This is a genomic window from Actinobacillus equuli (assembly GCF_900636745.1).
In the GTDB taxonomy this organism is placed as follows: domain Bacteria; phylum Pseudomonadota; class Gammaproteobacteria; order Enterobacterales; family Pasteurellaceae; genus Actinobacillus; species Actinobacillus equuli.
Genome location: NZ_LR134310.1, coordinates 1 through 115,343, shown reverse-complemented (window position 1 = coordinate 115,343; position 115,343 = coordinate 1). Strand labels below are relative to the sequence as shown.

Annotated in this window: 98 protein-coding genes, 1 tRNA gene and 1 pseudogene (1 of these 100 running past the window's edge); 69 read left to right on the top strand and 31 right to left on the bottom strand. The window is 39.8% G+C overall.

What is annotated here, in order from left to right; translation table 11 throughout:
* Window positions 1-405, top strand: the 3' portion of a protein-coding gene (gene tsf, locus EL121_RS00510) for a translation elongation factor Ts (protein ID WP_039196959.1). It extends 441 nt beyond the left edge of the window; the window shows 405 of its 846 coding nt (coding positions 442-846); its start codon lies off the left edge, out of view; the stop codon is at window positions 403-405.
* Window positions 406-537: 132 nt separating this feature from the next.
* On the opposite strand, the gene EL121_RS00505 is transcribed toward tsf, so the two are convergent.
* Window positions 538-2,091: a phosphoethanolamine transferase gene (locus tag EL121_RS00505; RefSeq protein ID WP_039196958.1), complete on the bottom strand. Its 1,554-nt coding sequence runs from the start codon at window positions 2,089-2,091 to the stop codon at window positions 538-540.
* Between the two features lie 109 nt (window positions 2,092-2,200).
* Here EL121_RS00505 and pyrH point away from each other — a divergent pair, with 109 nt between their 5' ends.
* Together pyrH and frr are read left to right on the top strand one after the other, a co-directional pair.
* Window positions 2,201-2,914 (top strand): UMP kinase, encoded by a 714-nt coding sequence (gene pyrH, locus EL121_RS00500; protein ID WP_014991578.1) that lies wholly within the window; start codon window positions 2,201-2,203, stop codon window positions 2,912-2,914.
* A gap of 216 nt (window positions 2,915-3,130) precedes the next feature.
* Window positions 3,131-3,688 (top strand): ribosome recycling factor, encoded by a 558-nt coding sequence (frr, locus tag EL121_RS00495; RefSeq protein WP_014991577.1) that lies wholly within the window; start codon window positions 3,131-3,133, stop codon window positions 3,686-3,688.
* 77 nt (window positions 3,689-3,765) lie between these two features.
* Here the strand turns inward: frr and pdxR are convergent, their stop codons facing one another.
* Window positions 3,766-5,154: a MocR-like pyridoxine biosynthesis transcription factor PdxR gene (gene pdxR, locus EL121_RS00490; RefSeq protein ID WP_231554690.1), complete on the bottom strand. Its 1,389-nt coding sequence runs from the start codon at window positions 5,152-5,154 to the stop codon at window positions 3,766-3,768.
* 99 nt (window positions 5,155-5,253) lie between these two features.
* On the opposite strand from pdxR, the gene pdxS reads away from it, so the two are divergent.
* Entirely contained in the window at window positions 5,254-6,141 is an 888-nt protein-coding gene (gene pdxS, locus EL121_RS00485; protein ID WP_039196954.1) for a pyridoxal 5'-phosphate synthase lyase subunit PdxS, read from the top strand.
* The gene (gene pdxT / locus EL121_RS00480; RefSeq protein ID WP_039196953.1) at window positions 6,141-6,716 is read left to right on the top strand and encodes a pyridoxal 5'-phosphate synthase glutaminase subunit PdxT; all 576 of its coding nucleotides are present in this window, start codon (window positions 6,141-6,143) and stop codon (window positions 6,714-6,716) included. The genes pdxS and pdxT overlap by 1 nt, the downstream gene beginning before the upstream one ends.
* A gap of 72 nt (window positions 6,717-6,788) precedes the next feature.
* On the opposite strand, the gene tadA is transcribed toward pdxT, so the two are convergent.
* The 4 genes from tadA to pnp form a co-directional block, all read right to left on the bottom strand.
* Window positions 6,789-7,313 (bottom strand): tRNA adenosine(34) deaminase TadA, encoded by a 525-nt coding sequence (tadA, locus tag EL121_RS00475; RefSeq protein WP_052190386.1) that lies wholly within the window; start codon window positions 7,311-7,313, stop codon window positions 6,789-6,791.
* 63 nt (window positions 7,314-7,376) lie between these two features.
* Window positions 7,377-9,236 carry a DEAD/DEAH box helicase gene (locus EL121_RS00470; RefSeq protein WP_039196952.1) on the bottom strand — a complete coding sequence of 620 codons (1,860 nt, stop codon included), beginning with the start codon at window positions 9,234-9,236 and terminating at the stop codon, window positions 7,377-7,379.
* Between the two features lie 229 nt (window positions 9,237-9,465).
* Complete coding sequence (nlpI, locus tag EL121_RS00465; protein ID WP_039196951.1) at window positions 9,466-10,404, bottom strand: lipoprotein NlpI; 939 nt, start codon at window positions 10,402-10,404, stop codon at window positions 9,466-9,468.
* Window positions 10,405-10,468: 64 nt separating this feature from the next.
* On the bottom strand, window positions 10,469-12,610 hold the full coding sequence (gene pnp, locus EL121_RS00460; protein WP_039196949.1) for a polyribonucleotide nucleotidyltransferase: 2,142 nt from the start codon (window positions 12,608-12,610) through the stop codon (window positions 10,469-10,471).
* Window positions 12,611-12,891: 281 nt separating this feature from the next.
* Here pnp and parC point away from each other — a divergent pair, with 281 nt between their 5' ends.
* The 5 genes from parC to EL121_RS00430 all read left to right on the top strand — a co-directional run bounded on the left by parC (window position 12,892) and on the right by EL121_RS00430 (window position 23,164).
* Window positions 12,892-15,138 carry a DNA topoisomerase IV subunit A gene (gene parC / locus EL121_RS00455; protein ID WP_039196948.1) on the top strand — a complete coding sequence of 749 codons (2,247 nt, stop codon included), beginning with the start codon at window positions 12,892-12,894 and terminating at the stop codon, window positions 15,136-15,138.
* A gap of 139 nt (window positions 15,139-15,277) precedes the next feature.
* Window positions 15,278-16,609: a chromosome partition protein MukF gene (gene mukF, locus EL121_RS00445; RefSeq protein WP_039196947.1), complete on the top strand. Its 1,332-nt coding sequence runs from the start codon at window positions 15,278-15,280 to the stop codon at window positions 16,607-16,609.
* Between the two features lie 78 nt (window positions 16,610-16,687).
* Window positions 16,688-17,401, top strand: a complete 714-nt coding sequence (gene mukE / locus EL121_RS00440; protein ID WP_039196946.1) for a chromosome partition protein MukE — start codon at window positions 16,688-16,690, stop codon at window positions 17,399-17,401.
* Window positions 17,402-17,421: 20 nt separating this feature from the next.
* Window positions 17,422-21,912 carry a chromosome partition protein MukB gene (mukB, locus tag EL121_RS00435; RefSeq protein ID WP_039196945.1) on the top strand — a complete coding sequence of 1,497 codons (4,491 nt, stop codon included), beginning with the start codon at window positions 17,422-17,424 and terminating at the stop codon, window positions 21,910-21,912.
* A gap of 76 nt (window positions 21,913-21,988) precedes the next feature.
* Window positions 21,989-23,164, top strand: coding sequence for a sugar transporter (locus EL121_RS00430; RefSeq protein ID WP_039196944.1), 1,176 nt, complete (start codon window positions 21,989-21,991; stop codon window positions 23,162-23,164).
* 54 nt (window positions 23,165-23,218) lie between these two features.
* On the opposite strand, the gene acnB is transcribed toward EL121_RS00430, so the two are convergent.
* On the bottom strand, window positions 23,219-25,825 hold the full coding sequence (gene acnB, locus EL121_RS00425) for a bifunctional aconitate hydratase 2/2-methylisocitrate dehydratase (RefSeq protein ID WP_039196942.1): 2,607 nt from the start codon (window positions 25,823-25,825) through the stop codon (window positions 23,219-23,221).
* 119 nt (window positions 25,826-25,944) lie between these two features.
* Here acnB and EL121_RS00420 point away from each other — a divergent pair, with 119 nt between their 5' ends.
* From EL121_RS00420 to EL121_RS00410, 3 genes are all read left to right on the top strand, one after another.
* Window positions 25,945-26,685, top strand: a complete 741-nt coding sequence (locus EL121_RS00420; RefSeq protein ID WP_039196941.1) for a GntR family transcriptional regulator — start codon at window positions 25,945-25,947, stop codon at window positions 26,683-26,685.
* A gap of 190 nt (window positions 26,686-26,875) precedes the next feature.
* Window positions 26,876-28,339 carry an anion permease gene (locus EL121_RS00415; RefSeq protein WP_039196940.1) on the top strand — a complete coding sequence of 488 codons (1,464 nt, stop codon included), beginning with the start codon at window positions 26,876-26,878 and terminating at the stop codon, window positions 28,337-28,339.
* 81 nt (window positions 28,340-28,420) lie between these two features.
* A complete protein-coding gene (locus tag EL121_RS00410; RefSeq protein WP_081978358.1) occupies window positions 28,421-29,488 on the top strand; it encodes a 4-oxalomesaconate tautomerase in 1,068 nt (355 codons plus the stop codon).
* 116 nt (window positions 29,489-29,604) lie between these two features.
* Here the strand turns inward: EL121_RS00410 and EL121_RS00405 are convergent, their stop codons facing one another.
* Both EL121_RS00405 and EL121_RS00400 read right to left on the bottom strand, forming a co-directional pair.
* Window positions 29,605-31,335 (bottom strand): DUF3413 domain-containing protein, encoded by a 1,731-nt coding sequence (locus tag EL121_RS00405; protein WP_039196939.1) that lies wholly within the window; start codon window positions 31,333-31,335, stop codon window positions 29,605-29,607.
* A gap of 2 nt (window positions 31,336-31,337) precedes the next feature.
* Window positions 31,338-31,559, bottom strand: coding sequence for a YejL family protein (locus EL121_RS00400; RefSeq protein ID WP_039196938.1), 222 nt, complete (start codon window positions 31,557-31,559; stop codon window positions 31,338-31,340).
* 249 nt (window positions 31,560-31,808) lie between these two features.
* On the opposite strand from EL121_RS00400, the gene EL121_RS00395 reads away from it, so the two are divergent.
* The 4 genes from EL121_RS00395 (at window position 31,809) to glmU (ending at window position 38,338) form a co-directional block, all read left to right on the top strand.
* Window positions 31,809-32,387, top strand: a complete 579-nt coding sequence (locus EL121_RS00395) for a TetR/AcrR family transcriptional regulator (RefSeq protein ID WP_441293532.1) — start codon at window positions 31,809-31,811, stop codon at window positions 32,385-32,387.
* Window positions 32,388-32,415: 28 nt separating this feature from the next.
* Entirely contained in the window at window positions 32,416-33,621 is a 1,206-nt protein-coding gene (locus EL121_RS00390; protein ID WP_039196935.1) for an efflux RND transporter periplasmic adaptor subunit, read from the top strand.
* A 12-nt stretch (window positions 33,622-33,633) separates the two neighbouring features.
* Entirely contained in the window at window positions 33,634-36,753 is a 3,120-nt protein-coding gene (locus EL121_RS00385) for an efflux RND transporter permease subunit (protein ID WP_039196934.1), read from the top strand.
* A gap of 220 nt (window positions 36,754-36,973) precedes the next feature.
* The gene (gene glmU / locus EL121_RS00380) at window positions 36,974-38,338 is read left to right on the top strand and encodes a bifunctional UDP-N-acetylglucosamine diphosphorylase/glucosamine-1-phosphate N-acetyltransferase GlmU (RefSeq protein WP_039196933.1); all 1,365 of its coding nucleotides are present in this window, start codon (window positions 36,974-36,976) and stop codon (window positions 38,336-38,338) included.
* 119 nt (window positions 38,339-38,457) lie between these two features.
* On the opposite strand, the gene EL121_RS00375 is transcribed toward glmU, so the two are convergent.
* Together EL121_RS00375 and EL121_RS00370 are read right to left on the bottom strand one after the other, a co-directional pair.
* On the bottom strand, window positions 38,458-38,772 hold the full coding sequence (locus tag EL121_RS00375) for a CHY zinc finger protein (RefSeq protein WP_039196931.1): 315 nt from the start codon (window positions 38,770-38,772) through the stop codon (window positions 38,458-38,460).
* A 3-nt stretch (window positions 38,773-38,775) separates the two neighbouring features.
* On the bottom strand, window positions 38,776-39,396 hold the full coding sequence (locus EL121_RS00370) for a DUF1919 domain-containing protein (protein ID WP_039198988.1): 621 nt from the start codon (window positions 39,394-39,396) through the stop codon (window positions 38,776-38,778).
* Window positions 39,397-39,832: 436 nt separating this feature from the next.
* Here EL121_RS00370 and EL121_RS00365 point away from each other — a divergent pair, with 436 nt between their 5' ends.
* Both EL121_RS00365 and EL121_RS00360 read left to right on the top strand, forming a co-directional pair.
* Window positions 39,833-41,491: a phospho-sugar mutase gene (locus EL121_RS00365; RefSeq protein ID WP_039196929.1), complete on the top strand. Its 1,659-nt coding sequence runs from the start codon at window positions 39,833-39,835 to the stop codon at window positions 41,489-41,491.
* 136 nt (window positions 41,492-41,627) lie between these two features.
* Window positions 41,628-42,224: a lysozyme family protein gene (locus EL121_RS00360; protein WP_039196928.1), complete on the top strand. Its 597-nt coding sequence runs from the start codon at window positions 41,628-41,630 to the stop codon at window positions 42,222-42,224.
* Between the two features lie 193 nt (window positions 42,225-42,417).
* Here the strand turns inward: EL121_RS00360 and guaA are convergent, their stop codons facing one another.
* Together guaA and guaB are read right to left on the bottom strand one after the other, a co-directional pair.
* A complete protein-coding gene (gene guaA / locus EL121_RS00355; RefSeq protein ID WP_039196922.1) occupies window positions 42,418-43,989 on the bottom strand; it encodes a glutamine-hydrolyzing GMP synthase in 1,572 nt (523 codons plus the stop codon).
* A gap of 137 nt (window positions 43,990-44,126) precedes the next feature.
* Entirely contained in the window at window positions 44,127-45,593 is a 1,467-nt protein-coding gene (gene guaB / locus EL121_RS00350; RefSeq protein ID WP_039196920.1) for an IMP dehydrogenase, read from the bottom strand.
* Window positions 45,594-45,852: 259 nt separating this feature from the next.
* On the opposite strand from guaB, the gene rlmE reads away from it, so the two are divergent.
* From rlmE to glnD, 5 genes are all read left to right on the top strand, one after another.
* Window positions 45,853-46,479: a 23S rRNA (uridine(2552)-2'-O)-methyltransferase RlmE gene (gene rlmE / locus EL121_RS00345; protein ID WP_014991546.1), complete on the top strand. Its 627-nt coding sequence runs from the start codon at window positions 45,853-45,855 to the stop codon at window positions 46,477-46,479.
* Between the two features lie 103 nt (window positions 46,480-46,582).
* Window positions 46,583-48,508: an ATP-dependent zinc metalloprotease FtsH gene (ftsH, locus tag EL121_RS00340; protein ID WP_039196918.1), complete on the top strand. Its 1,926-nt coding sequence runs from the start codon at window positions 46,583-46,585 to the stop codon at window positions 48,506-48,508.
* Window positions 48,509-48,740: 232 nt separating this feature from the next.
* A complete protein-coding gene (locus EL121_RS00335) occupies window positions 48,741-49,955 on the top strand; it encodes an aromatic amino acid transport family protein (RefSeq protein WP_039196916.1) in 1,215 nt (404 codons plus the stop codon).
* Window positions 49,956-50,052: 97 nt separating this feature from the next.
* Window positions 50,053-51,270, top strand: a complete 1,218-nt coding sequence (locus tag EL121_RS00330; RefSeq protein WP_039196914.1) for an aromatic amino acid transporter — start codon at window positions 50,053-50,055, stop codon at window positions 51,268-51,270.
* A gap of 138 nt (window positions 51,271-51,408) precedes the next feature.
* Window positions 51,409-53,964 (top strand): bifunctional uridylyltransferase/uridylyl-removing protein GlnD, encoded by a 2,556-nt coding sequence (gene glnD / locus EL121_RS00325; protein WP_039196912.1) that lies wholly within the window; start codon window positions 51,409-51,411, stop codon window positions 53,962-53,964.
* Window positions 53,965-54,023: 59 nt separating this feature from the next.
* Here the strand turns inward: glnD and EL121_RS00320 are convergent, their stop codons facing one another.
* Entirely contained in the window at window positions 54,024-54,413 is a 390-nt protein-coding gene (locus tag EL121_RS00320; RefSeq protein WP_039198986.1) for a YhcB family protein, read from the bottom strand.
* A gap of 308 nt (window positions 54,414-54,721) precedes the next feature.
* On the opposite strand from EL121_RS00320, the gene rplM reads away from it, so the two are divergent.
* The 7 genes from rplM (at window position 54,722) to EL121_RS00285 (ending at window position 60,136) form a co-directional block, all read left to right on the top strand.
* Window positions 54,722-55,150: a 50S ribosomal protein L13 gene (gene rplM / locus EL121_RS00315; RefSeq protein ID WP_005596850.1), complete on the top strand. Its 429-nt coding sequence runs from the start codon at window positions 54,722-54,724 to the stop codon at window positions 55,148-55,150.
* A 16-nt stretch (window positions 55,151-55,166) separates the two neighbouring features.
* Window positions 55,167-55,562, top strand: coding sequence for a 30S ribosomal protein S9 (gene rpsI / locus EL121_RS00310; RefSeq protein WP_005622826.1), 396 nt, complete (start codon window positions 55,167-55,169; stop codon window positions 55,560-55,562).
* A gap of 121 nt (window positions 55,563-55,683) precedes the next feature.
* A complete protein-coding gene (gene yaaA / locus EL121_RS00305; protein ID WP_039196911.1) occupies window positions 55,684-56,466 on the top strand; it encodes a peroxide stress protein YaaA in 783 nt (260 codons plus the stop codon).
* Window positions 56,466-57,011, top strand: a complete 546-nt coding sequence (locus EL121_RS00300; protein WP_039196909.1) for a hypothetical protein — start codon at window positions 56,466-56,468, stop codon at window positions 57,009-57,011. The genes yaaA and EL121_RS00300 overlap by 1 nt, the downstream gene beginning before the upstream one ends.
* A 28-nt stretch (window positions 57,012-57,039) precedes the next feature.
* On the top strand, window positions 57,040-57,963 hold the full coding sequence (locus tag EL121_RS00295; protein WP_039196905.1) for a cation diffusion facilitator family transporter: 924 nt from the start codon (window positions 57,040-57,042) through the stop codon (window positions 57,961-57,963).
* Window positions 57,944-58,714 carry a Zn-ribbon-containing protein gene (locus EL121_RS00290; RefSeq protein ID WP_039196903.1) on the top strand — a complete coding sequence of 257 codons (771 nt, stop codon included), beginning with the start codon at window positions 57,944-57,946 and terminating at the stop codon, window positions 58,712-58,714. Before EL121_RS00295 ends, EL121_RS00290 begins: the two co-directional genes overlap by 20 nt.
* Window positions 58,715-58,810: 96 nt before the next feature.
* Window positions 58,811-60,136, top strand: a complete 1,326-nt coding sequence (locus EL121_RS00285; RefSeq protein WP_039196901.1) for an L-cystine transporter — start codon at window positions 58,811-58,813, stop codon at window positions 60,134-60,136.
* 103 nt (window positions 60,137-60,239) lie between these two features.
* Here EL121_RS00285 and EL121_RS00280 read toward each other — a convergent pair whose 3' ends face one another.
* On the bottom strand, window positions 60,240-60,902 hold the full coding sequence (locus EL121_RS00280) for an NAD(P)H-dependent oxidoreductase (protein WP_039196900.1): 663 nt from the start codon (window positions 60,900-60,902) through the stop codon (window positions 60,240-60,242).
* Between the two features lie 279 nt (window positions 60,903-61,181).
* On the opposite strand from EL121_RS00280, the gene pheS reads away from it, so the two are divergent.
* The 4 genes from pheS (at window position 61,182) to EL121_RS00260 (ending at window position 65,558) form a co-directional block, all read left to right on the top strand.
* On the top strand, window positions 61,182-62,168 hold the full coding sequence (gene pheS / locus EL121_RS00275; RefSeq protein ID WP_039196899.1) for a phenylalanine--tRNA ligase subunit alpha: 987 nt from the start codon (window positions 61,182-61,184) through the stop codon (window positions 62,166-62,168).
* Between the two features lie 98 nt (window positions 62,169-62,266).
* Window positions 62,267-64,654, top strand: coding sequence for a phenylalanine--tRNA ligase subunit beta (gene pheT, locus EL121_RS00270; RefSeq protein ID WP_039196897.1), 2,388 nt, complete (start codon window positions 62,267-62,269; stop codon window positions 64,652-64,654).
* Window positions 64,655-64,671: 17 nt separating this feature from the next.
* Window positions 64,672-64,968: an integration host factor subunit alpha gene (locus EL121_RS00265; RefSeq protein WP_005596864.1), complete on the top strand. Its 297-nt coding sequence runs from the start codon at window positions 64,672-64,674 to the stop codon at window positions 64,966-64,968.
* A 65-nt stretch (window positions 64,969-65,033) separates the two neighbouring features.
* Entirely contained in the window at window positions 65,034-65,558 is a 525-nt protein-coding gene (locus EL121_RS00260; protein WP_039196896.1) for an NlpC/P60 family protein, read from the top strand.
* 265 nt (window positions 65,559-65,823) lie between these two features.
* On the opposite strand, the gene bioD is transcribed toward EL121_RS00260, so the two are convergent.
* Window positions 65,824-66,543: a dethiobiotin synthase gene (gene bioD / locus EL121_RS00255; protein WP_039196894.1), complete on the bottom strand. Its 720-nt coding sequence runs from the start codon at window positions 66,541-66,543 to the stop codon at window positions 65,824-65,826.
* Between the two features lie 66 nt (window positions 66,544-66,609).
* Window positions 66,610-67,803 (bottom strand): ROK family protein, encoded by a 1,194-nt coding sequence (locus EL121_RS00250; RefSeq protein ID WP_039196892.1) that lies wholly within the window; start codon window positions 67,801-67,803, stop codon window positions 66,610-66,612.
* A gap of 198 nt (window positions 67,804-68,001) precedes the next feature.
* On the opposite strand from EL121_RS00250, the gene rnd reads away from it, so the two are divergent.
* The 6 genes from rnd (at window position 68,002) to tsaB (ending at window position 75,719) form a co-directional block, all read left to right on the top strand.
* Window positions 68,002-69,117, top strand: coding sequence for a ribonuclease D (gene rnd, locus EL121_RS00245; protein ID WP_039196890.1), 1,116 nt, complete (start codon window positions 68,002-68,004; stop codon window positions 69,115-69,117).
* A gap of 141 nt (window positions 69,118-69,258) precedes the next feature.
* Entirely contained in the window at window positions 69,259-69,741 is a 483-nt protein-coding gene (lrp, locus tag EL121_RS00240; RefSeq protein ID WP_005596879.1) for a leucine-responsive transcriptional regulator Lrp, read from the top strand.
* Between the two features lie 9 nt (window positions 69,742-69,750).
* The gene (locus EL121_RS00235; RefSeq protein ID WP_039196888.1) at window positions 69,751-72,672 is read left to right on the top strand and encodes a DNA translocase FtsK; all 2,922 of its coding nucleotides are present in this window, start codon (window positions 69,751-69,753) and stop codon (window positions 72,670-72,672) included.
* A 185-nt stretch (window positions 72,673-72,857) separates the two neighbouring features.
* On the top strand, window positions 72,858-73,721 hold the full coding sequence (gene ypfJ, locus EL121_RS00230; protein WP_039196886.1) for a KPN_02809 family neutral zinc metallopeptidase: 864 nt from the start codon (window positions 72,858-72,860) through the stop codon (window positions 73,719-73,721).
* 122 nt (window positions 73,722-73,843) lie between these two features.
* Window positions 73,844-74,920, top strand: coding sequence for a 3-deoxy-7-phosphoheptulonate synthase AroG (gene aroG / locus EL121_RS00225; protein ID WP_039196885.1), 1,077 nt, complete (start codon window positions 73,844-73,846; stop codon window positions 74,918-74,920).
* Window positions 74,921-75,026: 106 nt separating this feature from the next.
* Window positions 75,027-75,719 carry a tRNA (adenosine(37)-N6)-threonylcarbamoyltransferase complex dimerization subunit type 1 TsaB gene (gene tsaB, locus EL121_RS00220; RefSeq protein ID WP_039196882.1) on the top strand — a complete coding sequence of 231 codons (693 nt, stop codon included), beginning with the start codon at window positions 75,027-75,029 and terminating at the stop codon, window positions 75,717-75,719.
* Window positions 75,720-76,165: 446 nt separating this feature from the next.
* On the opposite strand, the gene EL121_RS00215 is transcribed toward tsaB, so the two are convergent.
* Both EL121_RS00215 and zapB read right to left on the bottom strand, forming a co-directional pair.
* On the bottom strand, window positions 76,166-76,747 hold the full coding sequence (locus EL121_RS00215; protein WP_039196881.1) for a thymidine kinase: 582 nt from the start codon (window positions 76,745-76,747) through the stop codon (window positions 76,166-76,168).
* Window positions 76,748-76,805: 58 nt separating this feature from the next.
* On the bottom strand, window positions 76,806-77,024 hold the full coding sequence (zapB, locus tag EL121_RS00210; protein ID WP_018650966.1) for a cell division protein ZapB: 219 nt from the start codon (window positions 77,022-77,024) through the stop codon (window positions 76,806-76,808).
* 185 nt (window positions 77,025-77,209) lie between these two features.
* On the opposite strand from zapB, the gene glpX reads away from it, so the two are divergent.
* A complete protein-coding gene (glpX, locus tag EL121_RS00205; protein WP_039196880.1) occupies window positions 77,210-78,208 on the top strand; it encodes a class II fructose-bisphosphatase in 999 nt (332 codons plus the stop codon).
* 95 nt (window positions 78,209-78,303) lie between these two features.
* On the opposite strand, the gene EL121_RS00200 is transcribed toward glpX, so the two are convergent.
* The 5 genes from EL121_RS00200 to mazG all read right to left on the bottom strand — a co-directional run bounded on the left by EL121_RS00200 (window position 78,304) and on the right by mazG (window position 84,306).
* Window positions 78,304-79,077 (bottom strand): Nif3-like dinuclear metal center hexameric protein, encoded by a 774-nt coding sequence (locus EL121_RS00200; protein WP_014991521.1) that lies wholly within the window; start codon window positions 79,075-79,077, stop codon window positions 78,304-78,306.
* 91 nt (window positions 79,078-79,168) lie between these two features.
* Window positions 79,169-81,091, bottom strand: a complete 1,923-nt coding sequence (locus EL121_RS00195; RefSeq protein WP_039196878.1) for a MacB family efflux pump subunit — start codon at window positions 81,089-81,091, stop codon at window positions 79,169-79,171.
* A 141-nt stretch (window positions 81,092-81,232) separates the two neighbouring features.
* Window positions 81,233-82,633, bottom strand: coding sequence for an envelope stress sensor histidine kinase CpxA (gene cpxA / locus EL121_RS00190; RefSeq protein WP_039196876.1), 1,401 nt, complete (start codon window positions 82,631-82,633; stop codon window positions 81,233-81,235).
* A 72-nt stretch (window positions 82,634-82,705) separates the two neighbouring features.
* On the bottom strand, window positions 82,706-83,434 hold the full coding sequence (locus tag EL121_RS00185; protein WP_014991518.1) for a response regulator: 729 nt from the start codon (window positions 83,432-83,434) through the stop codon (window positions 82,706-82,708).
* A gap of 89 nt (window positions 83,435-83,523) precedes the next feature.
* Entirely contained in the window at window positions 83,524-84,306 is a 783-nt protein-coding gene (gene mazG, locus EL121_RS00180; protein ID WP_039196872.1) for a nucleoside triphosphate pyrophosphohydrolase, read from the bottom strand.
* Window positions 84,307-84,646: 340 nt separating this feature from the next.
* On the opposite strand from mazG, the gene accD reads away from it, so the two are divergent.
* The 9 genes from accD (at window position 84,647) to EL121_RS00130 (ending at window position 94,400) form a co-directional block, all read left to right on the top strand.
* Window positions 84,647-85,540, top strand: a complete 894-nt coding sequence (gene accD / locus EL121_RS00170; protein ID WP_039196871.1) for an acetyl-CoA carboxylase, carboxyltransferase subunit beta — start codon at window positions 84,647-84,649, stop codon at window positions 85,538-85,540.
* A 54-nt stretch (window positions 85,541-85,594) separates the two neighbouring features.
* Window positions 85,595-86,899 (top strand): bifunctional tetrahydrofolate synthase/dihydrofolate synthase, encoded by a 1,305-nt coding sequence (gene folC, locus EL121_RS00165; protein WP_081978357.1) that lies wholly within the window; start codon window positions 85,595-85,597, stop codon window positions 86,897-86,899.
* A gap of 86 nt (window positions 86,900-86,985) precedes the next feature.
* A tRNA-Met gene (locus EL121_RS00160) sits at window positions 86,986-87,062 on the top strand.
* Window positions 87,063-87,281: 219 nt separating this feature from the next.
* A complete protein-coding gene (gene rimP, locus EL121_RS00155) occupies window positions 87,282-87,743 on the top strand; it encodes a ribosome maturation factor RimP (protein ID WP_039196865.1) in 462 nt (153 codons plus the stop codon).
* Window positions 87,744-87,759: 16 nt separating this feature from the next.
* The gene (nusA, locus tag EL121_RS00150) at window positions 87,760-89,241 is read left to right on the top strand and encodes a transcription termination factor NusA (protein ID WP_039196864.1); all 1,482 of its coding nucleotides are present in this window, start codon (window positions 87,760-87,762) and stop codon (window positions 89,239-89,241) included.
* A 21-nt stretch (window positions 89,242-89,262) separates the two neighbouring features.
* Window positions 89,263-91,782: a translation initiation factor IF-2 gene (gene infB, locus EL121_RS00145; RefSeq protein WP_039196862.1), complete on the top strand. Its 2,520-nt coding sequence runs from the start codon at window positions 89,263-89,265 to the stop codon at window positions 91,780-91,782.
* A 170-nt stretch (window positions 91,783-91,952) separates the two neighbouring features.
* Window positions 91,953-92,336 (top strand): 30S ribosome-binding factor RbfA, encoded by a 384-nt coding sequence (gene rbfA / locus EL121_RS00140; RefSeq protein ID WP_014991505.1) that lies wholly within the window; start codon window positions 91,953-91,955, stop codon window positions 92,334-92,336.
* Window positions 92,337-93,254, top strand: coding sequence for a tRNA pseudouridine(55) synthase TruB (gene truB, locus EL121_RS00135; protein ID WP_039196860.1), 918 nt, complete (start codon window positions 92,337-92,339; stop codon window positions 93,252-93,254).
* 57 nt (window positions 93,255-93,311) lie between these two features.
* Window positions 93,312-94,400, top strand: coding sequence for a lytic murein transglycosylase (locus tag EL121_RS00130; protein ID WP_039196858.1), 1,089 nt, complete (start codon window positions 93,312-93,314; stop codon window positions 94,398-94,400).
* 74 nt (window positions 94,401-94,474) lie between these two features.
* Here EL121_RS00130 and dld read toward each other — a convergent pair whose 3' ends face one another.
* Entirely contained in the window at window positions 94,475-96,169 is a 1,695-nt protein-coding gene (gene dld / locus EL121_RS00125) for a D-lactate dehydrogenase (RefSeq protein WP_039196856.1), read from the bottom strand.
* A gap of 175 nt (window positions 96,170-96,344) precedes the next feature.
* Between dld and EL121_RS00120 the strand changes: the two genes are divergently transcribed.
* On the top strand, window positions 96,345-96,527 hold the full coding sequence (locus EL121_RS00120) for a YegP family protein (protein ID WP_005622847.1): 183 nt from the start codon (window positions 96,345-96,347) through the stop codon (window positions 96,525-96,527).
* A 103-nt stretch (window positions 96,528-96,630) separates the two neighbouring features.
* Here EL121_RS00120 and pta read toward each other — a convergent pair whose 3' ends face one another.
* Window positions 96,631-98,769 (bottom strand): phosphate acetyltransferase, encoded by a 2,139-nt coding sequence (gene pta / locus EL121_RS00115; protein WP_039196853.1) that lies wholly within the window; start codon window positions 98,767-98,769, stop codon window positions 96,631-96,633.
* 54 nt (window positions 98,770-98,823) lie between these two features.
* The gene (locus EL121_RS00110) at window positions 98,824-100,032 is read right to left on the bottom strand and encodes an acetate kinase (RefSeq protein ID WP_014991500.1); all 1,209 of its coding nucleotides are present in this window, start codon (window positions 100,030-100,032) and stop codon (window positions 98,824-98,826) included.
* A gap of 307 nt (window positions 100,033-100,339) precedes the next feature.
* Here EL121_RS00110 and cpdB point away from each other — a divergent pair, with 307 nt between their 5' ends.
* Window positions 100,340-102,322: a 2',3'-cyclic-nucleotide 2'-phosphodiesterase gene (gene cpdB, locus EL121_RS00105; RefSeq protein ID WP_039196852.1), complete on the top strand. Its 1,983-nt coding sequence runs from the start codon at window positions 100,340-100,342 to the stop codon at window positions 102,320-102,322.
* A 58-nt stretch (window positions 102,323-102,380) separates the two neighbouring features.
* On the opposite strand, the gene EL121_RS00100 is transcribed toward cpdB, so the two are convergent.
* Complete coding sequence (locus EL121_RS00100; RefSeq protein ID WP_039196848.1) at window positions 102,381-103,859, bottom strand: nicotinate phosphoribosyltransferase; 1,479 nt, start codon at window positions 103,857-103,859, stop codon at window positions 102,381-102,383.
* A gap of 166 nt (window positions 103,860-104,025) precedes the next feature.
* On the opposite strand from EL121_RS00100, the gene EL121_RS11695 reads away from it, so the two are divergent.
* Both EL121_RS11695 and EL121_RS00095 read left to right on the top strand, forming a co-directional pair.
* A complete protein-coding gene (locus tag EL121_RS11695) occupies window positions 104,026-104,160 on the top strand; it encodes a hypothetical protein (RefSeq protein WP_269419897.1) in 135 nt (44 codons plus the stop codon).
* A 151-nt stretch (window positions 104,161-104,311) separates the two neighbouring features.
* Window positions 104,312-104,593, top strand: coding sequence for a hypothetical protein (locus EL121_RS00095; protein ID WP_039196843.1), 282 nt, complete (start codon window positions 104,312-104,314; stop codon window positions 104,591-104,593).
* Window positions 104,594-104,705: 112 nt separating this feature from the next.
* Here EL121_RS00095 and EL121_RS00090 read toward each other — a convergent pair whose 3' ends face one another.
* Entirely contained in the window at window positions 104,706-104,900 is a 195-nt protein-coding gene (locus tag EL121_RS00090; RefSeq protein WP_039196847.1) for a hypothetical protein, read from the bottom strand.
* Between the two features lie 137 nt (window positions 104,901-105,037).
* Between EL121_RS00090 and EL121_RS00085 the strand changes: the two genes are divergently transcribed.
* From EL121_RS00085 to EL121_RS00040, 10 genes are all read left to right on the top strand, one after another.
* On the top strand, window positions 105,038-106,189 hold the full coding sequence (locus tag EL121_RS00085) for a phage/plasmid replication domain-containing protein (protein ID WP_039196846.1): 1,152 nt from the start codon (window positions 105,038-105,040) through the stop codon (window positions 106,187-106,189).
* Between the two features lie 46 nt (window positions 106,190-106,235).
* Window positions 106,236-106,577 carry a DNA-binding protein gene (locus tag EL121_RS00080; protein ID WP_039196841.1) on the top strand — a complete coding sequence of 114 codons (342 nt, stop codon included), beginning with the start codon at window positions 106,236-106,238 and terminating at the stop codon, window positions 106,575-106,577.
* Window positions 106,578-106,651: 74 nt separating this feature from the next.
* Entirely contained in the window at window positions 106,652-106,864 is a 213-nt protein-coding gene (locus EL121_RS00075; RefSeq protein ID WP_081978355.1) for a hypothetical protein, read from the top strand.
* Window positions 106,865-106,903: 39 nt separating this feature from the next.
* Window positions 106,904-107,116 carry a hypothetical protein gene (locus tag EL121_RS00070; protein WP_039196844.1) on the top strand — a complete coding sequence of 71 codons (213 nt, stop codon included), beginning with the start codon at window positions 106,904-106,906 and terminating at the stop codon, window positions 107,114-107,116.
* 85 nt (window positions 107,117-107,201) lie between these two features.
* Window positions 107,202-108,380 (top strand): hypothetical protein, encoded by a 1,179-nt coding sequence (locus EL121_RS00065; RefSeq protein WP_129545047.1) that lies wholly within the window; start codon window positions 107,202-107,204, stop codon window positions 108,378-108,380.
* 8 nt (window positions 108,381-108,388) lie between these two features.
* Window positions 108,389-108,685 carry a DUF2523 family protein gene (locus tag EL121_RS00060; RefSeq protein WP_039196833.1) on the top strand — a complete coding sequence of 99 codons (297 nt, stop codon included), beginning with the start codon at window positions 108,389-108,391 and terminating at the stop codon, window positions 108,683-108,685.
* A gap of 4 nt (window positions 108,686-108,689) precedes the next feature.
* On the top strand, window positions 108,690-109,427 hold the full coding sequence (locus EL121_RS00055) for a zonular occludens toxin domain-containing protein (protein WP_129545046.1): 738 nt from the start codon (window positions 108,690-108,692) through the stop codon (window positions 109,425-109,427).
* Window positions 109,421-109,744: a hypothetical protein gene (locus EL121_RS00050; protein ID WP_129545045.1), complete on the top strand. Its 324-nt coding sequence runs from the start codon at window positions 109,421-109,423 to the stop codon at window positions 109,742-109,744. Before EL121_RS00055 ends, EL121_RS00050 begins: the two co-directional genes overlap by 7 nt.
* Window positions 109,745-109,781: 37 nt before the next feature.
* Window positions 109,782-110,096, top strand: a complete 315-nt coding sequence (locus EL121_RS00045; protein WP_129545044.1) for a hypothetical protein — start codon at window positions 109,782-109,784, stop codon at window positions 110,094-110,096.
* Between the two features lie 35 nt (window positions 110,097-110,131).
* A complete protein-coding gene (locus EL121_RS00040; protein WP_129545043.1) occupies window positions 110,132-110,494 on the top strand; it encodes a hypothetical protein in 363 nt (120 codons plus the stop codon).
* A 720-nt stretch (window positions 110,495-111,214) separates the two neighbouring features.
* Here the strand turns inward: EL121_RS00040 and EL121_RS00030 are convergent.
* Window positions 111,215-111,409: a hypothetical protein gene (locus tag EL121_RS00030; RefSeq protein ID WP_039196847.1), complete on the bottom strand. Its 195-nt coding sequence runs from the start codon at window positions 111,407-111,409 to the stop codon at window positions 111,215-111,217.
* 136 nt (window positions 111,410-111,545) lie between these two features.
* Here EL121_RS00030 and EL121_RS11735 point away from each other — a divergent pair, with 136 nt between their 5' ends.
* Genes EL121_RS11735 through EL121_RS00015 form a run of 3 tightly spaced genes read left to right on the top strand, consistent with a single transcriptional unit; the run spans window position 111,546 to window position 113,084 of the window.
* Window positions 111,546-112,085: a phage/plasmid replication domain-containing protein gene (locus EL121_RS11735; protein ID WP_232013013.1), complete on the top strand. Its 540-nt coding sequence runs from the start codon at window positions 111,546-111,548 to the stop codon at window positions 112,083-112,085.
* Window positions 112,079-112,696, top strand: coding sequence for a phage/plasmid replication domain-containing protein (locus EL121_RS11730; protein WP_232013012.1), 618 nt, complete (start codon window positions 112,079-112,081; stop codon window positions 112,694-112,696). Before EL121_RS11735 ends, EL121_RS11730 begins: the two co-directional genes overlap by 7 nt.
* A 46-nt stretch (window positions 112,697-112,742) precedes the next feature.
* Complete coding sequence (locus EL121_RS00015; protein ID WP_039196841.1) at window positions 112,743-113,084, top strand: DNA-binding protein; 342 nt, start codon at window positions 112,743-112,745, stop codon at window positions 113,082-113,084.
* Window positions 113,085-113,281: 197 nt separating this feature from the next.
* Here EL121_RS00015 and EL121_RS00010 read toward each other — a convergent pair.
* Window positions 113,282-114,357, bottom strand: a pseudogene (locus EL121_RS00010) (porin).
* A gap of 476 nt (window positions 114,358-114,833) precedes the next feature.
* Between EL121_RS00010 and EL121_RS11650 the strand changes: the two are divergent.
* Entirely contained in the window at window positions 114,834-115,019 is a 186-nt protein-coding gene (locus EL121_RS11650) for a hypothetical protein (RefSeq protein WP_232013011.1), read from the top strand.
* Window positions 115,020-115,343 lie beyond the last annotated feature (324 nt).

Below are 115,343 nucleotides of genomic sequence, written 5' to 3'. Positions count from 1 at the left end.
CACGGTGCGAAAATCGGTGTATTAGTTGCTGGTGAAGGTTCAGAAGAAGAATTGAAGAAAGTTGCAATGCACGTTGCAGCATCTAAACCAGAATTCGTAAACCCAGAAGACGTTTCTGCAGACGTAGTTGCTAAAGAACGTGAAATCCAAATCGAAATCGCGATGAACTCTGGTAAACCAAAAGAAATCGCTGAGAAAATGGTTGAAGGCCGTATGGCTAAATTCACTGGTGAAGTTTCATTAACTGGTCAAGCATTCGTAATGGATCCTTCACAAACAGTTGGTGCATACTTAAAATCAGTAAACACTTCTGTATCTAACTTCATCCGTTTAGAAGTTGGTGAAGGTATCGAGAAAGTTGAAACTGACTTCGCTGCAGAAGTTGCTGCAATGCAAAAAGTTTAATTTTCGGTATGAAAATAGAAAAAGCAGGCTTTGGCCTGCTTTTTTGTTTCTATCTACCAATTGGTTAAGCGGTCATATTTGCTGAAATTTTTGCAAATTTTTTGCTAAAAATGACCGCTTGTTATCAGCTAACTATTTGGTTGGAATTACAATCGCCGGATCGGCTTTTGCCGGAATCTTTTCAATTACTTGCTTCAGTCCGTAATCGTCTTTATCACTTTGATTGCTAAACAAATCCGCTTGCGGATTTAATTTCTCATTAGCAATACCAATCCATTTACCGATACCGTCAGTAAAGTTTAAACCGGATTTAAATACTTTATAAACGTGGCGTTCGGTATCATCACTTGAAATTTTAAATAACGGCACGTCAAAGTGTAGCTTGCCTTGTGCGGTATTTAAAATATGGATGCCTTTATCGTCTTCACTATGAATTAAACCGTGGTCAGAAAAGTAAACCATGGAGAAACTTCTGCCGGTTTTCGCTTTATTTTGGTTTAACTCGTTATACAGTTTTTCCAGTAATTCATCGGTTTTCTTCATCGAAGAAAGATAACAGTTTACGTTGTGATATTTTTGCGCAATTTTGGCATCATCAAAGATTTTTGGGTAATCGGTTAGGCGATCACAGGTAATCGGATGTGAACCATATAAATGTACTGCAATAAAGCGCTTGCCTTGTGCCGCTTGCGAAATCACTTGGCTGAATTTCGGCAGTAATGCGAAATCACTGATATTTTGGCTAAATGAATCGCCCGATTTGAGGAAGATTTTCTCATCACTTTTGTTTGCCAGTGAAGAAATCGGCGTATCAAAACGTCCTAAATAGCCTTGGTTGGAAATCCAGTAAGTTTTAATGCCGGCGGATTTCACCAGTTCAACCAAATTTAAGCGATAATTGCCTTCCCAAGTTTGAGTATTCGGCTTGGTGAGTAATAATTTGAGTGACGAAATGGTATTGGTTCCGCCGGCGGTGAATCCGTCAATTAGCGTGCCTTTCGCTTTACTCATAAACGGCGTATTTTCAACCGGATAGCCGTAAGCATGATGATAATCTTTACGGGCGCTTTCACCGATAACTAACACGTAATCATCATATTTTGAATCGCTAGAAAGTGTGGAGTTGCCCCATTCGGAAGGAATCGCGGTACTGTTATTTAGCGTTTCTAATTCCTGTTTTACCTTCATACTTTCACTAAAAAATTCGTGAAAGAATTTGAATGGCGCAAGGCTAAACAGCGAAATCACTAATGAACTAATAATAAATGTACGATTGTTCAAGAAATTAATCTGATGCTGTTTGGTAATTTTTCTGAAAAAAACGACTGCTAGCAAAATAGCGATAGCAATCAAATAGTTGCTGATCGGTAACTGAGTGAGAAATTCTCGTCCTTCTAATAAATCAGTTGCAAATAATGAAGCAATATACTGATAAGACGGCGCACCGAAAGATAAGCCGATTGGCGTATATAGCATATAACCGATAGTAATCGGCAATAATAATGCGTAGTACGAGATCTTCGAACTCCCGAGCGCAATAATTAAAATGACGGCGCATAGTATTTCAATAAGATTAGGAGTAGGGAAGAAACCGGATCCTTTTAGCATAAAGTAGCCGGAAAAGATCGCCAATAAGAGAGCAATAAAGGTGTATATGACTTGTTGTTTTGTTAATTTCTGTGTCATTTGCTATTCCAAGAAGTAAATATAATCGGTTGCTATTTCCTGATTAAACAGGATGGTCTATAATAGCGTAATTTTGTTTTTAGTCCATATAGCATAAGAGGCAATTAAAATGAGTAAACCAATCTACAACCGTATTTTATTAAAGTTAAGTGGTGAAGCGCTACAAGGTGATGAAGGTTTCGGCATCGATCCGTCAATTTTGGATCGTATGGCGTTAGAAATAAAAGAATTAGTAGAAATGGGCGTAGAAGTTGGCGTTGTGCTTGGTGGCGGTAACTTATTCCGTGGCGCAAAATTAGCGAAAGCGGGTATGAACCGTGTTGTGGGCGACCATATGGGCATGCTTGCAACCGTAATGAACGGTTTAGCAATGCGTGATGCGTTACACCGTGCGGATGTAAACGCAAAATTAATGTCTGCATTCCAATTAAACGGTATTTGCGATACTTATAACTGGTCTGAAGCGATCAAAATGTTACGTGAAAAACGTGTGGTGATTTTCTCTGCCGGTACAGGTAGCCCATTCTTTACCACAGACTCAGCGGCGTGTTTACGTGGTATCGAAATTGAAGCGGATGTGGTATTAAAAGCAACTAAAGTTGACGGTGTATATGATAAAGATCCGGCTAAATTTGCCGATGCGAAACTTTACAACCAATTAAGCTATGCGGAAGTTATCGACCAAGAGTTACAAGTAATGGACTTAGCGGCATTTACGTTAGCGCGTGACCACAGTATGCCGATTCGTGTATTCAATATGGTTAAACCGGGCGCATTAAAACAAGTGGTAACCGGTACAACTGAAGGTACGATCATTTCTTAATTATCTGAATGATCTACAAACGGTCTGTTTTCTTTAATGATTTACAAATTAAAGAAAGCAGACCGTTTTTTATTGTCGTTAATTTGTGAATGAATGTCTGAAATAGCTGAACAGTTATTTAACCGCACGAGAAATTTGGTGTTAGGGCTATGAAAATGAAAGGGATTTAGGTAGAATTGACAAGTTTATTGACTCAAATATTGAAAGGAACAACAAATGATCAACGAAATTAAAAAAGATGCGCAAGATCGTATGGAAAAGAGCTTAGAAGCGTTAAAAAGCCATATTTCTAAAATTCGTACCGGTCGTGCACAACCAAGCCTTTTAGACGGTATCCAAGTAGAATATTACGGTTCTGCAACACCACTTCGTCAAGTAGCAAACGTGGTTGCGGAAGATGCGCGTACATTAGCGGTAAACGTATTTGACCGTTCTTTAATTAGCGCAGTAGAAAAAGCGATTTTAACGTCTGATTTAGGTTTAAACCCTTCATCAGCCGGTGCAACAATCCGTGTTCCACTTCCACCATTAACAGAAGAACGTCGTCGTGATTTAATCAAAATCGTAAAAGGCGAAGGCGAGCAAGGTAAAATTGCAATCCGTAACGTACGTCGTGATGCAAATGACCAAATCAAAGCGTTATTAAAAGACAAAGAAATCAGTGAAGACGAAGAGCGTAAAGCACAAGATGAAATCCAAAAAATCACTGACGGCTATGTGAAAAAAGTTGATGAAGTATTAGCGGCAAAAGAAAAAGAATTATTAGATTTCTAATCTTTGCGCAATGAAGCAAAAGGCACGTGGTTACGTGCCTTTATTTTTGCAAAAGAATCGCTAAATTTGACCGCTTGTTAGCAAGCAATATCCCAACAATGCAACAACTTATCTAATCCCTTCCGAAGCTGTTCTTCTGACAAATGCCCGAAGCCTAAACTAAATAATCTGCGTTGCTGATGATGAATCGGATAGACCTTAATTTTCTGTGCTTTTGCCAGTTCAACTAATTGATCTAATGTTCTGGTTTCGTTTAATAATTCGATCAGCAAATAGAAGCCGGAATGTTCACCATAATATTTAATTTGTTTAGTATGGGGCGAGAGTAGCTCACACAATAACTCCATTTTACGGCGGTACACTTTACGCATTCGGTTAATGTGCTTTTCAAATTCACCGGACTGAATAAATTTGGCTAAACGTTGCTGTTCTAAGCGAGAGACCGAGGCATTAAAAAATTCACAATATTGCTGATATTTGCTCAATAAATTGCGAGGTAACACTAAAAACGTAATCCGTAGTGAGGGCATTAATAGTTTAGAAAATGATCCTAAATAGATCACTTTATCTTGTCGGTCTAAACTTTGTAACGAGGGAATCGGTTTGCCGGTGTAACGGAACTCACTATCGTAGTCATCCTCAATAATATAACGTCCGTCTTGTGCTGCCGCCCATTCGAGTAATTGTTGGCGTTGGCCAATCGTTAAAATATGACCGAATGGATATAAATGCGAAGGAGTCAGATATGCCACGTTAATTTGGTTCTGTTCCAAAAAAGGTATATCCAGTTGATAATTTTCCGAACTAAACGGCATTTTAAAAATTGGCTTTTGATAGAGATTCAATAATTTTTCTACAGTAGGATAACCGTAAGATTCCATCGCCCAATTCATAGTCGGATTGAGCTGCTGAAATAATAAGATTAATTGCTGTAAGCAGCTTTCTACTCCCGCACCGATCACGATTTGTTCCGGTTCGCAATTTACCCCGCGTGAGGCCAATAAATATTGAGAGATCTGTTGACGTAAATTGAGATCGCCTTGCTTGTCACCCATATTTAAAAAATCTTTATTTGTCCAATTGGCACACTTTTTCCAACGGTTTAATGGAAAAGATTGGCTATCGATTTTATTTGAGTTGAAATCGATCTCATACTCTGTAGAAGCGGTTGAATTGACAAAATTTTTTACGATATTAGCACTCGGATAAGCTAACTCCGCCTGAAAGCAGACAAAAAAACCGCTGCGAGGTTTGGATTCAATATAACCTTCCGCTAACAATTGTGCATAGGCACTTTCCACCGTGTTTTGGCTGATTTGTAAGTGTTCGCAGAGGTGACGTTTAGATGGCAATTTATCGCCAAGTTGCAATTCTTGGCTATAAATAGACCGCTTGATTTGCTGATAAAGTTGTAAATAAAGCGGAGTAGCTTGTTGTTTATTGAGTAGATAGCTTAATTTTTTCACTTCTGACCTCATTAATATTTATTAAATTGATTCTTTTAATCATATCTGTTTGAAATAAAAATAGCCACCGTTTTTCACATCAATCAAAAGGAAATTAATATGGCTAAAATTTTAGGTTCGGATCTGGTTAAACGCGGAATGGCACAAATGCAAAAAGGCGGGGTCATTATGGATGTAGTGAATGCGGAACAAGCTCGTATCGCAGAAGCTGCCGGTGCGGTTGCCGTTATGGCGTTGGAACGTGTACCTTCTGATATTCGTGCAGCGGGTGGGGTAGCGAGAATGGCGAATCCGACGATTGTACGTGAAGTGATGGACGCGGTATCCATTCCGGTAATGGCAAAGGCTCGTATCGGGCATATTGTTGAGGCGAGAGTGCTGGAAGCAATGGGCGTAGATTATATCGACGAAAGTGAGGTATTAACGCCGGCAGATGAAGAGTTTCACTTATTAAAAAGCGAATATACCGTACCTTTTGTGTGCGGTTGCCGAGATTTAGGCGAAGCACTGCGCCGTATTGGAGAAGGCGCTTCGATGTTGCGTACTAAGGGTGAACCGGGAACGGGAAATGTGGTGGAAGCGGTACGTCACTTACGCAAGGTTAATGCGCAATTACGCAAAGTGATTAATATGAGTCATGATGAACTGATGACTGAAGCTAAACAATTAGGTGCACCGTTTGAATTATTGCTACAAATCAAAACGCTAGGCAAATTACCGGTGGTGAATTTTGCGGCAGGCGGAATTGCCACACCGGCAGATGCCGCCTTGATGATGGAACTCGGTGCAGACGGCGTATTTGTCGGATCAGGTATTTTTAAATCCGAAAATCCGGAAAAGTTTGCAAAAGCGATTGTAGAAGCTACCACTCATTATCAAGATTATGACTTAATTGCCCGCCTTTCAGCAGATTTAGGTGAACCGATGAGAGGCTTGGAGATCAGCAAATTAGCGGCACAAGATCGTATGCAAGAGCGTGGTTGGTAATGAAAGATTATACAAAATATACTGTAGGCGTATTAGCACTACAGGGAGCGGTTTCGGAACATATTGCTCAAATAGAGACACTGGGCGCAAAAGCCATTATGGTAAAAACGTTAGCCGAATTGCAGCAAGTTGATGCACTTATATTACCCGGTGGCGAAAGCACCGCAATTGGACGATTACTTCATTCAAGCGGTTTATTTCAGGCTCTACAATCATTTGATAAACCTATCTTAGGCACTTGCGCCGGATTGATTCTATTAGCGAATAAACTTGAAGGCGATAAGCAACCTCATTTGGCGAAAATGGATATTCAAGTTCAACGTAATGCTTTTGGGCGACAGGTTGATAGCTTCCAAGCGGAATTAATGATTAAAGGATTTACCGAACCTTTTCCGGCGGTGTTTATTCGTGCGCCTTATATTAGTGCTGCTGGAAATGAGGTAGAGGTATTGGCGGAATGGCAAGGAAATGTTGTATTTGCCAAGCAAGGTAATTTACTGGCTTGTGCATTTCATCCGGAATTAACTTCAGATAACCGTATTATGGCATTGCTGTTACAACAGATTAAAAGATAGGGTGGTTTGTTGACACACTAGGGACACCGTATAGGTGTCCTTATTCAAGGAATTTGCAAAAAATGCAGAAAATTAGACCGCTTGTTTTTGTTGCTTATGTTCTTTTCGTCGGCGTTGGAAGAATCGGCTGATTTTTTGACTACAGTCTTCAGCTAATACACCGCCTCGAATTTCAAGGAAATGATTCATTTTGTAATCTTCAAAAAGATGATACCTGGAACCTACAGCACCGGTTTTATAATCGCTCGCACCGAACACTAAACGATGTATTCGTCCATGTAAAATCGCACCGGCACACATGGTACAAGGTTCTAAAGTCACGTAAAGCGTACAATTTAGTAATCGGTAATTATTTTGCTCTTTGCCCGCTTGTCGAATAGCGAGCATTTCCGCATGTGCACTAGGATCAGAAAGTTGGATAACTTGGTTCCAACCCTCACCGATAATATTTCCTTCGCTATCCACTAGCACAGCACCAACCGGAATTTCACCTATGGTTTCTGCACGATCTGCTAATTCCAATGCGTATCGCATGAAATAAATATCTTGCTCTGAAATGGCTAGCGAGCATAGGGTTGTTTGAGGTTTAATAAACATAAAGGTAAAAGATTTTAATAAGCAAAATGCCCCAAAACTTGGGGCATTAATTAACCGAGTAAATTAGTCGCGACGACCACGACCTTTGTCATTGAAACGTTTTTCTTTAAAACCGCTTTTTTTACGGTCATTAAAGCCACCTTCACGACGGTCTGAACGTCCGCCGCGATCAGAACGACGGTCATTGCGGTCATTTCTATCGCTACGGCGACCACCGCCACGGCGTTCTTCAAACGGTTGACTATTCACACCGCCTGCAGGGCCTAATAAAGACATTTGCATTTGTTTATTTAGCACGCGTGCTTTTTGTGCAAAGTGTTGCACGATGTGATTCGGCATGCCTTGTGGTAACTCAATCGTAGAGTAAGTATCGTGCAGTTTAATGTGACCGATATAACGGCTGCTAATATCACCTTCATTAGCGATAGCGCCTACGATATGACGTACTTCCACACCGTCTTCACGACCTAATTCGATACGATATAAATCCATCGCTACACCGTTATTTTCACGGTGTTCACGGCCGCCGCGACGTTCATCACGTCCACCACGACGATCGTCACGGTCTCTGCGACCACGTTCGCTACGTGCTGCACGAATTTCCGGATCTGGCGGAAGAATTAATTTTTGTTTCTCTTGAAGCATCATCATCATTGCTGCTGCCAATTCTTCATGGTCTTGATCAGCAGTGAATAAATCTTCAAGTAATTCACGGTATTTCTCTAAATCGTGGTGTTCTAACTGTGCTGAAACACGTGCTTTGAATTTCTCGCGACGTTTTTCCATTAGAATCTCATGATTTGGAATCGCAACTTCATCGATCGGTTTTTTCATTAAATGTTCGATATTACGAAGTAAACGGCGCTCACGAGGTTCTACGAATAATAATGCACGACCAGAACGACCTGCACGACCGGTACGACCGATACGGTGAACATAAGATTCCGCGTCTAACGGAATATCGAAGTTCACTACAAGGCTGATACGTTCGATATCGATACCACGAGCTGCCACGTCGGTTGCCACTAAGATATCTAAACGACCTGATTTTAATTTTTCTAACGTTTGCTCACGCGCTTGTTGAGTCATATCACCGTTTAATGCCGCCGCACGGTAGCCGTTGCGTTCACATAATTCAGTAATATCAATTGTGCCGGTTTTGGTACGAGTAAAGATAATTGCTGCATCAAATTCTTCTACTTCTAAGAAACGTAGTAACGCATCATTTTTACGGAAGCCGTTTACTAACCAGTAGCTTTGTGTGATATCCGGTGCAGAACGTTGGGTCGCTTGAATTTTAACTTCTTGCGGATCTTTCATAAAGCGACGAGTGATACGACGAATCGGCTCTGGCATCGTAGCAGAGAATAACGCAGTTTGGTGATTTTCCGGTAATTCCGCCATCACGGTTTCAACGTCGTCAATAAAGCCCATACGAAGCATTTCATCCGCTTCATCTAATACGATAGATTGAAGTGCAGATAGGTCTAATGTGCCACGACGAATATGGTCAAGAATACGACCCGGAGTACCAACAACAACTTGCGAACCTTGTTTTAGTGCACGTAATTGAATGTCATAACGTTGACCACCGTAAACGGTTACAACACGCACGCCTTTCATATTTTTAGTAAATTGTTCGCACGCATCTGCTACTTGGATTGCTAATTCACGAGTTGGTGCCATCACTAACATTTGTGGGTGGCGTTGTGTCGGATCAATTTGTGCAAGTAACGGTAAAGAGAATGCCGCTGTTTTACCACTACCGGTTTGTGCCATACCAAGTACGTCACGACCAGCTAATAAATGTGGGATTGTTTCTTGTTGAATTGGCGATGGGTTTACAAAGCCGATTTCATTTACTGCGTCAAGGATTGATTGTGGAAGACCTAAGTCTGCGAAAGTTAAAGAATTAGTTGTCATAAAAAACCATAAGTAATGGATAATGGACTTAACATAGATAATTTAATTATGGATTACAATGCATAACAAATTATCTCAAGATCCATTATCAATTGATAATAAATTGTTGAGTTTAGGAAAGAAAAAATAAAGTAATGAAGCAAATCAGATGCTTTTAACAATTTGTCCCAAAGAGTACAAGCGGTCTGTTTTTACAAAAAATTTGCAAAATTAGACCGCTTAAATCGTCCTAATTATTCCCAACAACGGGAGTAATTTGAGCTGCTGCGCTATTACTACGTAGCTGAGAAAGCTCAAATAAGGCAAAACGATACTCAACAAAGTTAAACACTTGATTTGCAAGAGAGAGACGGAAAAGCGTGGTTGCTTCGTCCGTTTTATTTAGTTTGAGTTGTTGTTTTGCTAGATAAAAATACGTTTCGGTTAGAATTTCCGCATAAGAAGCAGTATTTGGTTGCGCTTCTTTTTCTATTCTATCACGAAGTTGTCCAAGAGTTAACTCCCCTAAGAAATAATGTACCACATTTGTTCCCCAAAAATCTGGAGATAATGATTTGGCACGAGCAATTAGATTTGCTTTGGCTTCATTAGGTTTGAGTTCTAACTCATTGAAATATAACCATAATGCACGATATGGATCTTGCTTTTCTTCTTCATAAAAACGCAATAAATCACGTTCTGCTTCCGAATAACGGCCACTATAATAAAAAGCTAAACCACGGTTTAAGTAGGTATAATTATAGTTTGGATCAAGTTCTAATACGGCATTGAAGGCATCAATAGCGCTGTCGTAATCATCTTCAAGTAACAGATATAAACCCATATAGTTATAAGCTGCAGCCATTTTTTGGCTGAGGCCGATAGCCTGGGCAAAATCATAACGAGCAAGGGACCATAAACCTAAGCTGTCATAGAGTACACCTCGTTCAAAATGAAGATCTGCACGTTCGGCAGGGCTTAATTTTGCTTCTTGTAATACCTGTGTTAAACGAACAACCATCACTTCTTGTTCAAAGCGTAATTGTGGGTTTAATTCGGCTAATGCTAAATGATTTGACGAAACCATTTCTGAAATATTGCGATTGACGCAACCGGTCAGAAATAAGAATGTGAAAAGATTGAACATTAAGAAGCGAATATGAAACACTTTAAATATCAGTGAAAACATTAGATAAGCAGCCTTTGAGAAAATATCTACCCTCTGCTAAAGAGGGTAGATTGTGTGAGTGCTATTAGATCTCAGCTTGTTGTTCTTGAGGTTGAGCTTCAGTTTCTTCTGCTGGTGTTGCAGCATCATTGTTGATGTCTTTCATCGTTAAACGAATACGGTTTTGACGATCGATTTCAACCACTTTTACAGTTACTTCTTGACCTACGCTTAAGTAGTCGGCAACACGTTCAACACGTTCATTCGTAATTTGTGAAATATGCACTAAGCCTTCTTTGCCACCTAAGATAGAAACAAATGCACCGAAGTCTACAACACGAGTAACTTTACCTTTGTAGATTGCATTTACTTCAACTTCTGCAACGATATCTTCAATACGAGCCATTACAATTTTCGCCGCATTATTATCGGTTGCTGCAATTTTCACTGTACCGTCGTCATCAATATCAATTGAAGTGCCGGTTTCTTCCGTTAATGCGCGAATTACCGCACCACCTTTACCGATAACATCTTTTATTTTCTTCGGATCAATTTTCATTGTGTGGATACGAGGCGCAAAATCAGAAATGTCTGCACGAGGTGCCGGAATTGCTTGTTCCATTACGCCAAGGATGTGCATACGAGCACCTTTCGCTTGGTTTAATGCAATACGCATAATTTCCGGTGTAATACCTTCGATTTTAATGTCCATTTGAAGCGCAGTTACACCTTCACGAGTACCGGCTACTTTAAAGTCCATATCACCTAAGTGGTCTTCATCACCTAAGATATCTGAAAGTACGACGAATTTTTCTTCTTCTTTTACTAAGCCCATTGCGATACCCGCAACAGCCGCTTTAATTGGCACGCCGGCATCCATTAATGCTAAAGATGCACCACATACAGAAGCCATTGAAGAAGAACCGTTTGATTCGGTAATTTCAGAAACCACACGTACTACATATGGGAATTCTTCAGCTGTCGGCATTACTGCTAACACACCACGTTTCGCTAAACGACCGTGACCGATTTCACGACGTTTTGGTGAACCGATCATACCTGTTTCACCTACAGAATACGGAGGGAAGTTATAGTGGAATAAGAAACGATCTGATTTCTCACCGGTTAATTCGTCAATAATTTGTGCGTCACGCTCAGTACCTAAAGTTGCAACCGCTAATGCTTGCGTTTCACCACGGGTGAAGATTGCAGAACCGTGAGTACGAGGTAAAACCCCAGTGCAAATATCTAATGCACGAACAGTATCTACGGTACGACCGTCAATACGCGGTTCACCTGCAAGGATACGACCACGAACTACAGAACTTTCTAAAGCGGTAATGATATCAACGATTGCACCTTCAGAAATCGTTTCGTCTTGTGCGGTTAATTGTGCGATAACGTCCGCTTTAATTGTATCGATTTGTTCGTAACGCGCTTGTTTTTCAGTGATACGGTATGCGTCACCGATACGAGCTTCCGCTAATGCTTTAACTTGATTGATTAATGCCGTATTTGGCTCCGGAGCAACCCAATCCCAACGTGGTTTACCCGCTTCTTTTACGAATTCTTTGATATTTTCAATCACAACTTGTTGTTGCTGATGACCGAATACTACCGCAGATAACATTTGTTCTTCAGAAAGAATGTCCGCTTCAGATTCAACCATTAATACCGCTTTATCCGTACCGGCAACCACTAAATCTAAACGGCTTTGTTTTTGTTCTGAAATAGTTGGGTTAAGTACGAATTGGTCATTAATGAAACCAACACGTGCTGCACCGATAGGGCCGTTGAAAGGTACGCCTGATAATGAGAGGGCAGCTGATGCACCGATCATTGCCACTAAATCCGGGCTAATTTGAGGGTTTACAGAAACAACTGTTGCAACAACTTGGATTTCGTTGAAAAAGCCTTCTGGGAAAAGTGGGCGAATAGGACGGTCAATTAAACGAGCGATTAATGTTTCGCCTTCAGACGGACGGCCTTCACGTTTGAAGAAACCACCCGGAATACGACCAGCCGCATAAGTACGTTCTTGATAGTTAACGGTTAATGGGAAGAAATCTTGGCCTTCTTTTACATCTTTTTTAGCCACTACAGTAACGAATACGGTCGTATCGTCCATACTTGCCATAACTGCCGCCGTTGCTTGGCGAGCGATAGCACCTGTTTCTAATGTTACGGTATGTTGACCGTATTTAAATTGCTTAACAATTGGATTCATTTTTGAAATTCCTTAATTTATTTTTTAATCGTTTCGTTTTATTTCTTTAAATTGCGACTAGCAAAAACTCTCTGGGTGCTAACAAACAGTTTTTGATAGCCGCCTCTCTAAAACCAAGAAATAAAACGAATCCATTATACAGAAAAATTTATAGAAAATCGTTAATTATTTTAGCGGTGGTTAGATTTTTACAAAATCCTAGCGCTTATAATTTTTAAGGTGGACAGATATCCATAAATCATAGAAAATAAGCGGTCTTTTTTACTAAATTATTTGCAAAAATGAGTACAGAAATTAATTACGAAGGCGTTGAACAAATGCCGATTAAGCGTTTCACCGAAGACGCTTACCTCAACTATTCGATGTACGTCATTATGGACCGTGCTTTGCCATTTATTGGCGATGGTTTAAAACCCGTACAACGCCGTATTATTTATGCGATGTCCGAATTAGGCTTAAATGCTTCGGCAAAATATAAAAAATCTGCGCGTACGGTCGGGGACGTGTTAGGTAAATTCCACCCGCATGGTGACAGCGCTTGTTATGAAGCGATGGTACTAATGGCACAGCCGTTTTCTTACCGCTATCCATTGATTGACGGACAAGGAAACTGGGGTGCACCTGACGATCCGAAATCTTTCGCTGCAATGCGTTATACCGAATCAAAACTGTCGAAAATGGCAGAGGTATTACTGGGCGAATTAGGACAAGGTACGGTTGATTATCAGCCGAATTTTGACGGCTCGCTTGAAGAGCCGAAATATTTACCGGCACGCTTACCGCATATTTTGCTGAACGGTACGATGGGGATTGCGGTCGGTATGGCAACCGATATTCCGCCGCACAATATCAATGAGTTAGCCGAAGCAAGTGTGATGTTATTGGAAAATCCGAAAGCAAGTCTTGCCGAGTTAATGACGGTGGTACAAGGCCCGGATTATCCGACCGAAGCGGAAATTATTACCCCTAAGGTCGATATTGCCAAAATGTATGAGCAAGGTAAAGGCTCAATCAAAATGCGTGCGGTATGGAAAAAAGAAGACGGAGAAATTGTGATTTCGGCATTGCCGCATCAAGCTTCGCCGTCAAAAATTATTGAACAAATCGCCACCCAAATGCGTAATAAAAAATTGCCGATGGTGGATGATATTCGTGATGAATCGGATCACGAAAACCCAATTCGTATAGTGATTGTACCTCGTTCAAATCGTATTGATTTTGAAGCGTTAATGGATCATCTATTTGCCACGACCGATCTTGAGAAAAGCTATCGAGTCAATATGAATATGATCGGGCTGGATGGTAAACCAGCGGTAAAAAATCTGCAAACAATTTTAACCGAATGGTTAGCATTTCGCCGTACTACGGTAACTCGCCGTTTAAGTTACCGTTTAGATAAAATTTTAAACCGTTTGCATATTTTAGACGGTTTGATGATCGCTTTCCTCAATATTGATGAAGTGATTGAAATTATCCGCAATGAAGATGAACCGAAAACAGCATTAATGGCTCGTTTTAATTTGAGCGAAGTACAAGCTGAAGCAATTTTAAATTTACGTTTACGTCATTTGGCAAAACTGGAAGAACATGAATTGCAGGCGGAAAAATCACAGCTTGAAAAAGAGCGTGATGAATTACAATTAACGCTTGGTTCGGAACGCCGTTTAAATACGTTGATCAAAAAAGAAATTCAGGCGGATGCAAAAGCGTTCGCCAGCCCACGCCGCTCACCGCTCGTTGAACGTGCTGAAGCAAAAGCAATTTCTGAAAGTGATTTAACGCCAACTGAAGATGTTACGGTGATTCTATCGGAAAAAGGCTGGGTACGCTGTGCGAAAGGGCATGATATTGACGTACAAGGATTAAGTTATCGTGCCGGTGACGGTTATCTTGCGCATGCGCACGGTAGAAGTAACCAGCCAGTCGTATTCCTTGATAGCACGGGGCGAGCTTATGCGCTTGATCCGACTTCGCTACCATCGGCACGTTCTCAAGGCGAACCGCTCACCGGTAAGATTACTTTGCCGGAAGGGGCAACCGTTCAGCAAGTATTAATGGCGAACTCGGAAACTAAAGTCCTGATGGCATCAGATTCCGGCTATGGCTTTATTTGTAGCTTTGAAGATTTAGTTTCTCGCAATAAAGCGGGTAAAGCAGTGATTTCTTTAACCGAAAATGCCAAAGTGCTGCCACCGCAATTAATTGATAATGAAGCTGAACTTTCGCTTGTTGCAATGAGTAGCGTCGGACGAATGTTAGTATTCCCGATCACCGAATTGCCACAGCTTTCGAAAGGTAAAGGGAATAAGATTATCAATATTTCCGCACAGGCGGCAAAAGAAGGTAATGAATTGCTTGCCCGTTTATTACTGGTTAAACCGATACAATCGTTAGTGTTTGTTTCCGGCAAACGCAAAATCACCCTTAAACCGAGTGATATTGATAATTATCGTGGTGAACGTGCAAGAAAAGGTTCTCAACTTGTAAGAGGCCTAAGCGCGACTTCGACAGTGGAAATTGTAGACTAATTATTTCCTCATCAGACAAGCGGTCAAATTTCGTAAAAACTTTGCGGAATTTGATCGCTTCTTTTTTTGATTTCATTCCTATTTGATTCACATTCCTGTACAATAAACGCCATTTTTCATCAACAAACGACAAATCTGTATGCAAAACGAATTGGCACAGACAATCCCAGAACTGATCAACTGGACGAAAGAGCGAGAATTCTCTCTTTCACTCTCTTCTGATCGCCTTGCCTTTCTCTTGGCGATTTCCATTTACAATAACGAACAAACGGACGGAGAACTTTTAGAAAGCGATCTTGTTGATCTTTTCCGTTATGTTTCGGAAGCATTCGACCAATCGGAAGCCACCCTTACACAACGTGCCAATAATGCGATTAACGATTTAGTTAAACAACGTTTTCTTAACCGTTTCTCCAGCGAATTTACCGAAGGTTTAGCCATTTATCGTATCACTCCGTTAGGTGTCGGCGTGGCGGATTATTACGTGCGCCAGCGAGAGTTTTCCACCTTACGTTTATCCATTCAGCTTTCGATTGTAGCGGACGAGATTCAGCGTGCTTCATCGGCGGCGGAAGAGGGCGGTGATGAGCGTTTTTGGCGTAATAACGTGTTTGCACCGCTTAAATATTCGGTCGCGGAAATTTTCGACAGTATCGATCTTTCTCAGCGTATGATGGATGAAAACCAACATCAAATTCGTGAGCGAATTGCCGAGCTATTAAGTCAAAATTGGCATGAAGCGATTCTTAGTTGTGAACAGTTACTGGATGAAACCTCGGGTAATTTGCGTGAGTTACAAGACACGCTTAATGCGGCAGGTGACAAGTTACAGGCGCAATTACTGCGTATTCAAAGCTGCTTGATTGGGCGTGATGATTTGGATTTTGTCGATCAACTGATAGTCAATCTGCAAAACAAATTAGACCGCATTATTAGCTGGGGACAACAAGCGATTGACCTTTGGATCGGTTATGATCGCCATGTTCACAAATTTATTCGTACGGCGATTGATATGGATAAAAACCGTGTATTCGGTCAGCGTTTACGCCAATCTATTCAAGATTATTTCAATGCACCTTGGTTACTTTATACTGCGAAAGCGGAATCGTTATTAGATCTACGTGATGATGATATGATGCTAAATGAAGCGGAAGCGGTCGGTGAATTACCAAGTGAGTTAGAGTATGAATCGCTTTCGGATGTTCAAGAACAAATTATCAGCGTAATGCAAGCGCATTTAGCGCCATTTAGAGCGGAAGGTAAACCAATCGATCTCGGTGCGGTATTACGTGAGCAACTGGCACTTTATCCGCAATCTCGCCATTTTGATGTGGCACGAATTATTGTGGATCAAGCGGTAAAACTCGGTATGGCAAGCCTCGATAGCCAAGCGGTTTATCCTGAGTGGCAAGCAATTAATGATAAGGGTGCGGAAGTTCAGGCGAACGTAATCGACCAATATAACAAATAGTAGGGTGGGCATTTTGCCCACCATTGGAAAAACAGAAAGTTTAATGGTAGGCAAATGCCTGCCCTACGAGAGTAAAATATGACAGAGCAAATTCAAGACGTTATTTCTCAAAAATTGGCAGTGGCAATTGCCAACCCGATTTTCCCGGAGCTAGACAGCCAACTTCGTGCCGGTCGCCATATTAATACGGAACAGCTGGATGAACACGCTTTTTTAATGGACTTCCAAGCCGAGTTAGAAAGTTTTTACCGTCGTTATCACGTGGAATTAATTCGTGCGCCGGAAGGCTTTTTCTACTTACGCCCGAAAGCATCAACTTTAATTGCTCGTTCGGCAATGTCGGAAATGGAAATGTTAGTGGGTAAAGTACTTTGCTATCTTTACCTCAGTCCGGAGCGTTTAGCGCAACAAGGCATTTTTAGCCAAGATGATGTATATGAAGAGCTGATGAATCTCGCTGATGAAAGCAAATTACTCAAGGCGGTGAATCCGCGTTCGACCGGTTCTGACTTAGATAAAGCAAAATTAGCCGAGAAAGTTGGTGGTGCGTTACGCCGTTTGGCACGTATCGGTATCATTACTCGTATTGGTGAGCAAAACAGCAAGAAATTTGTGATCTCGGAATCGGTGTTCCGTTTCGGTGCGGATGTCCGAGTGGGGGATGATCCGCGAGAAGCGCAATTACGCTTAATTCGTGACGGTGAAGCGACAACACCGGCAATTTTAGCGGAACAAGCGGTCGAATTTGCAGAAAATTCTGCAACTGACGAATTAGAAGATGAAACAGAATAACGGCTAACGAGATAAAGCAAATGACAGATACAAACGAATTATTTGAAGATCAAACCACTGCGTTGCAAAATTCTGCACCAATCGCACCGCTTGCAAATCCTCAACATACAGTGAGCCGTGGTAAATTCCGTTCGCTTACGTTAATTAACTGGAACGGTTTTTTTGCGCGCACCTTCGATTTAGACGAGTTAGTGACCACGCTTTCGGGCGGTAATGGTGCGGGTAAATCCACCACAATGGCGGGTTTTGTAACTGCTTTGATCCCCGATCTTACTCTATTAAACTTCCGTAATACGACAGAAGCCGGTTCAACCTCAAGCTCTCGTGATAAAGGTTTATACGGGAAATTAAAAGCCGGTGTGTGTTATGCAGTATTAGAGTCGTTGAACTCTCGTGGACAACGTGTAATTACCGGTGTGCGGTTACAACAAGTAGCAGGGCGTGACAAAAAAGTGGATATTCGCTCGTTCTCGTTACAAAACGTGCCGATGAGTGATTCAATCATTAGTGTACTGACGGAACAAGTCGGTGAAAAAGCGCGTGTATTGCCGTTAGCGGATTTAAAAGACAAATTTGATGGTTCGGAAGTGGTATTTAAACAATATCACTCGATTACTGATTACCATAGTTTTATGTTCGATTTAGGTGTGATTCCTAAACGTTTACGTTCTTCGGCAGATCGCAGCAAATTCTATAAATTAATCGAAGCGTCGCTTTACGGTGGTATTTCAAGTGTGATTACCAAATCGTTACGTGACTATTTATTACCGGAAAACACCGGCGTTCGCCAAGCGTTCCAAGATATGGAATCGGCATTACGTGAAAACCGTATGACGTTAGAAGCGATTAAGGTTACGCAATCTGATCGTGATATGTTTAAACACTTGATCACCGAATCGACTAACTACGTTTCTGCCGACTATATGCGTAATGCAAATGAGCGCCGTGGTAACGTACAAATTGCGTTAGAACAACGCCGTGCGTGGTATGAATCGAAATCGAAACTTGAGTTAGAACAGCAACGTTTAATCGAATTTAGCCGTGAAGTAGCGGATATTTCAGAAAACGAAAGTGGCTTAGAAGCGGAATATAATTCAGCGAACGATCATTTAAATTTAGTGATGAATGCGCTTCGTCACCAAGAAAAAATCGAACGTTATCAAGATGAAGTTGCGGAACTCAATGAAAAGTTAGAAGAGCAACAAATTGCGTTGGAAGAAGTTTCCGAACAAGTGGAAACTGCACAAGCAAGAGCGGATGATGCTGATGAGCAAGTGGAAGAATTACGCTCACAAATGGCGGATTATCAGCAAGCGTTAGATGCTCAGCAAACACGTGCGTTGCAATATCAACAGGCGATTGCCGCATTAGAAAAAGCGAAACAACTTTGTGGCTTACCGCATTTAGATCTCCATAATGTAGAAGATTATCATGCCGAGTTTGCCGCACAGGCGGACGATTTAACCGATCAAGTCTTCGAACTGGAGCAGCGTTTATCCGTTTCAGATATGGCGAAAACGCAGTTCGAAAAAGCTTATGAATTAGTTTGCAAAATTTCCGGTGAAATTGACCGCTCTGAAGCATGGAATGAAGCGAGAAGTTTGCTAACAGCGTTTACCGATCAAAAAATGCAGGCTACACAAGCGGTCGCTTTGCGTCAAAAACTTGCAGATTTGGAACAGCGCTTACACCAGCAACAAAATGCGGAACGTCTATTAGCTGAATTTAATCAAAAAGCACAAACGCAATTTGAGACAGCGGAAGAATTAGAAGGCTACTTCGAACAGCAACAAGCTCGCCTTGAAGATGTGGAAGCGGAATTAGCGGAATTTGTTGAAGTGCGTTCGACTCAGCGTCAGCAACGTGAACAGCTTAATCAGCAATATAACCAACTAGCGAAAACCGCACCGGCATGGCATACGGCGCAATCCGCATTAGCACGTTTAGAAGAGCAATGTGGTGAAAAATTTGAAACCAGCCAGTCAGTAATGCAGTTTATGCAAAATATGCTGACTAAAGAGCGTGAAGCAACCTTAGCTCGTGATGAATTGGCTCGCAGAGAAGCAGCGTTAGATGCACAGATTACTCGTTTAAGTCAGCCGGACGGTTCGGACGATGTTCGTTTAAATCAATTGGCGGAACGTTTTGGCGGCGTGTTGCTTTCTGAATTATATGATGATGTTTCAATTGATGATGCACCGTATTTCTCAGCACTTTACGGTGAAGCTCGTCACGCTATCGTGGTACGTGATTTAGAAAGCGTTAAAGCACAATTAGAAAAATTAGACGATTGCCCGACCGATCTTTATTTGATCGAAGGTGACCCGTCAGCATTTGATGATGCGGTATTTACTGCAGAAGAATTGGCCGAAGGTGTGGTGGTCAAAGTATCTGATCGCCAATGGCGTTATTCTAAGTTCCCGGAAGTGCCGTTATTCGGCCGTGCGGCACGTGAGAAACATTTAGAAACGTTAAAAGCCGAGCGTGATGAAGTTAGCGAACAACATGCGGAACGTGCCTTTGACGTACAAAAATGTCAGCGTTTACATCAGCATTTAAGTCAGTTTGTCGGTACGCATTTAAATTTAGCCTTCCAGCCGAATCCGGAAGAGCAAATGCAAGAAATTGCGGCGGAACGTACTGAAATCGAACGTGAACTTAACCAAGCAGCAGGCAACGAACAGCAATTGCGTACTCAATTAGATTCAGCAAAAGCGAAATTGCAAATGTTGAATAAAATTCTACCGCTTGTTAGCTTGTTAGAAGATGAAACGCTCGCTGATCGTGCCGAAGAATGTCGTGCACAGTTGGATGAAGCGGAAGAAGATGAACAGTTTGTTCGCCAATTCGGTAATTACTTAACTCAATTAGAACCGATTGCTGCGAGCTTGAAGAGCGATCCGGCGAAGTTTGAGCAGTTGGAGCAAGATTACCAACAAGCTAAAGCGGAGCAAAAACAAGTTCAACAAAAAGTTTTTGCACTGTCTGATGTGATTCAACGTCGTGTGCATTTTAGCTATGAAGAAGCGATCGGTTCGGAAGGATCTGCATTAACCGAACAATTACGAGCTCGTTTAGAGAGCGCACAACGTGAACGTGAGCAAGCTCGTGATCAATTACGTCAAGCACAAGCGCAATTTACTCAATACAACCAAGTTTTAACCGGTTTACGCAGTTCGTGTGATGCGAAAACACAAATGTTGCAAGAGCTGATTCGTGAAATTGATGACTTAGGTGTACGTGGTGATATCGGTGCGGAAGAGCGTGCAAGAGCCCGCCGTGACGAATTACAACAACGTTTAAGTCAACAACGTTCTCGTAAAGGTTATTTAGATAAACAATTAGGTACGATTGAAGCGGAAATTGATAATTTAACTCGTACGCTACGTAAAGCGGAACGTGATTACCACACACAACGTGAGTTAGTGGTACAAGCGAAAGTCAGCTGGTGTTTAGTACTTAAACTTTCGCGTAACAGCGATGTGGAAAAACGTCTGAATCGTCGTGAGTTAGCCTATCAATCGGCGGAAGAATTACGCTCTATTTCCGATAAAGCGTTAGGTGCTTTACGTACCGCTGTGGCGGATAACGAATACCTCCGAGATAGTCTACGTGCTTCGGAAGATAGCCGTAAGCCGGAAAATAAAGTTGCGTTCTTTATTGCGGTTTATCAGCACTTACGTGAGCGTATTCGTCAAGATATTATCAAAACCGATGATCCGATTGATGCGATTGAACAAATGGAAATCGAGTTATCTCGTTTAACTAACGAATTAACCAGCCGTGAGAAAAAATTAGCAATCAGTGCGGAATCTGTGGCAAATATCTTGCGTAAAACGATTCAACGTGAACAAAACCGTATCTTGCAGCTTAACCAAGGGCTACAAAATATTGCCTTCGGTCAGGTGAAAGGGGTGCGTTTAGTCGTGAATATTCGTGATACGCACGCAATCCTACTTAACGCATTGAGCAATGGTAGAGAAGAGCATAAAGACTTATTTGACAGCCAAAAACTCAGCTTCTCAGAAGCGTTGGCAATGTTGTATAAACGTGTGAATCCGCATATCGATATGGGACAACGTACGCCACAAACGATCGGTGAAGAGTTATTAGATTACCGTAACTATTTAGATCTTGAAGTGGAAACCTTCCGTGGCGCAGACGGTTGGATGCGAGCGGAAAGTAGCTCGCTTTCAACCGGTGAGGCGATCGGTACCGGTATGTCCATCCTGTTAATGGTGGTACAAAGCTGGGAAGAAGAATCTCGCCGTATGCGTGCGAAAGATATTCTACCGAGCCGCTTATTATTCCTTGATGAAGCGGCACGTTTGGATGCAACTTCAATCAATACCTTGTTTGAATTGTGCGAACGTTTAGATATGCAGTTATTGATTGCCGCACCGGAAAATATCAGCCCGGAACGTGGTACGACTTATAAATTGGTGCGTAAAATTACCAATAACCAAGAGTATGTACACGTGGTCGGATTGAAAGGGTTTGGGCAACACTAAAGCATAAACTTACAAGCGGTCAGAAATTGCAAAAAAATTGCAAAATCTGACCGCTTAATTTTTTTAGGAAGATAATATGATAACCAGAAAAGAACAGCGCAGGCTTTCATTTTTACGTGTATTTGCATTTTCACTGTCCGCATTTATTTTTAATACTACAGAGTTTATTCCTGTGGCGTTGTTATCGGATATTGCGGCGAGTTTTAGTATGGAAACGGCAACAACCGGCTTAATGATCACTGCTTATGCATGGGTGGTGTTTCTTGCTTCTTTACCTTTTATGCTGCTTACCGCAAAAGTAGAACGAAAGCGTTTGTTGCTCGTGTTGTTTGCGGTATTTATTGTGTGTCATGCGATTTCTTATTTTGCCACCAGCTTTGCTATGTTGTTGGTGTCTCGAATTGGGATTGCACTCACACACGCTATTTTCTGGTCAATAACCGCTTCGCTGGTGATTCGTGTTGCACCGAAAGATAAGAAACAACAGGCGCTAGGGCTATTAGCGTTAGGTAGCTCATTGGCGATGATTCTCGGTTTGCCGTTAGGGCGAATGATCGGGCAAGCGTTCGGTTGGCGTGAAACGTTTGCCCTGATTGGCATTATTGCGTTGGGTATTATGCTGATTATGTGGAAATTATTACCGCATTTACCAAGTAAAAATTCTGGATCATTAGCCAGTTTACCGATTTTAATCAAGCGTCCGATGTTAATCGGTATCTATTTGCTCACGGTGGTCGTGATCTCTGGGCATTTTACCGGCTATAGTTATATTGAACCGTTTATGGTGAAGATCAGCCAAATGAGTGAGCAAACCGGTACGGCAATTTTATTGGTGTTCGGCTTAGCCGGTGTGGTGGCAAGTTTCTTATTCGGACGTTTATATCCGAAAGCACCGAAGAAATTTATCATCGTTAATATGGTACTCATTATGTTAATGCAACTGTGTTTATTGCCATTTAGCGATCATATTGCAGCAATGTTCGGCATTGTGTTTATTTGGGGGATTGGCATTACCGCCATGAGTATCGCATTGCAAATGCAAGTGTTGGATCTCGCACCGGATGCAACCGATGTAGCAACGGCAATCTATTCAGGTATTTATAATGTTGGGATCGGTGGCGGCGCATTAATCGGTAGTCAAGTGATTCAGCATATCGGCTTACCTTATATCGGATTAATTGGTAGCGGATTAGCAGGGATTGCGATCTTGTGGTTTGTATTTATTTCGCTACGCTATCGAGTGATCAAATAATCGTTTAGAAGGCAAATAAAAAGTGGGCTAATCGCCCACTTTTTTTGTTTTCGCTTAGAGAGCGGTTTGGAAAATTACACTTTCCGCTTTTTGTACATAATTTGGTAGCTGATCAAAATTGAGGTAACGATAAACTTCATTGTATTGTTCATCGAGCGTTGCAACTGCTTCCAAATATTCTTGCGGTGATGGTAAACGCCCTAAAATCGCTGCGACAGACGCAAGTTCTGCGGAAGCGAGATAGACGTTTGCACCTTGTCCTAAACGGTTAGGGAAGTTTCGAGTTGAGGTTGAAACCACTGAGGAGTTTGGACGCACACGAGCTTGGTTACCCATGCAGAGCGAGCAACCCGGCATTTCGGTGCGTGCACCGGAACGTCCGTAGATATTGTAGTAACCTTCTTCGGATAAGCGAGTTGCATCCATTTTGGTCGGCGGAGCAAGCCATAAACGAGTATTGATCTCACCACTCACCTGGCTGAGTAATTTACCTGCGGCACGGAAGTGACCGATATTGGTCATACAAGAACCGATAAACACTTCATCAATTTTATTACCTTGTACTTCAGATAATAAACGCGCATCATCAGGATCATTCGGTACACATAAAATCGGCTCTTTGATCTCATCTAAATTGATTTCGATGATTTCAGCGTATTCCGCATCACTATCGGCTTCTAACATTTCCGGGGTTGCTAACCACGCTTCCATTGCTTTAATACGATTTTCAAGAGCTTGTGCATCGCTATAGCCGTCAGCAATCATTGTTTTCAGTAATACTACGTTTGAACGTAAATATTCTTCAATTGATGCTTGGCTTAACTTAATTGTACAAGCTGCTGCCGAACGCTCTGCAGTCGCATCGGAAAGTTCAAATGCTTGTTCTGCGGTGAGGTGTTCCAAACCTTCGATTTCAAGAATTCGACCAGAGAAAACATTTTTCTTATTCGCTTTTTCCACAGTGAGTAAGCCTTTTTGGATAGCGTAATAAGGAATTGCATGGACTAAATCACGTAATGTAATGCCTTTTTGCATCGTGCCAGTAAAGCGAACTAACACGGATTCCGGCATGTCAAGTGGCATCATTCCTGTTGCTGCGGCAAAAGCCACTAAACCGGAACCGGCAGGGAAAGAGATCCCGATCGGGAAACGAGTATGCGAGTCACCACCGGTACCAACAGTAAACGGCATTAACATACGGTTTAGCCAAGAGTGAATAACACCGTCCCCCGGACGTAATGCGATACCGCCACGGCTTGTGATAAATTCCGGTAATGTTTGATGAGTAATCACGTCACTTGGTTTCGGATATGGTGCGGTATGGCAGAATGATTGCATGACAAGCGGTGCCGAGAATCTTAAGCACGCAAGATCTTTTAATTCGTCACGGGTCATTGTGCCGGTTGTATCTTGCGAACCTACGGAAGTCATTGCCGGTTCACAATATTGCCCTGCACGTACCCCTTTTACGCCGCAAGCTTTACCTACCATTTTCTGCGCTAGAGTATAACCTTTGCCAGAGTCAGCAACTTCAGCAAGTTTGGCAAATACATCACTTTCCGCTAAGCCAAGTTCCGCACGTGCTTTAGCGGTTAGGCTACGGCCGATAATTAACGGAATTCGACCACCAGCGCGTACTTCATCTAACAACACATTGGTTTTATATGAGAAGGTGGTAATCACTTCATCCGAATTATGTTTGCATACTTTGCCTGCATACGGGTAAAGATCGATTATGTCACCCATATTTAACGTAGTAACATCTAATTCAATTGGTAATGCACCGGAGTCTTCAGCCGTATTAAAGAAAATCGGTGCAATTTTGCCACCAAGCACAAAACCGCCGGTACGTTTATTCGGAATATACGGAATATCGGTACCCATATGCCATAACACAGAGTTAGCAGCGGATTTACGTGATGAACCTGTACCTACCACATCACCGACGTACACTAATGGAAAACCTTTTTCTTTTAAGGTAGCTAATTGTTTTAATGGACCAACAACACCTTCTTGATCCGGCTCAATGCCTTCACGTTTCATTTTTAGCATCGCATTGGCATGCAACGGGATATCAGAACGGCACCAAGCATCTTGCGCCGGAGAAAGATCGTCCGTGTTGGTTTCTCCAAGTACTTTAAATACCGTCAGTGTGATTTTTTCTGCAAGTGTCGGACGAGAAGTAAACCATTCGGCGTCTGCCCAAGATTGGATAACTTGTTTAGCGTAAGCATTACCTTGTTGTGCTTTAGCAGCGATATCTTTGAAACTATCAAAAATGAGGAGTGTATGAGATAAGGCTTGTACGGCAAGCGGCGCTAATTTAGCATTGTCTAATAAGTCGATTAAAGGTGCTACATTATAGCCACCGCTCATTGTGCCAAGCAATTTTACTGCATGTTCAGGAGAAATAAGTGGGCTAGTTATGTTACCATTAGCGACGTTCGTGAGAAATTCAGCTTTAACTTTGGCGGCATCGTCCACACCGGCAGGAATTCGTGTTTCAAATAATTCAAGAAGTTCGGCTTCTTTGCCGGCAATCGGTGATTGTAACAATTCGATTAACTGTACGGTTTGTTGAGCATCCAATGCTTTTGGTACAATCCCTATTGCCGCACGTTCGGCAACGTGTTCATAATATGTTTGAAGAAAATTAGACATGATTGTCACCCCACAATAAATTAGAAATAGAAGAAACCTATAAACATATAGATGACTATATGTCGAAACACTACTTATTTTTCGGTAGTGAGTCAATTGATTTTAAGAGAAAAATATAAATGTTTAACTATGATCAAAAATATGTCGATTTAAATAAAATTCCCCGTTATCTACAAATTAAATACGAATTGCAAAGATTTTTAGCCGAAAATAATTGGAGCTTTGAGAAAGCGATTCCTAGTGAACAAGAACTGGCGGCAACTTATGAGGTATCCATTGGAACCGTACGTAAAGCGGTTGAAGGCTTGGTGGAAGAAGGGGTGCTGATTAAGCATCAAGGTAAGGGGACTTTCTTAAAACATCCTGCATTTGTTGAGTCATCGATTGTGCGATTCTATCTACGTAATGCCAAAGAAGGGAAGCCGGAAACGCCAATCGGTGAAGTTAAATGCATTAAAAGTGTAAAAGCAAACCCGAAGATTAATCAGCTATTAGGCGAGCCGGTAGAACGAGAGCTTATCTACCTTGAGCGTATCCGCTCCGTAGATAATAAAGTGATTGTGAGCGATAAGATTTGGCTGTCTCCGGAAAAATTTGGTGAATTACTTTCAGTAAAACCGGAGCAATTTGAGAACTTGCTTTATCCGTTTTATTTTAAGAAATGTGGGCAATTAGTCGTCTCGGCAAAGGAGCAAATGACGATTTTATTAAGCCATAGCGATACCTATTTAACGGACGGGCAAGAGAAAACCGTGATTAAAGTGTGTCGTGCAGCGAAAGGATTGGACGGGAGCATTATTGAGTATCGAGAATCTTATGGTCTAGCGGAAGATTTCTACTACGAGACGATTATTACCTAAGAAAGACTTTAAACAAGCGGTCAAATTTTGCAAAAAAAGTGTAAATAATAGAACAATAATGGGCAAAGAGTAATCTTTGCCCTTTTTTATGATTTATCTCAAATTTTTGCGAGATCGGTACTTGCAAGTATAAATACAACTAGTTATATATATGATTATATGAATTTATACTTACAATGAGGTATTTCTTATGAACCTGAAAAAACTTCTGCACTATGTAATTATTCTTGCATGCCCAATAGTTACTTATATTTTCCCTACGCCTGAAGGCTTATCTGTGCTTGGCTGGCACATTTTAGGTGTTTATATCGGTACTATTCTTGCTCTCATTATCAAACCTTTCCCTGCTCCTCCTCTTCTGTTAGCTGCCGTTGCGATTTCCGCTATTATCATTGGTAATACGCCTGCTGAAGTTTTAGCAGACGGCACAAAAATCGCAGTAAAACAAGGTGCGGTATTAGACGGTTATAAATCAGGTACAACTTGGCTGGTATTTGCAGCATTCTCCATGAGTGCGGCATTCGTACAAACCGGTTTAGGTCGCCGAATCGCTTATAAAATGATTGGTGCATTCGGTAGCACAACATTACGTTTGGGCTATGTAAATGCAATGTTAGATTTATTAATTTCGCCTGCAATGCCGTCAACAACGGCGCGTGGCGGCGGTATTCTTGCACCGATTATGCAATCTATCGCGGTTTCTTTAGGTTCAGAACCTGAAACTTCACCTCGCAAGGCCGGACATTATTTGCTGCTTAATACTTATATGGTGGTTAAAACTACAGGTTTTATTTTCTTAACGGCAATGGCGCCAAATGCGGTTGCACTTGAGTTAATGCGCCCGATTTTAAATATTGATGTTAGCTGGACTCAGTGGTTTATAGCCGCATCTGTTCCCGGCTTACTAACTTTATTACTTTTACCTTTTGTCACTTATGTTCTTTACAAACCGGAACTTAAAAATGTCGATAACAAAACAATCGCCCGTGAAGGTTTAGAAGCAATGGGGCCAATGACGGCGAAAGAAAAAATGCTAGCCGGCGTATTTATCAGTGCGGTGTTAGGCTGGGTGTTCTCAAAACAATTAAATCTTTCTGAATTTACCGTGGCGATTGCGGCAATGGCGGCGATTGTGATTACATCCGTATTGTCTTGGGATGATGTGCTTAAAAACAAAGGCGGTTGGACAACATTGACTTGGTACGGTGGCTTATTAGGTATTGCTGCTGTGTTGTCACAAGCAAAATTCTTTGTTTGGTTATCAACCACAATGAGTCAGTTAGTACCATCAGATTTAGGCAGTCCAACAGTCGTGACGATCTTAATCTTAGTATTAAGTATCTTAGCACGTTATGTGTTTGCATCAGGTGCCGCTTATGTGGCTTCAATGGTGCCGGTATTTTGTGCAGTGGGTATGGCTGCCGGCGCTGATCCTATATTCTTAGCATTCGGCTTATTATTTTCTAATAGCTACGGCAGTATGGTAACGCACTATGCGTCAGCACCTGCTGCGGTTATCTATGGCTTAGGGTATCACGATGTGAAATCATTCTGGATTACCGGTGGCGTGTGTGCGTTAGTGACATTACTTATCCAAGTAACAGTCGGTTTCGGTTGGTGGTCAATGCTCCAAAGTATGGGGATTTTGGGCTAGTAAAATAATTCAAAAATTTGACCGCTTCTTATTTCTAGCAAGCGGTCAAATTTCATAACTTTTTTTGCAAAGGTGGAAAAAATGAAAAAAGTTCCTTGTATGATTATTCGTGGAGGCACATCAAAAGGTGTGTATTTCTTAAAAGATGATTTACCGGCAGATGTAGCTGAACGTGATAAATTCTTAATGGCAATTATGGGATCAGGCGACCCGACTCAAATCAACGGTTTGGGCGGTGCGACAAGTGTAACCAGTAAAGTGGCGATCGTTTCAAAATCTGAAAAAGAAGGGGTTGATTTAGATTATTTATTTGCTCAAGTCGGTATTGGACAAAAAGTGGTGGATACGGCACCTTCGTGCGGTAATATTTTATCCGGTATCATTTGTTTCGCGAGTGAAAAAGGCTTAATTGAATTACAAGATGGCATCACGAGCGTAGTAGTAAATAACGTTAATACCAACAGTATTATCGAAGTTTCTGCCGAGTCGCCAAATAAACAATTGAAATATACGGGTAATGCGGAAGTATCCGGTGTACCGGGAACAGGTTCGCCGGTGAATTTGAATTTTAGCCAAATTGAAGGGGCAAAAACCGGTAAAGTTTTCCCGACCGGTAATAAACAAGATAATATCAACGGCTATAATGTGACTTGTATTGATGTAGCGATGCCGATGGTATTGTTTAATGCGCAAGATCTTGGCCTAACTGGTAAAGAAACCAAAGCGGAATTAGATGAAAACCGTGCGTTATTCGAGATTATCGAGCCTATTCGCCGTAAAGCGGGTGAAATGATGGGATTAGGTGATGTATCCGAAAAAGTGATTCCAAAAATGGGGATTTTATCGGCACCGGCTGGCAAAGGTAATATTACGTCTCGCTACTTCGTACCGGACAAATGTCATGCAAGCCATGCGGTAACCGGTTCAATTTGCGTATCTGCAGCGTGTAATATCGAAGGTACGGTTGCGAATCCGCTTTATAAAGATACCGGCAGTGTCGTAACTATTGAGCATCCGTCCGGTTTTATCAGCGTTGATATGGTTTGTGAGAATGTAGATGGTGATTACAAATTTACTCGCGCAGCGTTAGTACGTACTGCTAAACCGTTAATGATGGGTGAAGTGTATTACGATGAAACGGCAGAATAGTGCGTTAAGTTTTTATATACTTAAAACATAAATGCTATAGATAAAACAAGCGGTCAAATTTAGCAAAAAATTTGTAAAAATTCGCTAAATTTGACCGCTTGTTATATTTCTAATCCTTATTTTTCTACAAATTGATTACTTTGCTGAATCATTTGTAAGAAAAGCGGTAAAGGCGGACGATCGCTTTTCTCTTTTTCGCCCTGAGCATTAAATTTCTCAAAATGACCTTTACGATCAATATGATATTGTTCACCGTCAGGCATAATCGCAACATTCCAATTATGGTTAGACGCTAACACCCATAAACGATTATTTTGGGCGGTTAAATTGATCCCTTGTGAATAGTCGCTAAGCGGATTGAGTATACCAAAGAACTGAGTTAACAGTGTCGGCATAATATCTAAATGGCTTGAGAGTAAATCATATTGTTTTACTTCACCTTGCCAATAGATAATTAGCGGCACTTGCATATCTTGCTGAGTAAAGCTCATTTCATCAGTTGGATTAGCTTGATCAGAGGTAATAATTACCATGGTATTTGCTAATAAAGCGTTCTTTTCTAATTGTGACCAAATTTCACTAAATTGCCAGTCGAGTAATTTGGTTTGCTGCTCATAGGTATTAGCCTGCGGTAAATTTAAATCCAAATAGCTGAAAAAAGGCTGATTAACATCACGTTCGCTCACCCACTGTTTCCATTGTGAAATGGCATCTAGATTATTTTTTGATTCAGGTAACAAAATACCGGCAAATGCCGCTTGGTGGTACACCGGATCTGCAAAGCCGTTATGTGAGAACAAACCGAACTGATAGCCGGATTGACGGAAAGCGAACATCAGTGGTGATGCTTCTTTATTACCTAATACCGAATCTAAATATTTACCGCTTAAACTATAGAAAATCCCTAATACGCCGGCAGAACGAGAATCTCCGCTGGTGTAATGTTGCATAAAACGTAATGATTTACGACTAACTTCAGCAAGTGCAGGAGTATTTTCGCTACTGATAGCGTTATTACGTAATCCTGATAAATTGATCAGTATAATATTTGAATGAGGCTTTTTGGTAAAGGTCAGTTGATGTTTCGGATAATTTAAATAGAAACTATCTAAACGACCGTTTTCTTCAATTTCTTGCTGTAACTCGGCACGATCAATCAGTCCATGCTTTTGTAAGAAAGTACGAGCAGTCATTGGATGCGATAACGGATAGTTTGCTTTTTGTGCGGTAATCGGACGATATAACGTCATATCCGCCCAAGCGTAAATTAAATGTGTCGCGGTAAAACAACTTAAGAAAAAATAAGCAACATATTTACCCCATTTTTGGCGATTAAAGCTACGTAACTTTTGCCAACACCAACGTGAATAGAGCATTTCCGCTAACAAAATAAGTGGCATTGGTACAAAGAGTAATTGCCATTGACGAGTAAGTTCACCTTGCTCGGGATTAACTAATAAGTCCCAAACAAGCGGTGATAAATGCAGATAGAATCGCTTAAATACTTCGGTATCGACTAAAAGAAAGGTTTGCCCGATGGTAGCTAAAATAACTGAAACACCACGGAAGGTACGATCATTTTTAATTACAAAGCTTAGCGGAAAGAGTAGCAATAAATAGCAGGCAAACACAATAAAGCTGAAATGCCCGAATAAACTGGTAAAAAAGTAAAGTTTACCTGATAGCGTGTTAGGCCAATCGGCATTAAAAGCGTAGCGGGAAGAAATAAGTAACGCCAACACTACATTAAAAAGGGTAAACCAATGACCCCACGTAATGCGTTGTGAGGTTTCTTCTCGGTATTGACGAGAATTGGTCGGTAATAATGAGCGAAGGCGTGCAAACATACTTATTTCGTTTTTAAAGAATTTTTTAATGCATTTGAGAACGCATCCGCTAAAGCATGACGCTGTGCATCAGTTTGAACGTTCTCACGTAAGATATTCGTGATTAAATTACCTAATGCCATTAATGAAAGATCAACGGGGGCTTTGTGTTTTTCAAGTGTTGCGATAAGGTCGCTGGATAATGCATCGAATTGTTTACTTTGATATTTTGATTGAGTTGCCATATTAAAAAGATAGGTTAGAAAAATTTGCCAAATAGTAGCATAAAATTAGCCGAAATGAGAGTAATAAGCGGTGGGATTTTCCATATTTTTGCAAATTAGAGTAAAAAAATCACTATGAAAAGGAGTTAGTGATAAAATATTCAGTCAATTTTTCTCGAATGTTTATCAGCCGAGATATTTTGCTTTTCAATTATAATGAATAAATATAAAATGAACGACTGTTCATTGGATTTAAACATGGGAGGTTTTATGTCCAGACGAACTGATCCGAATGATATGATCAATCATATCTTATCGGCAACGGAGTTACTTGTAGCAAAGGAAGGCCTACAAAATTTATCAATGCGCAAGATAGCGAAAGAAATTGGCGTGGCGGCCGGTACGCTTTATTTATACTTTAGCACGAAAGATCAGCTTTTGAGCCAGCTAGCCAATCATATGTATGAACGCTATAGTTGCTATATCAACATTGATTTTGATCCAAACGAATCTCTCTTCAAGCAATATCGTCAACTGTGGGTTAGAAAGTGGCAGTTCTTGTCTGACAACCCCATGATTGCTATTCACCTGTCCCAATACCAAGCGATGCTTGGTTTCAGCGAAATTGTTTATAGAACAATTAATGATCCGGAATTTATTTGGAACCGATTTGTTAACGAAGGTAAAAAGCAAGGTGTGATTGTCGATTTACCTAACGAGGTGTTGTATTACCTGAGTATGGGAACGGCAACAGACATTGCGTATTTACAACAGGTCAAGAAAGACGTGGTTCCGGAAGAATATTTCGAGGAAATTATTTCACGTACTTGGAAAGCGATTACTTTCTAAATTTAGTTAATTTGTCTATGGAGAATATATGACAGTAGAAAACCAAAAGCCCTCTCGTGGCAGAAAGTTTTTAATTGTGACAACCCTAGCTGTAGTGCTGGTTGCCTTTGGTGGCGTTGCTGGAATGCAAAAATTTATTGCGGGTAAAAAAGCCGAAGCGGCAGCTAATATGCCGGAAACCGTAAGTGAAATTACTGCGATGAAAGTAGAGCCACAAGAGTGGACACCGAGTATTGCCGCTGTGGGATACATTCGTCCAAATCAAGGTGCTATGTTAAGTGCAGAAGCAACAGGTACAGTAACTCGAGTACACGTGCGTTCTGGTCAGCGAGTAAATAAAGGCGATTTATTAGTAGAGTTTGATAGTGCCGTTGAAGAAGCGACTCTACGTGCAGCGCAAGCGCAATTACCAAATGCAAAAGCGAATTACGATCGTTTCCGCAACTTAGTGGCATCAAATAGTGCATCAAAAGCGGAATTAGATAATGCGCAATCAACTTATAACCAATTACTTGCGAATATTGAGTCATTAAAAGCGTCTATCGGTCGTCGTAAAATTTATGCACCGTTTAGTGGCATTGCCGGTATTGTCAATGTAAACGTAGGGCAATACATCCCGGCGGGTACGGAAATTGTGCGTGTTGAAGATCAAAGTGTAATGAAAGTTCGCTTTACTTTACCGCAAACGGACGTACAAAAAATTAGCGTAGGACAAAAAGTAACGGCAGTAGTTGATGCGTTACCCGGACAAACATTCCCGGCAAATATTGCAGCAATCGATCCTGCCGTGGACCATACAACCGGCTTAATTAATGTAGAAGCGGTGATTACCGAAAATCAAGGTAAACTTTTATCCGGTATGTTTACTCGTCTTAATGTTGCGTTACCGACCGAGAAACAACAAATTGTTGTGCCACAAATTGCTGTCACTTACACAATGTATGGTGAAACGCTGTACGTATTACAACCGCTTTCTGACGAAGATAAACAATTGGTTGCAAAAATGGCGGAGCAAAATCCTAAATTGGATGTGAATAGAATGTACCGTGCGAGACAGGTTGAAGTGAAAACATTAGACCGTAGTGGTATTTATGCACAATTAGCTAAAGGGGCTAAAGCAGGCGACTTAATTGTTACCGGTGGCTTCCAACGTTTAAGTAATAACGCACTTGTGATTGTTTCTGAACAAGAGGCGGTAGGTGTTACTCAACCTGCTAAAGAAAGTAGACTTTAATTGAGGTAATCAATGAAATTTACTGATATTTTTATTAAACGTCCGGTACTTGCCGTTTGTATTAGTTTGCTGATTACTATTTTAGGTTTGCAATCTATTAATAAACTGCAAGTTCGTGAATATCCTGAAATGACAATTTCGATCGTAACTGTTAACGTTAACTATTCAGGTGCGGATGCAAGCTTGATGCAAGCGTTGGTAACTTCTCAAATCGAAGAGGCGGTAGCGCAAGCGGATAATATCGACTATGTAACTTCTTCGAGTAGTCCGAGTACATCAACTACCACGATTAAAATGAAGTTAAATACTAACCCGCAAATGGCGTTAGCGGATATTTCTGCGAAGGTGAATGCAATTCGTGCAAATTTACCAAGTGGGATCGATGACCCGTCTATTAGCGTATCATCAGGTTCAAATGATGCGTTAATGTATATTCGTTTTGTATCGGATGAATTAAATCCTTCACAAATTACCGACTACATTAACCGTGTGGTAAAACCACAATTCTTTACAGTAAACGGTGTTTCAAGCGTAGATATTTTTGGTGCGGCAACTTTCGGTTTACGCATTTGGTTAGATCCTGAAAAAATGGCGGGTAATAACCTTTCTGGTGCGGCTGTATTATCAGCACTAAGCGCGAATAACTTAAATACTGCTGCGGGTAATGCGAACGGTTACTATACTGTTTATAAAAACAAGGTGGAATCAAGTACGCCGTCAGTTGAAGAGTTAGAAAACGTTACGATTTCAACAACATCGGACGGTCGTATTGTTAAACTTAAAGATATTGCAAAGGTTGAGTTAGATAAATACCAAGACGCATCTCGAGTAGTTGCAGACGGTAAGGAAGCGGTTGTATTAGCGGTGAGTGCTGCAACGACAGCAAACTCATTGACCGTAGCGAAAGACATTTATCCGGTATTTGAATTAATTACCAAAAACTTACCATCATCAATGAGCGGTCAGATTTTATATGACAAAACCATTGCGATTAATAGCTCGATTAATGAAGTAATTAAGACCATTGGTGAAGCAACCGTAATCGTATTAGTCGTAATTATCCTTTTCTTAGGTTCATTACGTGCAATGGTTGTACCAATTATCACCATTCCGATTTCATTGATCGGGGTATTATTTTTACTCCAGATGTTTGGTTTCTCAATCAATCTATTGACTCTATTAGCATTAGTACTTGCAATCGGATTAGTGGTGGATGATGCGATCGTTGTACTTGAGAACGTAGAACGTCATGTAAAAGAGGGGAAATCACCGTTTGATGCGGCTATTATCGGTACGCGTGAGATTGCTATTCCGGTTATTTCGATGACGATTACGCTGGGGGCGGTATATTCTCCAATGGCGTTAATGGATGGTGTAACAGGCTCTTTATTTAAAGAGTTCGCATTAACTTTAGCCGGTGCGGTATTTATTTCAGGTATTGCGGCATTGACTTTATCACCAATGATGTCTAGCCGAGTATTAAAAGAACATAATGAAGAGCACGAAAGTCGTTTTTCAAAATGTATCAATGCGATGTTAGACAAAATGACCAGTTGTTATACCAATATGTTGAGAGGTGTAATGGCTATGCGCTGGTTCGTATTGATTTTCGCATTGGGGATTTTTGCCGTATTACCAACTTTATTGACATCACTTTCAAGTGAAGTTGCACCAACAGAAGACCGTGGTTTCGTGGTTGGTATCGGTAATGGCCCGTCAAATACTAACTTAGATTATACGCAAGCCGCGACAGAAAAATTTAATGAAGAAGTGGGTAAAATACCGGAGGTGTCATCAATGATGACCGTGTCAGGCTTTAATGGTGCAAATAGTGCGTTATCAATTATTTCATTAAAAGATTGGAATGATCGTGAGCGTGAACGTGCGCCAATTGCAGCTGATGTTTCTGCGATTGCCAAAAATGTTGTTGGTATGGATATTAATGCGATTGCATTCCCTGAAATTTCGACGGGGGAAAATGGTTTACCGTTCTCATTAGTGATTACCACCGCAGATAACTATACTAAGTTAGCGGATGTAGCAACAGAGTTCCTGAAAAAAGCACAAGCTTCAGGTCAATTCTTCTTCTCAAGTCTTGATTTGAAATTTAATACAGTAACGATGAAATGGAAATTTGATCGTGAGAAAATGGGGACTTATGGGGTAACGATGCAACAAGTGAGTGGTACGTTAGGTGCGTACTTATCCGGTGCGATTATTACACGTGTAGATATTGACTCTCGCGCATATCCGATTGTATCGCAAGCTATCCGTAAAGATCGTTTAAATCCACAAGATTTAGTAAATTATTATGTTACAACGGCAAGTGGTGAATCGGTTCCGCTAAGTTCGTTTGTCACACTTGAATTATCGACAGAGCCGGCAGCGTTACCACGTATGAACCAATTAAATTCCGCAACGATTTCGGGCGTGGTATCAAGCTCGATCGGGGATGCGGTTAATTGGGCTAAAGAAGAGCTTGATCGCAGCTTACCTAAGGGATATCAATACGACTTTAAATCTGAAGCTCGTCAGTATGTTCAAGAAGGTAATGCGATGGTGATGACCTTTGCTTTAGCGGTAATTATCATTTATCTCGTACTCGCGATTCAGTTTGAATCTTGGCGTGATCCGATGGTAATTTTAGTTTCTGTACCGTTAGCATTAAGTGGCGCATTATTGGTTCTAAATATACTTGGCATCGCAGGAAAAGCAGGTGCAACATTGAATATTTATTCGCAGGTAGGTTTAGTAACTTTAGTCGGTTTAATTACCAAACATGGTATTTTAATGTGTGAAGTTGCAAAAGAAGAGCAGTTAAATAATGGTTTATCTCGCTTTGAGGCAATTGTTCATTCGGCGACAATTCGTTTACGTCCTATTATGATGACAACCGCAGCAATGGTAGCAGGTTTAATTCCATTACTCTTTGCGGTAGGTGCAGGTGCGATTGCCCGTTTCAGTATGGGTATGGTAATTGTTGCCGGTTTAAGTATCGGTACACTATTTACTTTATTCGTTCTGCCGGTAATTTATACTTTCTTAGGTGAATCACACAAACCGCTGCGCGAGTTTGATGAAGAAAAATACGCTAAAGAAAACGTGGAAAAAATTGAACACGCAAATGCGTAATTGTAAGTAATGAAGGGCTCCGTCCATTGTGGTCGGAGCTTTTTATTTATATATTATAATTGATGAAATATTGCAAAGAAATTCGAACTAATTGGATGAATTTGTATCCAATAAAAGTAAACTAAGCAAAATGTGCCCTAATTAATATCGCCCATTCTGTTTATTACATTTTTCTATTACAATATTATAGTATTTATTTAATTCATTAAGGGATTACACAATGACTCAACTAAGCGTAGTAATTTTAGCTGCGGGTAAAGGTACTCGTATGTATTCTGATTTACCCAAAGTGCTTCACACCGTTGCAGGAAAGCCAATGGTTAAACATGTTATCGATACAGCGAAGCAGATCGATGCAAAACAAATTCATTTAATTTATGGCCACGGTGGGGAATTATTACAACAACGCTTAAGTTCTGAGCCAGTAAACTGGGTATTACAAGCAGAGCAATTAGGTACAGGTCATGCAATGCAACAGGCAGCGCCATTCTTTGCTGATGATGAGAATATCTTAATGCTTTACGGTGATGCGCCATTAATCACTAAAGAAACCTTAGAACGTTTAATTGCAGCAAAACCAGAAAATGGAATCGCGTTGTTAACTGTTGAATTAGAAAATCCGACTGGTTATGGACGTATTATTCGTGAAAACGGTTCTGTAGTTGCGATCGTAGAGCAAAAAGATGCGAATGCGGAACAATTAAAAATCCGTGAAGTAAACACGGGTGTAATGGTTGCAAGCGGTGCAAGCTTCAAAAAATGGCTTGGTAATTTAAATAACAATAATGCACAAGGCGAATACTATATTACCGATGTGATCGCAATGGCGAACCAAGATGGTTATAAGGTTCAAGCGGTACAAGCAAGTGAATTTATGGAAGTTGAAGGGGCGAATAACCGTTTACAACTTGCGGCATTAGAGCGTTTCTACCAAAAAACACAAGCTGAAAAACTACTGTTAGCCGGTGTACGCTTAATTGATCCAGCTCGTTTTGATATTCGTGGTAGCTTAACACACGGTAAAGATGTGGAAATTGATGTGAACGTAATTATCGAAGGTGAAGTGAAACTGGGTAATCGTGTTCGTATCGGTGCGGGTTGTGTACTTAGAAATTGTGAAATTGGCGATGATGTAGAAATCAAACCATATTCTGTGATTGAAGATGCAGTAGTGGGTAAAGCGGCACAAATCGGTCCGTTCTCTCGTTTACGTCCGGGCGCAAATCTTGCGGAAGAAACCCACGTAGGTAACTTTGTGGAGATTAAAAATGCTCAAGTAGGTAAAGGTTCTAAAGTAAACCATTTAACCTATATCGGTGATGCGGAAGTAGGTAGCAATTGTAATATCGGTGCAGGTGTAATCACTTGTAACTATGATGGTGCAAAAAAATTCAAAACGGTTATCGGCAACAATGTGTTTGTCGGTTCAGATAGCCAATTAGTCGCACCGGTGACTATCGCAGACGGTGCAACTATCGGTGCGGGTGCAACTATTACCAAAGATGTGGCGGAAAACGAGTTAGTGATTAGCCGTGTACCACAACGCCATATCCAAGGCTGGCAACGCCCAACTAAGAAAAAATAGTTCTTAGCTACTTCATATACATATGTAACAAGCGGTCGGATTTGCAAAATTTTCTGCAAATTCGACCGCTTGTTTCTATTTATATCCATACTACTTCGAGTATCCCGTGGGCTTTAGGCTCACACTTCAAAATAGATCGAATAATGTTTCTGACAGCCACTATTGAATTGTGCTCGGCAATAAGGACAATGTGTAACGTGCATATATTGCTGAATGGTCAAAGTTTGTTGGCAGTTACCGCATAAAATCGCCGGTTGATCAAATTCAGTTGCTTGCCAACGTTCAATAGCGTGAGTTTCACAGGCTTGGTGGCATTGATAACACGGGTAAAACTTATCACAACATTTGAATTTAATGGCGATAATATCCAGCACAGAATGATAATGCTGACAGCGTGTTTGATTATCTACGGTTAAGCCATAAACCTTAAACATAAACTAGAATCCTTTCCCGTTAAACCAATTCACATAATTCAGTTGATCGTAATACTTCTTACCATTCCAACCGGAAAACTCAAATAAATCACCGACTTGTGGTTTATCTTCGAATCCTTTCACATATAAAGCTGATTTTAATTCCGGGTAAGGCTTGTGAGTAAATACCACTTTATTTTTAAACGGTAAGCGGTCAAATTCTTGCAAATCTTGGTAAGTACAGCCGTCACGGTCGGTCATCATCACAAACAGGTTATCTAAATTGATGCGTTTGGTACGTTCCGCCCATTTACTTGCCGCTTCTTGTTCGGAATGATAGTGCATAAAATGAATGGTGAGATCATCTAATTTACCCACCGGATAACGTTTTTCCGTGGCTAAAAAAGTGAGCTCCGCTTGCATATAATGCGACATATTTTTTAAGTATTTTAGAAAGTCTGCCGGTGAAAGATATAAATTAACAAATGGTGAACGGAATTGCTCACCTAATTCATGTAAGATAAATGCACCGTTACAATTAATAGACAGTACCGACATCGAGTGATTTTGTAAACGTTGGCGATTTAATGCGTTGATGATTTTACGCAAGGATTTATTCAATACTTTTGGGATAAAATTAAACATAGTCGTTAACGTATTTAGACGGAAAGAAAATTTCAAAATAACTAGAAAGGAGCGCATTCTGACCTTATCCGAGAAATTTATCTATTAATTTTAAAAAGTTTACAATAAGGATTTGTGTCAGCTGATAAGCGGTCGTTTTTTGTGAAAAATTTGCAAAATTTAGCTGAAATTTGACCGCTTGTTTAGGAAGATAACAAATGTCTTTCCGTGTGAAAAAATGGCATAATAGACAAATTACCTTTCCGACTGTATAAAATCTGATTAATGCGAAAAAAGCTTATTTTTCATTTAGATAGTCGCAACCGTTTGCTTGATTTTTATTTGCGAAATAGATCACAAACTTGCTAAAAAGATGAAATAAATCATTTTTATTTATACTGTTTTCAGATAGGCTATACACGTTTTCATTCATTATTTTTTAGTTTAAGGAATTGCTATGAGTACAATTTTTACTATTGCGCAAAACTGGTTAGCACAAGATCCGGATCAAGAAACTCGTGCTGAATTAGCTCAACTGATTGAAGCTGCACAAGCAGGCGATGAAAAAGCATTAGCAGAGTTAACAGCACGTTTTGACGGCCGTTTACAGTTTGGTACGGCAGGTTTACGTGGCCGTTTACAAGCAGGTTCTATGGGGATGAACCGAGTATTAGTGGCTCAAGCTGCCGGCGGTTTAGCGGATTACTTGAAAGGCTATGATAAAGAACCTTCAATTGTTATTGGTTATGATGGTCGTAAAAATTCAGACGTATTTGCACGTGATACGGCAGAAATTATGGCGGGTGCAGGTATCAAAGCTTACTTATTACCTCGTAAATTACCAACACCGGTGCTTGCGTATGCAATTAAATATTTTGATACCACAGCGGGTGTCATGGTAACCGCAAGCCATAACCCACCGGAAGATAACGGTTATAAAGTTTATTTAGGTAAGGCAAACGGCGGCGGTCAAATTGTTTCGCCTGCGGATAAAGATATTGCAGCGTTAATTGATAAAGTGGCGGCAGGTAATATCGCGGATCTACCACGTAGCCAAGACTTTACTGTATTAGATGATGAAATCGTAGAAGCATATATCGCAAAAACAGCTGCATTAGCGAAAGAGCCGGCAGCAGAGATTAACTATGTTTATACCGCAATGCACGGTGTTGGTTATGAAGTATTAAGCAAAACATTAGAAAAAGCCGGTTTACCGCAGCCGCATCTCGTTGCAGAACAAATTCAACCGGACGGTTCTTTCCCAACCGTTAACTTCCCGAACCCGGAAGAAAAAGGTGCATTAGATTTAGCGATTAAATTAGCGAAAGAGAAAAATGCGGAATTTATCATTGCAAACGACCCGGACGCAGACCGTTTAGCGGTGGCAATGCCGGATGCGCAAGGCAACTGGAAAGGTTTACACGGTAACGTTGTAGGCTGCTTATTAGGTTGGTATTTAGCTAAACAGTACCATGCACAAGGCACACAAGGCGTATTAGCTTGTTCATTAGTGTCTTCACCTGCATTAGCTGAAATTGCGAAAAAATACGGTTTACAATCGGAAGAAACCTTAACCGGTTTTAAATATATCGGTAAAGTAGATGGTTTATTATTCGGTTTCGAAGAGGCGTTAGGCTATTTAGTTGACCCAGATAAAGTACGTGATAAAGACGGTATTTCAGCGGCTATTGTATTCTTAGATTTTATCCGTAACTTAAAAGCACAAGGCAAAACGTTACAAGACGCAATCAACGATTTCAATAATGAATTCGGTGCTTATGTAAGCGGTCAAATTTCAATTCGTGTAAGCGATTTATCCGAAATCGGTAAATTAATGACGGCATTACGTAACAACCCACCAAGTGCAATCGGTGGTTTCAGCGTGGCTCAACTAATTGACCATACAAAAACAGATCGTCAAAGCGACATTCTTGTATTCGTATTGGAAAACGGCAGCCGTTTAATTACTCGTCCGTCAGGTACAGAACCGAAAATTAAGTTCTACTTAGATGCGAAAGGTAAAGATGCGGCAGATGCAGATAAAGTATTAAGCCAATTTGATGAAAGCGTACGTGAATTACTACGCCAAGAGCAATACGGCAAACAAGATTGCTAATAACGAGTCGATAATATTAAGAGCGAACCGAAAGGTTCGCTTTTTTTGTGTCAATTATTTAAGGAAAGGATAAAAACTGAACCCAATTATAGATTGATTGCCAAAAAACATTATTAATCTCAAAAAGGTGGTAAAAATGAGTTTAATTAAAATGGCAAAACAAATTGCTGATTTAGCTTTAAAGTCAATTGGAAAAGGGAATACAGTAAAAGGACTCACTTTGAATCAAACCAAAATGTTATTACAAGCACTGGCCAAGCGTGAGAGTGGCGGAGATTATACGGCAGAAAATAGCTATGGCTATTTAGGTGCTTATCAATTCGGTGCTGCGGCGTTAGTAGATGTTGGTTTGATTCAAAAAGATAAATATGCAGCAGCAATTAAAACAAAACCGGGTATTGCCAGTGGTGCAAATGCTGTTCAGCACAGAGCTTTTCTGGCAAATGCAGATAATTGGGTATTAGTCGGCGGAAAGTCTGCCTTTTTGAATTCAAAAATGATTCAAGATGATGCTGTTATTAAACTGATGAACCGCAATGCTCGTACAATGGAAGCAAAAGGCGTTTATCAAGGCAGTGCAGCACATAAAGCAGGACTTTTATTCGCTGCACATCTCAAGGGTGTCGGCAACGCAATCAAATTTGCCCAAAATGGCACAACCACTAAAGACGGTTATGGCACTTCAATAAAAGAGTATTATGAGTTGGGAAAAGAAAGTGTTGGGAAGCAGTAGTATTCTACCGTCATGGATTTGACGGTATTTGCGTTCTTCTATCGACAACAGCAAGGCTATACCGTCAAATTTACCGAAAGAAAAATAAACTGCTACGAAATGCTATGAAATGATGTGAAATAGAAAAGCCCTGTAATTACAGGGCTTTGAGCTATTTTTGAAATGAATTAGAATCAACTGAAAAGCAGGTTTTTTATTCCCACTCAATCGTCGCTGGCGGTTTGCCTGAAACGTCATATACCACGCGGGAAATGCCGTTTACTTCATTGATAATGCGGTTTGAGATTTTACCGAGTAAATCGTATGGTAAATGCGCCCAATGTGCGGTCATAAAGTCGATAGTTTCTACTGCACGGAGTGAAACAACCCAGTCGTATTTACGACCGTCACCCATTACACCCACCGATTTCACCGGAAGGAATACAGTGAACGCTTGGCTTACTTTGTAATACCAATCCGCTTTGTATAGCTCTTCGATAAAGATTGCATCTGCTTTACGGAGTAAATCACAGTATTCTTTCTTGATTTCACCTAATACTCGCACGCCTAAGCCAGGACCTGGGAATGGGTGGCGATTTAGCATTTCTGCCGGTAAACCAAGTGCTAAACCGATTTTACGTACTTCATCTTTAAATAATTCACGTAACGGCTCAACTAAACCGAGTTTCATATAATCCGGTAAGCCGCCTACGTTGTGGTGAGATTTAATCACATGTGCTTTACCGGTTTTGCTTGCTGCCGATTCGATAACGTCAGGATAGATTGTGCCTTGTGCTAACCATTTTACTGATGTCAGTTTTTTTGATTCATCATCGAATACATCGACAAATACTTTACCAATGGTTTTACGTTTTGCTTCCGGTTCATCAATGCCTTTTAATGCATCTAAGAAACGATCTTCGGCATTTACACGAATGATGTTTAGACCGAATTTATCGCCGAACATTTCCATCACTTGATCGCCTTCGTTTAAACGAAGTAAACCATTATCTACGAATACGCAGTGTAAGTTTTTGCCGATTGCACGATGTAGAAGAAGTGCGGTTACTGATGAATCCACACCGCCTGATAAGCCTAAAATCACTTCGTCATCGCCTACTTGCTCTTTAATACGAGCGACAGCGTCTTCGATAATGTTTTCTGCTGTCCATTTACATTCGCAACCACAAATGCCTACTACGAAGTTAGTTAATAGCTCTAAACCGCTTTTCGTGTGAGTTACTTCCGGGTGGAATTGTACACCGTAGAAACGGCGGCTTTCGTCCGACATTGCTGCAATCGGGCAAGTTGGTGTGACACCAATGATTTGGAAACCTTGTGGTAAACGAGTTACTTTATCACCGTGGCTCATCCAAACGTCTAATTTCGGCTCAGAAGCGGTCAAATTATCGTTTAATTTTGCAAATAACGCATCAGTTGCTTGTAAATCAACGGAAGCATAGCCGAATTCACGATGATCAGAAGTTTCAGTTAAACCGCCTAATTGCATCGCCATGGTTTGCATACCGTAGCAAATACCTAATACCGGTACGCCTGCATTGAATACATATTCCGGTGCACGAGGGCTGTTTTCTTCGGTGGTACTTTCAGGACCACCTGAAAGAATAATCCCGGTCGGGTTAAATTCACGGATTTGTTCTTCGGTAACGTCCCACGCCCAAAGCTCGCAGTAAACCCCAATCTCACGCACACGACGTGCGATTAATTGCGTATATTGTGAACCGAAGTCCAAAATTAAAATTTTATGATTGTGAATGTTGTTCATTTAAGTTCTCTTTTTTATAAAAACCTAGGGCAATTTGCCCTAGGTTACGCATAGCTGAGCTACTTTGTAGCTCTTGTTTATTTGTAATATCAAGCTCCACAGCGGAGCTGATGATACCACACAAGATAGCCTAAGAATTAACCCATACGATAGTTAGGTGCTTCTTTAGTAATCGTTACATCGTGAACGTGGCTTTCTTTGATACCTGCACCGCTGATACGTACGAATTGTGCTTTAGTACGAAGATCTTCAATAGTTGCCGAGCCGGTTAAGCCCATGCAAGAACGTAAACCACCCATTTGTTGGTGGATGATTTCTTTTAAGAACCCTTTGTAAGGGATACGACCTTCGATACCTTCTGGTACTAATTTATCCGCAGCGTTATCTGATTGGAAATAACGGTCTGAAGAACCTTTGCTCATTGCACCTAATGAACCCATACCACGGTAAGATTTAAATGCACGGCCTTGGTAAAGTTCGATTTCGCCTGGTGCTTCTTCCGTGCCGGCAAACATAGAGCCAACCATTACACAGCTTGCGCCCGCTGCGATTGCTTTTGAAATATCGCCAGAGTAGCGGATACCACCGTCGGCAATTACCGGAATACCACGACCTTCTAATGCCGCTGCTGCTTCTGCAATCGCAGTGATTTGTGGTACGCCCACGCCGGTTACGATACGTGTAGTACAGATTGAACCCGGGCCGATACCCACTTTCACCGCACTTGCGCCGGCATCCGCTAGTGCGATTGCGCCTTCAGCAGTTGCGATATTACCAGCAACAATTGGTAAATTAGGATATTTTGCACGTGTTTCACGTACACGTTGCAATACGCCTTCAGAGTGGCCGTGTGAAGAGTCGATTAATAGCACGTCCACACCTGCTTTTACTAACGCATCAATACGCTCTTCATTACCAGGGCCAGCACCAACAGCCGCACCGACACGTAAACGACCGAATTCATCTTTACACGCATTCGGTTTTTGTTCCGCTTTTTGGAAGTCTTTAACTGTGATCATGCCTTTTAGTTTGAAGTTGTCATCAACCACAAGTACTTTTTCAACACGGCGATCGTGCATTAATTCTAAGATCTCGTCACGAGTTGCATTTTCTTTTACGGTAACAAGGCGATCTTTAGGTGTCATTAATTTAGAGACAGGTTTGCTTAAGTCTTTTACAAAGCGAGTGTCACGACCGGTAATGATACCAACTAAGTTATCTTCACCATCTACAACAGGGTAGCCGGCAAAACCGTTTTTCTTTACTAATTCGGCAAGTTCGGCAAGGGTAAGATCCGGTGATACGGTAACTGGTTCAGAAACGATACCGCTTTCAAATTTTTTCACTTTACGTACACGGTCCGCTTGGCGTTCGATGGACATATTTTTATGAATAAAGCCGATACCGCCTTCTTGCGCTAAAGAAATCGCTAATTTGGTTTCGGTAACGGTATCCATTGCAGCTGAAAGCATTGGGATATTCAAACGAATCGTTTTGGTAAGTTGAGTTGAAAGATCTGCGGTATTTGGAAGCACTGTAGAATGTGCTGGGACGAGTAAAACATCATCAAAGGTAAGGGCTTCTTGTTTGATACGTAATGCCATTTGCAATAGTTCCTTAAAAGATAAAATAAAATTGCTGTCTAGAAATTATTGCGGGCGAATTATACAGGTGTTTTACAAAGTTGTAAAATTGAATTTTGCGCAAACGGTTGCGGTTGATTGTTTTTTGTAAAAAATGACAAAAATCGACCGCTTATTACAAAATTTTAACTTTACTTCTCTTTTCGCTCTTGAATAGCGCCAAATTGCCCTTATTATGGTAAACTAGATTTTTTAAAAGGCAGGAAAGAGATTTATTTTAATGGGCAGAAAAAGAAGTGCGAGTTCATCGCGTTGGCTGGCAGAACACTTTAAAGATCAGTTCGTACAAAAAGCACATAAACAAAAATTACGCTCACGCGCTTATTTTAAACTAGATGAAATTCAACAAACCGATCGCTTATTCAAACCGGGGATGACCGTGGTGGATTTAGGTGCGGCACCGGGCGGTTGGTCACAATATGCGGTAACACAAATCGGCAGTAAAGGTCGTATTATTGCTTGCGATATTTTGGATATGAATCCGATTGTCGGCGTGGACTTTTTACAAGGCGATTTCCGAGAAGAATCGGTACTGAATGCGCTGTTAGAGCGTGTCGGTGATGATATGGTGGATGTGGTAATGTCAGATATGGCTCCGAATTTCAGTGGTATGCCGTCAGTCGATATTCCGCGAGCAATGTATTTAGTAGAACTGGCTTTAGATATGTGCCGTCAGGTACTTGCACCTAAAGGTAGCTTTGTCGTTAAAGTGTTCCAAGGCGAAGGCTTTGATGATTATTTGAGAGATATTCGTGCAATGTTTAGCACTGTGAAAGTGCGTAAACCTGAAGCTTCTCGAGATCGTTCAAGAGAAGTTTATATTGTTGCAACGGGTTATAAAGGCTAATAAGCGGTTAAAAATTGCAAAAAATTTGCAAAATTCGACCACTTGTTATCAAGCGACATAACAAGTTTTTTTATTCTAAAAGAGGAAATTAACCTTGAGCGATATGGTTAAAAATATTGTCCTTTGGGTAGTGGTTGCAGTTGTTTTAATGACTGCCTTTGAGGGCTTTAACTCAAACTTTGGTAACAATAATACGGTTGCTTATTCAACATTCTTAAACGATATCAAATCGAATAATCTGAAAGAAGTGGATTTCAAACGTAACGATGAAACTATCTCTGTTACTAAAAATGATGGTACGCAATATCAAACCGTGATGCCGATGTATGATGAATACTTATTGGCGGATCTGGCAAAAACAAATGCAACGGTTACCGGTCAGCCGGAAGAACGTCGCGGTTTGTTATCTCAGATTTTTATTTCGTGGTTCCCGATGTTAATGCTGATTGGCTTTTGGGTGTTTTATATGCGCCAAATGCAAGGCGGTGGCGGTCGTGGTGCAATGAGCTTTGGTAAAAGTAAAGCAAAAATGCTGACTGCCGAGCAAGTTAAAACACGTTTTACCGATGTTGCAGGCTGTGATGAAGCTAAAGAAGAAGTCGGTGAAGTGGTGGACTTCTTAAAAGATCCGAGTAAATTCCAAAAACTAGGTGGACGTATTCCAAAAGGTATCTTAATGGTTGGTCCTCCGGGTACGGGTAAAACATTATTGGCGAAAGCAATTGCCGGTGAAGCGGGTGTACCGTTCTTTACTATGGCGGGTTCTGACTTCGTAGAAATGTTTGTCGGTGTCGGTGCCTCTCGTGTGCGTGATCTTTTTGAACAAGCGAAGAAAAATGCACCTTGTATCATTTTTATCGATGAAATTGATGCTGTTGGTCGTAAACGTGGTGGTGCCGGTTTTAGCGGTGGCCATGATGAGCGTGAACAAACCCTTAACCAGATGTTAGTTGAGATGGACGGTTTTGAAGGCTCAGAAGGTGTGATTATTATCGCAGCGACTAACCGTGCGGATGTACTTGATGATGCGTTAACTCGTCCGGGACGTTTTGACCGTCAAGTAACGGTAGATTTACCGAATGTGAAAGGTCGTGAGCAAATTTTGAAAGTGCATATGAAAAAAGTGCCGCTTGCACCGGATGTTGATCCAATGGTGGTCGCACGTGGTACACCGGGTTATTCAGGTGCCCAATTAGCAAACTTAGTTAATGAAGCCGCATTATTTGCCGCACGTAAAAACCAACGTGTCGTAACTATGGACGACTTTGAAAAAGCACGCGATAAAATTAATATGGGACCGGAGCGTCGTTCAAATACGATGACCGAAAAAGAATTGATGAATACCGCTTATCACGAAGCCGGTCACGTTATTGTCGGTTATTTAATGCCTGAGCACGATCCGCTCAATAAAGTAACCATTGTGCCTCGTGGTCAAGCGCTTGGTTTTGCGCAGTTCTTACCGGAAGGTGACCGTGTAAGTGAAACCTTTACCAAATTGGAAAGCCAGCTTTCAACCTTATTTGCAGGACGAATTGCCGAAGGACTTATTTTTGGTGAAGATAAAATTACCACTGGTGCGTCTTCGGATATTCACCGTGCAACGCAAATTGCTCGTGCAATGGTAACCCAATGGGGCTTCTCTAAAGAGTTAGGTCCGTTGTTCTATCAAAATGAAGACGGTATGGGGGCAATCAAAGGCGTATCGGAAGAGTCGCAAAAATTGATTGACCAAGAGATGCGTAAAATCATTGATCGTAACTACGAGCGCGCGAAGAAAACGTTAGAAGACAATATGGATATTTTACATGCGATGAAAGACGCATTGTTAAAATATGAAACGTTAGATCGCAAACAAATTGATGATTTAATGAATCGCCGTCCGGTTGGCGAGCCGGCAGGTTGGAATGATAAGAACGATAATAGTTCGTCAAATGATTCTAGTACCGCAGAAAAGCCGGACGTAGAGCAGCAACCGACAGATACGCCGAATGCGGATGCGGAAGTTGCAGATAAACAAGCAGACGCTTAATTATTAGCTATCAATAACAAGCCGAGAAGCAAATGTTTCTCGGCTTTTTTATTATCATGATTTGTTGATTTTACAAGCGGTTGAATTTATCTGGAAACTTGCAAACTATAAAATGCAGCTAACTCATTGATTTTAATGGGTGTAAAATTATATTTACAGTGAAATTTTTTCGTTACATTTGTTTTTTGTTCTTGTAGAATAGCCCACCTAATAACAATTTTAGAGGTTAAATATGCAAAACAAAACTCTTGGAAGCACATTAATTGTTGCGGGGACGACAATTGGTGCAGGAATGCTGGCAATGCCTCTTACTTCAGCGGGAATTGGTTTCGGTTGGACGTTAGCATTGCTTATTGCACTTTGGTTATTACTTTGTTTTAGTGCGTTATTGTTCGTTGAACTTTATCAAAATGTAGAAAGTGATGCCGGTATCGGGACTTTAGCCGAAAAATACTACGGTAATTTCGGACGTATTGTTTCCACTGCCGTATTAGTGATTTTTTTATATGCGATTCTTTCCGCTTATGTTTCCGGCGGTAGTTCATTATTGGCAAGTATTATGCCGACTATTAATGATGCAGAAACCACCAAAAGAATTGCCGGCGTTATTTTTACTCTCGTCTTTGGTGCTTTTGTGGTAATTGGTACGACGAGTGTTGATATTATCAATCGTATCCTATTCTTAACTAAAATCGGTGCGTTTTTATTAGTATTAGCATTGTTATTACCGAATATTTCAGTAAGTAATTTACTTGAAATGCCGATTGATAATGCGTTATTAATTTCTGCAACCCCGGTTTTCTTTACGGCTTTCGGTTTCCACGGTTCAATTCCTAGCTTAAATAAATATTTAGATGGTAATGTAAAAGCGTTACGTATTTCAATTTTAGTCGGTACGGCGATTCCGTTAGTGGCTTACGTATTATGGCAACTTGCGACACACGGTTTATTAAATCAAACCGCATTTTTACAGTTAATTGAGAAAGATCCGACTTTAAACGGCTTAGCGGAAGCGATTCAGCAGATTACCGGTAGCTCATTAATTGGCGGCGCAGTGAAATTATTCTCAGCATTAGCCTTAATTACTTCATTTTTAGGTGTAGCGTTAGGTTTGTTTGAATGCTTAGAAGATTTATTTAAACGTATCCATATTAATACACCTCGTCTTTCTCTTGGCGCATTAACCTTTATTCCGCCAATGTTATTTGCCTTTTTCTATCCGGAAGGTTTTATTGCTGCACTAGGTTACGCAGGACAAATGTTTGCTTTCTATGCGTTAGTTTTACCGATTGCGATGGTGTGGAAGTTCCGTAAATTGTACCCAGAAGCAAAATACAAAGTATTTGGCGGCAATGTGGCATTATTGATTGCATTATTATTAGCAATATTTATCATTAACGTGCCATTTATTATTGAAGCCGGTTATTTACCGAGAGTAATTGGATAATGATGAAAGAAAACGGTCGAATTTGGCTAAAAAATTACAAATTTTGACCGCTTGTTTTAAGTTAACTGTAAATACAATCTTATTGGTTATTATATAAATGAAAAATAAAATTTTAGGCAGTGCCTTGATGATTGCCGGCACAACGATTGGCGCGGGAATGTTAGCGATGCCGCTCACTTCGGCGGGAATGGGATTCGGCGCAACCGTAGTCTTGCTGGTTTGCTTATGGGCTTTATTGGCTTATACCGGCTTATTGTTTATGGAAGTTTATCAAACCGCACCGAAGCAAGATATTGGTGTAGCAAGTTTGGCGGAACAATATTTTGGCATTACGGGCAGAGTGTTGACCACGTCAAGTTTACTTATTCTGTTATATGCACTATTAGCCGCTTATATTACCGGCGGTGGTTCGTTACTTTCTGGTTTATTACCTCAAATAGGTGATGCGCAAACCACAACTCAAGTCGGTATTTTACTCTTTACTGTGTTGCTTGGTTCGTTCGTGGTAATTGGTATTAAAGGCGTGGATGGTTTAACTCGCTTATTATTTATCGGGAAAATCGTTGCGTTTGTCTTTGTATTACTAATGATGCTACCAAAAGCAAAATTGGAGAATTTAACCGCAGTTCCGCTTGATAATTTATTTGTAGTATCAGCGATTCCGATTTTCTTTACTTCGTTCGGTTTCCACGTGATTATGGCGAGTATCAATACCTATTTAGATGCAGATATTCGCAAAATCCGTATTGCGATTTATATCGGTACTGCAATTCCGTTAGTAGCGTATTTATTATGGCAACTTGCAACGCACGGTGTATTAACCCAAGCGGAATTCGTTGAGATCTTAAAACAAGATCCAACACTAAACGGTTTAGTTAAAGCAACCAGCCAAATTACCGGCAGTACAATTTTAGGTGAAATGGTGCGTTTATTCTCAGCACTTGCATTGATTACCTCGTTCTTAGGCGTGGCAATGGGTATTTTCGAGTGTGTTGGTGATTTATTAAAACGTGTGAATTTACCGGCAAATCGTTTATGGTTGACATTAGCAACCTTTATTCCACCGGTATTGTTTGCACTGTTCTATCCAAACGGATTTATTGCTGCGCTAGGTTATGCAGGCTTGTTATTTGCATTCTACGGAATGTTATTACCAATCGGCTTAGCTTGGAAAGCTCGTCAACAACATCCAAATTTAGCTTATCGAGTAATTGGTGGTAATACGGCACTCGTGATTGCATTAATTGCCGGTGTCATTATTATGATTATTCCGTTCTTTATTCAGCTAGGTTATTTACCACAAGTTGCTGGCTAACTAGAAAAAACAAGCGGTTAGAAATTGCAAAAAGTTTGCAGATTCTAATCGCTTTTTATTTATCTTTAATCTTCCCAATGTTATTTTGTTCGCGATAAAAATGCTAGTAAAGCATAAGTGCATTTTAGAGATAAAAAGATGACAAATACGACCTTGAAAACCCAACTTGCCGAATTTAATTTACAACAAAAAAATGATTTTGCCACCACAGAAGTCGTTACGTTGTTACGCCAACGTAGCGATTTTTATGATCAGCTATTACTGAACTTATGGCAACAATTCGGCTTTGCAGCACGCCAAGATTTAACGCTTATCGCTGTCGGAGGCTATGGTAGACAAGAAATGTTTCCGTTGTCCGATGTAGATATTTTAGTAATTACAGCACAAACATTAGATGATGAAACGCATTCAAGGTTGAATGACTTATTTAATTTGCTATGGGACAGTAAATTACAAGTCGGTGCAAGTATTCGTACGCTCGAAGAATGTATTGAGATTGGTAAAAGCGAATTATCGGTGGCGACCAATATGTATGAAGGGCGTTATTTAATCGGTAATAAAGCACTGTGGCAGGCACTATTCGAAAGCTTATATGCGGAAGATTTCTGGCCGATTGATCGCTTCTTTAGCGCTAAAATGCAAGAGCGAAATGAGCGCTATGCGCGTTACCATAATACCAGTTATAACCTTGAGCCGGATTTAAAACACAGCCCGGGCGGGTTGCGAGATCTACATTTGATTGCTTGGATCTCATTAAGACACTTTGGTACTTATGCGTTTGAAAGTTTATTGAATAAAGGAATTCTTTTCCCTGAGGAATTTAGTGAACTGAATGAAGCGCAAGCGGTACTTTTCCGGATGCGTTTTGCATTGCACTTGCAGCTTAAGCGTTATGATAACCGCCTGCGTTTTGATCGCCAATTGCAGCTAAGCGAGCAGTTGGGCTATCAAGGCGAGGGAAATCAGCCGGTTGAAGCGATGATGAAAGCGTTTTTCCAAGCCACTCAATCCATTTCGCAACTGAGTCAATTGCTACTGGATAACTTTGAGCAAATTATTCTCGGTCAGCAAAATGTTGCCGAAAAACGACCGCTTGATCAGAACTACTATTTACAAGGAACAGAGATTGTTTGTCGTCATCGCCGTTGTTTTATGCAAGATCCGGTGTCAATTTTAGATCTTTTTTTCTATTTAACTCAGTATCCCGAAGCGAAAGCAAATGCAATTACGCTACGTAATTTACGTTTATCACTAAAAAAACAGCCGCAGCCTTTGTCTCTGAATGCAGAGGCTAGGGCTCGTTTTATCTCGCTATTTTCTCAGCCAAAGGTGGTGGAACGTGCAATTATACCGATGCATCAATTGGGCGTGTTATCTGCCTATTTACCACAGTGGGATAGCATTAATGGGCTGATGCAATTTGATTTGTTCCATATTTATACGGTCGATGAGCATACGATTCGTGTTATGCAGAACTTGGAAAATTTTTTGACCAATGAAGCTGAAGAGTTACATCCTTTGTGCTATGAATATTTTCGAGCTTGTACGCATAAGCCTATTTTATATCTTGCAGCGTTATTCCACGATATTGCGAAAGGCCGAGAAGGTGACCACGCTCAAGTCGGAGCGGTCGATGCTTATCAGTTTGCCGTATTACACGGTTTTTCCGAAGCGGAAGCGCAGCAAATCACATGGCTGGTGAGAGAACATTTAACCATGTCATTAACCGCACAACGTCGTGATATTCATGATCCTGCCGTGGTAAAAAGTTTTGCAAAAATAGTGGGGAATTCGACCGCTTTAACTGATTTGATGTGCCTAACTATTTCGGATATTTGCGCAACTAATGAAAGTTTATGGAATGATTGGAAGCGCTCATTATTTACCCAGCTTTATCAATTTACTATCGAGGAACTGGAAAAACGCCTGGATTATCAACGTGTTAGCCAGCAAAATCGTTTGGATGCGTTAGAGCTAATGAAGTTTGCCTTATCACCTCTAGAACGAACACGCTTGCAAGACTTTTGGGCGCCTTGTCCTGATAGTTACTTTTTACGTAATACGCCAAAGCAGTTGGTTTGGCATGCGTTGGGCTATTTGAAACATAAAACGTTACCAATGGTATTGGTGAGTAATGAATATGCGCGAGGTGCGACTGAAATTTTTGTGCATTGCCATGACCAATCACTATTATTTGCCCGTATTGCTCAAGCATTGAGTCAGAAAAAGATCAGTATTCACGATGCACAAATTATTACTTGTGATAATGGCTTGGTCTTTGACAGCTTTATCGTAACGGAATTAAGCGGTGCGGAACTTGATTCAATGCGTTGTGAACAAGTCTGTCAATCTTTACAGCGAGTATTAAGCGATGCAGAAAGCATCAGCTTTAAATTATTGAAAAAGCCGGTAAAACACCAGTCTTTTAAACGAGCAACCAAAGTCAAATTTCTCTCGGATGAACATCCAAACCAAACCTCATTCGAGTTATTTACTTTAGACAGAGAGGGATTGCTTGCTCAGGTAAGCCATATTTTCGGACAATTAGAACTCGTCTTGGTCAATGCGAAAATTACGACTATCGGTGAACGGGTAGAGGATTTCTTTGTGGTTTGTACTGCTCAAAATCAGGCATTAAGTAAAGAGCAGCAAAAACGACTGAAAGCCAGTTTATTAGCAGAATTAGATTCTTAGCATAAAAAAGACCGCTTATGAGGTGATACTCGAATAAGCGGTCTTTTTTCGATGAAATTTTACGATTTTAATAAGCCGGAAGAACCTTCCGAATAATCCCTCGGCTGATCTTCGCTATTTTCATGTTTGAGTGGAAGTTGGGATTGCTTGAAAAAAGCGATTTGTTCCGCTTCAGGTAATAGTTTTTCCGAACCTTTCGCTAAGTGCTGATACAGTTTTTTGTAATCTTCAGCAAGTGTTGAGAGTAAAGCGGCGGATTGTTCAAAATGTTGCTCAAGTTGCTGCTTTTGTTCTTCCACTTTCGCTTTGGTTTCTTTGAGCTCATTCTCTAGTTGGATATGTTGTTGCACGTTACCTTTAAAAGCACGTACAATCACGCATCCTACAATGATGCCAATCACAAAGGCAATACCAATTGCAGACCAAACTTCTGGTGTCCATTGTCCCATCATAATCGATTCCTCTTGCTAATGAAAAGTCGGCTTTTTGTATCACGTTCCGCTAGGCAAGAGAAGGGTTTTAAGCGATTAAATTTTGAAAATTTGAGCTTTCCGACATTTTTTAGATTTAATGCAAAAAAACTTAGCTTTTTAGATAAAATATCTGTATAATCCTCGCACCCTGTTTTGTTTGGACTTTCCCGCCGAACAAGTTTGGTCAGATTTTGACTCGAAGGGGTCGGATTCTACCGTCATATAGGTAATTCACTTGTTTATAAGTGGATTGGGTTATAACTAAAATTATTGGTATTTAATTAATGAAAACTTTTGTAGCAAAACCAGAAACAGTAAAACGTGACTGGTACGTAGTAGATGCGACAGGTAAAACTTTAGGTCGTTTAGCTACTGAATTAGCACGCCGTTTACGCGGTAAACATAAAGCTGAATATACTCCACACGTAGATACAGGTGATTACATCATCGTTATCAACGCAGAGAAAGTAGCAGTAACTGGCAAAAAAGAAACTGACAAAATCTACTACTGGCACACTGGCTACGTAGGTGGCATCAAAGATGCAACTTTCAAAGAAATGATTGCACGTCGTCCAGAAGCAGTGATCGAGATCGCAGTTAAAGGTATGTTACCAAAAGGTCCTTTAGGCCGTGAAATGTTCCGTAAATTAAAAGTTTACGCAGGTAACGAACACAACCACGCTGCACAACAACCACAAGTTTTAGACATCTAATCACGGAGCATCGAAAATGACAGCAGCAAATCAAAACTACGGCACAGGTCGCCGCAAAAGCTCTTCAGCTCGTGTATTTATCAAACCGGGCAGTGGTAACATTACCATCAACCAACGTTCTTTAGACGTTTACTTCGGTCGTGAAACTTCACGCATGGTAGTTCGTCAACCATTAGAATTAGTTGAGTTATTAGATAAATTAGATTTATACATCACTGTTAAAGGTGGTGGTATTTCTGGTCAAGCAGGTGCGATCCGTCACGGTATCACACGTGCATTAATGGAATACGACGAAACTTTACGCCCTGCATTACGTGCAGCTGGCTTCGTTACTCGTGACGCACGTCGCGTTGAACGTAAAAAAGTGGGTTTACACAAAGCACGTCGTCGTCCACAATACTCAAAACGTTAATTTCGAGTATTATCGATATACGAAAGTATTATCAGCAGAAGGCAGGATTATTCCTGCCTTTTCTGTTTTTATCGCCTGACAAGTGCTAGAATGAACCAAATTTTTAATCAAGGTATTTTTTATGTTAGCCATCATTTCTCCTGCAAAAACATTAGATTTTGAAACATCCGCACCTAATTTTCCATTTGCAAATTCTCAATCGAAATTAACCGCTTATAGTCAACAACTCATTGATATCTGTAAACAATTCACACCAGCAGAATTGGGTTCTTTAATGTCGATCAGCGATAAACTCGCTAGTCTGAATGTAGCCCGTTTTGCAGAATGGCAACTGGAACATAACGAACAAAATGCTAAAGCGGCTTTATTTGCATTTAAAGGTGATGTTTATACCGGACTGGAGGCGGAGACGCTTACTCAAGCACAAGTAGAATATGCACAGACGCATTTACGTATACTGTCTGGCTTATACGGCTTACTAAAACCGCTTGATTTAATGCAGCCGTACCGCTTAGAAATGGGAACGAAGTTAGCGAATCCGAAAGGCAAAGATCTTTATGCGTTTTGGGGCGATATTATTACTCAACATTTACAGGCAGCGATTGATGAACAAGGCGATAACATCTTAGTGAACCTTGCTTCGGACGAATATTACGGTGCGGTAAAAGCAAAACAGTTACAAGCGACCGTTATTAAACCGGTATTCTTAGATGAAAAGAACGGCAAGTTTAAGCAAATCAGTTTCTATGCGAAAAAAGCGCGCGGTATGATGGTACGCTTTATTTTAGAAACACAACCGACTAGCGTAGAACAACTGAAAGCTTTTAATTATGGTGGCTATTGGTTTGATGAAGAGGCTTCCAGCGCAACGGAACTCGTCTTTAAACGCGAGGAGCAGGCATAATGCGTTGGCTTTTTCTTGCAGGATTTTCGTTATTTTTGACCGCTTGTAGCCTCACCCAAAAGCAATTTGATTTACCGGAAAAAGTGGATTTTCAAGGTAAATCTTATGTGAAGGTAACGGATAATCGTATTGATGAAATGCGACAATTGCTTTATTTACCGGCTGATGGAACGCAAGATCCTGAACATTGGAATAGTGGGATTTTATTTTTCTTAGATCAAAATTCTCAAGGGAAAACTTTGCAACAGCGGGTAGCACTTCGTCAAGCGGCATTTGTGCAACAAAATAATACGCAATCTAAAGTGAGTATTGAGCAGCAAGAATTGCGCAGTGAAGTGATTTATCCGCCGACAGAACGTTTTAATGATGTGCTACTTGAGGTTTCTCGAGGTAAAGATTTACAGTGTGGCTATGGGCAAATTCAATATTCGGACAAACGCGCTGTGGTTGCAAAAAAATGGCAAAATTCGACCGCTTATCAAGCCTCATTAGTCCAATTGGCACAGCAACTGGCAGCAATGCCATGGTTAATTACTTGTAAGTAAGGATAAATAGTACATACTTGGGGGGAGTATGGAACAACAATATATTAAACTGGTGAAAAGAGCAGCAAATTTTGCGATTTTGGTAGCTTGCTTGCTGATAGTCATTAAAGCGTTTGCATGGTGGAAAACCGGCTCGATTTCGATTTTAGCGGCAGTAACTGATTCTGTTGTGGATTTATTAGCCTCGATCACCAATATTTTAGTACTACGCTTTGCGCTTTTACCGGCGGATGAAAACCATACTTTCGGACATGGAAAAGCGGAATCGCTTGCAGCCATTGCCCAAAGTGCGTTTATCGGCGGTTCAGCGGTTTTCTTAGTACTCCAAGGCATTCATAAATTGATGCATCCGCATGTTATTAAAGGATCGGAAATAGGGATAGCTGTCAGCCTGATTTCGATTATCGTGACCGGCGCTTTAGTGTGGTATCAAAAACGCGTTGTGGCTTTAACTAAAAGTCCGGCAATTGCGGCAGATTCTCTGCATTATCAAACGGATTTGTTGATGAATGCCGCGATTTTAGTCGCTATGTTGCTAAGTCTGTACGGCTTTGTTTATGCCGATGCAATTTTTGCAATTGGGATTGCGCTTTATATTGGTATTAATGCTTTTAAAATGTTTTGGGAAGCGGTACAAGTACTACTAGATCAGGCATTACCACAGGAAGAAATCGATCAAATTTTAGAACTTGCTGCAAACCATGAACGTATTATCGGTATGCACGACTTACTTACACGCCAAGTAGGGGCTGTGCGTTTTATTCAACTTCATTTAGAGCTAGAAGATAACCTGACTTTACGGGAAGCACACGATATTACCGATTCACTAGAGCAAAAAATTCTGGCGATTTTTCCTCGTTCGGAAATTATTATTCATCAAGAGCCGACCTCAATTGTTCAGCAAGAACTTAAATTAGGACAAGTAAAAGATTATGTACCAAGTTATCGCTAATTTTAGCTATCAAGATTTTGAAAGCGATCCTGTCACGTTAATTAACCAAGTTGTCAATCAATGGCGTTTTAACGGACAGATTATCGGCAGAGAATTTGCGGTGACTTACCATCAAAATCCGCAGGCGCATTTTCAAGTACGAGTTTCAACTCCGGAACAAACCAGTCTAATGCCGGAATGGAATAGTGCAGAAGTTAATGAGGCACTATTACAAGCGGAAGAAAATGGCGTAGAATTCGAATCGTTTGAGATTGTTGGTCGAGATTATCAAGCAGAACAAACCAGCGAACTTGAACAACAGGCGTTCCAAATTCTTTATACTACCCATTTAGATAGCTGTTCGCCGGTTTATGGCGGTGAGGATTTTTGTGTGATTCCACTCTATAAGGCAACCGGGCAACAGCAACAACTTGGCGAACAGTTGATTAAATGGCAAGAAAATTGGCAAGCCTGTGATCAGTTACAAATGAATGGTGGTGTACTAGAACAGCAGGCTCTAGCGCAAATTAGTGAAGTCGATAGCGAACTTTCACAAACGGGAATAGATCTTTGCCACCAACTTGAAACGCTAAGCGGTGTGCCGACTTTCTATTATTTATATCGTTTAGGTAATGATTTAACTGCAGAACATCAGCGCAAATGTCCTAAATGCCAAGGAGAATGGAAATTAGCACAACCGTTGCATCAAGTGTTCCACTTTAAGTGCGATAAATGTCGTTTAATCTCTAATTTAAGCTGGGAAGTACAATAATATAACTTTTAGTGCTATAAAATGAGAAAGTTATATTGAAAATATAGAGCGAGAGTTATATTCTCGCTTTTATTTTTTATTGTGTTGGAGATTCGGATGATTATCCTTAATTTAGCTGTGTTTACAGCGTTACTATTCCTACTGTTTTTACTGTATAAAAATACGCAAAAATTAGGACGAACTGTTTTTATCGGCTTATTACTTGGGGTGATAAGCGGTGCAATTTTGCAAAATTTTTACCAAAAGTCAGAAATTGACGCAACGTTAGAGTGGGTGAATTTAGTCGGTAACGGTTATGTACGTTTGTTGCAAATGATCGTGATGCCGTTAGTGTTTATTTCGATTTTGTCTGCTATTACCCGTCTAAAACAAGCGGGATCATTGGGTAAAATCAGCTTCAGTGTACTATCGGTTTTACTGATTACCACTGCAATTGCGGCTGCAATCGGTATTGCAATGGTGTATTTATTTGATTTATCAGCGGAAGGATTAGTAGCCGGTGAGAGAGAATTAGCTGCACAAGGCAAAGTGGCGGGGCGTGCAGAGCAAGTGTCAAATTTATCTGTACCGGCAACGTTAGTCTCTTTTATTCCAAAAAATCCATTCTTAGAATTAACCGGTGCAAACCCGACTTCAATTATTAGCACGGTAATTTTCTCTGCATTTTTAGGCGTAGCCGCATTAAGCCTTGCCAAAGAAGATGCCGCATTAGGTGAGCGTATTGCAACTGGGGTGGATACCTTAAATAAACTGATTATGCGTTTAGTCCGTTTTGTGATTCGCTTAACCCCTTACGGCGTATTTGCGTTAATGGTGAAAATGGCCGCAACTTCAAAATGGGAAGATATTGTTAATTTAGGTAGCTTTATTGTGGCGTCTTACTTAGCAATCGGCTTGATGTTTTTAGTACATGGCATTCTGCTTTTCGTGGCAAAAGTGAATCCACTGGATTACTACAAGAAAGTGTTACCGACCCTTAGCTTTGCTTTTACCTCTCGCTCAAGTGCTGCGACTTTACCGTTAAATATCGAAACGCAAACGGATAAGTTGGGTAATAATAATGTTATCGCTAATTTCTCGGCGACTTTTGGTGCAACCATTGGGCAAAACGGTTGTGCGGGGATTTATCCGGCAATGTTAGCAGTGATGGTAGCGCCAACGGTAGGTATTGATCCGTTTAGTCTCAGCTACGTTGTCACGTTAATTCTGGTGGTAGCAATTTCTTCATTCGGAATCGCCGGCGTTGGCGGCGGTGCAACTTTTGCAGCGATTGTAGTGCTTTCCACCTTAAATCTACCGATTGAATTGGTTGGCTTATTAATTTCAGTTGAGCCGTTAATTGATATGGGACGTACCGCATTAAATGTAAACGGTTCAATGGTGGCAGGAACATTAAGTAACAAGTGGCTTAATCGAGCATAACAAGCGGTGATTTTTGGCAAAATTTTTACGAAATTTGACCGTTTGTTATCGAAAATAGAAAAAGGGGCGGAAGCCCCTTTGTTATTGATACGAATAGTAGAATTTATTCCACCCAACTGATCACATCTTCAGCCGGTTTACGGTATTTTTTGGTAATCGGCTTCGCACGATAACCGAAGGTCACCATGCAAGAAACACCGTATTCGTTAGCATCAAATAAACCTTCTTTCGCTAAGATTTCGTTTACCGCATCATAGTTAAAGCCTTCAATCGGGCAAGAGTCAATCCCAATCATCGCCGCACCGGTCATCATATTTGCTAGCGCAATATAAGTTTGTTTTGAGCACCAGTCGAATAAGGTACGATCACTTTCTAACACTTTAATATCATCGGTTTGGAACGATTTATAACGAGCAATGGTGGTTTCCATTTGTTCCGGTGTTAAGCCACGTTTTGATAAGCCTTGGTGGAAGAAATCCGAATCATAGCGCGCATTTTTCTTGGCTAAAATCACGACTAAATGACTCATTTCGTGCATTGGGTGTTTGATTCCCCAAGAAACCGGTGCAATTTTTTCACGGATCGCTTCATTTTGCAGCACAATAAATTTCCAAGGTTCAGAACCCACTGAACTCGGGGAGAGACGAGCAAGTTCTAGAATATATTCCATATCTTCACGGCTGATTTTTTTAGCTGGGTCATAGCTACGGCAAGCAGCACGGAAGCTAAATGCGTCTAAAACGTCTTGTTTGGCGATATGTGACATAATTTCCTCATTCATAGTTGTAAACGAAACGCCGTGATAATACGCTTTTCTCAATTATTAAGCTAATGGTTCATGAAAGCAAATCACTAAACTTTGTTTTATTTCTAATTTTTGCAAAAAAACTCCAAAAATAAACCGCTTGTATAGATCAATCATTCAAATTAATTGTTTTTGCGAAACCTTAAAAATCAACACTTTAGCCTAACTTTACATTTACTTTCTTCAGGCAAAGTATTATCATCACAATAATTTTTCATCAATATATTTAGAGGATAGGTAATGCAACACCTAAAAGAATTAACAGAGAAAGCGAGAAATGCTTTAGATGCCTTAGATCAAGGTTTAGATGCGTTAGAAGAGTTCCGTGTTGAATATTTCGGTAAGAAAGGTCATTTTACTGCGTTAATGCAAGAATTACGCAATGTCTCGGCGGAAGAGCGTCCGGCAATCGGTGCGAAAATCAATGAAGCGAAGCAAACTATTCTTGATATTTTAAATGCAAAAAAAGAAGCATGGGAACAAGAAGCATTAAATGCAAAATTAGCGGCAGAAAGTATTGACGTATCATTACCGGGTCGTAAAACCGAATTAGGCGGTTTACACCCAGTCTCAATTACGATTGAACGTGTCGTAAAATTCTTCTCTGAATTAGGTTTTACCGTAGCGAGCGGTCCGGAAATCGAAACGGATTACTATAACTTTGATGCGTTAAATATTCCGGCTCACCACCCGGCACGTGCGGATCACGATACGTTCTGGTTCGATGCACAACGTTTATTACGTACGCAAACGTCAGGCGTACAAATTCGTACCATGGAAAATATGCAGCCGCCAATCCGTATCGTGGCACCGGGCCGTGTATATCGTAATGACTACGACCAAACACACACACCGATGTTCCACCAAATCGAATTGCTTTACGTGGATAAAAAAGCCAACTTTACCGAGTTAAAAGGTTTGATTCACGATTTCCTAAAAGCGTTTTTCGAAGAAGATTTACAAGTACGTTTCCGTCCGTCATTCTTCCCATTCACAGAGCCTTCGGCTGAAGTGGACGTAATGCGTCAAAACGGTAAATGGTTAGAAGTGTTAGGCTGCGGTATGGTACATCCTAACGTATTACGCAACGTAGGTATCGATCCGGAAGAATATAGTGGTTTTGCGGTAGGTATGGGAGTTGAGCGTTTAACGATGTTACGATACAACGTAACGGATTTACGTTCGTTCTTTGAAAATGACTTACGTTTCTTAAAACAATTTAAATAATAGTTAGCTACGGAAATTCACTGAATACACGGGAATGACAAGCGGTCAAAATTAAGTGGAATTTTGCAAGTTCCGTGTAAGAAAATAGAGGATATAAAATGAAATTTAATGAATCTTGGTTGCGTGAGTGGGTAAATCCTGCTGTATCAACAGAGCAATTATGCGACCAAATCACCATGTTAGGTTTAGAAGTCGATGATGTTGAACTGGTTGCCGGCGCATTTACCGGTGTAGTTGTGGGTGAAGTGGTTGAATGTGCTCAACACCCGGATGCGGATAAATTACGTGTAACTAAAGTGAATGTAGGCGGTGATCGCTTATTAGATATCGTATGCGGTGCACCAAACTGCCGTCAGGGCTTAAAAGTGGCATGTGCAACGGAAGGCGCTGTATTACCAGGCGATTTTAAAATTAAGAAAACCAAATTACGCGGTCAGCCGTCTGAAGGTATGCTTTGTTCATATTCTGAATTAGGCATCAAAGAAGATCATAGCGGTATTATCGAATTACCGGCGGATGCGCCAATTGGTAAAGATTTCCGTGAATATTTAGATTTAAATGATGTGGCAATCGAGATCAGCTTAACGCCAAACCGTGCAGACTGTTTAAGCATTGCCGGTATCGCACGTGAAGTGGGCGTAATTAACCGAGCGGAAGTAAAAGCACCGGTGATTTCAGCCGTACCGGCAACGATTGCGGACAAAGTTGCTGTAGAATTACAAGCACCGGAAGCTTGCCCGCGTTACCTTGCTCGTGTTGTGAAAAATGTAAACGTAAAAGCAGCTTCACCATTGTGGCTACAAGAGAAATTACGCCGTTGTGGTATTCGTTCAATCGACCCGATTGTCGATATTACTAACTTAAGCCTGTTAGAACTTGGTCAACCGATGCACGCTTTTGATGCGTCTAAAATTGATGGTGCTATCCAAGTCCGTATGGCAAAAGAGGGTGAAGAATTAGTTTTATTAGACGGTACAACCGCAAAATTACAACCAAATACTTTAGTGATTGCTGATAGCAAAGGTGCATTAGCGATGGCAGGTATCTTTGGTGGTGAAGCAAGCGGCGTAAATGAAAATACGACTGACGTAGTATTAGAATCTGCATTCTTTGCACCATTAGCGATTACCGGTCGCGCACGTCAATATGGCTTACACACTGATGCATCACACCGTTTCGAACGTGGTGTTGACCCGCAATTAGCACGTGATGCGATGGAGCGTGCAACCGCATTATTACTTGAAATTTGTGGCGGTGAAGCGGGTGAAATCGTTGAAGCAGTAAGCGAACAGCACCTACCTGTGCGCAATACGGTTACCTTACGTCGTAGCAAATTAGATGCGGTTATCGGTCACCATATTGAAAATGAAACGGTAACTGATATTTTAACTCGCTTAGGTCTAAACGTAACCTTTACAAATGATAGTTGGACTGCTGTAGCACCAAGCTGGCGTTTCGATATTGAGATCGAAGAAGATCTTATCGAAGAGGTTGCACGTATTTACGGTTATAACAGTATTCCGAATAACTCTCCGCTTGCACATTTAACTATGAAAGGCACGCCGGAGAAATTATTAGAAGCTAGCCGTATTCGTACTGCATTAGTGGATAGCGATTATCAAGAAGTCGTAACATATAGCTTCGTTGATCCGAAAAAACAATCATTATTGCATCCGAATCAAGAAGCGTTAATTCTACCTAACCCGATTTCAAGCGAAATGTCAGCAATGCGTTTATCGCTATTAACCGGTTTATTAGATACGATTGTTTACAACCAAAGCCGTCAGCAAACACGCGTTCGTATTTTTGAAGGCGGTTTACGCTTTATTCCGGATGCAACAGCAGAATCAGGTGTTCGTCAAGAATTCGTATTCGGTGCGGCAATTGTCGGTGATAAACGCCCGGTACATTGGGAAAGTAAAGGCGAAGTGATAGACTTCTTTGACTTAAAAGGCGATATGGAGCGTGTATTATCGTTAACTTCAGCTCGTCATGATTTACAATTTGTGGCAAAACAGTTCCCAGCATTACATCCGGGGCAATCTGCGGCAATTATGTTAGATGGCAAAGAAATCGGTTTTATTGGTTCGGTTCACCCATCTATCGTGCAAAAACTCGGTATCAAAGGTAAACCTGTTGTATTTGAGATTCTAGGTGATGCAATTGCAAATCGCCCGGTTCCAACGGCAAAAGAGATTTCTAAATTCCCTGCGAATAACCGTGATATTGCAGTTGTGGTAGATGAGAATGTACCGGCTGGTGATGTATTAGCAGCATGCCGCAATGCGGGCGGCTCAAAATTAGTTGCAGTAAACTTATTTGATGTTTACCGTGGCGCAAATTTAGAAGCTGGTAAGAAAAGTTTAGCAATTAGCTTAACAGTTCAAGATACTGAAAAAACGCTTGAAGAAGAAGAAATTTCAGCTGTAACTCAAGCAGTCTTAGCTGAATTAGCACAACGTTTCCAAGCATATCTAAGAGATTAGATTTAAGGATTATTTTTATGGCACTCACTAAAATTGAACTCGCAGAAAGCCTCGTTGAAAAATGTGGCTTTGACAAACGTATCGCTAAGCTCTTTGTAGAGCAATTTTTCGAAGAAATTCGTAGTTCTTTAGAGAAAGGCGAAGAGGTTAAATTGTCCGGTTTCGGTAATTTCTCACTACGTGAGAAGAACGCTCGTCCGGGACGAAATCCTAAAACCGGAGAAACTGTTGCCGTGACAGCTCGCCGAGTAGTGGTATTCAAGCCCGGTCAGAAGCTTAGAGACAGAGTCGAAAATGTAAAAGTGAAGGCATAAAAAAGTTATAGCATTCTACAGGCGAAATAAAGCCTGTAGGATGTTTTTTTATAGGCAGTGAATATATGATTAAATTCAACAAAAAACGATTTTCTTCGTTTGCTATCTTAGCTTGTGCAGCGCTATTAACAGCATGTTCAAGTAGTGACAACACATCAGGACCAATTAAGGCAAGAGCAGGAATTTTCCGTACTCACCACAGCACTTTATCTGACCCGATTATGGCAATTAGCAGCTTGAGTGAGCAGCAACATGAGTGGAAAGGTACTCGTTACCGTTTAGGCGGGAATAGCAAAGCGGGTATTGATTGTTCCGGCTTTATGCAAGTGACATTCCGTGATTTATTTGGAATTGACTTACCGAGAACGACTTCAGAGCAAGCCAAAGAAGGGACGAGAATCGATCGTGATGAGCTTAGAACCGGTGATTTAGTATTCTTTAAAACAGGACGAGGCCCTAACGGTAAACATGTTGGCGTATATGTAAAAAATGGACAGTTCTTACATGCTTCGACTAAGGGAGGGGTTATTTATTCAGATATGAACTCACCATATTGGTCGAGAACATTCTGGCAAGCACGCCGCTTATAATTTAAAAATATGACAGAGATCACATTTTTAGAAAAAAGTCACAAATTTATTGGAATAAAATTTGAAAAATTGAATAAATTGACGTATTCTATACGTACTTAACAAAAAGTGTTGTGTTCAACAACCGATTTCATAAATTTGCTTTCCGAGTAGCCCCTAGTTGAGGGGCTTTTTTTATGCCTTTTAGTTCTTACACTTAGGCAAGCGGTTTAATTTCTCTAGCCTTTACATATTAAAAAGCCCCCTGACGGAGGCTATTTTCATTTTACTTTTTAAAATATTGTAAGAGAGGTTCAGGATTTTGAATATACGAAGTTAAATCTTTCTTATTCGGATAAGCGATATAAGGAATTTGACCAAGTAACGGCGCTTCAATTTCTTGACTCAATAATTCGATTAATTCCGCATAGTGGCGTAAACCCGGGTTAATACGGTTTGCGATCCACCCAACTAACTGAACACCTTTCTGCTTAATCGCCTGTGCGGTTAGTAGCGCATGATTAACGCAACCCTCTTTAATTCCCACCACTAATACGACAGGCATTTGATTATTCTTTACCCAGTCAGCAAAACTTAAATCTTTATTGATCGGAGTTAGCCAGCCATAAGTACCTTCAACCACAACATTCGGATAATTTTGCTGTAAACGGGTTAAATCTTGGTTTAATTTTTCTTCTTGAATATGGTGAACGGCATCCAATGCAGCAAATACCGGCGTACTGGAGTGAATAAAGGTATAACTGTTAATTTCTCGATAAGCAACGGGCGTAGGACAACTATCCAGAATCGTCAATACATCCGGATTATCTTCGCTAGCATAGTCTGCTTGATTAGGTTCTGTCGGAAGAGAATCATCGCCGCCACAAGCAATCGGTTTATAACCAACCGCCACAAATTGATTTGCAGCTAATGTTTGTAAAATAGCACGGGTAACAATGGTTTTTCCCACATTGGTATCCGTGCCGGTAATAAATAATGAAGGCATATTTATTTCTCTATTATCTAAAAATAACAAAAAAGTTACAAAATTGCCTATATTTTAGCTCAAGTTTTAAAGCTGAATGATGTCCTTGATCAAATTTCCCTCATAAATCCCTTGTTTTATTGCGGAACAAGCAATAAGTGGACTATTCCATTCAAATTGACTGGTTACTAAGTCTACTTGGTGGTTACCGATAAGTAGTTCGTTTTGTAATTTTTGCTGAATTTGTTCGAATAGAATATGTTTAATACGTAAAAGCGGCGAGTTAAGCATAATTTTTTCAGTTGAAAAAATATTAATCAGATTCATTAATACATAAGCCAAATTATCACTAATATGCTCCAGAATCATCAGTGCAGCTTCATTTTGCTGTTCGATTTGCTCACATAAATACTGAATTTTTTCATTGTGCTGAGTAAATGTATTCGGTAGATAACGATCAACTAAACGGATAATGGCAGGGAAGGTAACCTGATGGTTAAGCTGATAGCGCTGAATTTCGTCACAATCACTTGGTGCGGCAACATCACTCAACGAGCTGAATTTGGGCATTAGCATTTTATCAACATTCATTTTTGATTGTTGGTGAAGTAAATTGCCACGTAATAAGACACTTAGATTGACTGCTTCATCTAGCTGCAAGAAAATCACGTTATCATTATTAATTAAGCTACCTAAAGTTGATTCCGTTAAAAGCCATAATTGAAAATGCTCGTTTAATAAAATAGGACAATCGAATTGTGCTTTTAATGTTTCCACAAATGCGCATTCGATAGATGTATCACCTAAACGTGTAATCTTACTATGTTCAGCATTAATTTGCCCAACAACACTAATTGATACGGCTAATATTCGATTTGTCTCCATCGGCGAATGCCAGAAAAGATCATTTAGACAAGTTTGTAAGTAGTTATCAAGTTGCGGATAGTCTTTGGAAGAAAGAGAGTAATGCTTGGTTTGAATTGGTTTGCCATTTAATTCGCACAATGAAATTTCTACGTTATCTGGAGAAAGCGTAAAACAGAGTAATTGCCAGAAAAAATTAGATACGGCTAAGCCTACAGCAGGTCTGCCACGTGAGGTGTTATTTTGTACCGTACGTTCCAAGATGAATTTATTATCAATTAATGATTTGGTGAGATTCGTAATTGAAGCTGGTGCTAAGCCCGAGAGTTTAGCAAGATCTGTACGCGAAATAAGTTCAAATTGTTCCACTAGTCGATAAATTGTACCAAGATGTTGGGTTTTATTATCAGAAATCATAGTATAATCCTTAAGTTAAAGCGTACTTCATGCTTATAAAAAGAAGCACTGCTATTAAAATTTACAAAATCAAACACTCCATAAGATAATTATTTTTGCTTCAATGCTTTTGAAGTACAACCACTTTATTGTAATTCTGTGAACTAACTCACATAATTAATTTATTTATTGAAAAAATTAACTAAAAAGAGCATAAAAATGAATCAGAACATTCACTATATTTGGGTTGATACCAATCAAAAATTAGCTGAGGTTTGCCAAAATGCAGGTCAAAAACAGGCAGTTGCATTGGATACGGAATTTATTCGTACTCGTACTTATTATCCTAAATTAGGCCTGATTCAGCTATTTGACGGCGAACAAGTGAGTCTTATCGATCCAACTAAAATAGATGACTTTGCGCCTTTTATTGAGCTATTGGCGAATCAACAAGTAGTAAAAGTTTTACATGCTTGCAGTGAAGATCTTGAAGTCTTTCAACATCGTTTCAAACAATTACCAACACCTCTGGTGGATACACAAATTATGGCAGGCTTTGCCGGAATTGGGGTTTCAATGGGATTTGCTAAATTAGTAGCGCATTATTTACAGATTGAACTGGATAAAGGTGCATCTCGTACAGATTGGTTAGCCCGTCCTTTAAGTGAAGAGCAATTACAATATGCAGCAGCGGATGTATGGTATTTATTACCGGTTTATCAACGCTTAGTCGTAGATCTTGATGTTACCCGTTGGCAGAATGCAGTAGAAGAAGAGTGCCAAACTCTCTTGGAAAAACGCCAAAACTTACCGAATAGTTCAAAAGCATACAAAGATATTTCTAATGCATGGCGTTTGACCTCAGCACAATTAGCTGTGTTACAAGTTTTAGCCAAATGGCGTATGGAAGAAGCGGAAAAACGCGATTTAGCGCTGAACTTTGTGGTAAAAGAACAGAATTTATTTGAAATAGCCAAACTACAGCCTAAACATACTTCTCAATTATTGGAATTTATGCATCCGAACGAAGTTCGTATACATGGTAAAAAGTTATTACTATTAGTTGAGCAAGGGAAGGCGGTTACGAAAGAAGATTATCCGCCGACAATATCCCGTCTTGTCGATGAACAGGGTTATAAACACAGCTTAAAATTATTACAGCAAAAATTAGCCGAAATTCGACCGCTTGATCTTGCCCCTGAATTATTAGCAAGTAAGCGTCAATTAAATCAATTATTTAGTTGGTTTATTCGAGGGAAAAATCCGGAGAAATTGCCGGAGTTACTTAAAGGGTGGCGTAAAGAGTTTGGGACTCAATTAGTTCAAGTTCTCTAAAATTAAATCTGATCTATCGAAGGGAAAGCTTACTGCAAACAAGCGGTGAAATTTCCCTTATTTTTTGCAAACTCAATTAGACCAATGCGCTTAAACCCTGTACAATAGATCATCAGCACAAAAAACTATAAAGGGTAAAAAATGGAACATAAAAAACTACCTAAAGCATTAGATGCCATCGATTTAAAAATACTGAACGAGCTACAACGTAACGGTAAAATTTCCAATATCGAACTTTCTAAACGTGTTGGTTTATCACCGACACCTTGTTTAGAGCGTGTAAAACGTTTAGAGAAGCAAAATGTGATTATGGGATATAGAGCGTTGCTTAATCCTGAATTACTCGAAGCACCGTTACTGGTGATTGTAGAAATCACCTTAGTGCGTGGAAAACCGGATGTGTTTGAGGAATTTAACCGTGCTGTGCAACAACTGGATGAAATTCAAGAGTGCCATTTAGTTTCCGGTGATTTCGACTATTTGCTAAAAACACGTGTGGCGGATATGGCGGCTTATCGTAAATTATTAGGCACGACTTTACTTCGTTTACCCGGTGTGAATGACACTCGTACTTACGTGGTAATGGAAGAAGTAAAACAAACTAATTATCTCTTATTAAAATAAGGAGTGAGTGTGATCGAACGATTCAAACCACGCTTAAAAGGTAAAGAAAATGTGATTAATTTCGCATTAATTTTAATGGGGCTATTTGGCTTTTATTTGCTCGTGGCATGGGCAAGTTATAGTCCGCTAGATAATGCTTGGAGTACGGCAAGTAGTGTTACGGAGCATAGAGTATTGAATAAAACGGGTGTATTCGGCGCTTGGACGATGGATTTACTGTATGCTTTTTTAGGTAAAGTTGCATTTATTGTGCCGTTTACCTTATGCGGCGTATCGGTATATTCGTTGGTTTTCCGTTTAGCGAATGAGTGGACTTGGAAACATTTTTGCTTGCGTTTCAGTAGTTTTATTTTATTACTGATTGGTTTGGCTGGGCTTGCTAGCGTGGTGTTGTCAAATAATGCCTATTATTTATCCGGTGGTTTTGTCGGCGGTATGTTCCAATCACTACTTGCAACAACAATCGGTCAATTCGGTGCATTGTTTATTGCAATGATTTTTACCGGTATTGGTTTCTATTTTTGTTCAGGTCAATCACTCCTACTACTATTTGCCCAATTCTATGATTGGCTTGTGGCAAAAGATCAACCTAAAGAGACGGCGGTAGCAGCAGATACGGAAGTAAATGAAGCCCATTTGCAAAATTCAGAAGAAATTCAACCGCTTGTTATTGATGAGAATACAGCAGAAGAAGCACAAGATAATGCCGAGACTCAGCAGCTTACGGATGTTTCAGTATTTAGCCGCCCAAATATTACCGGCTTAAAATCACAGTCTGAATTTACTCCAAATGAGACAGATACTGGATTATCGGATCAAAATATGTTTAACGTAGAAACTGAACTTGAATTACCCAAAATTAATATTCAAGGAATGGAAATTACTAGTCAGCCGTCTGTTGCCCAAGAATTTGTTGAGTCTAACGCAGAAATTGATTTACCGAAAATTCGTTTAAATCCGTTAGTGGAAGCTGTAGTACCTCAGTCTGAAGTGATTTCGCCGACTGATGAATTCAAGCAAGCGCTTGAGCAGCAAGATGAATTTGAAGTAGTAGAGAATAATGATGAGGCGGATGCAACGGTTGAATATCAAGATATGAATTCACCTATGCCGGCATTTGTTCAAGAAGCAAAACCGGTGGTACGCCTACAACCAGTGCTTGAAGAATCGACACAGAAAGAAGAGCTTGAAGAAGATTATGAAGCATTATTAGCAAAAGAATTTGAACAAGCGGAGCAGGCTCGTTTAGCGCAAATGGAACAACGTGCTAAAGCGCAAGGCTTAGAGCAAACATTTGAAAACATTATCAAGAGTGAGCCAGAGCCAGTCGTTATGCCAAGTGTGAAAGTAGCTAATATGCAGCAGGAAGCAGAACCGGTATCAGCGCCTAATTATCCAAAAGGTTATGGCGATACATTAATACATCCATTGTTACAACGTAACCATACAACAGAAAAACCGACAACGCCGTTACCGACACTTGATTTGTTAGACGAGTCGCCTCGCCAAACACAGCAAATTACCGAGCAAGAAATTGTTGAAACTTCTCATCGCTTGGAAAGTGCGTTAGCAAATTATGGTGTGAAAGCAACAGTTGAAGACGTATTGGTTGGGCCGGTAGTTACCCGCTATGAAATCAAACCGGCTGCTGGTGTTAAAGCCGCAAAAGTAGTCGGTTTAGCAAGCGATTTGTCCCGTGAATTAATGTTTAAAGCGATTCGTATCACTGAGGTTGTTCCAGGTAAACCTTATATGGGAATTGAAACGCCTAACAAACAGCGTGAAACGGTTTGGCTTCGTGATGTGTTAAATAGTGATGCCTTTAAACACAGTAAAGCAACCTTACCAATGGCGCTAGGTAAAGATATTAGTGGCGAACCGATTGTGGTTGATATGGCAAAAATGCCGCATTTACTGGTTGCAGGGCAAACCGGCGGTGGTAAATCGGTTGGGGTCAACACCATGATCTTGAGCTTATTATTCAAGCTTTCTCCGGAACAAGTGCGTTTTATTATGATTGATCCGAAAGTGGTTGAATTATCCATCTATAACGATATTCCGCATTTGTTAACACCGGTCGTGACCGATATGAAGAAAGCAGCAAATGCTTTACGTTGGGCGGTGGAGGAAATGGAACGCCGTTATTTATTAGTAAGTCATTTAAGTGTGCGTAATATTGAAGGTTACAACGATAAAATTGACCAGGCAGCTGCGATGAATTTCCCTATTCCTGATCCAACTTGGCGCCCGGGCGATTCAATGGATCAATTACCGCCGGCACTAGAGAAACTCAGTTATATTGTACTGATTGTAGATGAATTTGCGGATTTAATGATGTCTGCCGGCAAAGAGGTCGAAGAATACATTATGCGTATTGCGCAAAAGGCTCGAGCGGTCGGTATCCACTTAATTCTTGCAACGCAACGTCCTTCAACCGATGTGATTACCGGTGTAATTAAAGCGAATATCCCAAGCCGTATTGCCTTCACCGTCGCTAGCCAAATTGACTCGCGTACCATTTTAGATGCAGGTGGGGCGGAAGCATTATTAGGTCGAGGCGATATGCTGTATTCCGGTGCTGGAAGCCCGGATATTATTCGTATCCACGGTGCATTTATGAGCGATGAAGATGTGCAACGTGTTGCGGATAACTGGCGTGCACGTGGCAAACCGCAATATTTAGAAAGTATTGTCGCTTCCGTTGAAGAATCCGAAGGTTCAGAGCGAGTTGGTGGAGCCGGCGACCTCGATCCACTGTTTGATGAAGTTGTTGAATTTGTAATTGAAAGCGGAGTGACTTCAATAAGTGGTCTACAACGCCGCTTCTCATTAGGTTTTAACCGTGCAGCACGCATTGTTGACCAAATGGAAGCACAAGGTATTCTTTCAGAGCAAGGAAAAAACGGAAAACGTGAAATTTTAGCAAGATAAAAGCGACAATGTAACGTTTTATACTTTAAACAAGCGGTTAAATTTGGGCAAAACTTTGCAAGTTTGGCTTTGAATTTAATCGCTTTCTGCTATTTGGATTTAGCACCGGAATTACTTGTAGGATATCGCTGGATATTCGTATAAAATTAGGGTTGATTTATTATTTTAGTTTCAAGGAAAGCAAAATGCGTTTAGAGAATGAAAGAGAAAGTTCGAACGTAGAAGATAGACGCGGACAAGCCGATTATGGTCGTCGTTCTTCTGGTGGACGAGCTAAAGGTGGGATTTTAGGCTTTATCATCGTATTAATCGGGGCTTACTATGGCGTGGATTTAACTGGTTTGATGGGATATAACGATTCACAATCTTCTTATCAGCAGCAACAAACTGCACCGATTATTTCTGCAGAAGAAGCGGAACTTAATACGATTGCTCGCAAAGTACTGCACACTACGGAACGTATATGGGGTAATTATTTTAAACAAAACGGTTTGACTTATCGTGAGCCCAAATTAGTGCTTTACCGAGGCGTTACGCATACTGCTTGCGGCACAGGGCAATCTGCTATGGGACCGTTTTATTGTCCGTTAGATCAAAAGGTATATCTTGATCTGTCATTTTATGATGATATGAAATCTCAGCTTAAAGCCCCGGGCGATTTTGCTTTTGCTTATGTGATTGCACACGAGGTTGGTCATCATGTTCAAAACTTATTAGGCATCAGTGAGCAGACTCAAAGAGCACAACGTAACGCTCGTAACCAAGCGACTGCGAATAAAATATCAGTAAACGTAGAGCTCCAAGCGGACTGTTTTGCCGGTGTTTGGGGTTATCAAATTCAAAAAGAAGGGAGATTAGAAGCCGGGGATGTAGAAGAGGCGTTTATTGCTTCACAGGCTGTTGGTGATGACCGTCTGCAAAAGCAAGCACAAGGTTATATTGTACCGGACAGCTTTACTCACGGTTCTTCCGCTGAGCGTTTAGCTTGGTTCCGTAAAGGGCTGCAGTCAGGTAATCCAGCTGTTTGTGACACGTTTTCTATCCGTTAAATCACAAAAGCAATCCTGTACTAGTTAAATAGTATTAAAACTATTTGACATCATTTTATAATTTTATTAAGTTAGGTCTACACCTTTTCTAATAACCGTTTAAAACAATAAGAGAACACACAATGTCTTACAAAAATGATGACCTACGAATTACTAATATTGAAGAACTTTTACCGCCGGTTGCGCTATTAGAACGTTTTCCGGCAAGTGAAGTTGCAGCTGAAACGGTGGAACAAGCCCGTAAGGCTATCCATAAAATTATTCACGGTGCGGATGATCGTTTATTAGTAGTGATTGGTCCTTGCTCAATCCATGATCCTAAAGCGGCATTAGAGTATGCACAACGTATTAAGGCACTTCGCGCTGATCCTAAAATTAACCAAAATCTTGAAGTTGTTATGCGAGTGTATTTTGAGAAGCCTCGTACCACTGTAGGTTGGAAAGGGCTAATCAATGATCCGTATTTAAATGAAACTTATGCACTAAATGATGGTTTGCGTATTGCGCGTAAAGTGCTATCGGACATTAATGATTTAATGGTTCCAGCAGCAGGTGAATTTTTAGATATGATCACGCCGCAATATATGGCGGACTTTATGAGTTGGGGCGCAATTGGCGCGCGTACGACTGAATCTCAAGTTCACCGTGAATTAGCTTCAGGTTTATCTTGTGCGGTAGGTTTTAAAAATGCAACAAACGGCAGTGTAAAAATTGCCTTAGATGCGATTGGTGCAGCAGAAGCACCACACCATTTCTTATCAGTTACTAAATTTGGCCATTCTGCGATTGTCTCTACCGCAGGTAATCCGGATTGCCATATTATTTTACGTGGTGGTGATAATGGTACAAACTATGATGCGGAGTCTGTTGCAAGAGTGTGTGCGGATATTGAGAAATCTGGTCGCCGTCCACACGTGATGATTGACTTTAGCCATGCCAATAGCCAAAAGCAATTTAAACGCCAAATGGATGTTTGTGCTGACGTATGCCAACAAATTGCGAATGGTTCGGAATTTATTTCAGGTGTAATGATTGAGAGTCATTTAGTTGAAGGTCGTCAAGAACTAGGCGATGGTAATTTAGAGAATTTAGTATATGGCCAAAGTGTGACAGATGCATGTATTGGCTGGGAAGATAGTGAAAAAGCATTATTTGCATTAGCGGAAGCGGTTGAACAGCGTCGAGCTAAGCGTGCTTAATCACTAAAAATTTATATCAGAAACACGGAAATAATAGGTTTTTGCAAACTTTTTTGTGAAATTAACCGCTTGTTTCCGTGTTTTCTGTCGTTTTAGGATAATAAAAATGAACAAAACAATTCTTGCTATTGATACAGCCACTGAAGCTTGCTCTGTGGCGTTATTACATAATGGACAAATTTCTGCATTTGATGAACTAAGTCCAAGAACACATACACAGCGAATTCTACCAATGATAGATGAATTATTAGCAAAAGCTGGTATTTCTCTTAAACAAGTTGATGCGCTAGCATTTGGTCGAGGGCCAGGAAGCTTTACCGGTGTTCGAGTAGGTGTTGGTATTGCTCAGGGGCTGGCAATGGGAGCAAATTTACCGGTTGTACCGGTCTCAAATCTCTTAGCAATGGCACAAGCAGCTTATGAGAAAATAGGAGCAACAAATGTTGTTGCACTGATTGATGCCCGTATGAATGAAGTTTATTTTGCGCAATATGAGAGAGTAGGACAGTGCTGGCAAACAATTGTTGCTGAGCAAGTATGCTCACCAGAGCGTGCTATCAGCCAAATACAACCGAAGGATAATACTGTGGTTGTAGGTACCGGTTGGGCGGCATATTCGCAATTTCCTGATACACAATTACCGCTTTTAGTGAGTGACATTACCTTACCTTCAGCAAAATCAATGCTTACACTTGCAGAATCCGAATTTGCTCAAGGGAATACGCAATCGGCACTACAAATTGAACCGGTTTATTTGCGTAATGAAGTGACCTGGGAAAAGTTACCGCATAAGCGTTAGGACTTAGATCACAAACAATTCTTGCTTTTGTAGAAAAATACAAAGAAATTACAGAAGGCACGTTATACTGATGTGCCTTTTCTTTTTTGTAGGATCTTACAAGAATCTATTTTTATCATTCCTCCTCCCGTATATCCTTCAAAACAAGCATGTAAATTAAACAATAAGTTTATATATTGAGCAGTCGCTTACTTATTCCGATAGTTTTCCCTTTGTGGTACCTAAAGTGGAGTGCAACTCAGATCTTGGAGTGAATTTTTTAAAGCATTTATTCTTGTAAATAGATCGTTACACTCCATTTTATTGAGCAATCGCTAACTTGGTACTTAGCCAAAAATGGGTATAAAGAACGAAATTTGGGAAATAGAAATTAAGGGAGGGAAAGAATAGCAGCAAGCGGTTATTTTTGTAAAAAAATTCGTAAAAACAACCGCTTATAAGTAAGACTAGAGTTTATTGAGTTTTTGTTTATAGTGGTAACGACATACTGAAAGATATTTGTCATTTCCTCCAATCTGAATTTGGTCGCCATCGGCGACAGCTTCGCCTTTCTCGTTCATGCGAATGACAAAATGGGCTTTTTTGCCACAATCACAAATAGTTTTTAGCTCTTGTAATTCATCTGCCCAAGCTAATAAATACTGGCTTCCCTCAAAGAGCTCTCCTTGGAAATCTGTACGTAAACCATAACATAGCACTGGAATTCTTAGTTTATCTACTACATCAGTTAACTGATATACCTGCGTTTTCGTAAGAAATTGAGCTTCATCAATTAAGATACAGTGTAACGTTTTTTCTTGATTAGTACGTTGAATTTCATCGAATAAATTTGATTCCGATTGAAATAATTGCGCTTCTTGTGAAATGCCAATACGAGAGCTTACTTTGCCAACACCATAACGATCATCAATCGCAGCGGTATAAACCAAAGTATTCATGCCTCGTTCTTGGTAGTTATAAGAGGATTGAAGCAGGGTGGTTGACTTTCCTGCATTCATTGAAGAGTAATAAAAATAGAGTTTTGCCATAATCTTACACAAATAAAAAACGGCTAATACGCATTAGCCGTTCTACAAAAAAGGAAAATTATACGTTGTCGATTTGACCTAAAAGTGAACGTAAACGATCTTGGAAGCTTTGTTGCTCAGATTTTAATTGTTCAAATTCTTGGCGTAATGTTTCTTTTTCTTGCTCTACAGTATTGTTCTTTTCTTTTAATTCTTCTACTTCTAATTGAAGTAATTGAATTGTTTCTACTGCTTGTTTAATTTTTTCTTCAAGTTGGTCAAGAATTGATAATGACATAATTGGATTTCCTCTTAAAAACAGATATGTAAAGTGCAAGAATTATACCTCAGTTAGGCGTTGATTTCATTGAAAAGTTCATGCATTTTGGAATTTTTCTTCATTTGCTGATTTTTTAGTAACGAAATCGATTGCTAGCTGATAAAATATGACAAATATTGGTTATTTTATGTAAAGGATGTTAAATGAAACGTGCTATTTCTTTCGAGTTTTCTCGTGTAACGGAAGCCGCTGCACTTGCAGCTTATGACTGGATTGGACGAGGTGATAAAAATGCAGCAGATGACGCCGCAGTAAAAGCAATGCGTTTGATCATGAATAAGATGGAAATTCGTGGTGAAATCGTGATTGGTGAAGGCGAAATTGATGAAGCGCCAATGCTTTATATTGGTGAGAAAGTCGGACGTTCTCAACCGGAAGATGATGAAGTTGCGATTGCGGTTGATCCGATTGACGGTACTCGAATGACCGCAATGGGACAAGCAGGTGCATTAGCTGTTTTAGCCGCAGGAGGCAAAGATACTTTTCTTAAAGCACCGGATATGTATATGGAAAAATTGGTGGTGGATAGCGAAGCAAAAGGAATGATCGATTTGGATCTGCCCCTGGAGCAAAATATTCGTCGTGTCGCGTCGAAAAAAGGTAAATTATTGACACAGATGACAGTCGCGATTTTAGCAAAACCGCGCCACGATGAAATCATTAAAGCGGTGCAAAAATTAGGTGTAAGAGTGATGGCTATTCCTGACGGTGATGTTGCAGCAGCGGTACAGTGCTGTTTGCCGGATAGTGATTTAGATTTGGTTTATGGTATCGGTGGTGCGCCGGAAGGCGTGGTTGCCGCAGCAGCAGTTCGTGCATTGGGCGGAGATATTCAAGGTCGTCTTATTCCTCGTAATCAAGTAAAAGGTAATTCGCCGGAAAATCTTTCTGCTGCGGAAAAAGAGCTTTCACGCTGTGCACAAATGAATGTACCGGTTAATAAAGTATTAAAATTGGAAGATTTAGTGCGCGATGATAATGTGTTGTTTGCAGCAACCGGAATTACTACCGGTGATTTATTAAAAGGCGTACAACGCAAGGGCAGTATGATGTTTACAGAGACATTATTAATTCGAGGCCGTTCACGTACTATTCGTAAATTGGCTTCTTATCACGATATCTCTCGTTTATCTGAAGACTAAAGCTAGTTACAAAAAAGTCGTATCTATTCCGATACGACTTTTTATTTTTAGAGCAAAAACATCGTTAACTCTAGATTTTATCTGTATTTCAAATATTAAGCTGGGTTATCGATATCAATAAATTCTACATCTAAGCCGTATTCTTTTGCCAGCCATTCACCAAGTGCTTTCACACCGTCTCGCTCTGTAGCGTGGTGTCCGCAAGCGAAGTAATAAATCCCTTGCTCACGGGCGGAATGAGTGGTTTGTTCTGAAATTTCGCCGGAAATAAATGCATCACAGCCTTTACTTGCCGCTAAATCGATATAACCTTGTCCACCACCGGTACAAATACCGACTTTGCGAATTAATTTATGCGGATAATCAGCAATAAATTCATCACATAAAATCGGTTTACGGTTAAGTACTTGTTCAATACGTTCCGCAAATTCTTGCGCAGCAACTGGCGTTTCCAGCTCACCATATACCGGAATTGAATTCGGACGGTCTTCTAAACCTTGTAGGTTTATCACGCCTAATTTTGTGGCTAATTGTGCGTTATTGCCTAGTTCGGCATGCATATCAAGCGGAAGGTGATAGCCAAATAAATTAATGTTATTCACTAATAATTGTTTGATACGTTTCCCTTTCATACCTCGGATACAGGGCGATTCGCTTTTCCAAAAATAACCGTGGTGTACCAAAATCGCATCGGCATTTTTTTCAATCGCCTTTTCGATCAGCGGAAGGGTTGCGGTCACCCCAGTCACAATGTGCTGAATATGTGCTTTACCTTCTATTTGCAAGCCGTTTGGCGCATAATCGCTAATCGCTTTACTATTTAATTTTTCATCAATAATTTGTTCAAGTTCGAGATTAGATAGTCCCATTTATTCTTCCTTTTAAGATAAAGCAAGCGGTTAAATTATCAGAAAAATTTGCAAATTTATCGACAAATTTAACCGCTTGCAGTAAGTTAATTTACTCTTGTGCCAAGGCGGTAATCGGGTTGAGCTTCGAAGCATTTTTTGCCGGCATATAACCGAATACAACACCAATTAAAGTAGAGCAGAATACTGCCAATACAACCGATGCAGGAGAAAGTACCATTTGAAAATTAGAGCCTAGAGTGTTGAATGTCACAATAATTGCAATCGCAAATAAGATCCCGATAACCCCACCGAGTAAACAGATAAGAATTGCCTCAATAAGAAATTGCTGCAAAATATTACTCTGTTTTGCGCCGATTGCCATACGAACACCAATTTCTTTCGTTCGTTCTGTAACAGAGACGAGCATAATATTCATTACGCCGATCCCCCCCACAATCAATGAAATCATCGCAATAGACGAGATTAATAATTTCATCGTATTTGTAGTGCTGGTAATGGTTTGTTTGATCGTATCGCTATTCATTACAAAAAAATCTTTTTTGCCGTGCTTAGCAATTAATAGCTCGGTAATACTTTTTTCTGCGGTTTGGCTTTCAATATTGTCTTTGACTTTTACAGTTAATGAATCAATATGTTTTTCACCGGAAATACGTTGCATCAGTGTCGTATAAGGCATCCACATTTTTAAACTGGTTTGATTCATATTGTTGGATTCAGCGGCTAATCCAATAATTTTTAACGGTTTTTTACCGACAAGAATGACTTTTCCTTCAACCGGTTCGGCTAAACCGAGATCCTTTTTGGTATTGGCATCAATAACAACGACTTGCGCAGAAAGCACAACGTCTTCGGTGTTAAAGAATCGCCCGGAGACCATTTTTAACCCCCTTACGTTCAAATATTGCTCTCCAACACCATTTACCGTTGCAGTGACGTTCGTATTACCGGAAATCACAGTGGCACTTAAACTGCTTGAGGGCGTTGTGCTATCAATATAAGCTTGTTTGTTAAGCATTGTCGCATCACTGATGGTCAAATTCTTCGTCAAATTAGCTCGTCTATCACCAAAGCCCGTCCCGTTCATAATAGTCATGGTATTAGTACCAAGGCTATTGATATTAGATAAAATACGTTCTTGTGAACCTTGTCCAAGCGCTACAACCGAAATAACCGAAGTGATCCCAATCACAATGCCAAGCATAGTGAGAAGCGCCCGTAACTTATGCGCCATAATCGCACTGGTTGCCATTTTGAATGATTCAATCAACTGATCAAAGAAGCGGGGTGGCCTGTGTTCGCGTTTCACTAGTTTTAATTCTTCTGAATACGGCTGTTGCCGTTCATCACGAATAATTTGCCCGTCTTTAATTTCAATCACGCGACTGGCCGTTGCCGCAATATTCGGGTCATGGGTAACCATAATGATGGTATGACCCTCTTTATGTAGGTCTTGTAAGATTTGCAGTACGGTTTCACCGCTTTTTGAATCCAAAGCGCCGGTCGGTTCATCCGCAAGAATGATTTCACCACCATTCATTAATGCACGGGCAATACTCACTCGTTGCTGTTGTCCGCCTGAAAGCTGATTTGGACGGTTGAGCGTTTTGTCGGATAAACCGAGTTTATCTAATAATTGATCGGCTCGCGCTTTACGAGAACGGCTATCCATACCGGCATAGATAGCCGGTAAGGCTACATTTTCATTTGCAGTTAAGGCAGAAAGAAGGTTATAGCGTTGGAAAATAAAACCGAATTTTCGTTGACGCAGATCTGAAAGTTCATCGCTATTCATTTGTTGCGTTTCTTTGCCGTCAATACGGCAAATACCGGAGCTGGCAGTATCTAAACAGCCGATAATATTCATCAACGTTGATTTACCAGAGCCGGAAGCACCGATAATTGCGACAAAGTCACCTTGTTCGATAGTTAAATTAACATTTTTCAGAATATGTGCTTTGTTATCACCTGAACCAAAATACTTATTCAGGTTTTCAATTTCAATTAATTTCATCGTATTCCTAATATTCCGAGTATGAGTCGTAAGAATTCGCAATTTATACAAGATACCTACGCATTAAATAGGGCTTAAAGCAATACAAGCGGTTGAATTTCACAATTTTTTTGCAAAAAACAACCGCTTGTACTCGATAACTTATTCAATCCAAAGAGGTAATCGAATTTCTACCCGTAAACCGCCAAGGGTACTTTTCATCGCTTCCACGGTACCTTTATGCTGTTGCATTGCATTCGCCACAATCGCAAGCCCCAAGCCTGTTCCACCGGTTTGTCGCGCTCGTGCTTCATCTACACGATAGAAAGGGCGAAAGATTTGTTTATATTCACTTTCCGGTACACCTTCACCATCGTCATCAATAGAGATAACTAACTCGACATTATCAATATACATCAACACTTTAATACTTTTATTAGCGTATTTTTGTGCATTACGAATCACATTCTCTAACGCACTTGCTAAAATATTTTGATTGCCGTTAATGTAATAACGTTCGGGGTTAGCAACACGTTGGCTAATAAATAAATCGATATTATTTTGTTCCGCCTCAAACTTAGCGTCTTCAAGAATATCGTCCCAAATATGGTTAACCGAAAAGATTTCGCGTGTCAAATGCTGATTCACTTGTTGGCGAGAGAGTGCTAATAAGTCGTGAACCATCGTGTCTAATTTAAGCACCTGATTATCAATACGCGTTAATTCCGGTGATTCGCCATTGCGGCGGCGAATTAAAGCAGTCGCCAAATGGAGACGAGCCAATGGTGTTTTTAATTCATGCGAAATATCCGAAAGTAACCGTTGTTGATGTAGCGTCAAATCTTGTAAGGAGGTAATCATTTGGTTAAAGCTTTTGCCTACCTCTCGTAATTCATTAATACCTTTGGTTTCAAGCGCCGGATTTATCGAAAAGTTACCAGTTGCCACTGCATTCGCTGAAAGTCGTAATGCTTTTACCGGACGTGCAATTTTCCATGATAACCATAATAAAATCGGCACGCTAACACCTAATACAATTAATAGCATTAACCAAGGTGAGTCAAAAATGCGGTTGAAAAATTCTTCTTGCGGATCAACCATTTGTGCAAAATATTGGTAATATTCCCGTTTATTGGTTTTAACAAAAAACGGGCCGTAAATTTCTAAATTTCCAAAGCGACGTTGTAACGGTTCGGTAATATTTTCCGCTCGATATAGAAATACTTGGAATGAAGTAACTTTATTCGGATCAGCCCCAACAAAAATACCGGACTTACGATCCAGTAAAATGACATCAAAACCGTTAGCGGTAGAAACGAAAAGCTTACGTTCGAAAATTTCATCCAAATTATATTGCAGTTCGGTACTTTTCGTTTCTTGTTCGAAAAAGATACGCTCTTCCGTTTCAATTGGAGAGAAGGAGCGGGCATCAAAATTAGGCAAGGCGAGAGTAATTGCCAGTAATGTGGCAAAGGTAAGTCCAAAATAAGCAAAAAGCTGGTAAGCAAGGTAGTTTCTTACCAACATTATTTTACTGAAAAACTGAGAAATAAATTTGAGCATTAAGAGTACCTATCAATTAATATAGAAAAATCCCTCGAAACCGAGGGATTTTTCTTATATCAAAAAAGATAATTATTTTTCCGTCACAAGCAGATAACCTCGACCACGTAATGTTTTGAACCATGGTAGATTGTCATTACGTTCTGGTAATTTTTTGCGAAGATTTGAAATATGCATATCAATTGCACGATCGTAAGGCGTTAAGCGCTTACCTAAAATTTCAAGACTAAGCAGTTCACGGGAAAGAATTTGACCGGGATTACGCATTAACATCTGTAGTAATGCAAACTCTGTACCGGTTAAATCTAAATCGCGACCTTCAAAAATTGCTTGTTGACGACCAGGGTGTAACTCCACACCACCAAAAGAAAGTTGTTTGCTGTTTTCTTCAGGTGATTGATTTGCTGAAGTAATCACTTCTGTAGTATTTAAACTAGTTGAAACAGTGCGGCGTAAAATTGCTTTAATACGCGCAACAAGCTCACGATCGTTAAATGGTTTCGGTAGATAGTCATCGGCACCAAGTTCTAAGCCTAAAACACGATCGATTTCATCATCACGTGCACTTAACATTAATACTGGAATAGAGTATCTCTGACGCAATTGTTTTAAAGTCTCAATACCATTTAATACAGGCATCATTACATCTAATAAAATAAGATCATAAGCTTGTAATTCTAATTCAGTGAGAGCATCTTGACCATTGTGTACACAGTGAATATCAAAACCTTCTAGTGAAAGTAACTCTGCTAAAAGTTCAGTCAATTCAACATCATCATCAACTAGTAAAATTCTAGGCATAACTAATTCCTATTTTTATTCAATTATATTTATTGCTGTAATTACTTGACATAACAGTTACAATTTACAGCTTTATCAAAGTTTGTCAATTATTCCTGAGATTTTATTTGTTCCCAGATTGAATCTAGCTCAGATAAAGAGCATTTTGCGACAGTCTTGTCTTGTTGCTTAACAAGCTTTTCTACTTTTTTAAATCGATTTTCAAATTTGACGTTTGCATTTCGCAAACAAGATTCTGCATCGATATTATAATGGCGGCATAAATTTACCGTTGCAAAGAGAAAATCTCCCAATTCTTCCTCAAGTTTTCCTGCACTCTGAGGATATTGAGCCATTTCATCTTTGACTTCTTGCAACTCTTCTTCTACTTTTACAAGCACATCTTGAGGATTAGTCCAGTCAAAACCGACTTTAGCACAACGTTTTTGAAGTTTATTCGCTCGAGTTAGCGCCGGCAAAGCAAAAGGTATATCATCTAAAATTGATTCGTGTTGTTGGCGTTTGGCTTCCGTTGCTTTACGTTCTTCCCAATTTTTTAATGCTTCTTCACTATTATCGGCAGAACTATCACCAAAAACGTGAGGATGTCGATAAATCAATTTTTCATGAATATCGCTTAGTACATCATAAAAAGTAAAAGTTCCTTCTTCCTTAGCCAACTGACTAAGAAATACGACTTGTAGTAATAAATCGCCTAATTCTTCACGAAGTGCAGAACGGTCTTTGGTATGGATTGCTTCTGCCACTTCGTAGGTTTCCTCCAACAAACAAGGAAGCATCGAATCGAAATCCTGCTTAATATCCCAAGGACAACCTATTTGAGGGTCACGAAGTTGAGCAACAACATCAAGAAATTGGTCAATTTTAGTCATTTTTACCTCTATAATGTCAAAAAATATAAGTTATTTTGGCACTTTATCTCCCTGGGATTCAACTAAAAATAATAAAATACTCACAACCCCGACCAATTTTATGGCATTATGTTAACGATTCGTTAAGGAGAAAGTATGGCAGCGGAAAAACTCACAAAGAAAAGACTTATCCAAATTGTAGTAATGCTATGTATCCTAATTGGTGCGTTTTTTTATCGTACTTATACATATAGCTGATATTTCAGCTGATCAGAGCAGATTGTATTATTAAAGCATATCCAAAAGGCTGAAATTATGCTTTAATACCGATAATTTTTTGTCAAAATAACAAGGTTAAAAAATGAGCTGGATTGAAAGAATTTTAGGAAGAACCTCTTCATCGTCAAGCAGTAGCAAATCTAAAGTGCCGGAAGGCGTTTGGACAAAATGCACGAGCTGTGAACAGGTACTATACAGCGAAGAACTTAAACGTAATATGCAGGTTTGCCCGAAATGTAACCACCATATGCGTTTTGATGCACGTACTCGTTTATTATCGTTATTAGACCAAGATAGCGCGCAAGAGATTGCAGCGGAGTTAGAACCGCAAGATATTTTAAAATTTAAGGATTTGAAAAAATATAAAGATCGTTTAACCGCAGCACAAAAACAAACCGGTGAGAAAGATTCTTTTATTACGATGTACGGTACATTACATAATATGCCGGTAGTAGTTGCTTCATTTAACTTTGAATTTATGGGCGGCTCAATGGGTTCGGTTGTCGGCGCAAAATTCGTGCGTGCAGCAGAGCGAGCTTTAGCGGAAAATATTCCGTTTATCTGTTTCTCTGCATCAGGCGGTGCTCGTATGCAAGAAGCATTATTCTCTTTAATGCAAATGGCAAAAACCAGTGCAATTTTAGCGAAAATGCGTGAGAAAGGCGTACCGTTTATTTCTGTTTTAACTGACCCGACACTGGGTGGCGTTTCGGCAAGTTTAGCGATGTTAGGCGATATTAATATTGCAGAGCCTAAAGCGTTAATCGGTTTTGCCGGTCCGCGTGTTATCGAACAAACCGTACGTGAAAAATTACCGGAAGGCTTCCAACGTGCAGAGTTCTTATTAGAACACGGTGCGATTGATATGATTGTGCAACGTAAAGATATGCGCGATACGCTTGCTCGTTTATGTGCGAAAATGACCAATAAACCAACGCCGTTTAAAACAGCGGAACTTATTGTTGAAGAAGCGTAATTTTATTTAGCATGACTAAGCCACGTTATACGTGGCTTTCTTTTTGGAAAAGATATAATGAATACTTTAATTGTTCCAACTATTAATGATAGCCTCGCCACATGGTTGGATTACTTAGAAAAATCGCATTTTAAGCCGATTGATATGGGCTTGGAACGTATAAAAAACGTTGCTGAACAGCTCGAATTACTTCAGCCAGCACCTTATGTTATCACCGTTGCCGGTACTAACGGGAAAGGGTCAACTTGTCGTTTATTGGAAGTAGCTTTGCTTAAAGCCGGTTATCGAGTCGGTGTCTATTCATCTCCTCACCTAATTCGTTATAACGAACGAGTGAGAATTCAAGGCGAATTACTCAATGACGAAGCCCATGTGCAATCATTTGCAAAAATCCAACAAAAAAAGACCGCTTCTTTAACCTATTTTGAGTTTAGTACGCTTTCGGCACTGCAGCTTTTTAAAGAGGCAAATTTAGATATTGTCATTTTAGAAGTTGGGCTTGGCGGACGTTTAGATGCAACCAATATTGTTGATCCGCATTTAGCGATAATTACTTCAATCGATATCGATCACGTGGATTTTCTCGGCGATAACCGAGAAGATATCGGGCGAGAGAAAGCAGGCATTTTCCGTGAAAATATACCGGTGATTATCGGTGAACCGGATTGCCCGAGGAGCATTTTACAGCAAGCGAAAGCACTTAATTGCCAAGTGGTTAGACGCAATGTGAATTGGAAATATTCCGTAGAAAGTGACCGCTTTCACTGGCAATCGGAATTTATTGATTGGCAAGATTTACCGATGCCGCAAATTCCGATTCCGAATGCCGGTACCGCTTTAGCCGCGTTGGCTCAACTTCCGTTTGAAATAAATGAACAAGTAGTTAGAGCCGCATTGCAAGAAGCACAAATGACAGCACGTTTCCAAACGTTAACCGAAAAAGATTTTGCAAACTTTTCCGGAAAACAACCGCTTGCTCAAGTGATTATTGATGTCGGACATAATCCGCATGCGGCAAAATATTTGGCAGGGCGATTAAGTTCGCTGAAACAGGCTAACCAAAAGATTTATGCCGTATTTAGTGCATTAGTTGATAAAGACTTAAGCGGCATCGTAGAGCCATTGGCAAATGTTATTGATGAATGGCATTGTGCCGGTTTAGCCGGATATCGAGGACAGTCAGGTGAAGAAGTCTATCAAAAACTGGCAAAAGTTTTACCAAATTCGACCGCTTGTTATTACCAAACCGTTCCCGAAGCAGCTGAATCATTATTCGCCAAAGCGAGCAAAACCGATATTATCCTGATTTTCGGCTCATTCCACACCGTGAGCGATTTTTTAGTTTGGGTTGGGAAGTGATTTGTTGTTTTGTTAACCAAACAAAAACAAATTTGAAAAAAGTGCTTGCATTGGTTTTGGAAATCTCTATAATGAGCCACATCAGACGCGGGGTGGAGCAGCTTGGTAGCTCGTCGGGCTCATAACCCGAAGGTCGTTGGTTCAAATCCGGCCCCCGCAACCAGTTTTAAGGCTCACAGTTTTGATTAAAACTGTGAGTTTTGTTTTATATAGCCTTTGCTAATTTTCGATAACGAACATAATTCGCAAAATTTTGTATAAAACAAACCGCTTAAAGCCCCACGGTTTTCCGTCTGGGGTTTTTTTGTGGCTGGTACATAATAATCGTATCAAAAGAGCTGGTTAAGGCTCTTTTTTTATATCTGTCATTTAGGAGGCCTCCTTGGCAACTTTAGAACAAAAATTAGAAGAACTCGTTTCTGACACCATTGAATCAATGGGCTGCGAATTAGTCGGTATTGAGTGTCAACGAGCAGGGCGTTTTTTAACAGTACGTTTATATATTGATAAAGAAGGCGGCGTAACCATTGATGATTGCAGTGATGTGAGCCGTCAAGTGAGCGCAATTCTAGATGTTGAAGATCCGATTGCGGATAAATACAACTTAGAAGTTTCATCACCGGGTTTAGATCGTCCGCTCTTTACGCTTGCACATTACCAACGTTTTATCGGGCAAGAAGTCGTGATTCATTTACGTATTCCAATGTTCGATCGCCGTAAATGGCAAGGTAAATTAGAGAGTGTAGAAGGCGATTTAATTACGCTTACGGTGGATAACGAAGCTCGTCAATTCGCATTCGGTAATATTCAAAAAGCAAACTTAGTTCCAGTTTTTAATTTCTAGAAGGTTAATCCAAAAAATGAGCAAAGAAATTTTATTAGCCGCAGAAGCGGTATCTAACGAGAAGTTATTGCCAAAAGAAGCTATCTTTGAAGCGCTTGAAACGGCATTAGCCATTTCGACTAAAAAGAAAAAAGAGATGGATATCGATGTGCGTGTGGTAATTGACCGCAAAACCGGTGATTTCCAAACTTTCCGTCGCTGGATTGTAGTTGAGCAAGTACACAATATGACTCGTGAGATCAGCTTAGAAGCGGCGCAATACGAAAACCCAAGTGTGCAATTAGGCGATATCGTTGAAGATGAAGTGGATTCAATTCCATTCGACCGTATTACGATGCAAACTGCACGCCAAGTGATCAGCACTAAAATTCGTGAAGCGGAACGTAACAAAGTTATCGATCAATTCCGTTCGCAATTAAATACCATCATTACTGCAACCGTTAAGAAAGTAAACCGTGATCAAATCATTTTAGATTTAGGTAACCAAGCAGAAGCAGTAATCGTGCGTGAAGATATGCTTCCACGTGAAAACTTCCGTCCGGGTGACCGTGTACGTGGCGTATTATATGCGATTAAACCGGAGTCAAAAGGTCCGCAACTTTTCGTAACACGTGCAAAACCGATTATGTTAGAAGAGTTATTTAAACTTGAAGTACCGGAAATCGGTGAAGATGTAATCGAAATTAAAGGCGCATCTCGTGATCCAGGTTCTCGTGCAAAAATCGCAGTGAAATCACACGATAAACGTATTGATCCGGTAGGTGCTTGCGTTGGTATGCGTGGTGCGCGAGTTCAAGCAATTAGTAACGAATTAGGCGGTGAGCGTGTAGATATTGTGCTTTGGGACGATAATCCGGCACAATTCGTCATTAACGCAATGGCTCCGGCAGATGTAAGTTCTATCGTGGTTGATGAAGATAAACATGCAATGGATATCGCGGTTGAAAGCAAAAACCTTGCGCAAGCAATTGGTCGTAACGGTCAAAACGTACGTTTAGCGACACAATTAACCGGTTGGACATTAAACGTAATGACTACCGAAGACTTAGATAAGAAGCATCAAGCGGAAGATAATAAAGTTATCGATTTATTCGTAACTTCATTAGAAATCGACCAAGAATTTGCACAAATCTTAGTAGATGAAGGTTTCTCTAGCCTAGAAGAACTTGCATTCATTCCAGTAAGCGAATTAACTTCTATCGATGGTCTTGAAGATGAAGATTTAGTAGAAGAGCTACAAACTCGTGCGAAAAATGCGATTACCGCAAAAGCATTAGCGGAAGAAGAAGCATTAAAACAAGCGCATATTGAAGATCGTTTATTAAACTTAGAAGGTTTAGATCGTCATATCGCATTTAAACTGGCTGAAAAAGGTATCACAACGCTTGAAGAATTAGCAGAACAAGCTACGGATGACCTTTCGGATATTGAAGAATTATCAGCAGACAAAGCAAGCGAATTAATTATGGCTGCTCGTCAAATTTGCTGGTTTAGCTAATCGTTGTAAGGAGATAAAACAATGAGTGATAACGAAATTAAAAACGAAGCACCTAAGAAATTAAGCTTACAACGTCGCACAAAAACTACTGTTGCAGATGGTAAAGTTCAAGTTGAAGTGCGCAAGTCACGTAAAATTGATACAGAAGCGGTTAAAAAAGCGCAAGAAGAAGCTGCTTTAAAAGCGAAACAAGAAGCGGAAGCAAAAGTACAAGCTGAAAAAGAAGCTGCCGAAAAAGCGGCAGCAGAGAAAGCGAAGGCTGAAGCGGATGCAGCTAAAAAAGCAGAAGAAGCGAAAAAACACGCTGTACCGGTAATGCCGAATAGCAAACCGAAAGCAGTAGCACCGAAAGTAGAACAACCGAAACAAGAAAAAGCGCTTGATCCGGAAAAAGAAGCGAAGAAAAAAGAAGAAGCTGAACTCCGCCGTAAACAAGAAGAATTAGCGCGTCAAAAAGCGGAAATGGAAGCGAAACGTGCAGCAGAAAATGCGCGTCGTTTAGCGGAAATTGCACGTGAAGAAGCGGCTGAAAGCGGTGAAGAATTTGAAGATGATCGTTTTACTTCAACCTATGCGCGTGAAGCGGATCGTGACAATGACCGTCGTAGCGAAGCAAATCGCGGTCGTGGTAAAGGCGGTGTAAATAAAGCGAAAAAAGGCGATCGTGAAGACAAAAACGAGCGTAGCGCAGACCGTCGTAACCAAAAAGATGTGAAAGGTAAGGGTAAAAATGCGAAGAAAGGTTCTGCATTACAACAAGCCTTCACCAAACCTGTTCAAGTAAATAAAGCTGACGTAATTATCGGTGAAACTATCACTGTTGCTGAACTTGCTAATAAAATGGCGGTAAAAGCAACCGAAATCATCAAAACGATGATGAAAATGGGTGAGATGGTAACGATTAACCAAGTGATTGACCAAGAAACTGCTCAACTTGTTGCGGAAGAAATGGGTCATAAAGTTATTTTACGTAACGAAAACGAACTTGAAGACGCAGTAATGGAAGATCGTGACGTTGATGCGGAAAAAGTAACACGTGCGCCGGTAGTAACCATCATGGGTCACGTTGACCACGGTAAAACGTCATTACTTGACTATATCCGTAAAGCGAAAGTCGCGGCAGGTGAAGCAGGCGGTATTACCCAGCACATTGGTGCTTACCACGTTGAAACCGATGACGGTAAGATGATTACCTTCTTAGATACACCGGGACACGCAGCGTTTACTTCTATGCGTGCACGTGGTGCGAAAGCAACGGATATCGTTGTTCTTGTTGTAGCGGCAGACGATGGTGTAATGCCACAAACTATCGAAGCGATTCAGCACGCGAAAGCGGCAGGCGCACCGATTGTCGTTGCGGTAAACAAAATTGATAAACCAGAAGCAAATCCTGATCGTGTAGAGCAAGAATTACTCCAACACGAAGTGATTTCAGAGAAATTCGGTGGTGATGTTCAGTTCGTACCTGTATCAGCGAAAAAAGGTTTAGGTATTGACGAATTACTAGAAGCGATTCTTCTTCAATCTGAAGTATTAGAACTTACAGCGGTTAAAGAAGGTATGGCAAGCGGTGTCGTAATCGAATCTTATCTTGATAAAGGTCGTGGCCCGGTAGCGACGATTCTTGTGCAATCAGGTACATTAAACAAAGGCGATATCGTACTTTGTGGTTTCGAATACGGTCGTGTGCGTGCGATGCGTGATGAAAACGGTAAAGATATCAATTCTGCAGGCCCGTCAATTCCTGTTGAGGTATTAGGTCTTTCAGGCGTACCGGCAGCCGGTGATGAAGCAACCGTTGTACGTGACGAGAAAAAAGCACGTGAAGTAGCATTATTCCGTCAAGGTAAATTCCGTGAAGTGAAACTTGCTCGTCAGCAAAAAGCGAAACTTGAAAATATGTTTAGCAATATGACAGCCGGTGACGTTGCAGAGCTTAATGTTATCGTTAAAGCGGATGTACAAGGTTCGGTAGAAGCAATTTGCCAAGCATTAGCAGAGCTTTCAACAGACGAAGTAAAAGTGAAAGTAGTGGGTTCTGGTGTAGGTGGTATCACCGAAACGGATGCAACTCTAGCTGCAGCTTCAAATGCGATTATGGTTGGTTTCAACGTTCGTGCGGACGCATCGGCTCGTCGTGTAATCGAAGCGGAAAACATCGACTTACGTTACTACTCAATCATCTACGAATTGCTCAACGAAATCAAAGCGGCAATGAGCGGTATGTTACAGCCTGAGTTCAAACAAGAAATCATCGGCTTAGCAGAAGTACGTGACGTATTCCGTCATCCGAAATTCGGTGCAATCGCTGGTTGTATGGTAACCGAAGGTGTGGTGAAACGTAACAACCCAATCCGCGTATTACGTGACAACGTAGTAATCTTCGAAGGCGAGTTAGAATCTCTTCGCCGTTTCAAAGACGACGTTTCAGAAGTGCGTAACGGTATGGAATGTGGTATCGGCGTTAAAAACTACAACGATGTAAAAGTCGGCGACCAAATCGAGGTATTCGAAGTGGTTGAAGTGAAACGTACCATCTAATTTCGTTTCATTAGTGAAAGCGGTCAGATTTCTGCATAAATTTGCAAAAATTTAGTGGAAACTGACCGCTTGTTTTTGGCTTAACATCGCTAATAACGACAAATTAGGGTATAATCCTAACAAAATTTTGAGGCGCTTTTGTGGTGCCTCGTTTGCATTTTGGAGAAAACATGAGCAGAGAATTTAAACGCAGTGATCGTGTAGCGCAAGAGCTACAAAAAGAGATCGCTGTAATTTTACAACGTGAGGTGAAAGATCCTCGTATCGGGATGGTAACAGTATCTGATGTGGAAGTAAGCCGTGATTTGGCTTATGCTAAAATCTTTGTGACTTTCTTATTCGATAATGATCAAAGCGCAATTGAACAGGGTATGAAAGGTTTAGAAAAAGCAAGCCCGTACATTCGTTCATTAGTCGGTAAAGCAATGCGTTTACGTATTGTGCCTGAGCTTCGTTTTATTTACGATCAATCCTTGGTAGAAGGTATGCGTATGTCTAACCTTGTATCGAATGTAATTAAAAACGATGAAGCTAAACATAAAGAGGAAGAATAGGTGTCTAGACCTCGTAAAAAAGGGCGTGATGTTCACGGCGTATTTTTATTAGATAAACCGCAAGGAATGTCATCAAATGATATTCTGCAAAAGGTCAAACGCTTATTTCGAGCAAATAAAGCAGGGCATACCGGCGCATTGGATCCGCTTGCGACCGGCATGTTGCCGATTTGTTTGGGTGAAGCGACTAAATTTTCGCAATTTTTGCTTGATTCAGACAAACGTTACCAAGTTACCGCAAAATTAGGCGAACGTACCGATACGTCGGATGCGGAAGGGCAAGTCGTTGAAACCCGAGCAGTGAATGTTGGCGAAGCGGAAATTATTGCAGCTTTAGATCAATTTCGCGGCGATATTTTACAAGTTCCGACAATGTTTTCCGCATTGAAACATAACGGCAAACCACTTTATGAATATGCTCGTCAAGGTATTACGGTAGAACGAGAAGCGCGTCCGATTACGATTTTTGAGTTACGCTTTATCGAATATTCCGCGCCTTATCTTACGTTAGAAGTACATTGCTCAAAAGGCACTTATATCCGTACTTTGGTGGATGATTTAGGTGAAGTATTAGGTTGTGGCGCACATGTTACGGTTTTACGCCGCTTGGCGGTTGCAAATTATCCGATTGAAGCGATGATGAGCTATGAAGATTTGCAAAATTTAAGTGAAAATCAACCGCTTGAAGCGCTGGATCAACATCTTTTACCTTTAGATACCGCAGTAGAAAGTCTGCCTAAAATAAATCTAACAGCAGAGCAAACCAAAGCGGTTGGTTTCGGCCAAAGAGTCAAATTCGAAAATATTAATCAAACCTACGGTCAAGTTCGTTTATTTTCAGAAAATGGTCAATTCCTCGGAGTAGCGGAAATCACAAATGATAATGTGATTCGTCCGAGTCGAATGGTAAACCTTTAGTTTTTACGGTTTGTTTCTGCAAAAGTAGGAGCAGACCGCTTTAATGCAAAGAACAATATGAAATTCAAATTTTTAGCCATTCCTTTTACCGTGATTACCTTGGTAATTGCAGGCTGTTCAAATAAAAATTCATTTCAAGAATTACCGCTTGATGCGCAATATAACAAAGCTCGTACACTCAATAACTTTAATGATTACGTACATTTTCTAAAACAAAAAGCAGCGGCTGCCGGTGTTTCGGATAAAACGCTCAATACGCAGCGTTTCATTCATTACAACGCACGAGCAGTACAGCTAGATCAACAGCAAGCCGGGCGTAAAAGAGATCCGAATGCGCCGGCACCTCAACCGAATCCGAATGGCGTAACCAATTATCTCAACAAAGTGCTGACACAGGCTAAAGTGAATACGGCTGTTGAGAATTGGTACGAATTTAGTGCTTCTCTGACTAAGGCAAGTCAAAAATACGGCGTTCAAAAAGAATATATTATGGCGCTTTGGGGAATGGAGAGTAGTTTCGGTCGTTACCAAGGCGATTTTGATGTGTTATCCGTTTTAGCGACTCTCGCTTTTGACGGTCGCCGTGAAAAGCTCTTCACGCAAGAATTTGTCAATGCGATGAAAATGCTAGATGACGGCACCATTAATCGTTACGAAATGCAAGGTTCTTGGGCGGGCGCTATGGGGCAAACACAATTCATGCCGACGGCTTACTTAAGCTACGCCGCAGATGGCGATGGCGACAGTAAAAAAGATATTTGGAATAGTGAAGCGGATGCGTTTGCATCAATCGCATCTTACCTCTCTACAGTCGGGTGGGATGACAGCCTACCTTGGGGAATTGAGGTTAAGTTATCAAGTCCAATTGATATGTCATTTTCGGGACTTGCGGAGAACCAAGCAAAAAGCTTAGGCGAGTGGCAATCTTGGGGAGTCTATCTTGCTTATCCAACTGCACAAGATAGCGCAAAATTAAGCGCATTGAGCGGTAAAAAATTATGGTTGGTTCGTCCGGATAAAGAAATCGGCAGAGCATTCTTAGTGACCAGTAATTTCCGTACATTAATGGATTGGAATAGATCAAATAATTTCGGTATAAGTATTGGCAAATTTGCTGATCGTATTAATGCTTCTGTTGGGCAATAACTAAAACAAGCGGTTAAATTTGTAAAAAATTTTGCAAATCTAACCGCTTGTTTATTTAACGAATGGCGTAAAAGCTATTCTTGCCAATATTTTTTCTTAGTGGTTTGCCCGATACCCGGATTAAAGCTATTGGTCGGATCGAGAGCCTTATAGAACTTACGTAATTCCGGTTTTGCTTCATAGAGATGACCCACATTATGTTCCGCCGGATACTGCGCGCCACGTTTATCTAACAACTTCAGCATTTCGTGTTCTAACTTCACACAATCACAGCCTTTTTTGACAATATAGTCTTGGTGGAAAACATGACACATAAAATGACCATAATAGAGTTTATGACTAATTTGTGCATCGATTTCTGCCGGCAATTGTTCAAACCAATCTTGATCGTTACGGCGCAGAGCAATATCCAGCGCCACAATATCTTCCACTTCCTGTTCATGAATTGCACGATAACGAATAGCGGCACTTGCAACCGCAAAACGGTGTAACATCGCTGCTTGCGTTTCTAGTGCATTGCATTCAAAAAAGCCGCCTTTTTCCTGCTGAGCAAAATAGTGTTTAAGGTAGTTACGAGCTTCATCAACGCCTTTACCCCCCATTTTGATAATTAAATGGTGTTCATAACGATCACGGAATTGCCATAAACTTTGCGGTAAGTGTTCAGGAAGACCTTTTGAAATCAATTGCATCACCTTATCACTCAGATGATGTGGTAAGAATGGTATCTTTTTACTGAGACGATCGACATTTGCCTTTAAAGCAAAGAGTTTTGGCAACCATTGTGTACCAAATTTCTTAATTACCCAAAATGTATCTTTACCATAACGAGCGGCAATATCAAATGCGTCTCGGTGAATATATTCGCCGGAAATCGGCAATTGTGCGAATTGGCTCAGCATATGACGGCGTAAATCGTTGAGAACATTGGTTTGGTTGGTACCGATATAGAATACGGCGGTGTTTTTTTCGAGAGGGAAAGTATCTAAACGAACAGCGAAGATAGCGAGTTTTCCAGCACTACCGGAAGCCTCAAAATGGCGAGCAGGATCAGCGTTAAATCGGGCAGGGGAGTTTTCATCAACTTGGCGAACATGATTGCAGTAGCTGTGGTCATGACCTTTTCCGCAATACTGCTGAATATCTTTTTGCTGATAACGGTGCGCTTGCAAATTAGTGAGGATTTCTTCCGGCGTTGTCCCTAACTCAATGCCAAGATGATTATGTAATTCCAGTTCACCTTGCTCATTTAATTGCGCATAAAGTGCCATTTCCGTATAAGCCGGCCCTCTTTGCACCAACGCACCGCCTGAATTATTACAAATCCCACCGATTACGGAAGCACCGATACAAGATGAACCGATGACAGAATGCGGTTCTCGCCCGTGTGGTTTTAACTGATTTTCAAGTTCGTTCAGTGTTGAACCGGGTAAACAGACCACCTGTGTCGCATTATTGATCAATTGAACACCGTCAATACGCATCGCATTAATAATCACGATATCACGATCGTAATCATTTCCGCTTGGGGTAGATCCACCGGTTAAGCCCGTATTAGCTGCTTGGTTAATCACAATGACATCATGCGCAACACAAGTTTTTAAAATCTGCCAAAACTCCAATAAGTTGGCAGGCCGAACGACTGCAAGCGCAGCACCGGAACCAAAGCGATAGCCGCTTCGATATGACTCTGTTTTAGCCGGATCGGTAATGATATGTTGATTACCTACAATTTGAGTAAGTTGTGCAATAAGTGGTTGTGCAGACATTTTGTTATCCTCTTGTAATAAGAATTAACAATATCATAACAGACAAAATATAGAGTTGTTGAGCAAATTTACGTAAATAAGCGGTCATTTTTTGCGAAAAATTTGCAATTTTTCATTAAATAAGTAATCTTGTCGCTACCAAACACGATGTTTGGTTTTAAATGAGGAAATAAATATGTATTTTGAAATTTATAAAGATGCGAAAGGTGAATTCCGTTGGCGTTTAAAATCTGGCAATCACCAAACTGTCGCAACAGGTGGTGAAGGCTATGCAACTAAGCAAAGCTGCCAGAAGGGTATTGAAGCAGTGAAAAAAATTACTGCTGAAACTGAAGTTAAAGACTTAACCAAAGAATAAGCATAACCCTCCATACAATAAGTAAAGCGCTGAGATTCAGCGCTTTTTTCTTTATATATAAAAAATGCCCTCAAATGAGGGCATTTTGCTTTAAAAGGATTAATTAACCTTGAGTTGCTTGAATTGCAGTTAATGCGATTGTATATACGATATCATCCACTAACGCACCACGAGAAAGGTCGTTAACCGGTTTACGCATACCTTGAAGCATTGGGCCGATAGACACTAAATCTGCAGAACGTTGTACCGCTTTATATGTCGTATTACCGGTATTTAAGTCAGGGAATACGAATACCGTTGCTTTACCTGCTACCGGAGAGTTAGGCGCTTTAGAGCGAGCTACATCTTCCATTACCGCCGCATCATATTGTAACGGACCATCGATAATTAAATCAGGGCGTTTTTCTTGTGCGATACGAGTTGCTTCTTTCACTTTCTCTACGTCTGCACCAGAACCTGATGTACCTGTTGAGTAAGAAATCATTGCAACACGTGGGTCAATACCGAATGCTTTCGCTGATTCCGCAGATTGAATTGCAATTTCAGCTAATTGTTCTGCTGTCGGATCTGGATTCACCGCACAGTCACCGTATACAAGCACTTGGTCTGGTAATAACATGAAGAAGATTGAAGAAACAATCGAGCTACCCGGTGCAGTTTTGATGATTTGCATCGGCGGACGAATCGTATTTGCCGTGGTATGAACCGCACCAGATACTAAACCGTCAACTTCACCGGCTTCTAACATCATCGTACCAAGTACTACGGTATCTGTTAATTGCTCACGCGCAACAACTTCTGTCATACCTTTGTTTTTACGTAACTCGACTAAACGAGCAACATAGTTTTCGCGTACTTCTTCAGGGTTGATGATTGTGATACCTTTACCTAATACCACACCTTGAGATTCCGCTACACGTTGAACATCAGTAGGATTTGCTAAAAGTACACATTCTGCAATACCACGTTCAGCACATAATGCCGCTGCTTTAACGGTACGAGGCTCATCACCTTCAGGTAACACGATGCGTTTTTTCGCTTGACGTGCATATTCAGTTAATTGATAACGGAATGCCGCAGGCGATAAACGACGAGCACGAGTAGCCGCTTTTGAAATTTCATCAATGAAACCATGGTTAAATTGACTCGCAACGTATTCTTTAATTGATGCAATACGTTCTTTATCATCTGCAGGAACTTCTAAGCTGAAACTTTGTAAGCTAAGCGCCGTTTGCCATGTGTTACCTTCTACACGGAATACCGGTACGCCAGATTCAAATGCTTGTTGGCAAAGTTTTGCAATTGGAGTTTCAATTTTATAACCGCCGGTTAATAAGATTGCACCGATTTCAACACCGTTCATTACCGCTAAAGATGCAGCCACTAAAACTTCCGGACGATCCGCAGAAGTTACTAATAAGCTACCTGCCTTGAAATGATCAACCATATGCGGAAGACTACGAGCACAGAATGTTACGCCACGAATACGACGAGATTGGATTTCGCCTTCGTTGATAATTGCTGCATGTAAGTGTTTCGCTAAATCTATCGCACGTGTTGCAATTAAATCAGATTTCCACTCAACACAAGCAAGTAATTTGATTGGGCTTTTCGTAAATAATGCTTCCACTTCAGCCACATTTTGTGTGCTGTGTTGGAATGAATCGAAAATTTCAGTTAAGTCCGGACGCGTACGGCCAGATTCATCAACCGGTGCATTAAATTTATTGATGATCACGCCTAATAAGTTAGGGTTATGACGACCACCGAATTCTGATGCAGCGGCTTCAATACGTTCTTTTAATTGTGCCGGTTTATCTGAACCCGGTGCAGCAACTAAGATGATTTCTGCATCTAACGCTTGAGCGATATCATAGTTTACGCTGTTTGCGTATGAGTTTTTACGTGTTGGAATTAGACCTTCAACAACGATAACTTCATTATTTTTTGATAATTGTTGGTGACGCTCAACCACTTTTTCTAATAAAACATCACTTTGGTTTTGACCAATTAACGCTTCCGCTTCGCTTAGCATAAATGGTTCGCCCACTTCTGTGGTTTGTGCAGCTTTAATGATAGAAGTAGAGCGGTCTAAAGTATCTTCACCGGTAATCGGTTGTGCGATAGGTTTTAAAAAGCCAACTTTTGTGCCTTTTTGCTCTAATGCATGAACTAAACCAAGGCTAACACTTGTTAAACCTACACCGGTTGTGGTTGGGATAAGAATAATCGTTCTAGACATATTTAATCCGTTTATGTGAAATAGGAAAAGGGCAGAATTGTCTGCCCCTTGAAATTATAATGCTAATTTAGCTGTATCTTGTGCAATCACTAATTCTTCGTTTGTAGGGATTACTACTGCTTTGAATGCTGAGTCATCTGCAGTAATAGTGCCTGATTTACCGAAACGTGCCGCTAAGTTACGTTCGTTATCTAATTTGATACCGAATAATTTTAAGTGATTTAAGGTTAATTCACGTACGTGACCTGAGTTTTCACCGATACCGCCTGTGAATGCGATAGCGTCTAAGTGAGAATCACCTAAGATTGCCATATATGCACCGATATATTTTGCTAAACGGTAGCTGTATACGTCTAATGCACGTTTTGCTTCAGGTTTTGAAGCATCGTCATAGTTGTCTTCTGCATAACGACAGTCGCTAGTTACTTCTGTTAAACCTAAAAGACCTGATTTTTTCACTAATGTATCTTCGATTTGCTCCATTGACATACCTAAGTTTTTGTATAGGTAGAAAATGATTGCAGGGTCGATGTCACCTGAACGAGTACCCATCACTAAACCTTCTAATGGTGTTAAACCCATTGAAGTATCGATACATTTACCGTTACGAACAACAGATACAGAACCACCGTTACCTAAGTGACAAATAATTGCGTTTGTTTGATCTACCGGTTTACCTGCTAATTCAGCAACTTGTGATGTAATGAATAGGTGGCTAGTACCGTGAGCACCATAACGACGAATACCATTTTCTTTATATAATTTGTATGGAAGTGCGTATAAGAATGCTTCTTCCGGCATAGTTTGGTGGAAAGCTGTATCGAATACTGCAACGTTTTTCTCTTTTAATTCAGGGAAAATACGGAATGCTTCTTGAATACCGATTAAGTGGGCCGGGTTGTGAAGTGGTGCGAATTGAATTGCGTTTTCGATGCCTTTAACTACATCGTCATTGATAACTACAGATGAGGTGAACTGTTCACCACCGTGAACGATACGATGACCGATAGCACCAATGCTTGCTTTTAATTCTTCAGATAATAATTCATTTGCGATGAATGTTAATGCTTCGCTATGTGCTGCACCCGCACCTAAATCTGCATTGCCTTTTTCGCCGTTTAATTTCCATTTGATACGAGCGTCTTCTAAATGAAATGCTTCTGCTAAACCAGATAATTTTTCATCACCTGTTTTAGGATCTAAGATAGCAAATTTTAGAGAAGAGCTACCACAGTTAAGGATAAGGATTAAGTTTTTAGACATGTCAAACACCTTTTTTCTTTTGTTTATGAAAGGATTGATAAATTGACACACTGTAAAGTGTGTACGTCTCTATAAGAATACACTTTTCAGCACATAAAATAAATTCCTATTCCCAAATAATAGTGAAAAACCGCTTAAAATTTGATTCGAGCCAGCGTTTTATTTCAAATAAAGTACAAATTCTGAATAAATAACCAACTTTTATTTGCACTCGATCACGAAATAGGAAAAAAGCGCTAGAGCATAAGCGGTTATTTTCTTACAATAATTTGCAATTTTTTATGCTCAAACAAGGAGGAGCTTTTCTATGTTAAATAGAAGACGTTTTATTCAATTAGGCGCAAGCGCAATGCTTGTATTAGGTACGCAACGCTTTGCATTCGCAGCTGGCGGGGCAAGTAATCATGCGGATTTACGTGTCATTGCAACAACTGATATTCACAGTTTTTTAACCGACTTTGACTATTATAAAGACGCACCAACCGAAAAATTCGGCTTTACTCGTACAGCAAGTTTAATCGAACAGGCTCGTAAAGAAGTGAAAAATAGTGTGTTGGTGGACAACGGTGACTTAATTCAAGGCAACCCGATTGCCGATTACCAAGCGGCGGTGGGCTCAAAAGAAGGAAAAGCAGATCCGGCTATTAAGGTACTTAATGCAATGAAATATGAAGTCGGTACGCTCGGTAACCACGAATTTAACTATGGTTTAAGCTATCTAGATAACGTAATTAAACAAGCGCAATTCCCGATCGTCAACGCTAATATCGTAAAACCTGGGACAGATGAACCTTTCTTCCAACCTTACTTTATTCAAGAAAAAGCCATCATTGATGCAAACGGCAAACCTCAAACATTAAAAATTGGTTATATCGGCTTTGTACCACCACAAGTTATGGTTTGGGATAAAGCAAATCTTGAAGGCAAAGTTGAAGCACGTGATATTGTCAAAACCGCCGAAAAATATGTGCCAATTGTTAAAGCGAAGGGCGCGGATGTGATTATCGCATTGGCACACACAGGCCCTTCTGATGAACCATATAAAGAGGGTGCGGAAAACTGTGCATTCTATCTTGCTGATGTGAAAGGCATTGATGCGGTTATTTTTGGTCACTCACACCGCTTATTCCCAAATAAAGAATTTGAGAAATCACCGAATGCCGATATCGTAAAAGGTACAATGAAGGGTGTTCCTGAAAGTATGGCCGGCTATTGGGGTAATAACCTCAGCGTCATTGACTTAAGATTAGCAGAGCAAAACGGCAAATGGGCAGTTGTAGATGGTAAAGCGGCATTACGTCCTATCTATGATGCTGAAAAGAAAAAAGCAACCATTGAAAATCATCCGGAAATTGCAGCATTACTTAAAGAAACCCACGAAGCAACCCGTAAATTTGTGTCACAACCGATTGGTAAAGCCACAGATAATATGTATAGCTACTTAGCGTTAGTACAAGACGACCCTACGATCCAAATTGTAAACCAAGCGCAAAAAGCTTATGTAGAAAACGTCGTTGTTAAAGGTTTACCGGAACTTGCCGGCTTACCAGTATTAAGTGCAGGCGCACCATTTAAAGCCGGCGGACGTAAAAATGATCCGACCGGATTTACCGAAGTGGATAAAGGTCAATTAACTTTCCGTAACGCAGCGGATTTATATCTCTATCCAAATACTTTAGTCGTAGTAAAAGCGACAGGGGCAGAGTTAAAAGAATGGTTAGAATGTAGTGCCGGTATGTTCAAACAAATTGATCCGGCTAGCACACAACCTCAAAGTCTATTAGATTGGACTGGTTTCCGTACTTATAACTTTGACGTAATTGATGGAGTAGAGTACCAATTTGATATTACTCAGCCGGCGCGTTACGATGGTGAGTGCAAATTAATCAATGAAAATTCGCACCGTGTTGTTAACTTAACCTTCAAAGGTAAACCGGTTGATCCTAAGCAAGAGTTCTTAATTGCAACCAACAATTACCGTGCATACGGTGGTAAATTCCCGGGTACCGGCGATAGCCATATCGTTTTTGCTGCACCTGATGAAAACCGTCAGATTTTAGCAAATTACATTTCGGCAGAAAGCAAAGCAAACGGGCATGTAGTACCGACAGCGGATAAGAACTGGCGTATCGCACCTATTAATGCTAAAGCTAAATTAGATGTTCGATTTGAAACTTCTCCAACTGAAAAAGCAGCAGCATTTATTAAGGAAAAAGCGCAATATCCAATGACATTGGTAGGTACTGATGACGTAGGTTTTGCAGTATATCAAGTGGATTTAACTAAATAATTTTAGTTATTCTTAAATCAACACGGAATATACGATTTGTGTATTCCGTGTTTTTTATTCATAGCTGTGCGTTAATATTATCTCTAATTTGATCAAAACTAATGTGTTTCACTAATTTTCCATTCTCAAAAATCAGTTCTAACATATCATCAGTAAAATCATCTGTTGCTGTTAATCCATCAATATAATGTCCAAATGAAAGTACCTTCACCCGACCTTTTTGCGATTTCTTCAAACCATCATCCGTTTTTGGATTTTTAAAAATCGCTTTCTCAGTACCATTAATTGTAATTGAAGTTGCTTTTACCGCAAAACCAAGCGTATCTCGCGTATTGCGCTGATAAGTTTGTGCTCCTACACCAAACACGATATTACTTGAAGCAAAGCCTTTTTGCTCAAGTCCTTCCAATACAGATAGCATCTTATCGTAAGTAACACCGTCCCCGTAAATAGCACCAATATGCGGATCTAAAACTTTATAGCCTTTGGTATTGATTGTTCCACCAAACATATCCCATAAGCTTTCAATTAAACCTTTACGTTCATGCTCATTACAAGCGGTCGAATTTCCGCAAAGAATTGCAAAAAAATCACCGCTATCAGGACGAATAACGACCTTAGCATGCGTAGGGCGAGCCATAATTTCATTTTTTAGCAATGGCAAGTTAACACTAATGTTATGCCAAAAATCGGTCGTATCTGCTACGATTGATAACATACTATCTGGAAATTTCTGCATTAAATAGCGGAAGGTAGGTAGCTCATCCACACCATGCGCACTCATAACCGAATGTTCAGAAGCGGGTATAGAAGTACCAATCAAATTTTGTGAACCATAATAACTACTGATAAATGAAATCGCCGGAATCGTATCCGTGCCTAAAAAACAAGTTAAATGACCTGCACCGGATATTTCAGCAGATTCTAACGAACTCATTCCACGCATTGAAAAGTCATGCGATTGAAATGGAATATGCTCATGGCTATCACAGGTTTTTTCTGCAAATTTAGCAAGAGCAGAGCGATAAGCGAATGCAATTGATGCAGACGTCATAGGCTGCCATAAACAGACATTGATCAGCGTTTCTAAATAGTTGGTTAACCAAAAGAAATCCGGATGTGTATTTTCAATAGTCATTACCGGCACTTTAATTGCAACCGATTTTCCCTCCGGAATCGCTTTAATGCGAATAGGTAAATAGCCTAATTGATGTAATTGAGCAATGTGTTCACCCTTATCGACCATTTGTAGCGTTTGTGTAATAAATTGCGAATATTCTGATACAACGTCGGATTCTGGGCGATTAAAAAAATTATCATTAAAATAATGGATTAAATATTTGGTAATAAATGCTTGAACCCCAAAAGAAACAACACGGGTTAAATAAGGTGCTTGTTTATTGCTACGAGGGGTAAAAGTACTATACAAAATTTGCGTATTTTCAGGATACTGGATTCGATGAGAGGTTTTATAAAAGTCGCATAATAAGGATGGAATTGCACTGGTTCTTTGATATTTGTTTAATAAACTATACATAAAACTACCTTAATCTTTTTAAAATTAGAATAAAGTCTATCATATGCAACAAACAAATAATAAGGATTTATTTCATTTCTATGGTTATATGGACGAATAATAACAAATTTGTAATATATATTAACCAAATATATTTAGCGATCTTAGATGTAACATCACATTATAGATGTTACAGTACAGCTACGGCGGTTACAACACATCAACTCAAGAAGTCAAATTAGAAGGTGGTCGTAAAGGGATTACGTACAATTTTGATGAAAACTCAACAATTGAGCTTGTAAGCAACACAGAAAGCAAATAACCATTATTAATCAATGACTTACAATCATTTTGCTTCGCATAATGTTTATCAGGTTATGTTGAATTCTCGGGCAGTGATAATCTCCCTTACTGCCTGAGAATTTATACATAACCTGTTGTTATGCGATGTAAGGCTTTAAATTAGGTAATTTATGGCTGATATCACCCTTTCTCACATCACTCCTCAACACTTCTTTGAAGCCGTCAAGCTCTTAAAAATGACCGAACATCGTATTTATCTTACCGTCGATTCCCTTGAAGTCCGTTTTCGTTATGATAGGAACGAGCCTCCAGCTACAACTGATAAACGATTTCAGCAGCTAGAACACTTTATGTTGTTTTTGCAAGAGTTGGTTCATTCTGATGTTCCCATTGATTTAGACGAGTTTATACGCACTTATCGCAAGGTTTCCGGCAGAAGGTTTCACCGGTGATAGGTGTTTAAAAAGCAAGCGGAGAAGTTCGGGAGTTCTGTAACACCCGAACTTTGGTATGGTTTTCCATACTTTTATAGTTGAACTTTAGTGCAAGATTTTGCACTTTTTATCATTTCTTATTTTCTTTAGGCTGGTGAATTAGGTCTTGCTTTGCTTCATTTAAGTAGTTATCAAGCAAATGATTTACTATGTCACTCATTTTTGTTAATCGTCCACTTTTATGGCTAATTTCTATTGCTAACATTTCTAATTTATTACGTCTTTGTTCGTTAATTCTAACGGAAGTGTCTTTTCTTGTGCTCATTTTTTATTCTCTTTGATTGATAAAAATTCATCTATCATTATAAGTTTTTTATGTCTTTTGTATGTAAATATGCTTGCATGCGGTATATAAATATATTATATTTTTTATCAATGTATGTTTGCATGCGGTAGATTTTTATGAATTATCACATTGACTGGCTCACAATAGAACAAGATTTTGGATTCGAGATTCCCGAATCTACGCTTGCGTCTATTTTTGATTTCGGTGTGATAGGCATTCATCTTGATACCGGAGAAGTTCAGCAGGGCATAAGAACCGGAAAATATCGTCATAAAGGCAGCTATTGCGATGAGGTTTCTATCAAGGTTTCCGGTTCCGTTATTCGAATGGAAGGGAACCCAAGCCGTTGGAATAAAGTTGAAAATGTATTAGGTTTTACTGATATTGATTCTTGTGTTTCTTGTTTTAACAACATTCTTTTCTCTCTTAAACTTCCATTATTTACTCGTTGTACAGAGATTTTCCACGGACAAGGCAAAGACGGCGAAAAAGTAAGAACTTTTTCAAACGGTGCCATCATCAAGCGTTTAGACATCACCACTAATGTTTCAGTCGGTCGAGGTAATGAACGTACATTTCTCAAGGCTCTTTCTCAAATGCGTTACCGTAACTCAATCGGTCGATTACACACTAATGGCTGCACAGTCGATTGGTTAAGCGCAAAGGGTAATGCCAATCTGATTTACCCATCCTGCTATATCAAACACGAAGAGCTTTTAATACATTCTTTTGACAAGATTAAAAATAAGTTTGGTTTCGATTCAAAGGAGTTCACTTATTACAAAAAGGTCTATGACTATTGCGAGGAGAATGGAGTAGTCCGATTCGAACAAAAATTAAAATCTCGTTATTTACAACGTGAAGGGCTTTGTTATTGGGGTTTGAGTGATTTTTCGGGTTTAGAAGCATTACAGAAAGGTTTTTTAGATATGTATAGAAGATTAAGTGTCAGTGAAGTGAAACTAGAAACGATAGCGGAACAGCTTGTTTCTGAGGGGATAGTCGATACTTTGCGTAAAGCTAATACGACTGCTTATTACGCTATGTTATGGGCTAATGGACAGAACCTTTTTTTGAAAGAAGCCCAATTTAAATTACATCGCGCAAGATTACGTAAAATCGGGATAGATATTGCAAACCCTTGCGATATTGAAAAATTCCAAGCTGTCCGAGTGATTTCTTGCGAACAGATCTTCGTTAAACCATTTAAGGCCCCGGATTTTTATCAGTATCCAAGCAATATGCCGAAGCTACGGTTGATTGCTTAAGTTTTTTGGTAGTTTAAAGTTAAATAGCATTTAAAAGGAGCATTTTATGCGTACAGGTTTTTATATCGTCGGTATTCTCAAAGGATACAAAAATTCATCATTCACTAATCGTGAAACCGGTGAAGTTAAAGATAAGCACAATTTAGGTTTACAGCTTCAAGAGCCTGACGGCTACGGCGGCTACAATACATCAACTCAAGAAGTTAAATTAGATGATCGTTGTGTGAATGACAATCTTAAGCGAACCATTGAACAATTTAAGAATAAATTGGTAATGGTGTTGGTTTATCCACGTGAATGGGCGATGGAAGGTGGTCGTAAAGGGATTACGTACAATTTTGATGAAAACTCAACAATTGAGCTTGTAAGCAACACAGAAAGCAAATAACCCTTATTAATCAATGACTTACAATCATTTTACTTCGCATAATGTAATATTCTGTTAAATAGAGGCAATTTTATATGAATTTCATCTCTCTTCAATCTCAAATTTGTGAGGCTGATAATTTGAATTGTAGGGAAGTGATCTTGAAGGTTCCGGTAGAGCCTTCATCAAAAGAAACAATAGACTATTCCGAATACTCCGGATTTTTCTTTGTTTCATTTTCTGCAACGGTTTCGCTCTGGTTTTTTGCTAAGACTGTAGGCTTGATTTTAAAACAAATTAGAGCGTAACTGTTGTATTTATTAAAATTTTATAAAAGGAGACTTTATATGTTTAAAAGTAAATTAGCTAAAGGTGCGGTGATCGTTGGTTCTCTAGCGTTAGCCGGTGTAGCAAATGCAAACGGTGTTGGTGATATTGCTTCAGGTGTAGATCTTTCTGATGCAAAAACAGCTATCGTTGCTCTTGGTGTTGCCGTCGGTGGTTTCTTAGCTGTCGGCATCGGTGTACGTTCTGTGCTTGGTATGATGAAACGTATTTAATACGTAGATAAAAAAGGAGGAGGAGGCGCCCGCAAGTATGAGGACGCACCTCCTCTTTTTTTATCTACGATAAGGAATTAATTATGTGGCAATTTATTTTTTTCGTGTGGGGTATCGTATGCGCTTGGGCTGTAATAACCGGATTAAATTAAGCATATTATTTTTATTCTCTTTTATTTCTATGGATGTTTTTGCTATCGCCCAATGGTCTAAAGTCGGTTATGTCTATCGTATTGATTCTAAAAAGAATTCATCGAATGATTATGACATGTCTAAATGTGATTTAAAAATGTCTACGGCTGGAATGAATGAAGACGGAGACCCTCACGCTCAAAGAGATTATTTAGATATTAAGTTAGATCAATACAGCATTGTTTTTAACTATGGAACGAATTTTAAAGATAAATTTTTTGCTGACGGTGCATTTAAATATGCACAACAAATAAGATTCTCTGTAGGTGAGAACTATAGAAAGCCTTTACTTAGTGCTTTAAAAAAGGCTTTAAAAGCGGGTAATTGTGATATAGCACAATCATTAGTCGATACTCTAGCAAATGGCAAAGTACAGAAAGAAGGGGAATCCGATGAATTCTTAGGCTTTGAAAATGGAACGGATAGATGTGCGATTTCAAAAGATGGTTCTTCTGTTTGTGCATTTAATAAAGAGGGTTCAGATGAAGAAGGAAATCCAGTCATTGGTGTATGTAATGAAACAAATTGTGATAGAGATACATTAGAAAATTATGCTTCTTCTAAGCAAGAGCCAAAGGGGAGTTCTGGTCAAGGTGCTACAGATGCAAGAAACGGAATCAATGAATTAAGGGGTTCCGGTGGAAATTCCGGTTCATCTCCGAACGGTGGAAGTAATGGTTCTGCTGCAAGTGGTTCGGGTGGTAATCATGGAGGTTCCGGACATAGTGATAAGGGTACTGGAAATGGAAAGGGACTCGGTACCGGTAAAAGCGAAGGAGATGGAGATAAAGAACATGGTAATGGAGATCTAACTTACCCTGAATTGGAAGAATTTGATATTAAAAAGGCGTTTAATGAATTAAAAAAAAGTAAAGAAGGATTTATTCCTAATTTATCTTTCAGTGGTGGAAGCTGCCCTCCTTTAGATATAAATTTCAACACTAAATTTTTAGTAATTAATGAAAAAGTTGATGTTCATTGCCAAGTTTTTAAAGGTTCAGCTGAATTATTAAGTTCTATATTTTTATTCATTTGGGGAATTGTTTCCTTACGAGTTATTTTATCTGCATAGGGTATTTTATGGGCGCAATTATTTCTTTTCTATCAAAATCTTTTTCAGGAATTTTATCATTTATATTTAAATCCCTAGTAATTAAATTTGTTGTATTCGCAATTATATTTTTAGTTGTTACTGAAGTTATTCCAATACTTTTTGAAGTATTTATTCCTGAGCAAGAATTACAGCAATATTTTGATTCTATTCCTTCGGAGGCTTTATTTTTCTTATCCGCATTTAAGATTGATGTTGGTCTTCAAATGATTTTAAGTGCTTATATGACAAGATTTATGATTCGTCGTATTCCATTCGTAGGTTAATGTTATGTCTATTTTTGCTTATACCGGTATTCCCGGTTCTGGGAAGTCTTATGAAGTAGTGTCTTCGGTGATTTTGGAAAATTTCAGAAAAGGTCGAAACATCGTCACAAATATTGAAGGTATTTCTGAAGAAAAGCTAATTGATTATTGCTTAAGCAAAGACAAGAAAATCTCCCGTGAATCGTTGGGCAAGCTACGTAAAGTAACCGATTCAGATTGTCAGAAAGAGGATTTTTTCCCGTTTAAAGGGGCAGAGAACACCTTTTGCAAGGCAGGAGATTTAATCTGTTTAGATGAAGTATGGAGAATCTTTCCTAGTGACAAAATTCATCCGAATCACCGCTCGTTTATTGCCGAACATAGACATTTTACAAATGAGAAAGGGGATTGTTGTGATCTTATCGTGATTAACCAATCAATCACCGGAATTCCTCGTTTTATCAAAGATAGAATCGAATCTACATTTGTGATGCGTAAAATGACCATGCTCGGTTTTTCTAAACGCTATCGGGTAGATGTTTTTATCGGAGTAAAAACGACAAAAACATCATTAATTGCTCAGTACCATAATAAATATTCTGATGAAATATTCCAACTTTATAAAAGCTTTGATGGTGTCAATGGGAAACAAAATATCATTGATAGCAGACAAAACTTTTTTAAATCAGCACAATTTAAACTGATATTATTTTCTTCTATTTTTGTTTGTCTGGCTCTTTCTATTATCTCTATGATTTGTTAGATAAATATGAAAAACCAGAAAAAAATATAGAAAAACCAAAATCAAAAACCAGTACAAATAATACCGAATGTGTCAGTTTAATTTCCATGAATCAGATAGGCGATATTAGCTATTTTATTATTAAAAAGGGGACAACTATGAAAGAATTGCTAACATTGATAATATTAATGTTTGTAATATCAAAAAATTCCAACGCTAAACAGCAAGTAGATATTTCTAACGTTAATGATTTAAAAAATGACGTATCCACAGAATTTAAACATATATGTTTCTGGAGACAGCCCTTTTTATTTTATAGGAGAATTGACCGAATCTAACCTCTTAAAATCGTGTGTATCAAATGGTTATACATGTATGAAGAATGAGGATGGAACGATTGAGTTATCGAAAAAAGAGTTAAATCCTGCTATTGCACAAGAGCCGGAATTCATTCAAGAACCTTATCAAGAATATTCTGCCGCTTATGAAGTGCCGAAAGAGCTGAGTTATTTCGATGTAAATAATAATCCGGATAATTTCAAAGACTATAGAGTAATTGCCGGCAAAATCGAAAGTGACAGAGAAGGTTTAAAATTTAATACCGCTTTTGTTAAACCGGTTGTTTATATTTATTCACGTACAGAAATAGATAAGAAGGTCTCTTTTTTGATGAATTACTTAACTCATTAGCTCCATTTTCATTAAATAAGAAGCTTGGGCTAGGCATGAATTTCTTACTCGTGAATAAGAATGTCGCCGACTTTTTTAATTCTCAATCAGATAACTTTACTTATTCCAGAACTTTTATTTCTTGCGTGGAAGGTGATTATTGTGAATCGTTGAGCGAATCAAGATTTGAATTTGATGAAACGATTCGTAGCCCAGTATCGGAATCTACATCAAAGCGCTTTGACGTTGTGGAGCAAGGTTTTAGGGTGAGATTTAGACGTAATGCGGTAGATTTAAGTGTATCATTCTGCGAAGACCGCGCTTTAACTGTGTTAAGTTTAATCAGACAGCCGAACGTAAAATCAATATGTGCTATGACCTATTCTTCAAAACGGATATTAAAATCAACTCAAAAGTGATCTTTTCTGATTCAAAAATAACAAAAATTAATAACTTAGGCTTTATTATCTGTGAAAAAATAGGGGGTGTCGGGGGATTTTACCGTGTAAAATCCCATGACGTAAGCGAAACCGCTTGCGGTTCAGCGGAAACATGTGCGAAGCATTCGCACTCCCTGCCAAAACCAAGACGATAGTAATCTTTACAAAATATTAAAGAGCCTTATTTCGCATAATGTTTATCAGGTTATGTTGAATTCTCGGGCCAGTGATAATCTCCCTTACTGCCTGAGAATTTATACATAACCTGTTGGTTATGCGATGTAAGGCTTTAAATTAGGTAATTTATGGCTGATATCACCCTTTCTCACATCACTCCTCACACTTCTTTGAAGCCGTCAAGCTCTTAAAAATGACCGAACATCGTATTTATCTTACCGTCGATTCCCTTGAAGTCCGTTTTCGTTATGATAGGAACGAGCCTCCAGCTACAACTGATAAACGATTTCAGCAGCTAGAACACTTTATGTTGTTTTTGCAAGAGTTGGTTCATTCTGATGTTCCCATTGATTTAGACGAGTTTATACGCACTTATCGCAAGGTTTCCGGCAGAAGGTTTCACCGGTGATAGGTGTTTAAAAAGCAAGCGGAGAAGTTCGGGAGTTCTGTAACACCCCGAACTTTGGTATGGTTTTCCATACTTTTATAGTTGAACTTTAGTGCAAGATTTTGCACTTTTTATCATTTCTTATTTTCTTTAGGCTGGTGAATTAGGTCTTGCTTTGCTTCATTTAAGTAGTTATCAAGCAAATGATTTACTATGTCACTCATTTTTGTTAATCGTCCACTTTTATGGCTAATTTCTATTGCTAACATTTCTAATTTATTACGTCTTTGTTCGTTAATTCTAACGGAAGTGTCTTTTCTTGTGCTCATTTTTTATTCTCTTTGATTGATAAAAATCATCTATCATTATAAGTTTTTTATGTCTTTTGTATGTAAATATGCTTGCATGCGGTATATAAATATATTATATTTTTTATCAATGTATGTTTGCATGCGGTAGATTTTTATGAATTATCACATTGACTGGCTCACAATAGAACAAGATTTTGGATTCGAGATTCCCGAATCTACGCTTGCGTCTATTTTTGATTTCGGTGTGATAGGCATTCATCTTGATACCGGAGAAGTTCAGCAGGGCATAAGAACCGGAAAATATCGTCATAAAGGCAGCTATTGCGATGAGGTTTCTATCAAGGTTTCCGGTTCCGTTATTCGAATGGAAGGGAACCCAAGCCGTTGGAATAAAGTTGAAAATGTATTAGGTTTTACTGATATTGATTCTTGTGTTTCTTGTTTTAACAACATTCTTTTCTCTCTTAAACTTCCATTATTTACTCGTTGTACAGAGATTTTCCACGGACAAGGCAAAGACGGCGAAAAAGTAAGAACTTTTTCAAACGGTGCCATCATCAAGCGTTTAGACATCACCACTAATGTTTCAGTCGGTCGAGGTAATGAACGTACATTTCTCAAGGCTCTTTCTCAAATGCGTTACCGTAACTCAATCGGTCGATTACACACTAATGGCTGCACAGTCGATTGTTAAGCGCAAAGGGTAATGCCAATCTGATTTACCCATCCTGCTATATCAAACACGAAGAGCTTTTAATACATTCTTTTGACAAGATTAAAAATAAGTTTGGTTTCGATTCAAAGGAGTTCACTTATTACAAAAAGGTCTATGACTATTGCGAGGAGAATGGAGTAGTCCGATTCGAACAAAAATTAAAATCTCGTTATTTACAACGTGAAGGGCTTTGTTATTGGGGTTTGAGTGATTTTTCGGGTTTAGAAGCATTACAGAAAGGTTTTTTAGATATGTATAGAAGATTAAGTGTCAGTGAAGTGAAACTAGAAACGATAGCGGAACAGCTTGTTTCTGAGGGGATAGTCGATACTTTGCGTAAAGCTAATACGACTGCTTATTACGCTATGTTATGGGCTAATGGACAGAACCTTTTTTTGAAAGAAGCCCAATTTAAATTACATCGCGCAAGATTACGTAAAATCGGGATAGATATTGCAAACCCTTGCGATATTGAAAAATTCCAAGCTGTCCGAGTGATTTCTTGCGAACAGATCTTCGTTAAACCATTTAAGGCCCCGGATTTTTATCAGTATCCAAGCAATATGCCGAAGCTACGGTTGATTGCTTAAGTTTTTTGGTAGTTTAAAGTTAAATAGCATTTAAAAGGAGCATTTTATGCGTACAGGTTTTTATATCGTCGGTATTCTCAAAGGATACAAAAATTCATCATTCACTAATCGTGAAACCGGTGAAGTTAAAGATAAGCACAATTTAGGTTTACAGCTTCAAGAGCCTGACGGCTACGGCGGCTACAATACATCAACTCAAGAAGTTAAATTAGATGATCGTTGTGTGAATGACAATCTTAAGCGAACCATTGAACAATTTAAGAATAAATTGGTAATGGTGTTGGTTTATCCACGTGAATGGGCGATGGAAGGTGGTCGTAAAGGGATTACGTACAATTTTGATGAAAACTCAACAATTGAGCTTGTAAGCAACACAGAAAGCAAATAACCCTTATTAATCAATGACTTACAATCATTTTACTTCGCATAATGTAGATTATGTTAAATACAAACTTGTTTGTACTAATTTCTTAATTGGTTTACATCCCCCCATATTTCCGCATATTAAGTATAAAAAAAACAAAACCCCAATAGTTTTCACCATTGGGGTTTTAAGCTTATTTTTTAGTAAGCGTTGGTAAGATATTACCAGTAAACACGCATACCTACACCGATAGCTTTATCAGTTGTTTTACCTTGGTACTCGTAACCTTTATTCGCTGCAATATATGCTTTAGTTTGGACTAATTTACCTTCCACAAATACTATAACTTGTTTATGTAATTTATAGTCAACACCTAATAAGAAACCATGTTTCTTAGCTTTCGCTGCATCTTCATCGGCTAATGTTGTTTCAGCGCGTCATATAAGTAGTTACCATAGATACGTGAAGCTGGGATTACTTGATATTGGAAGCCAGGCGCTACATAGAACGATTTGGTACGCGCTTCATCTGCTTTTTGGTATCCATAACCAAAATCACCTACTAATTTTAGATCGCCTAAAGTATAACCTAATGCGATCTCATAACCATCTTTGTAGTGTTTAAAGTTAGTACCAGTCTCATAATTAGTACGACCGTAACCACCTTCAACATTAAAGGTATTACCACCTAGTTGAGTCTCATATACCGCACCTAAACCAAAACCATTTTTAATTGCTGGTGTTAATGCTGCACCTTTATCATTTGTATTTTGAGCGAAGTTATAGTTTGCACCAATTTGTAATCCTTCGATACCTTTATAATCGTAACGTACTACAGCATTACCCGCTGTATCAATATATGAAGGCACAATACCATACTCGTAATCATCTGTTTGACCGTAGTCATCTGCAATAGTTAATTGGCGACCAAATGTTACTTCACCTAACTCTTTTTTACCTAAACCTGCATATGCACGTTTTGCATAGATATCACCAAATTTGTCACGACCAGAATTGTGACCGTCAAAACGGAATTCAGCACGACCTAATGCGAAGAAACCATCACCTAAATCGTGGTTTACACGCACACCGATACGGCTACCTGCATTACGTAAATTTGATTTGGTTTCACCAAATTTAGCACCATTAGCAGCTTTAACTTTTTCACCTGCTTGTTCCATTACTAAACGGATAGAACCGTCAAGTTGTACTTTAGTACCTTCTGCGTCATATACTGTTACCGCTGAAGCTGATGCCGCGAATGCTGTTACTGCTAATGCAACTAGAGTTTTTTTCATAATGTTCACCTTAATTTTTAATTTTAAGTTTATTTAAAACTACTCTCGATAAGGTGTAAGAGTAATTTTCCAAAACTAACATTTACTATGTGAGATATTCTCCAGTAAATGTGATTGCGAGCGAATAATGGCAAAATCAACATAACCTGTCAATAGGGCCATACTCCAAATACCCCAATATAAAAAACCTTTTAAAACAATTAGTTACATAAAATATTTACAAATTAAAATGAAATTTGCGTAAAAAAAGATAAAATACTCCAAATTTAATTTTTATCTAACATATTGATATGCAATGATTTTTTAAGATAACTTTGATATTTATTAAACTTACAAAAAAAGTTATTTTTTTGTGATAAAGTTCACAAATTTAGAAAAATCTTATTCTTTAGTGGAGTTTTTATACAAACGCAAACGGTTACAATCATTAAAAATCAATTTATAATAGCTATAAGTTACATTTGAATTACACCGATATGATTAGATATTTCCCAGCTTTAGTACAAAAACAATTAGATATATTTTTACCTTTTGATGAACATGAAGTGATTATTTCTGAGAATATTTTCTCTACGCAAAAGCAAAAAGTATCCTTTTTTGTTCAAGAAATAATGCAAACAGCAAATGAATTAAAACAAACAGAATTCCGAAGATTACGCTAATGCGTATGCCGCTAAACTTTTTCATCAATATGAAGCATTAACGCAAGCTGTCAAAATCTTAAAATTAACGAACGGCAATACTGAAACACTACTTTTTCAGTCATCATTTCAATTTCCCAAAAATATTCATTCGCTTGCACCTACTCGTCGTTTGAATGAATATCGGAAAGCATTAAGAGCATTAAATGAGAAAATTAGTTGGTTGGTTGAAAAACGTTATAACGCTTCGGAAGCAGAAAAAGTTTTGTTCGAAAGACAAATTCAGGAGACGGAATACCGCAAGATGAAGTGCTTAAAAGCAATCGAGGATCTTGAAGAACAAAC

What these genes read in the sequence shown, in the direction of transcription:
- EL121_RS00505 (WP_039196958.1), bottom strand. Translation starts at nt 2,091, where the DNA reads ATGACACAGAAATTAACAAAACAACAAGTCATATACACCTTTATTGCT.
- pyrH (WP_014991578.1), top strand. Translation starts at nt 2,201, where the DNA reads ATGAGTAAACCAATCTACAACCGTATTTTATTAAAGTTAAGTGGTGAA.
- frr (WP_014991577.1), top strand. Translation starts at nt 3,131, where the DNA reads ATGATCAACGAAATTAAAAAAGATGCGCAAGATCGTATGGAAAAGAGC.
- pdxS (WP_039196954.1), top strand. Translation starts at nt 5,254, where the DNA reads ATGGCTAAAATTTTAGGTTCGGATCTGGTTAAACGCGGAATGGCACAA.
- pdxT (WP_039196953.1), top strand. Translation starts at nt 6,141, where the DNA reads ATGAAAGATTATACAAAATATACTGTAGGCGTATTAGCACTACAGGGA.
- tadA (WP_052190386.1), bottom strand. Translation starts at nt 7,313, where the DNA reads ATGTTTATTAAACCTCAAACAACCCTATGCTCGCTAGCCATTTCAGAG.
- EL121_RS00470 (WP_039196952.1), bottom strand. Translation starts at nt 9,236, where the DNA reads ATGACAACTAATTCTTTAACTTTCGCAGACTTAGGTCTTCCACAATCA.
- nlpI (WP_039196951.1), bottom strand. Translation starts at nt 10,404, where the DNA reads ATGTTTTCACTGATATTTAAAGTGTTTCATATTCGCTTCTTAATGTTC.
- pnp (WP_039196949.1), bottom strand. Translation starts at nt 12,610, where the DNA reads ATGAATCCAATTGTTAAGCAATTTAAATACGGTCAACATACCGTAACA.
- parC (WP_039196948.1), top strand. Translation starts at nt 12,892, where the DNA reads ATGAGTACAGAAATTAATTACGAAGGCGTTGAACAAATGCCGATTAAG.
- mukF (WP_039196947.1), top strand. Translation starts at nt 15,278, where the DNA reads ATGCAAAACGAATTGGCACAGACAATCCCAGAACTGATCAACTGGACG.
- mukE (WP_039196946.1), top strand. Translation starts at nt 16,688, where the DNA reads ATGACAGAGCAAATTCAAGACGTTATTTCTCAAAAATTGGCAGTGGCA.
- mukB (WP_039196945.1), top strand. Translation starts at nt 17,422, where the DNA reads ATGACAGATACAAACGAATTATTTGAAGATCAAACCACTGCGTTGCAA.
- EL121_RS00430 (WP_039196944.1), top strand. Translation starts at nt 21,989, where the DNA reads ATGATAACCAGAAAAGAACAGCGCAGGCTTTCATTTTTACGTGTATTT.
- acnB (WP_039196942.1), bottom strand. Translation starts at nt 25,825, where the DNA reads ATGTCTAATTTTCTTCAAACATATTATGAACACGTTGCCGAACGTGCG.
- EL121_RS00420 (WP_039196941.1), top strand. Translation starts at nt 25,945, where the DNA reads ATGTTTAACTATGATCAAAAATATGTCGATTTAAATAAAATTCCCCGT.
- EL121_RS00415 (WP_039196940.1), top strand. Translation starts at nt 26,876, where the DNA reads ATGAACCTGAAAAAACTTCTGCACTATGTAATTATTCTTGCATGCCCA.
- EL121_RS00410 (WP_081978358.1), top strand. Translation starts at nt 28,421, where the DNA reads ATGAAAAAAGTTCCTTGTATGATTATTCGTGGAGGCACATCAAAAGGT.
- EL121_RS00405 (WP_039196939.1), bottom strand. Translation starts at nt 31,335, where the DNA reads ATGTTTGCACGCCTTCGCTCATTATTACCGACCAATTCTCGTCAATAC.
- EL121_RS00400 (WP_039196938.1), bottom strand. Translation starts at nt 31,559, where the DNA reads ATGGCAACTCAATCAAAATATCAAAGTAAACAATTCGATGCATTATCC.
- EL121_RS00395 (WP_441293532.1), top strand. Translation starts at nt 31,809, where the DNA reads ATGTCCAGACGAACTGATCCGAATGATATGATCAATCATATCTTATCG.
- EL121_RS00390 (WP_039196935.1), top strand. Translation starts at nt 32,416, where the DNA reads ATGACAGTAGAAAACCAAAAGCCCTCTCGTGGCAGAAAGTTTTTAATT.
- EL121_RS00385 (WP_039196934.1), top strand. Translation starts at nt 33,634, where the DNA reads ATGAAATTTACTGATATTTTTATTAAACGTCCGGTACTTGCCGTTTGT.
- glmU (WP_039196933.1), top strand. Translation starts at nt 36,974, where the DNA reads ATGACTCAACTAAGCGTAGTAATTTTAGCTGCGGGTAAAGGTACTCGT.
- EL121_RS00375 (WP_039196931.1), bottom strand. Translation starts at nt 38,772, where the DNA reads ATGTTTAAGGTTTATGGCTTAACCGTAGATAATCAAACACGCTGTCAG.
- EL121_RS00370 (WP_039198988.1), bottom strand. Translation starts at nt 39,396, where the DNA reads ATGTTTAATTTTATCCCAAAAGTATTGAATAAATCCTTGCGTAAAATC.
- EL121_RS00365 (WP_039196929.1), top strand. Translation starts at nt 39,833, where the DNA reads ATGAGTACAATTTTTACTATTGCGCAAAACTGGTTAGCACAAGATCCG.
- EL121_RS00360 (WP_039196928.1), top strand. Translation starts at nt 41,628, where the DNA reads ATGAGTTTAATTAAAATGGCAAAACAAATTGCTGATTTAGCTTTAAAG.
- guaA (WP_039196922.1), bottom strand. Translation starts at nt 43,989, where the DNA reads ATGAACAACATTCACAATCATAAAATTTTAATTTTGGACTTCGGTTCA.
- guaB (WP_039196920.1), bottom strand. Translation starts at nt 45,593, where the DNA reads ATGGCATTACGTATCAAACAAGAAGCCCTTACCTTTGATGATGTTTTA.
- rlmE (WP_014991546.1), top strand. Translation starts at nt 45,853, where the DNA reads ATGGGCAGAAAAAGAAGTGCGAGTTCATCGCGTTGGCTGGCAGAACAC.
- ftsH (WP_039196918.1), top strand. Translation starts at nt 46,583, where the DNA reads ATGGTTAAAAATATTGTCCTTTGGGTAGTGGTTGCAGTTGTTTTAATG.
- EL121_RS00335 (WP_039196916.1), top strand. Translation starts at nt 48,741, where the DNA reads ATGCAAAACAAAACTCTTGGAAGCACATTAATTGTTGCGGGGACGACA.
- EL121_RS00330 (WP_039196914.1), top strand. Translation starts at nt 50,053, where the DNA reads ATGAAAAATAAAATTTTAGGCAGTGCCTTGATGATTGCCGGCACAACG.
- glnD (WP_039196912.1), top strand. Translation starts at nt 51,409, where the DNA reads ATGACAAATACGACCTTGAAAACCCAACTTGCCGAATTTAATTTACAA.
- EL121_RS00320 (WP_039198986.1), bottom strand. Translation starts at nt 54,413, where the DNA reads ATGGGACAATGGACACCAGAAGTTTGGTCTGCAATTGGTATTGCCTTT.
- rplM (WP_005596850.1), top strand. Translation starts at nt 54,722, where the DNA reads ATGAAAACTTTTGTAGCAAAACCAGAAACAGTAAAACGTGACTGGTAC.
- rpsI (WP_005622826.1), top strand. Translation starts at nt 55,167, where the DNA reads ATGACAGCAGCAAATCAAAACTACGGCACAGGTCGCCGCAAAAGCTCT.
- yaaA (WP_039196911.1), top strand. Translation starts at nt 55,684, where the DNA reads ATGTTAGCCATCATTTCTCCTGCAAAAACATTAGATTTTGAAACATCC.
- EL121_RS00300 (WP_039196909.1), top strand. Translation starts at nt 56,466, where the DNA reads ATGCGTTGGCTTTTTCTTGCAGGATTTTCGTTATTTTTGACCGCTTGT.
- EL121_RS00295 (WP_039196905.1), top strand. Translation starts at nt 57,040, where the DNA reads ATGGAACAACAATATATTAAACTGGTGAAAAGAGCAGCAAATTTTGCG.
- EL121_RS00290 (WP_039196903.1), top strand. Translation starts at nt 57,944, where the DNA reads ATGTACCAAGTTATCGCTAATTTTAGCTATCAAGATTTTGAAAGCGAT.
- EL121_RS00285 (WP_039196901.1), top strand. Translation starts at nt 58,811, where the DNA reads ATGATTATCCTTAATTTAGCTGTGTTTACAGCGTTACTATTCCTACTG.
- EL121_RS00280 (WP_039196900.1), bottom strand. Translation starts at nt 60,902, where the DNA reads ATGTCACATATCGCCAAACAAGACGTTTTAGACGCATTTAGCTTCCGT.
- pheS (WP_039196899.1), top strand. Translation starts at nt 61,182, where the DNA reads ATGCAACACCTAAAAGAATTAACAGAGAAAGCGAGAAATGCTTTAGAT.
- pheT (WP_039196897.1), top strand. Translation starts at nt 62,267, where the DNA reads ATGAAATTTAATGAATCTTGGTTGCGTGAGTGGGTAAATCCTGCTGTA.
- EL121_RS00265 (WP_005596864.1), top strand. Translation starts at nt 64,672, where the DNA reads ATGGCACTCACTAAAATTGAACTCGCAGAAAGCCTCGTTGAAAAATGT.
- EL121_RS00260 (WP_039196896.1), top strand. Translation starts at nt 65,034, where the DNA reads ATGATTAAATTCAACAAAAAACGATTTTCTTCGTTTGCTATCTTAGCT.
- bioD (WP_039196894.1), bottom strand. Translation starts at nt 66,543, where the DNA reads ATGCCTTCATTATTTATTACCGGCACGGATACCAATGTGGGAAAAACC.
- EL121_RS00250 (WP_039196892.1), bottom strand. Translation starts at nt 67,803, where the DNA reads ATGATTTCTGATAATAAAACCCAACATCTTGGTACAATTTATCGACTA.
- rnd (WP_039196890.1), top strand. Translation starts at nt 68,002, where the DNA reads ATGAATCAGAACATTCACTATATTTGGGTTGATACCAATCAAAAATTA.
- lrp (WP_005596879.1), top strand. Translation starts at nt 69,259, where the DNA reads ATGGAACATAAAAAACTACCTAAAGCATTAGATGCCATCGATTTAAAA.
- ypfJ (WP_039196886.1), top strand. Translation starts at nt 72,858, where the DNA reads ATGCGTTTAGAGAATGAAAGAGAAAGTTCGAACGTAGAAGATAGACGC.
- aroG (WP_039196885.1), top strand. Translation starts at nt 73,844, where the DNA reads ATGTCTTACAAAAATGATGACCTACGAATTACTAATATTGAAGAACTT.
- tsaB (WP_039196882.1), top strand. Translation starts at nt 75,027, where the DNA reads ATGAACAAAACAATTCTTGCTATTGATACAGCCACTGAAGCTTGCTCT.
- EL121_RS00215 (WP_039196881.1), bottom strand. Translation starts at nt 76,747, where the DNA reads ATGGCAAAACTCTATTTTTATTACTCTTCAATGAATGCAGGAAAGTCA.
- zapB (WP_018650966.1), bottom strand. Translation starts at nt 77,024, where the DNA reads ATGTCATTATCAATTCTTGACCAACTTGAAGAAAAAATTAAACAAGCA.
- glpX (WP_039196880.1), top strand. Translation starts at nt 77,210, where the DNA reads ATGAAACGTGCTATTTCTTTCGAGTTTTCTCGTGTAACGGAAGCCGCT.
- EL121_RS00200 (WP_014991521.1), bottom strand. Translation starts at nt 79,077, where the DNA reads ATGGGACTATCTAATCTCGAACTTGAACAAATTATTGATGAAAAATTA.
- EL121_RS00195 (WP_039196878.1), bottom strand. Translation starts at nt 81,091, where the DNA reads ATGAAATTAATTGAAATTGAAAACCTGAATAAGTATTTTGGTTCAGGT.
- cpxA (WP_039196876.1), bottom strand. Translation starts at nt 82,633, where the DNA reads ATGCTCAAATTTATTTCTCAGTTTTTCAGTAAAATAATGTTGGTAAGA.
- EL121_RS00185 (WP_014991518.1), bottom strand. Translation starts at nt 83,434, where the DNA reads ATGCCTAGAATTTTACTAGTTGATGATGATGTTGAATTGACTGAACTT.
- mazG (WP_039196872.1), bottom strand. Translation starts at nt 84,306, where the DNA reads ATGACTAAAATTGACCAATTTCTTGATGTTGTTGCTCAACTTCGTGAC.
- accD (WP_039196871.1), top strand. Translation starts at nt 84,647, where the DNA reads ATGAGCTGGATTGAAAGAATTTTAGGAAGAACCTCTTCATCGTCAAGC.
- nusA (WP_039196864.1), top strand. Translation starts at nt 87,760, where the DNA reads ATGAGCAAAGAAATTTTATTAGCCGCAGAAGCGGTATCTAACGAGAAG.
- infB (WP_039196862.1), top strand. Translation starts at nt 89,263, where the DNA reads ATGAGTGATAACGAAATTAAAAACGAAGCACCTAAGAAATTAAGCTTA.
- rbfA (WP_014991505.1), top strand. Translation starts at nt 91,953, where the DNA reads ATGAGCAGAGAATTTAAACGCAGTGATCGTGTAGCGCAAGAGCTACAA.
- EL121_RS00130 (WP_039196858.1), top strand. Translation starts at nt 93,312, where the DNA reads ATGAAATTCAAATTTTTAGCCATTCCTTTTACCGTGATTACCTTGGTA.
- dld (WP_039196856.1), bottom strand. Translation starts at nt 96,169, where the DNA reads ATGTCTGCACAACCACTTATTGCACAACTTACTCAAATTGTAGGTAAT.
- EL121_RS00120 (WP_005622847.1), top strand. Translation starts at nt 96,345, where the DNA reads ATGTATTTTGAAATTTATAAAGATGCGAAAGGTGAATTCCGTTGGCGT.
- pta (WP_039196853.1), bottom strand. Translation starts at nt 98,769, where the DNA reads ATGTCTAGAACGATTATTCTTATCCCAACCACAACCGGTGTAGGTTTA.
- EL121_RS00110 (WP_014991500.1), bottom strand. Translation starts at nt 100,032, where the DNA reads ATGTCTAAAAACTTAATCCTTATCCTTAACTGTGGTAGCTCTTCTCTA.
- cpdB (WP_039196852.1), top strand. Translation starts at nt 100,340, where the DNA reads ATGTTAAATAGAAGACGTTTTATTCAATTAGGCGCAAGCGCAATGCTT.
- EL121_RS00100 (WP_039196848.1), bottom strand. Translation starts at nt 103,859, where the DNA reads ATGTATAGTTTATTAAACAAATATCAAAGAACCAGTGCAATTCCATCC.
- EL121_RS11695 (WP_269419897.1), top strand. Translation starts at nt 104,026, where the DNA reads ATGTTACAGTACAGCTACGGCGGTTACAACACATCAACTCAAGAAGTC.
- EL121_RS00095 (WP_039196843.1), top strand. Translation starts at nt 104,312, where the DNA reads ATGGCTGATATCACCCTTTCTCACATCACTCCTCAACACTTCTTTGAA.
- EL121_RS00090 (WP_039196847.1), bottom strand. Translation starts at nt 104,900, where the DNA reads ATGAGCACAAGAAAAGACACTTCCGTTAGAATTAACGAACAAAGACGT.
- EL121_RS00085 (WP_039196846.1), top strand. Translation starts at nt 105,038, where the DNA reads ATGAATTATCACATTGACTGGCTCACAATAGAACAAGATTTTGGATTC.
- EL121_RS00080 (WP_039196841.1), top strand. Translation starts at nt 106,236, where the DNA reads ATGCGTACAGGTTTTTATATCGTCGGTATTCTCAAAGGATACAAAAAT.
- EL121_RS00075 (WP_081978355.1), top strand. Translation starts at nt 106,652, where the DNA reads ATGAATTTCATCTCTCTTCAATCTCAAATTTGTGAGGCTGATAATTTG.
- EL121_RS00070 (WP_039196844.1), top strand. Translation starts at nt 106,904, where the DNA reads ATGTTTAAAAGTAAATTAGCTAAAGGTGCGGTGATCGTTGGTTCTCTA.
- EL121_RS00060 (WP_039196833.1), top strand. Translation starts at nt 108,389, where the DNA reads ATGGGCGCAATTATTTCTTTTCTATCAAAATCTTTTTCAGGAATTTTA.
- EL121_RS00055 (WP_129545046.1), top strand. Translation starts at nt 108,690, where the DNA reads ATGTCTATTTTTGCTTATACCGGTATTCCCGGTTCTGGGAAGTCTTAT.
- EL121_RS00045 (WP_129545044.1), top strand. Translation starts at nt 109,782, where the DNA reads ATGAAGAATGAGGATGGAACGATTGAGTTATCGAAAAAAGAGTTAAAT.
- EL121_RS00040 (WP_129545043.1), top strand. Translation starts at nt 110,132, where the DNA reads ATGAATTTCTTACTCGTGAATAAGAATGTCGCCGACTTTTTTAATTCT.
- EL121_RS00030 (WP_039196847.1), bottom strand. Translation starts at nt 111,409, where the DNA reads ATGAGCACAAGAAAAGACACTTCCGTTAGAATTAACGAACAAAGACGT.
- EL121_RS11735 (WP_232013013.1), top strand. Translation starts at nt 111,546, where the DNA reads ATGAATTATCACATTGACTGGCTCACAATAGAACAAGATTTTGGATTC.
- EL121_RS00015 (WP_039196841.1), top strand. Translation starts at nt 112,743, where the DNA reads ATGCGTACAGGTTTTTATATCGTCGGTATTCTCAAAGGATACAAAAAT.
- EL121_RS11650 (WP_232013011.1), top strand. Translation starts at nt 114,834, where the DNA reads ATGATTAGATATTTCCCAGCTTTAGTACAAAAACAATTAGATATATTT.